We start from the raw sequence: 114177 nt of genomic DNA, 5'->3' as shown, positions 1-114177 counted from the left end.
TATTACCAATCACCCGTCGTAAGAAATATTATTATATTCAGGCGTATGAAGTTAATTTTTTTGATAATATAATATGGAAATTAATAGCGGGTTTAACATATTATTTACCGCTTAAAAAAATACTAAATAGTCCTAATTTGCTTCCTCATAAACATGATGATTTTATAGGAGTAGTTCCTGCAGGAGTAGATTTAAACGTTTTCTATCCGAAACCATCAAATAGGTTATTAAATGGTCACACATCAATAGGGATTATTGGTAGAAAAGAGAAGCACAAAGGAACTAGCGAAATTATTTCAGTATTGTGTTCACTGGAAAATAAAGTTGGAATTATAATTAATATTGCGATCTATCTTGAAGAAGTTGATAAGGAGCGTTTAATTGCTGCCGGGTTTCAGGTTAATTTTTTTCCGATTACTTCTGATTTAGAATTGGCATCTTTTTATCGAAGCAATGACATCATGATTGCAGCTGGGTTAATTGAAGATGGCGCTTTCCATTATCCTTGTGCTGAATCAATGGCTTGTGGTTGTCTTGTTATTTCAAATTATGCGCCACTTACTGAAACTAACAGTGTACTTAAATTAGTCAAGTTTGATGCTTGCAAACTTGGTAAAGCAATTAATCTTTGTCTCAATCTTGACCTAGAAGAAAAAAGCAAAGAAATCCAATCTAATATTTCTGTGTTGAATAAATATGACTGGAAAATTGTTGGTGAAACTTTCAATAGTTTATTGTTAGATGCAAATAAATAGTATACGTTGATGGGGAAAATATGAATATTGTTAAAACTGATATTCCAGATCTGATCGTTCTTGAACCAAAAGTGTTTAGTGATGAACGCGGCTTTTTTATGGAGAGTTATAATCAGATTGAATTTGAGAAGACAATAGGAAGGCACGTAAATTTTGTTCAGGATAATCATTCAAAATCTAGTAAAGGCGTACTACGTGGGTTACATTATCAATTAGCACCGTATGCACAGGCTAAATTAGTTCGATGTGTTGTAGGTCAGGTATTTGATGTTGCTGTTGATCTTAGAAAAAATTCACCAACGTTCAAAAAATGGTTTGGAATAACCCTTTCCGCAGAAAATAAACGACAATTATGGATACCTGAAGGATTTGCTCATGGTTTCTTGGTGACCAGTGATGAAGCTGAGTTCATTTATAAAACAACGAACTACTATGCTCCTGGTCATCAGCAAGCAATTATTTACAATGATCCTATTTTAAACATCGATTGGCCTTTCTGCAGTAGTGCTCTGTCATTATCGCAAAAAGATCAAGAAGCAAAATTATTTTCAGAATTATTGGACAGTGAACTGTTCTAATAAAGTGTGCCACCTTATCCGTCTGAAGGATAGGTGGTTGCTTATATTTTTTGAGTATGTTTGTATAATGACAGAAAATAGTCCGAAATATAAACACGATAAAAGCTTAATAAGTTTTATCTACTTATTTTTTATATTTACACTTATTGTAGGCTTCATTATCGCAAATACCCAGTTTTTGGGGCGAAGTAGAGACTATGATAATTATATACAGATCTTTTCTGGTGAAGAAGGGGAGGGGGTTCTTGAATTATTTTATCGCGGATTGATGTTAATAACGACCAGCTATGAAACTATCATTTTTATAATTTTAACATGTTCTTTTTTTATAAAGGCAAGGTTTCTTGCTAACTATTCGCGTAATTTTTCAGGCTTGACCTTATTCTTTGTTTATTATGCAAGCGTTGCACTTTGGGTTTTAGATTATACTCAATTCAGAAATGGTCTATGTATTTCCATTTTAATGTTTTCCGTATACTATTTATTTATAAATAAACCGACTTATTTTTATTTCTCGCTATTATGTGCAATTGCAACTCATTGGTCTGCTTTGCCTTTTTTGCTTTTATATCCTTTTGTCTATTCAAAAAAAATAAGACACCTTGGTTATTTTTGTTTCAGTATTCTTGTTTTGATTGCGATCTCAGGAGAAGGAAAAGAGATCATTTCTTTTATAAGAAATTTTGGAGTGGGACAAAAAATAGGAAACGAAGCTGGTGTAAATTTAATAAATTCATTATCCCTTACCGCTATTTTCTGGTTTGTTATTAGTTACATATCAAGCATTGGAAATGAAAGGAGAAATTTAAGACTTTTCTTTTGTTATGGTGTCATGCAATACGTGACTTTTAGCCTTTTCTCTCTACCTGTTATGGCTTTCCGTATTTTGGAAATGTATTTTTTCCTTATGTTAACCATTGGGGTGTTTATTAAGCAAAAAAAGAATTATTATTTTGTTTTTTGCAAAGTGTTAATTTTATTGTATCTAACATACTATTATCATATGGTTTTTGGAGTGATTAATGTGTAAGGCTAAGGTGTTGGCTATAATTGTTACTTACAACCCGGAAATTATTCGTTTGACGGAATGTATTAACTCTTTAGCCCCACAAGTTGAGAGAATAATTCTTGTAGATAATGGCTCAAATAATAGTCATTTGATAAAAAATATCATTATTAATAACCTTGAAATTATTTTGCTTTCGGAAAACAAAGGCATTGCATTTGCTCAGAACCATGGTGTTAAGAAGGGTCTGGAAGCAAAAGAGTTTGACTATTTATTTTTCTCAGATCAGGATACTTGCTTTCCTAGCGATGTTATTGAAAAACTTAAGAGTACATTTACGAAAAATAATAAAAAAGGTAAAAATGTTGCTTGTGCTTCTCCTTTTTTTAAAGACCATCGTTCAAATTATATGCATCCGTCAGTCAGCCTAAATATTTTTACGAGTACAAAAGTTATATGTAGTGAAGTAGACGATGATCTTTATCCCTCGCATGTTATTGCTTCTGGGATGTTAATGTCTCGCGAGGCATGGCGCGTCGTCGGACCATTTTGTGAAAAACTCTTTATAGACTGGGTTGATACAGAATGGTGTTGGCGTGCATTAGCTAATAGTATGATTATTGTTCAGACACCATCAGTCATCATTTCTCATGAACTTGGGTATGGGCAGAAAATTTTTGCTGGTCGATCTGTTACAATACATAATTCTTTCAGAAATTTTTATAAAATACGTAATGCAATATACTTAATGCTGCATTCAAATTATAGCTTCAAGTATCGTTATCATGCTTTTTTTCATGCGACAAAGAATATTGTATTTGAAATTTTATATTCGAAAGAAAAATTAAATTCACTGAAGGTTTGTTTTAAAGCTGTACGTGATGGTATGTTCAATAATTTTTAATACAAAAATAGTTAGGCTCAAGGTGTTTAAATGGAAGAAAATAATATGAAGACGGTCGCTGTAGTTGGCACAGTGGGTGTTCCTGCTTGTTATGGTGGGTTTGAATCACTTGTTCAGAATCTAATTGATTATCAATCTGATGGTATACAATATCAGATATTTTGCTCTTCAAAAAAATATAATAAAAAATTAAAAAATTATAAAAATGCAGAATTAATCTATTTGCCGATAAATGCCAATGGCGTCTCTAGCATAATTTATGACATTATGTGTTTAATTATTTGTTTATTCAAAAGGCCAGATGTTGTTTTAATATTGGGGGTATCTGGTTGTTTATTTCTACCAATTTATAAACTATTTTCAAAATCAAAGATCATTGTCAACATCGATGGGCTTGAATGGCGTAGAAATAAATGGGGAACGTTTGCTAAGAAATTTCTCAAAATATCTGAGGCGATATCTATTAGAATAGCTGATATTATCATTTCAGATAATCAAGCAATAGCTGATTATGTGGAAAATAAGTACAATAAAAAAAGTGTAGTTATAGCTTATGGGGGAGATCATGCTACTAATCTTAGTACACCGATAGACGATGATCAAAAAAAAGATGGTTATTATTTGGGGCTTTGTAGGATAGAGCCTGAGAATAATATAGAAATGATTTTGAATGCCTTCATTAATACAGATAAAAAAATTAAATTTATGGGTAATTGGGATAATAGCGAGTATGGGCGCCAGCTAAAAAAATATTATTCAAACTATCCAAATATCACACTACTAGAACCTAACTATAATATCGAAGAACTTTATAAACTAAGAAAAAATTGCCTTGCATACATTCATGGACACTCGGCTGGTGGAACAAACCCTTCTTTAGTTGAAGCGATGCATTTTAATATTCCTATTTTTGCTTTCGATTGTGACTTTAATCGTTACACAACTAATAATTTAGCTCATTACTTTAATGATTCTGAACAACTGACCTCATTAGCAGACAGTTTGTCTTTTGGAAATCTTAAATGTCAAGTATTAGATTTAAAAAAATATGCTGAAGATATGTATAACTGGAGGCATATAGCTGCTATGTATGAATCTATTTATTAAACGCATTAACAATAATATAATTGACCTTATATAGCTATCAGAGTAAAAATGTAACGCTGATTTTTTTGTTAAATGATGCGCATTATATATTTAATGATTAAAATACTCTTGATCAAATAAAACTATTTAATTAATAATGTAAAATTTCATTATGCTATTTAAGATGTGAAAAATAACTTAAATAAATGATGGGATATATTTATATTATCCCGGTTATAGACAAGCCCAGGGAAAGATCATCAGAAGTACACTTTTTGTACTAAATAATTCGCATTTTATGTTTAAAAATATGAGATATTCCTCATTACCTGAAGCTGTTTTTTATTGCTTATACATGATCAAATACTCCTTACATAATTAAGGAGAACAAAATGGAACTTAAAAAATTGATGGAACATATTTCTATTATCCCCGATTACAGACAAGCCTGGAAAGTGGAACATAAATTATCGGATATTCTACTGTTGACTATTTGTGCCGTCATTTCTGGTGCAGAAGGCTGGGAAGATATAGAGGATTTTGGAGAAACACATCTCGATTTTTTGAAGCAATATGGTGATTTTGAAAATGGTATTCCTGTTCACGATACCATTGCCAGAGTTGTATCCTGTATCAGTCCTGCAAAATTTCACGAGTGCTTTATTAACTGGATGCGAGATTGCCATACTTCAGATGATAAAGACGTCATCGCAATTGATGGAAAAACACTCCGGCATTCTTATGACAAGAGTCGCCGTAAGGGAGCGATTCATGTCATTAGTGCGTTCTCAACAATGCACAGTCTGGTCATCGGACAGATCAAGACGGATGAGAAATCCAATGAGATTACAGCCATCCCTGAACTTCTTAACATGTTGGATATTAAAGGGAAAATTATCACAACTGATGCGATGGGTTGCCAGAAAGATATTGCAGAGAAGATACAAAAACAGGGAGGTGATTATTTATTCGCTGTAAAAGGAAATCAGCGTCGGCTTAATAAAGCCTTTGAAGAAAAATTCCCACTGAAAGAATTAAATAATCCAGAGCATGACAGTTATGCAATTAGTGAAAAGAGTCACGGCAGAGAAGATATCCGTCTTCATATTGTTTGCGATGACCCTGATGAACTTATTGATTTCACGTTTGAATGGAAAGGACTGAAAAAATTATGCGTGGCAGTCTCCTTTCGCTCAATAATAGCAGAGCAAAAGAAAGAGCCCGAAATGATGGTCAGATATTATATCAGTTCTGCTGATTTAACCGCTGAGAAGTTTGCGACAGCGATTTGAAATCACTGGCACGTGGAGAATAAGCTGCACTGGCGTCTGGACGTGGTAATGAATGAAGACGATTGTAAAATAAGAAGAGGAAATGCAGCAGAATTATTTTCTGGGATACGGCACATTGCTATTAATATTTTGACGAATGATAAGGTATTCAAGACAGGATTAAGACGTAAGATGCGAAAAGCAGCCATGGACAGAAACTATCTCGCGTCAGTCCTTGCGGGGAGCGGGCTTTACTAGTCCTTCCTCGCTCAGTGACAGAATATTGAATGAATAGCATTAAAATTATTAAATAATATGGTTTAATTCGACATGAACTTTAAGAATATAATTAGAATAATACTACCTTTTTTTATTTTCTTGAGTATTTTACTTTACTCAGGAAGGGCGGATAGTGTTTTGTTATTTACTATCGAATACACACTTGCAAGTATGGCAATCTTTCTGATAAAAAGAAAGTTTATAAGCAATATCTTGTGGGGGATTTATCTCTCAATTTTAGGTGTACAGGCAGCATCGCTATTTAGTTCAGGACAATATTTGATGCCTCTTGCCTTGTCGAATGCTGCAGAAGTTGAATCGCTAGGCATTGGCGAGGTAATCAAGGTTTTTTCTATTTTTATTTTATTTGTTATAGTTTCATTCGTTACGATGCCTTCTGGTGCTCTAGTCGGCCGTATTAAATATTATAAATTTAATTTTTTCTGTATAGTATTATTGCTTGTGTGTTCTTTCATAAGCACGGGACCGGTATATGCTTTTTATGAAACAGCAAAATTGTACTATTTACAGCAAACCTTTAAGCCTAGTGAGAAGATCGGTGATGCCGGGAAATCTTTTTTAAAAACAAGTGTTTTTATTAACCCTCTACAGAATAACAACAACTTCAAAGGGCGTAATGTTATTGTAATCTTTGCTGAGGGATTTTCATCGGAGATTATTGGTAATTCAAAAATGGCGCATTTTCCAATTACGCCTAATTTAGATAAGTTATCTACTGAAGCACTAAGTTTTAAAAATTATTATAACCATACAGCAGTAACCTTTCGAGGTTTAAGAGGCCAGTTAACTTCTGGCTATCAATTTCGTGATGGGTTAACTGATGCTGGTACTGGTATTGCACAATTATCTAACGTAGAAATTAATAATATTTATCTTCATCGTCAAACATCTTTGCCGAATATATTGAAAGAGTATGGCTATAAAAGTTATTTTATAGCGTCTACAGAAAAAGTAGCCCACTCAACACTATGTTGAAAACGCTTAATTTTGATAAAGTTCTTGGTATGGGAGATTTTATTGGTTATCAACGCGACAGAATGACTGATAAGCAAACATTTAATGCACTGCAATATTTTTTACGTTCTCAAGAAAATAAAAACGAACGCTTTTTTATTGGTGTGTACCCATCTGGTACTCATCATGGTCAAGATAGTCCAAATGAAAAATATTTTGATGGTAGCAATCCTCTCTACAATAAATTTTATAACTATGATTTTCAGTTGGGGAAGTTTGTTGATTTTTTTCGGCGCAGTTCATTTTATGGCAATACGTTGTTGATAATTACATCGGATCATTCTACATTTCCTTCGACAGAATATAAGAAATCATTTAACAGCGATTCTCGTTATTTTGTGGACAAAATACCATTTCTGATCATTGGGAAAAATATTACGCCTGAAGTTTTAGATGCAGGAGGTGAAAATTCTTTAAGTTTCGCGCCAACAATATTGCACATGTTAGGGATTCAGTATTCAATGAATTATTTTTTGGGGTGTTCTCTTTTTGATAAGACGTGCACATCACCATTCTCACATCTTTCTGCTATTGGTAGTGATTATTTCAATACAGGCAAAGAAAATCATGTTGAACTAATTCAAAATAATAGTGGTAATGAATTAATAAAATTAGCCGAACGTTTTTATAACATTAGTGGCTAAATATAAAAATGTACAAGTTACAAGCAATTTCCTAATTAGGAAATATATGACTGTAAAAGAAGATATAAATTAAGCTATTCTTTATCTTCAATAAGCCGCAACCCCGCGGTGATCACCCCTGACAGGAGTAAACAATGTCAAAGCAACAGATTGGCGTAGTCGGTATGGCAGTGATGGGGCGCAACCTTGCGCTCAACATCGAAAGCCGTGGTTATACCGTCTCTATTTTCAACCGTTCCCGTGAGAAGACGGAAGAAGTGATTGCCGAAAATCCAGGCAAAAAACTGGTTCCTTACTATACGGTGAAAGAGTTTGTTGAATCTCTGGAAACGCCTCGTCGCATCCTGTTAATGGTGAAAGCAGGTGCAGGCACGGATGCTGCTATTGATTCCCTCAAGCCATACCTCGATAAAGGTGACATCATCATTGATGGTGGTAATACCTTCTTCCAGGACACCATTCGTCGTAACCGTGAGCTTTCTGCCGAAGGCTTTAACTTTATCGGTACCGGTGTCTCCGGTGGTGAAGAAGGTGCGCTGAAAGGTCCTTCCATTATGCCTGGTGGCCAGAAAGAAGCCTATGAACTGGTTGCACCGATCCTGACCAAAATCGCCGCCGTTGCTGAAGACGGCGAGCCATGCGTTACCTATATTGGTGCCGATGGTGCTGGCCACTATGTGAAGATGGTTCATAACGGTATTGAATACGGCGATATGCAGCTGATTGCTGAAGCCTATTCACTGCTTAAAGGTGGCCTGAGCCTCACCAACGAAGAACTGGCTCAGACCTTTACCGAGTGGAATAACGGTGAACTAAGCAGCTACCTGATCGACATCACCAAAGATATCTTCACCAAAAAAGATGAAGACGGTAACTACCTGGTTGATGTGATTTTGGATGAAGCAGCAAACAAAGGTACAGGCAAATGGACCAGCCAGAGTGCGCTAGATCTCGGCGAACCGCTGTCGCTGATTACCGAGTCTGTGTTTGCACGTTATATCTCTTCTCTGAAAGATCAGCGTGTTGCCGCATCTAAAGTTCTCTCTGGCCCGCAAGGACAGCCAGCAGGCGACAAGGCTGAGTTCATCGAAAAAGTTCGCCGTGCGCTGTATCTTGGCAAAATCGTTTCTTACGCTCAGGGCTTCTCTCAGCTGCGTGCTGCGTCTGAAGAGTACAACTGGGATCTGAACTACGGCGAAATCGCGAAGATTTTCCGTGCTGGCTGCATCATTCGTGCGCAGTTCCTGCAGAAAATCACCGATGCTTATGCCGAAAATCCGCAGATCGCTAACCTGTTGCTGGCTCCTTACTTCAAGCAAATTGCCGATGACTACCAGCAGGCGCTGCGTGATGTCGTTGCTTATGCAGTACAAAATGGTATCCCGGTTCCGACCTTCGCTGCTGCGGTTGCCTATTATGATAGCTACCGTGCCGCTGTTTTGCCTGCGAACCTGATCCAGGCACAGCGTGACTATTTCGGTGCGCATACTTATAAGCGCATTGATAAAGAAGGTGTGTTCCATACCGAATGGCTGGATTAATCTGATTTAACCAACAATAAATTGAAGCCCGGCGTGTATTGCGCCGGTTTTTTTTTGCCGATTATCTTATAGACTAAATTTCACTGCTTAATATTAACTTAATAAATATCAGCTATTCTTATAAAGAAAATCTGAATTGTTTTTTGTTGCGTTGACCATCTGACAACGTAGCGTTAAAACTTTTAGCTCTTATCAGGATGCTAAAAACATCATGATTCACAGTTAAGTTAATTCTGAGAGCATGAAATGAAAATCACCATTTCCGGTACCGGTTATGTAGGCTTGTCAAACGGGCTTCTAATCGCACAAAATCATGAGGTTGTGGCATTAGATATTTTACCGTCACGCGTTGCTATGCTGAATGATCGGATATCTCCTATTGTTGATAAGGAAATTAAGCAGTTTTTGCAATCAGATAACATACACTTTAATGCCACATTAGATAAAAATGAAGCCTACCGTGATGCTGATTATGTCATCATCGCCACTCCAACCGACTATGATCCTAAAACTAATTATTTCAATACATCCAGTGTAGAATCAGTAATTAAAGACGTAGTAGAGATAAATCCTTATGCGGTTATGGTCATCAAATCCACGGTTCCCGTTGGTTTTACCGCAGCGATGCATAAGAAATATTGTACTGAAAATATTATTTTCTCCCCCGAATTTCTCCGTGAAGGTAAAGCCCTTTACGATAATCTCCATCCTTCACGTATTGTCATTGGTGAGCGTTCAGAACGCGCAGAACGTTTTGCTGCGTTGTTACAGGAAGGCGCGATTAAGCAAAATATCCCAACCCTGTTTACCGACTCCACTGAAGCAGAAGCGATTAAACTTTTCGCTAATACCTATCTGGCGATGCGCGTAGCATACTTTAATGAACTGGATAGCTATGCAGAAAGTTTAGGTCTGAATACTCGCCAGATTATCGAAGGCGTTTGTCTCGATCCGCGTATTGGCAACCATTACAACAACCCGTCGTTTGGCTATGGTGGTTATTGTCTGCCGAAAGATACCAAGCAGTTACTGGCGAACTACCAGTCTGTGCCGAATAACCTGATTTCGGCAATTGTCGATGCAAACCGCACGCGTAAAGATTTTATTGCCGATGCCATTTTGTCACGCAAGCCGCAAGTGGTGGGTATTTATCGTCTGATTATGAAGAGCGGATCAGATAACTTCCGTGCGTCTTCTATTCAGGGGATTATGAAACGTATCAAGGCGAAAGGCGTTGAAGTGATCATCTACGAACCGGTGATGAAAGAAGATTCATTCTTCAACTCTCGGCTGGAACGTGATCTCGCCACTTTCAAACAACAAGCCGATGTCATTATTTCCAACCGTATGGCAGAAGAGCTTAAGGATGTGGCAGACAAAGTCTACACCCGCGATCTCTTTGGCAGTGACTAACATCCTGTTATCAGGGCGATTTTCGCCCTGATTCTCTTATGTTCCCTTTGTAATAATTCATTATTTTTATCATTTATCCTATAGCATTCATGACGATTATCGCTAAACTATGGCGACTTAAAATTATTTCGTCCGTTAGGGTAATGATGAGAGTAGAAAATAATAATGTTTCTGGGCAAAACCATGACCCGGAACAGATTGATTTGATTGATTTACTGGTGCAGTTGTGGCGCGGCAAGATGACTATCATCATTTCTGTCATTGTGGCTATTGCCCTGGCGATAGGGTATCTGGCCGTTGCCAAAGAAAAGTGGACTTCCACTGCTATCGTTACTCAACCTGATGTGGGGCAAATCGCTGGTTATACCAACGCGATGAATGTGATTTACGGTCCGGCTGTACCGAAAGTCTCCGACATTCAGGCTTCACTTATCGGACGTTACAGCACTGCATTCTCAGCATTAGCGGAAACGCTGGATAACCAGGAAGAAGCAGAAAAGCTGACCATTGAGCCTACCGTTAAAAATCAGTCATTACCTTTAGCGGTGTCTTATGTTGGTGAAACACCTGAAGGTGCTCAGAAGCAGCTGGCGAAGTATATCCAGCAAGTTGACGACCAGGTCAATGAAGAACTGGAACAAGACCTGAAAGACAATATCGCGCTGCGTATGAAAAACTTACAGGATTCTCTGAAGACACAGGAAGTGGTTGCGCAGGAACAGAAAGATCTGCGTGTCCGTCAGATTCAGGAAGCGTTGCAGTATGCGAATCAGGCGCAGGTGACAAAGCCACAGGTTCAGCAGACTGAAGATGTGACGCAAGATACGTTGTTCCTTTTGGGTAGCGAAGCGCTGGAGTCGATGATTAAGCACGAGGCGACCCGTCCGTTGGTGTTCTCACCAAACTACTATCAGACACGTCAAAACCTGCTGGATATCGAAAGCTTAAAAGTTGATGATCTTGATATTCATGCTTACCGTTATGTGATGAAACCGACGTTACCTATTCGTCGCGATAGCCCGAAAAAGGCAATTACCTTGATTCTGGCGGTGCTGCTGGGCGGCATGGTTGGCGCGGGGATTGTGCTGGGGCGTAACGCTTTACGTAATTACAACGCGAAGTAATCTTTTCGGTTTTAAAGAAAATGGGCAGGGTGGTGACACCTTGCCCGTTTTTTTTTGCTGGATGCGATGTATCCAGCTTACGTGTGCAGAGAGAATAGTAGATACTGTTATGGCCTGCAAGTTTTTTTCTACCCTGGTTTCCCAGATTGCAGGCATGCCAGACACAGCGCCGTCAGGCGCTGTTTTTTTCATCCCTTCCGCGATTTTTACGCAGCTACCGGATTATGCCGTGACGCATCGAACGGTACGCCTGACTTCAGCACTCCATACGCCACCTGTGCCAGCTTGCGCATCATCGCGCCGAGAATCACTTTTCCTTTCTTGCCATTAGCCGCCAGACGGTCGCGGAACGCCCGTCCCCACTCAGTCTTACTGGTGGCTACCATTGCAGGCATATACAACGCCCTGCGAAGCGACACATGTCCGGCTTTACTCAACCGGCTTGCCCCTCTCACACTACTGCCTGATTCATAACGCCGTGGTGTCAGACCCGCAAAAGCGGCGAACTGTCTGGCATGGGCGAAGCGGTCCTTCAGACCGATATAAGCCAGTAATACCGCAGATGTTTTCTCTCCGATACCCGGGATACTTTCCAGCAGTTTCCTGCGGTGTTTCATATCCGGATCATCGTCTGTCAGGTCTTTTATCTGCTTCTCAAGACGCTTCAGCTCTGCTTCAAGCCACAGAAGGTGAGCATCAATGCTCGGTCTCTGGACTTCCCGCGCCGTTTCAGTGCGGTTCAGTTCCTGCGTGTGCATATCTGTCAGCGCCTGGTGGCGTACTACCAGGGCACGCAACGCGCGTTCAAGCGGGTGAGGCGCTTCCCAGGCTGCAGGGCGCTTCTGACGACAGAACTCTGCCAGCATGCGCGCATCCACGGTATCAGTCTTGTTACGCAGTCCTTCACTCTGAGCGAAAGCTTTACCCAACGCAGGATTAATGACTGACACTATGTAGCCTGCATCGTAAAGGCACTCTGCGACAGGTTCCATATAGGTGCCGGTCGCTTCGATGCAGATATGCGCATGGTCAATCTTGTGACCCTTCAGCCAGCTCACCAGCTCATCGTGCCCTTTAGTGGTGTTAGCGAATTTTTTGGTGCGATGACGACCATCAGGACGCAACACATCGACATCCAGTTTCTCTTTAGCGGTGTCGATACCGATATAATGAAGTTCATGTTCCATCGTGAAACCAACCTTGCAAATACGGATTACCGGGAAAACCGGTCCATGATACTGTCCGGTTTATCACTTTGGGAGAAAGGCAGTCCGCTGCATAAATCTACGCAACAGGTTGAAAACCTAAGGCCCGATACGGCATGCGGACTGCAGGCAGAGAAAACTGGCCGATTTTCTCTGCACAGGAGGGATAATACAAGGCCCGATAAGCTTGCGCATCGGGCTATGGCTCCGGATGCGACAACAACATCGCATCCGCTAACCCCGCAACTCACTGATGCCGTTTACGCAGGTTCTCAATCACCGTCGTTAAATCCAAATCCTGATCCTGTAACAGCACCAGCAGGTGATACATCAAATCCGATGCCTCGTTGGTCAGCTCAAAGCGGTCATGTACCGTCGCGGCCAGTGCGGTTTCCACGCCTTCTTCGCCCACTTTCTGCGCAATACGTTTGGTGCCGCTGGCGTACAGTTTGGCGGTGTAGGAGGTTTCCGGATCGGCAGATTTGCGCTCGGCGAGCAGTTGTTCCAGTTGATACAGGAACAGCCACTGGTGAGCAGTGTCGCCGAAGCAGCTGCTGGTGCCTTTGTGGCAGGTCGGGCCGATGGGATTCGCCAGTACCAGTAACGTGTCGTTGTCGCAGTCCGGGGCAATACTCACTACGTTGAGGAAATTGCCGGACGTTTCACCTTTGGTCCACAGTCGCTGTTTAGTGCGCGAGAAGAAGGTGACTTTGCCGCTTTCGATGGTTTTGTCTAAGGCTTCCGGGTTCATATAGCCCAGCATTAACACTTCGCCGGATACCGCGTGTTGCACAATCACCGGCATCAGTCCGTCGGTTTTTTCCCAGTCCAGTTCGCGACATTGTTGTTCTGTTAACATATCCTGATCTCCACGCCCTGTGTTGCCAGGTACGCTTTTAATTCACCAATATTGATTATTTGTTTGTGGAATACAGAAGCTGCCAGCGCGCCGTCAACGTCGGCATCGCGGAAGGCTTCGAGGAAGTGTTCCATGGTGCCCGCGCCTCCGGAAGCAATCAGCGGGACGTGGCAAACTTCACGCACTTTTTTCAGTTGTTCCAGGTCGTAACCGTTACGCACGCCGTCCTGATTCATCATGTTGAGGACGATTTCTCCGGCACCGCGTTTTTGCACTTCCTGTACCCAGTCGAGTGTTTCCCACTGAGTAACGCGGGTGCGGCTTTCATCGCCGGTATATTGATTCACATGATATTTACCGGTTTCGGCGTCGTACCAGGTATCAATACCGACCACAATACACTGCACGCCAAAGCGATCCGCCAGGCGAGTAATTAACGTCGGGTCCGCCAGCGCAGGAGAGTTGATGGAGATTTTATCTGCACCAAAGGAAAGAATTTTCGCGGCGTCATCCAGCGACTTAATCCCACCCGCCACGCAGAACGGGATGTCGATCACTTCCGCCACGCGGGATACCCAGCTTTTATCTACCACGCGTCCATCACTGGAGGCTGTGATATCGTAGAACACCAGTTCGTCAGCGCCTTCTTCGGCGTAGCGTTTTGCCAGCGGCACGATATCGCCAATGATTTCATGGTTGCGAAACTGTACGCCTTTCACCACCTGACCATCACGAACGTCGAGACATGGAATTATGCGTTTTGCCAGCATGCGATGGCCTCCTTCACGGTGAATTTACCTTCCAGTAATGCCCGACCAACTATTACGCCGCGCACGCCAGTGCCACGCAGGGCAGCAACATCGTTAATGTCGCCAATGCCGCCGGAGGACTGAAATGCCACCTGCGGATATCTGGCGCACACTTCTTCATATAAAGAGACGTTAGAACCTGCCAGCGTGCCGTCGCGCGAGATATCGGTACACAGCACATGTTTCAGGCCGACGGGCAGATAGGTTTCCACCAGTTGTTCCAGCGAAACGCCCGAGTTCTCTTGCCAGCCGCTGAATGCCACCTGCTTGTTGCCTTGCTCGTCAATACGGACATCCAGCGCCAGCACCAAGGCATCGGCACCGAAGCGTTCAAACCAACCTTTCACCATTTCTGGTGATTTCACCGCGGTGGAGCCAACCACCACACGCGCAACGCCTGCTTCCAGTAACGCCGCCACGTCTTCTTCGCTACGCACGCCGCCGCCAACCTGCACTGGAACGTTAACACCCGCGACCAGGGTTTTAATCAGCGGGATTTGACGTTTAGCCGGATCTTTTGCCCCGGTCAGATCCACCAGGTGCAGTACTTCGGCACCCTGCGCGGCGTAATCCTGTAAGCGCGGCAGCGGGTCGTTACCGTAATCGCGCTGTTTGCCGTAATCGCCCTGATGGAGACGCACCACGGTGCCGTCGATTAAATCTAATGCCGGAATAATCATCACATCTCCAGGAAGTTTTTTAGCAACTTAGCGCCAGCGGCACCAGAACGCTCCGGGTGGAACTGCACGCCATAGAAGTTATCTTTTTGTACCGCCGCGGTGAACGGTTCGCCGTAGTTACACTGGGCGATGGTCCACGGATTGACCGGCATTGCGTAGCTGTGAACAAAGTAAAAGTACGCACCGTCTTCAATCCCCTGAAACAGGCGGTTGCCTGCCTGCGGGTAAACTCGATTCCAGCCCATATGCGGCAGCGGCAAACCAAAGTCGGTCATTTTCGGCACGTCTTCGTCGATGATGCCCAGCAAATCGACACCGTTGCTCTCTTCGCTGCGCCGCCCCAGCAGTTGCATCCCTAAGCAGATGCCCAGCACCGGTTGGGTACAGGCTTTGATGAGATCAAACAACTCGCGCTCACGCACCTGGTTCATCGCCGCTTGCGCGGTGCCAACGCCGGGTAAAAACAGTTTATCGGCCAGCAACACGACGTCCGGATCACGGCTAACTTTGGGTTCATAACCGTGACGCGCAATGGCAGACTTCACCGAGTTCAAATTGGCGCAGCCGGTATCAAGGATCACCACGTTCATTACAGCACTCCTTTCGACGAGGGTAGGGTGTCGCCTTCCACGCGGATAGCCTGGCGCAGGGTGCGACCAAAAGCTTTGAACAGACTCTCTACACGGTGGTGGTCGTTTTTACCTTTGGTTTTCAGGTGCAACGTCACGCCCATGGTGTAAGAGAGCGAACGGAAGAAGTGCTCGATCATTTCGGTGCTGAGATCGCCCACACGCTGGTAGGTAAACTCGGCTTTATATTCCAGGTGCGGGCGACCAGAGATATCCAGCGCGCAGCGGGCAAGGCATTCGTCCATCGGCAGTACAAAACCAAAGCGGCAAATACCGCGTTTGTCGCCAAGAGCTATTTTTAACGCTTCGCCCAGCGCCAGACCGGTATCTTCGACAGTGTGGTGATCGTCGATATAGAGGTCGCCTTTGACGTTGATTTCCATACGGAAACCGCCGTGGGTGGCGATCTGATCCAGCATGTGATCAAAGAAGCCAACGCCGGTGTTAATCTTGCTGCCACCTTCGCGATCCAGCCACACCTGGACGTCAATTTGCGTCTCTTTGGTGTTACGCACTACATGGGCGTAACGGTCTCGTTTAGTGAGTTGCTCGCCAATCATTGGCCAGTTCAGAGTTTTGCGGTCGTAGCGTAAACCATTAATGCCCATGTTTTCCGCCAGTTGAATATCGGTCGCGCGATCGCCAATCACATAACTGTTGGCGCGGTCCATCGCTTGCTCAGCCAGGTAACGCTCCACCAGTTTGACTTTCGGCTTACGGCAGTCGCACTCATCGGCGGGCAGGTGTGGGCAAATCAGCACTTCATCAAACTGCACGCCTTGCGAGGTGAAGATCTGCATCATCAGGTTGTGCGGGCCATCGAAATCCGCCTGCGGGAAACTTTGTGTTCCCAGACCATCCTGATTCGTGATCATCACCAGCTTGTAGCCCGCTTTTTGCAGCCTCAGCAGTTCCGGGATCACGCCCGGTTCAAAGGCGAGTTTGTCAAAACGGTCCACCTGAAAATCACTCGGCGGTTCGCTAATCAGGGTTCCATCGCGATCGATAAAAAGATACTTCTGACTCATCAAACTTGCTCCGCACGTAAGGCGTCAATGACGCGCTGGCTTTCTTCACGGGTTCCGACGGTAATTCGCAGGCAGCCGCTTAAAGAGGGTTGTTTATTCTGATCACGTAAGATAATGCCCTGATCCCACAAAGATTTAAACACTGCGCTGGAGGCTTTAAAGCGCGCCAGAATGTAGTTGGTTTCAGAGTCGAAAACCTGCTCCACGCAGGGGATCTCTTTCAGTGCGGCAATCAGGTATTCGCGTTCAGCAATAATTTGCGCCACTCGTTCGCGCATGGCGACGATTCCCTGCGGGCTTAACGCCTGGGCTGCAATATCGGCAACTGGCGTCGAGAGCGGGTAGGGGGCGATCACTTTCATCAGCAGGTTGATGACGTCTTCGTTTGCCAGCGTAAATCCGCAACGAAGCCCTGCCAGAGCAAAAGCTTTCGACAGTGTGCGCAAAATAGCCAGGTGCGGATATTCCGTCAGCCAGCCAGCCAGCGATGCCTGCGGGCAAAACTCTATATAGGCTTCATCGGCAACCACAATGGCTTTTCCGCGGGTTAGCTCCAGCAGAGTGCGAAAATCCTGCGGATTGATCAGTTGCCCGGTCGGGTTGTTGGGGCTGCAAACATAGACCACTTTTACGCCGTCCAGCTTGTCGGAAATGCCCTGCAAGTCCAGTTGCCAGTTGTCCAGCGTCGGCACTGTGCGGCACTCGACGCCAATGGTTTCAGCGCTGACGCTGTACATGCCGTACGTTGGCGGGCAGTAGAGGATGGCATCTTTACCTGGTTCGCAAAAAGCGCGGATCAGCAGTTCAATACCTTCGTCCGCGCCACGGCTGACCAGCACCTGTTCCGGTTTTACGCCTGAATATTGCGCGTAATTTTCAATCACCGCTTTCGGCTGGCATTCCGGGTAGCGGTTGAGCGTTTGCTGAGTGAGCTGAAACTCCACGGCTGTGGGATATTCGTTGGCGTTCAGCCAGACGTCGCCGTTACCGCCCAGACGACGCGCCGACTGATACGGCGTCAGGTTGCGGACGTTTTCACGCGCTAAATCGGTAATAGTCACGGTGCTCATGCTTGCTCCTTAAGGGCGTTAACACGCAAAGTAACGGCATTTTTGTGGGCAGTCAGGCGCTCGGCGGCGGCCAGTGTTTCAATGGTCGAAGCCAGCGTGGAAAAGCCTTCTTTCGACAGTTCCTGTACGGTCATGCGTTTCTGGAAATCTGCCAGCCCGAGGCTGGAACAGGTGGCGGTGTAACCGTAAGTCGGCAGCACGTGGTTGGTGCCGGAGGCGTAATCACCTGCCGATTCCGGTGACCAGTCACCGAGAAATACCGAACCGGCGCTGGTAATGCCATCGACCAGTTCGCGGGCGTTGCGGGTCTGAATGATCAGGTGCTCCGGGCCGTACTGGTTGGAGATCTCCACGCACTGCGCTAAATCGTTGGTTACGATCAGGCGGCTGGCGCTCAGTGCCTGACGGGCGGTTTCGGCTCGCGGCAGTTCTGCCAGCTGGCGTTCGACGGCTTCGGCAACGCGACGCGCCATATCAGCATCAGGAGTCAGTAAAATCACCTGTGAATCCGGGCCGTGTTCAGCCTGAGAGAGCAAATCAGAAGCCACGAAATCCGGCGTAGCGCCGTTGTCAGCAATCACCAGCACTTCCGACGGGCCTGCCGGCATATCGATCGCCGCACCGTCCAGACGCTGGCTCACCTGACGTTTTGCCTCGGTGACAAAGGCGTTGCCAGGCCCGAAGATTTTGTCCACTTTCGGCACGGATTCTGTACCAAACGCCAGTGCGGCAATGGCTTGTGCGCCACCGACGTTAAACACGTCCTGCACGCCGCACAGCTGCGCCGCGTAAAGAATTTCATCGGCAATCGGCGGCGGTGAGCACAACACTACTTTTTTACAGCCTGCTATACGCGCCGGAGTTGCCAGCATTAATACCGTTGAGAAGAGCGGTGCGGAGCCGCCAGGAATATACAAACCCACTGAAGCCACCGGGCGCGTGACTTGCTGGCAACGAACGCCAGGCTGAGTTTCAACATCTACCGGCGGCAGCTTTTGCGCAGTGTGGAAGGTTTCAATATTCTTTACTGCCACCGCCATCGCCTGTTTTAGCTCGTCGCTCAGGCGTTCGCTGGCAGCGGCGATCTCATCCGCAGATACCTTCAGCGCGGTAACCGTGGTTTTATCAAACTTCGCGCTGTATTCCCGCAAGGCCTCATCGCCACGCGTTTTCACGTTATCGAGAATATCGTTAACAGTGCGGGTAATGCTTACAGAGGCGGAGATCGCCGGGCGCATTAACAGCTGGCGTTGTTGCTCCGCAGTACAGCTATTCCAGTCAATGATTGTGTTAAAGCTCATGGCGATCACTCCATCATCTTCTCAATCGGCAGGACCAGGATTGAACTGGCACCCAGCGCTTTCAGTTTTTCCATCGTTTCCCAGAACAGGGTTTCGCTGCTGACCATGTGCATCGCTACGCGCTGTTGATCACCCGCCAGCGGTAGAATGGTTGGGCGTTCGGCACCTGGCAGCAGGGCGATGACTTCATCCAGTCGGTCGGTTGGTGCGTGCATCATGATGTATTTTGATTCGCGCGCCTGGATCACGCCCTGAATACGCGTCAGCAGTTTGTCGATCAGTTGCTGTTTGGATTCTTCCATTTCGCCATCGCGTTGGATCAGGCAGGCTTTCGAGCGGTAGATAACTTCGACTTCGCGCAGGCCGTTAGCTTCCAGCGTGGCACCGGTGGAAACCAGATCGCAAATCGCATCCGCCAGTCCGGCGCGCGGCGCAACTTCGACAGAACCGTTCAGTAAGCAGGATTTAAAAGAGATGCCTTTCTGATCGAGATAACGCTTGAGCAGGTGAGGATAAGAGGTGGCGATACGTTTACCGTTTAAGGAGAGCGGGCCGTCCCAGGCTTCATCAACCGGCGTTGCCAGCGAAAGGCGACAGCCGCCGAAATCCAGACGACGCAGAGTAAAGTAGCGAGGATCTTCACCCTGGGCGCGGCGGTTAAGCAGCTCTTCTTCCAGCACGTTTTCGCCGATAATCCCAAGGTCAACCACGCCGTCCATTACCAGACCGGGAATGTCGTCGTCACGTACGCGCAGAATATCAATCGGCATGTTTTCTGCCATCGCGATCAGGCGCTGGGTGTGAAGATTGATTTTAATGCCACAGCGCGCCAGCAATTCGCGTGAGTCATCACTTAAACGGCCGGATTTCTGCATAGCTATGCGTAAACGAGTGTTGTCTGTCATTTTCTTATTCCTCTTTAAACCTGTCTGAACCGTTATCAACCGCGCAATAAAAAAGCCCCCGGAAGGTGATCTTCCGGGGGCTTTCTCATGCGTTCATGCACCACTGGAAGATCTGAATGTCTTCCAGCACACATCGCCTGAAAGACTAGTCAGGATGATGGTGATGATGGTGGTGTTTAAATTGAACGCGTGTCATATAAGTCTCTGTGAATGTTTATTCAACTGATGTCTTTTAACCTAAACCACTTTCACGTTAGAAAGCAAGGGCTTTTTTATATATTTTATGGCGATGGATTTGTTTAATGAATGAGCGGGGAAAGGAGAGGGCCAGGAGTGGCTGCGTTAAAAAAGTAATCGTGAAAATATGTCTTTAAAACCCTCAAGAACATTGTGTTCTGTAACTAAAGTGGGCTTGGTTCCTGCCGGATGCGGCGTGAATGCCTTATCTGGTCTACAAATGTTGCCTAAATTCAATATATTGATGTTTTTGTAGGACTGATAAGCGGAGCGCATCAGGCAATTGTATATTTGCTAACAGTTTCGATTTCATTCATAGAATGAATTGTCAGTTTTGATACGCTAGCGTAGCCTTATAGATCTAAGGTGTATCAGGAGATAACGGATGAAAAAGGTCGCAATTGTCGGGTTAGGGTGGTTAGGCATGCCGCTGGCGATGTCACTTTCAGCGCGAGGCTGGCAAGTCACCGGGAGTAAAACCACACAAGATGGCGTCGAAGCGGCCCGAATGAGTGGCATTGATAGTTATCTGCTTCGCATGGAACCTGAGTTAGTTTGCGATTCTGACGATCTGGATGCCCTGATGGATGCTGATGCGCTGGTCATCACGCTTCCGGCACGTCGTAGCGGCCCCGGCGATGAGTTCTATTTACAAGCGGTACAAGAGTTAGTGGATAGTGCGCTGGCTCATCATATTCCCCGCATTATTTTTACCAGCTCAACGTCTGTCTATGGCGACGCACAAGGCACCGTTAAAGAAACCACCCCGCGTAATCCGGTGACCAACAGTGGACGAGTATTAAAAGAACTTGAAGACTGGCTGCACAATTTACCCGGTACTTCAGTCGATATTCTGCGTCTTGCGGGCCTGGTCGGGCCGGAACGTCATCCTGGTCGCTTTTTTGCCGGAAAAACCGCGCCTGATGGTGAACATGGTGTCAATTTAGTCCATTTAGAAGATGTTATTGGCGCTATCACCCTGTTGTTACAGGCACCTAAAGGCGGACACATCTATAATATATGTGCGCCAGCTCACCCTGCGCGTAATGTTTTCTATCCGCAGATGGCCCGTTTACTGGGACTGGAACCTCCGCAGTTCAGAAATAGTCTGGACAGCGGCAAAGGTAAGATTATTGATGGCAGTCGGATTTGTAATGAACTGGGATTTGAATACCAGTATCCCGATCCGCTGGTAATGCCGCTGGAGTAAACGATCACGCCAGCAGGACGCCGCATGCACTGCAAGGGGGCGTGTATGAAACCACTGCTGGATGTGTTGATGATCCTCGATGCCTTAGAAAAAGAAGGCAGTTTTGCGGCGGCGTCGGCCAAACTCTATAAGACGCCGTCCGCTCTGAGTTACAGCGTTCACAAGCTGGAAAGCGACCTTAACATTCAATTGCTTGATCGTAGCGGTCACCGCGCTAAATTCACCCGCACCGGAAAAATGTTATTAGAGAAGGGGCGGGAAGTTCTGCATACCGTGCGAGAACTGGAAAAGCAGGCGATAAAACTGCATGAAGGCTGGGAAAACGAGCTGGTGATTGGCGTGGACGACACCTTCCCTTTTTCTCTTCTCGCGCCACTCATTGAAGCTTTTTATCAACATCATAGCGTGACGCGCCTGAAGTTTATCAATGGCGTGCTCGGTGGTTCCTGGGATGCCCTGACTCAGGGACGAGCGGATATTATTGTTGGTGCGATGCATGAGCCACCATCTTCCAGTGAGTTTGGTTTTTCACGGTTGGGCGATCTTGAACAAGTCTTTGCGGTCGCGCCCCATCATCCGTTAGCCCAGGAAGAAGAACCGTTAAACCGTCGTATCATTAAGCGATATAGGGCGATTGTGGTAGGGGATACTGCGCAGGCAGGCGCTTCTACGGCCTCGCAACTTCTCGACGAACAAGAAGCCATTACCGTTTTCGATTTTAAAACCAAGCTGGAGCTGCAAATTAGCGGCCTCGGCTGCGGCTATTTACCCCGTTATCTGGCGCAACGTTTTCTCGATAGTGGCGCGTTAATCGAGAAGAAAGTGGTCGCCCAAACTCTCTTTGAACCTGTCTGGATTGGCTGGAGCGAACAGACCGCAGGACTTGCCAGCGCCTGGTGGCGAGACGAGATTTTAGCAAATAGTGCGATCGCCGGTGTTTATGCAAAATCTGATGACGGAAAATCAGCCATTTAAAGAAAAATTATTATGACAAGCCTCTCATTCTCTTGTCATTTCCCCCCCATTTAGGCACAATGCGCCGCTGTCAAAAAATGACTAAAAACCGACGTTTAATTAGCGTCGGTTATTTTTTGCTTCAAACCAATCATTCATACCAAGAGGCCGGGCTTCGTACCGGATAGATATTTACTAAAAATCGACAGTTGTTGTCGCTGAGGAATCCAAAAAAATGGGGCAATTTTTTGCTTACGCGACGGTTATTACCGTAAAGGAGAATGACCATGTCGCATAACGTTACTCCAAACACCTCTCGCGTGGAATTGCGTAAAACGCTTACGTTAGTTCCGGTTGTAATGATGGGTCTTGCCTATATGCAGCCGATGACGCTGTTTGATACATTTGGTATCGTTTCAGGCCTCACGGATGGTCATGTGCCGACAGCCTATGCGTTCGCATTGATTGCGATCCTGTTTACGGCTCTCAGCTACGGGAAGCTGGTTCGCCGCTATCCTTCTGCTGGCTCTGCATACACCTACGCCCAGAAATCCATTAGCCCGACCGTCGGCTTTATGGTGGGTTGGTCTTCTCTGCTCGACTATCTGTTCGCGCCGATGATCAACATTCTGCTGGCGAAAATCTATTTTGAAGCTCTGGTGCCTTCCATCCCATCGTGGATGTTTGTGGTGGCGCTGGTGGCCTTTATGACCGCCTTTAACCTGCGTAGTCTGAAATCCGTAGCGAACTTCAACACCGTCATCGTGGTGTTGCAGGTAGTGCTGATCGCGGTAATTCTGGGCATGGTAGTTTACGGCGTATTTGAAGGTGAAGGCGCTGGTACGCTGGCGAGCACTCGTCCGTTCTGGTCTGGCGATGCGCATGTTATCCCGATGATTACCGGGGCGACAATCCTGTGCTTCTCCTTTACCGGCTTTGACGGCATCAGCAACTTGTCGGAAGAAACCAAAGATGCAGAGCGCGTGATCCCGCGTGCAATTTTCCTGACCGCGCTGATCGGCGGCATGATCTTCATCTTTGCAACTTACTTCCTGCAACTGTACTTCCCGGATATCTCTCGCTTTAAAGATCCGGATGCGTCACAGCCAGAAATCATGCTGTATGTTGCGGGTAAAGCGTTCCAGGTCGGCGCGCTGATCTTCTCCACCATTACCGTACTGGCGTCCGGTATGGCGGCGCACGCAGGCGTAGCGCGTCTGATGTACGTAATGGGTCGTGACGGCGTGTTCCCGAAAAGCTTCTTCGGTTATGTACACCCGAAATGGCGTACTCCGGCGATGAATATCATCCTGGTTGGCGCGATTGCCCTGCTGGCAATCAACTTTGACCTGGTAATGGCAACGGCGCTGATTAACTTTGGTGCGCTGGTGGCGTTCACCTTCGTTAACCTGTCGGTTATCTCGCAGTTCTGGATCCGTGAGAAGCGTAACAAGACGCTGAAAGATCACTTCCAGTATCTGTTCCTACCGATGTGTGGTGCGCTGACTGTAGGTGCGCTGTGGGTTAACCTGGAAGAAAGCTCAATGGTTCTGGGTCTGATCTGGGCGGCAATCGGCCTGATTTACCTGGCTTGTGTCACCAAGAGCTTCCGTAACCCGGTTCCGCAGTACGAAGACGTTGCATAATCTTACAAGCCGGATGACATAATCATCCGGTAAATCTCAAAAAGCCGGAGTTTATCGCTCCGGTTTTTTTTGTTTCAGACGATCTCTTCCGCGTACTGCCAAAGCGCTTTTAACAGCGCCACTTTCTCTTTGTCATCGGCATATTGTTGTGCCAGCATCTGCAATTCATCAGCATAGCCCTGCAAAAACTCTGGCGTGAAAACCTGGCGGCGGTGCTCCAGCCAGCGTTGCTGCTCGGCATAATCCAGCGTCCCCGGGAAGTTGCGCGCCCGATAATTGAACAACAGCTTTTCAATCCGTTTATCAACAAAAGTGATATCCAGTGCCGGTAAATTACGCGGCTCGGTTTCCAGCACAATTTTCATTGCTGCACGATCGGCGTCACTGAAAAAGCCATTATAAAGCTGTGCATCCACGTTATCTGAAGGCGTAAACGGTTCGGCTTCGGCGAATATCGCCACCACTTTTTCACGCACTTGCGGATTTTCACGCAGAATTTTCAGGTTATCGAGGCAATGCTGACGATTAATTCCCAGTCGGTCGGCATCTTCCGGGCGTAGCGTATTCGCCTGGGCCAGCACCGGACATTTATTGATATGCACCAGTTTAACCGGAACGGCGGCGTTATCGCCAAGATCGGCTTTTGTGGTATATAGACGCTCGCGCAATGTGTCGCTATCCAGTTCCAGTAATGGCGAAATGTCTCCTGCCAAATCCACCATAATTACGGCATTGCGATTTTCAGGATGCCACGCCAGCGGTGCTACCCAGCTGGTATTGCCACGCCATGCCCCAAACATTCCGGAAACGTGAACCAGGGGTTTCATCTGCGGAACATCAATCAACGCCATCAGTTTGTGTTTATTGCGATGGGTAAAGAGATAATCAAACAGGCGTGGCTGACGCATTTTTACCAGCTTTGCCATCGCAATAGTGGCGTACACATCAGCCATCGCATCGTGGGCGTTGCTATGTTCAATACCATTCGCTTTGGTTAAATGCTCAAGGCGAAAGCTCGGTAGACCGTCATCATTTTCAGGCCAGTTTATTCCTTCCGGGCGCAGGGCATAACAGGCACGCATAACATCCAGTAAATCCCAGCGCGAGTTATCATGCTGCCAGCTCCAGGCGTAAGGATCGTAGAAATTACGATAAAAAACGTTGCGTGTGACTTCGTCGTCGAAACGCACATTGTTGTAGCCCAGAATACAGGTCTTCGGTACGGTAAAAAGCGAGTGAATACGGGCGGCAAACGCGGCTTCGTTTTCTCCTTTCGCCCGTGCTTCCTGCGGGGTAATACCGGTAATTAATACTGCTCCAGGCTGGGGTAAATAGTCATCCGCGGGCTTGCAGTAAAAGACTTCGGGTTCGCCGATGACATTGAATTCGTTATCAGTGCGAATGGCTGCGAACTGTGCAGGGCGATCTAACGCGGGGTGCGTTCCAAAGGTTTCGTAATCGTGAAACAAAAAGGTAGATTGTTGCTTACCGTCATTCATCATTAGGTTAAATCCGTTATTTCTGCTGTCTGCCAGAGTATCAAATATCACCGTGCTAATCAGCTTTAGCGCGACAATTTGGCAGCGAGTGGCAACAGATCATGTCAGATAAAAATGCGAGGGTAGTCACATTTTCTTGCACTTTATTCCAGCCAGTTCATAAGTATTTCCGTAAAAAGAACAGCTATTTGAAACTCCTGAGGGTTTGCTGTTGAAACGCCGTCTTATTATTGCTGCTTCTTTGTTCGTTTTTAACTTATCGTCTGGTTTTGCGGCGGAAAACATTCCTTTTTCACCTCAGCCTCCAGAGATTCATGCCGGGTCCTGGGTACTGATGGATTACACCACCGGACAGATCCTCACCGCGGGTAATGAGCATCAACAGCGCAATCCCGCCAGCCTGACAAAGCTGATGACGGGCTATGTCGTGGATCGCGCTATCGATAGTCATCGCATTACGCCAGACGATATTGTCACCGTGGGGCGTGATGCGTGGGCGAAAGATAATCCGGTGTTTGTCGGTTCTTCACTGATGTTTTTGAAAGAGGGCGATCGCGTATCGGTACGTGATTTAAGCCGTGGTTTAATTGTGGATTCCGGAAATGACGCTTGTGTTGCACTGGCTGACTATATTGCCGGTGGGCAACGGCAGTTTGTTGAAATGATGAACAACTATGCCGAGAAGCTGCATCTCAAGGATACGCATTTTGAAACAGTGCATGGTCTGGATGCACCAGGCCAGCATAGCTCGGCTTATGATTTAGCTGTGCTTTCTCGCGCTATCATCCACGGCGAGCCCGAGTTTTATCATATGTACAGTGAGAAAAGCCTCACCTGGAACGGTATTACCCAGCAAAACCGTAACGGGTTATTGTGGGATAAAACCATGAATGTTGACGGCCTGAAAACGGGTCATACTTCTGGTGCCGGGTTTAATCTCATTGCTTCGGCTGTAGACGGGCAGCGTCGCCTCATTGCAGTGGTAATGGGTGCTGACAGCGCAAAAGGTCGTGAGGACGAGGCAAGAAAATTACTGCGTTGGGGGCAACAAAACTTTACTACGGTGCAAATTTTGCACCGTGGGAAAAAGGTCGGTACGGAACGCATCTGGTATGGTGATAAAGAAAATATCGCCCTGGGAACGGAACAAGAGTTCTGGATGGTGCTACCGAAAGCCGAAATTCCACATATCAAAGCCAAATATACCCTTGATGGTAAAGAACTCACTGCGCCAATTAGCGCCCATCAGCGGGTAGGGGAAATTGAACTTTACGACCGTGATAAACAGGTGGCTGAACCGCCCCGGAAATCCTGGAGACTAAACTCCCTGAGAAAGAGGTAAACAGGATGACTAAAAATACTCGTTTTTCCCCCGAAGTCCGTCAGCGGGCGATTCGTATGGTTCTGGAAAGTCAGGATGAATATGACTCACAGTGGGCGGCAATTTGTTCCATTGCCCCAAAGATTGGCTGTACGCCGGAGACTCTGCGTGTCTGGGTTCGCCAGCATGAGCGGGATACCGGGGGCGGTGATGGTGGGCTCACCAGCGCTGAACGTCAGCGTCTGAAAGAGCTGGAACGTGAAAATCGTGAACTGCGCCGCAGTAACGATATCCTTCGCCAGGCTTCCGCTTATTTTGCGAAGGCGGAGTTCGACCGCCTCTGGAAAAAATGATGCCACTGCTGGATAAGCTGCGTGAGCAGTACGGGGTCGGACCGGTATGCAGCGAACTGCATATTGCCCCGTCAACGTATTACCATTGTCAGCAACAGCGACATCATCCGGATAAACGCAGTGCCCGTGCGCAGCACGATGACTGGCTGAAGAGAGAGATACAGCGCGTATACGATGAAAATCATCAGGTGTACGGTGTGCGTAAAGTCTGGCGTCAGTTGTTACGGGAAGGAATCAGGGTGGCCAGATGTACAGTGGCGCGCCTCATGGCGGTTATGGGACTTGCCGGTGTTCTCCGGGGTAAAAAGGTCCGCACTACCGTCAGCCGGAAAACCGTTGCCACAGGTGACCGCGTAAACCGTCAGTTCGTGGCAGAACGTCCTGACCAGCTGTGGGTGGCTGATTTTACTTACGTCAGCACATGGCAGGGCTTCGTCTATGTGGCGTTTATCATTGATGTGTTTGCCGGATACATCGTGGGGTGGCGGGTCTCATCGTCTATGGAAACGACATTCGTGCTGGATGCGCTGGAGCAGGCGTTGTGGGCCCGTCGTCCGTCTGGCACCATCCATCACAGCGATAAAGGCTCTCAGTATGTGTCACTGGCCTATACGGAGCGACTAAAAGAAGCCGGATTACTGGCATCAACAGGGAGTACAGGCGACTCGTATGACAACGCGATGGCTGAGAGCATCAATGGTCTTTACAAAGCGGAGGTAATACACCGTAAGAGCTGGAAAAACCGTGCAGAAGTGGAACTGGCCACACTAACGTGGGTGGACTGGTATAACAATCGACGATTGCTGGGAAGGCTGGGCCATACTCCTCCGGCAGAAGCAGAAAAAGCTTATTATGCTTCCATCGGAAACAATGATCTGGCAGCCTGAGTTCACAGATAAAACACTCTCCAGGAAACCCGGGGCGGTTCAGGCGCACTGGCCGCTGGTTACCCTGGAATCTGTCGGGGAAGGCAGCATGTTTTCCCGCCTGAGTGATTATTTCCACCATAAGGCCTGACCTTTCTTTTGCAGCAGACTGGCAGGAGTGCGAGTCTGCTCGCATAATCAACACTCATTCCTTGTGGTTTTAATATTGCAACTATACTGTATATAAAAACAGTATTAATGGAGGCGTCATGAACTACGAGATTAAGCAGGAAGATAAACGTACCGTTGCAGGTTTCCATCTCGTTGGCCCGTGGGAACAGACGGTAAAGAAAGGCTTTGAGCAGTTGATGATGTGGGTAGATAGCAAAAATATTGTGCCGAAGGAGTGGGTTGCTGTCTATTACGACAATCCAGATGAAACACCCGCCGAAAAATTACGCTGCGACACCGTCGTGACGGTGCCGAATAACTTTACGCTCCCTGAAAACAGTGAGGGCGTCATTCTGACAGAAATTTCAGGTGGTCAGTATGCGGTGGCGGTGGCGCGTGTAGTCGATGATGATTTTGCTAAACCCTGGTATCAATTCTTTAATAGCCTCTTGCAGGACAGTGCTTATGAAATGTTACCAAAGCCCTGCTTCGAGGTTTACTTGAACAATGGCGCGGAAGAGGGGTACTGGGATATCGAAATGTATGTTGCGGTGCAGCCAAAACATCACTAATTCATCTCAGGGCGGTGTGTTGACGCGAAGACCACTCTTTTTTTGAAAGCGAAAAGAGTAAGATGCGCCTTTCAAATTTTTCGCTCCTGCCGGGAAATTACACTGTTCCCGGTATGTCCGTCGGATAATTCAGGGGCGCGTCTTCTGGCCGACAGATGTGTTATGAGCGCTTTTAATCTTCATTAACGGAGTTTCTGCGTGCGTGCCGATAAGTCATTAAGCCCGTTTGAAATCCGGGTATACCGCCATTACCGCATTGTGCATGGTACTCGGGTCGCGCTGGCATTCCTGCTCACTTTTCTCATTATCCGCCTGTTTACTATCCCGGAAAGCACCTGGCCGCTGGTCACCATGGTGGTGATTATGGGGCCAATCTCGTTCTGGGGTAACGTTGTCCCTCGCGCATTCGAACGTATTGGCGGTACGGTGTTGGGGTCGATTTTAGGTCTTATCGCTCTGCAACTGGAGTTAATCTCGTTACCGCTGATGTTAGTCTGGTGCGCGGCGGCTATGTTTCTTTGTGGTTGGCTGGCGCTGGGCAAGAAACCGTATCAAGGTTTATTGATTGGGGTGACTCTGGCAATTGTTGTTGGTTCCCCGACAGGTGAAATTGATACGGCGTTATGGCGAAGCGGCGATGTGATCCTCGGCTCTTTACTGGCAATGTTGTTTACCGGCATCTGGCCACAACGGGCGTTCATCCACTGGCGCATTCAACTGGCAAAAAGTCTGACCGAGTATAATCGGGTCTTGTATTATCCCTCCTGTGCAGAGAAAATCGGCCAGTTTTCTCTGCCTGCAGTCCGCATGCCGTATCGGGCCTTAGGTTTTCAACCTGTTGCGTAGATTTATGCAGCGGACTGCCTTTCTCCCAAAGTGATAAACCGGACAGTATCATGGACCGGTTTTCCCGGTAATCCGTATTTGCAAGGTTGGTTTCACGATGGAACATGAACTTCATTATATCGGTATCGACACCGCTAAAGAGAAACTGGATGTCGATGTGTTGCGTCCTGATGGTCGTCATCGCACCAAAAAATTCGCTAACACCACTAAAGGGCACGATGAGCTGGTGAGCTGGCTGAAGGGTCACAAGATTGACCATGCGCATATCTGCATCGAAGCGACCGGCACCTATATGGAACCTGTCGCAGAGTGCCTTTACGATGCAGGCTACATAGTGTCAGTCATTAATCCTGCGTTGGGTAAAGCTTTCGCTCAGAGTGAAGGACTGCGTAACAAGACTGATACCGTGGATGCGCGCATGCTGGCAGAGTTCTGTCGTCAGAAGCGCCCTGCAGCCTGGGAAGCGCCTCACCCGCTTGAACGCGCGTTGCGTGCCCTGGTAGTACGCCACCAGGCGCTGACAGATATGCACACGCAGGAACTGAACCGCACTGAAACGGCGCGGGAAGTCCAGAGACCGAGCATTGATGCTCACCTTCTGTGGCTTGAAGCAGAGCTGAAGCGTCTTGAGAAGCAGATAAAAGACCTGACAGACGATGATCCGGATATGAAACACCGCAGGAAACTGCTGGAAAGTATCCCGGGTATCGGAGAGAAAACATCTGCGGTATTACTGGCTTATATCGGTCTGAAGGACCGCTTCGCCCATGCCAGACAGTTCGCCGCTTTTGCGGGTCTGACACCACGGCGTTATGAATCAGGCAGTAGTGTGAGAGGGGCAAGCCGGTTGAGTAAAGCCGGACATGTGTCGCTTCGCAGGGCGTTGTATATGCCTGCAATGGTAGCCACCAGTAAGACTGAGTGGGGACGGGCGTTCCGCGACCGTCTGGCGGCTAATGGCAAGAAAGGAAAAGTGATTCTCGGCGCGATGATGCGCAAGCTGGCACAGGTGGCGTATGGAGTGCTGAAGTCAGGCGTACCGTTCGATGCGTCACGGCATAATCCGGTAGCTGCGTAAAAATCGCGGAAGGGATGAAAAAAACAGCGCCTGACGGCGCTGTGTCTGGCATGCCTGCAATCTGGGAAACCAGGGTAGAAAAAAACTTGCAGGCCATAACAGTATCTATCAATCTGCATTCTCACCGAACTTACTCGAACGCCCGCGTCTGGAAAGCCATCTACAAAAACTCCTGACCGATGCCGTGAAAATGCGTGGGCTGATTGCGCCCGCCAGCAAAGAAACCCGTATTCCAAAATCGATATATGAAGGTATCCAGACCATTAATCGCAATCTGGTTTGTATGCTGGAGTTGCAAATCAATGCATACTGGGCCACGCGCCCCAGCCATTTCGTGTTATTGAACGCGCAAAAACTTCGTGATACCCAGCACATGATGCAGCAAATACTGCTGAGCCTTGTTCATGCGCTGTACGAAGGTAATCCGCAGCCGGTTTTTGCCAATACGGAAAAATTGAACGATGCTGTGGAAGAGCTGCGTCAGTTGCTTGACAACCACCATGACCTGAAGGTCGTGGAAACACCAATTTATGGCTATGTGTGGCTGAACATGGAAACGGCACATCAGCTTGAGTTGCTATCGAATCTGATTTGCCGGGCCTTGCGCAAATAATTCCTGAACTTCAGAATCATCTTGCTGCTGCTTCGATTCAGCAAGGATAAAGGGTATGATAGTGAAAAGGGATAAAAGCATTGTCATCTGCGGCAGCTATGAGTAATGTTGGCCCTAACGAATAGCGGTTGCTTAAACGAATCCGACTCTCACATTATCAGGGGTATAAAAATGGAAACTACCAAGCCTTCATTCCAGGATGTACTGGAATTTGTTCGTCTGTTCCGTCGTAAGAACAAACTGCAACGTGAAATTCAGGACGTTGAGAAAAAGATCCGTGACAACCAGAAGCGCGTCCTGCTGCTGGACAACCTGAGTGATTACATCAAGCCGGGGATGAGCGTTGAAGCAATCCAGGGCATCATCGCCAGCATGAAAGGTGACTATGAAGATCGCGTTGACGATTACATCATCAAAAATGCCGAGCTCTCCAAAGAACGCCGCGATATCTCCAAAAAGCTGAAAGCTATGGGCGAAATGAAAAACGGCGAAGCGAAGTAATTCCTGTTTTATTCAATGAGGGTTGCCCGGTAACCCTCATTGCTCATTGCTCATTGTTTCTTTTCTGTGTATCACCGTCATCATTCCCATCTGATAACCTATTGAAATTAGCGATAGCCTTCTTCTGTATGCAGCAAGGCAAAAAGTTCTGCAACTCCATTGTTATTAACCGCACTGGTTACTAACACATTGTGCGCTCCAGCTTCCCGTAACCAACTTTTCACCAAAGATATTTGTTCCATGCTGGCTAAATCTGCTTTGGTGACTACTCCAACTACAGGGCGATTCATTGACGAGGTAAAGCCTGGCGAAAAAGGGGACCACGGTGCGTCCGCATTAAGTACCAGCGCGATAATGTCTGCTTCGCAGGCACTGACCAACAATGCACTGTAAAGGCGGCGATTTTATTGGTGAGGACTGGCAGCAAGATTTCCAGCCTTTTGACGGTGGGCCTGTGCAATCGTTATCAGATTCGTATAGCGATTATTCAGTGCTGCTATTGATAGCAGCTGAAAGCGAGATATCCGTACCAGAATGGCTCCCTCATTCTGAGGGAACGACGGTAATTTTGATTGCAGAACACAATGCCCGTTTGCTGACTGGTCCGGTTGGTGGGGCTGTAGCATTGATCCATTATCTGAATGAAATCTGTCATTCCAGAGAAACCGCTGTCAATGACGCATTTTGTCGGACGTTAACACGAGGAAGTCTGGCTATTCCGCAATGCCATCTTCTTTCGTAATGGATTGAGAATGCTGGATTTTTAATTATATTACGCGCAGTATTAATCGCGTAAATGTTTTGCGGTCAGCAACGGTGGGGGATCCATTGTTCTGTTCAATGAATACCATCATACAATTGAATCAGGAGTCGGTAGGATGATTTTGGTGACGGGGGGCGCACGGAGCGGGAAGAGTCGCCACGCAGAGGCGCTTATTGGGGACTCTTCACAGGTTCTGTATATCGCCACCTCGCAAATCCTTGATGATGAGATGGCTGCACGGATAGAACATCATCGGCAAGGCCGCCCTGCTCACTGGCGCACAGTGGAGCGCTGGCAACATCTTGATGAATTAATTCATGCAGACATTAACCCGAATGAGGCTGTGTTGCTGGAATGCGTTACCACAATGGTGACTAATCTGTTGTTTGATTATGGCGGCGATAAAGACCCTGATGAATGGGATTATCAGGCGATGGAACAGGCGATTAATGCTGAGATTCAGTCGTTGATTGCTGCCTGCCAACGTTGCCCCGCAAAGGTTGTATTAGTGACTAACGAAGTGGGAATGGGGATTGTGCCGGAGAGTCGTCTGGCACGACATTTTCGTGATATTGCCGGGCGGGTAAATCAGCAGCTGGCCGCTGCGGCAAATGAAGTATGGCTGGTGGTTTCGGGTATTGGAGTAAAAATCAAATGAGTAAATTATTTTGGGCGATGCTCTCATTTATTACGCGTCTGCCTGTACCGCGTCGCTGGTCCCAGGGACTGGATTTCGAGCATTATTCTCGCGGTATTATTACTTTTCCTTTAATTGGATTATTGCTTGGCGCGATTAGCGGGCTGGTCTTCATGGTGCTGCAGGCATGGTGTGGCGTACCACTGGCGGCATTGTTTAGCGTACTTGTGCTGGCGCTGATGACCGGGGGATTCCACCTGGACGGCCTCGCTGATACCTGTGATGGCGTATTTTCTGCACGTAGCCGCGATCGCATGTTGGAAATCATGCGTGATAGCCGTTTAGGCACCCACGGCGGTCTGGCATTGATTTTTGTTGTACTGGCAAAGATTCTGGTGTTAAGCGAGCTGGCTTTGCGTGGCGAACCGATCCTTGCATCACTGGCGGCAGCATGTGCGGTCAGCCGTGGGACTGCCGCATTATTGATGTATCGTCATCGTTATGCCCGGGAAGAAGGGCTTGGCAATGTGTTCATTGGCAAAATTGATGGGCGACAAACCTGCGTCACACTCGGTTTAGCCGCTATTTTTGCTGCCGTATTATTGCCAGGTATGCATGGTGTGGCTGCTATGGTGGTGACGATGGTGGCGATTTTCATCCTCGGTCAGCTTCTCAAACGTACGCTGGGCGGGCAAACCGGCGATACGCTGGGGGCAGCCATAGAGCTTGGCGAACTGATCTTTCTGCTGGCGCTGCTATAAAGAGACGCGACATGCAAACACTTACCAATTTACTGAATACGATCCCTGCCATCGATCCTGCCGCTATGTCGCGTGCACAACGGCATATTGACGGGTTACTCAAACCTGTTGGTAGCCTGGGAAGGCTGGAGGCGCTTGGCGTACAACTGGCGGGAATGCCGGGGTTGAATGGCATACCGCATGTGGGCAAAAAAGCGGTACTGGTTATGTGTGCCGATCACGGCGTCTGGGAGGAAGGGGTCGCTATTTCCCCAAAAGAAGTGACAGCCATTCAGGCTGAAAATATGACCCGCGGAACAACCGGCGTGTGTGTGCTGGCAGCACAAGCGGGCGCTAACGTCCACGTAATTGATGTTGGTATTGATACTGCTGAGCCTATCCCCGGGCTTATCAACATGCGTGTCGCACGAGGTAGCGGCAACATTGCTTCAGGTCCGGCAATGAGTCGCCGTCAGGCTGAAGAGTTGCTTTTGGACGTCATATGTTATACGCGGGAGCTGGCAACAAACGGTGTCACGCTGTTTGGTGTAGGTGAACTGGGGATGGCAAACACGACACCGGCAGCGGCGATAGTGAGCACAATCACTGGCCGGGATCCTGAAGAAGTGGTTGGGATTGGCGCAAACCTGCCGACAGATAAACTGGCTAATAAAATTGATGTTGTGCGACGGGCGATTACGTTGAATCAACCAAATCCGCAGGATGGCGTTGATGTCCTGGCAAAAGTGGGTGGATTTGATTTGGTCGGAATGGCTGCCGTGATGTTAGGCGCTGCGTCCTGCGGTTTACCGGTGTTGCTGGATGGATTTCTTTCTTATGCTGCCGCGCTCGCAGCCTGCCAGATGTCTCCTGCAATCAAACCGTATCTCATTCCTTCTCACCTGTCGGCAGAAAAAGGGGCGCGTATAGCGTTGTCGCATTTGGGGCTGGAGCCTTATCTCAATATGGATATGCGTTTAGGTGAGGGAAGTGGCGCAGCTCTGGCGATGCCCATCATCGAAGCTGCCTGTGCGATATACAACAGCATGGGCGAACTTGCTGCCAGTAATATTGTTCTACCGGGGAATACGACTTCTGATTTGAACAGTTAAAAACGAAAAGTCTGATAAAAGCTATACTTATCGGATAGTATTCGCGACTTAGGAAAGGGACATGATGCGTCGTGTAAATATTTTTTGCTCATTTGCTCTACTTTTTGCCTGCCATAATAGCCTGGCGGTAACTTATCCATTACCTCCAGAGGGTAGCCGTTTAGTGGGACAGTCGCTTACTGTAACTGTTCCTGATCACAATACCCACCCGCTGGAGACTTTTGCCGCACAATACGGGCAAGGGTTAAGTAACATGCTGGAAGCGAATCCGGGCGCTGATGTTTTCTTGCCGAAGTCAGGCTCGCAACTCACCATTCCGCAGCAACTAATTTTGCCCGCCACTGTTCGTAAAGGGATTGTGATTAACGTCGCTGAGATGCGTCTTTATTACTACCCGCCAGACAGTAATACTGTGGAAGTCTTTCCTATTGGTATCGGCCAGGCTGGGCGAGAAACCCCGCGTAACTGGGTGACTACCGTTGAACGTAAACAAGAAGCACCAACCTGGACGCCAACGCCGAACACCCGGCGCGAATATGCGAAACGAGGGGAGAGTTTGCCCGCATTTGTTCCTGCGGGGCCTGATAATCCCATGGGGCTGTACGCGATTTATATTGGCAGGCTATATGCCATCCACGGTACCAATGCCAATTTTGGTATTGGGCTCCGGGTAAGTCAGGGCTGTATTCGTCTGCGCAATGACGATATCAAATATCTGTTTGATAATGTTCCTGTAGGTACTCGTGTACAAATTATTGATCAGCCAGTGAAATACACAACGGAACCGGATGGATCAAAGTGGCTGGAAGTTCATGAGCCGCTGTCGCGCAACCGTGCGGAATATGAGTCAGACCGAAAAGTGCCTTTGCCAGTAACGCCATCTTTGCGGGCGTTTATCAACGGGCAAGAAGTTGATGTGAATCGCGCAAATGCTGCATTGCAGCGCCGATCAGGAATGCCTGTGCAAATTAGTTCTGGTTCAAGACAGATGTTTTAAGAGCGTTGTTAATTAGAAAGCAAAAAGCCTGCTCGAAAGCAGGCTTTTTTGAATTTGGCTCCTCTGACTGGACTCGAACCAGTGACATACGGATTAACAGTCCGCCGTTCTACCGACTGAACTACAGAGGAATCGTGTGAACGGGGCGCATATTAATGGCAGTGCATGGTGATGTCAAAGGGTGAAATGCATTTTTTTGTTTGTTTGCTGTCAATTTCAACAAAGTGGTGAGCTTTCAATCTTATTGGGTAATGAACCATCGTGGTGCATACCCTCCTTTTATAGGGCAGGGGAACGCGACAGCTGATTAAAGGAGCCAATGACGAATCTATCATAATCTCTTATTTGACAGTTGCTTAGCTTGTACATCAACGCCAAAATAAAACTGGCAAGCATCTTGCACTCTGGTTGTAAGTAATGGCGGCACTTGGGCCGATTCTTAAACACCGGAGGCAACATGAACTTCAGACGCTTGAAATACTTCGTAAAAATTGTAGATATTGGTAGCCTGACCCAGGCTGCTGAAGTATTGCATATCGCACAACCAGCGCTCAGTCAGCAGGTTGCCACACTGGAAGGTGAGTTAAATCAACAACTTTTGATTCGCACAAAACGGGGCGTTACGCCAACTGACGCCGGAAAAATTCTCTATACCCATGCGCGGGCCATTTTACGTCAGTGTGAGCAGGCCCAACTGGCGGTGCATAACGTTGGTCAGGCATTATCGGGGCAAGTCTCGATTGGCTTTGCGCCAGGAACCGCTGCGTCATCCATCACCATGCCTTTATTGCAGGCGGTTCGCGCTGAATTCCCGGAAATTGTTATTTATCTCCATGAAAATAGCGGTGCTGTGCTCAACGAAAAACTGATGAGCCACCAACTCGATATGGCAGTGATTTATGAGCATTCTCCTGTGGCTGGTGTTTCCAGTCAGGCTTTGCTGAAAGAAGATCTTTTCCTGGTAGGAACGCAAGATTGTCCGGGGCAAAGCGTTGATGTTAATGCTATAGCACAAATGAACCTCTTTCTCCCCAGCGATTACAGTGCCGTTAGACTTCGTGTTGATGAGGCTTTTTCCCTACGGCGGCTTACAGCAAAAGTTATTGGGGAAATTGAGTCTATTGCCACGCTTACCGCAGCAATTGCCAGCGGCATGGGCGTTGCAGTCTTACCCGAATCGGCCGCGCGTTCGTTATGTGGCGCAGTAAACGGATGGATGTCACGCATTACCACACCTTCAATGAGTCTCTCTTTGTCATTAAATTTACCCGCCAGAGCGAACTTATCACCACAGGCGCAAGCAGTGAAAGAGTTGTTAATGTCAGTGATGAGTTCTCCAGTGATGGAAAAAAGGCAGTGGCAATTGGTGAGCTAAGCGTTATATCGGGATGGAATAAGATGCGGGTTTTTATTATTTGTTATGCCGGGCATTAAACTTTAACAATAACGTGATATCTGAACTGCCCGGAGTTTACCGTGAATTTCCAACAACTAAAGATAATCCGCGAGGCTGCACGTCAGGATTACAACCTGACAGAGGTTGCGAATATGCTTTTTACCTCACAGTCAGGCGTCAGCCGTCACATTCGGGAACTGGAGGATGAACTTGGCATCGAAATATTTGTTCGACGAGGTAAGCGACTGCTGGGCATGACTGAACCGGGCAAAGCATTACTGGTCATTGCAGAACGTATTCTGAATGAAGCCAGTAATGTTCGTCGGCTTGCAGACCTGTTTACCAACGATACGTCTGGCGTTCTCACTATTGCAACGACGCATACTCAGGCACGTTATAGCTTGCCTGAGGTCATTAAAGCTTTTCGCGAACTTTTCCCGGAGGTTCGGCTGGAGCTAATCCAGGGTACACCACAGGAAATTGCGACGTTGTTGCAAAATGGCGAAGCTGATATTGGTATCGCCAGCGAGCGTTTAAGTAATGACCCGCAGCTCGTCGCCTTCCCGTGGTTTCGTTGGCACCATAGTTTGCTTGTTCCACTCGATCATCCCTTGACGCAAATTATACCGTTGACGCTGGAATCAATAGCGAAGTGGCCGTTAATCACTTACCGACAGGGGATTACGGGGCGCTCACGTATTGATGACGCATTTGTCCGCAAAGGTTTGCTGGCAGATATTGTATTAAGTGCGCAGGATTCTGATGTCATTAAAACCTATGTTGCACTCGGGCTGGGGATTGGATTAGTTGCCGAACAATCCAGCGGTGAACAAGAGGAAAAGAATTTAATCCGTCTGGATACGCGGCATCTTTTCGATGCTAATACTGTCTGGTTGGGACTCAAGCGAGGACAACTTCAGCGTAACTATGTCTGGCGCTTTCTGGAACTTTGTAATGCAGGACTGTCAGTTGAGGATATCAAGCGCCAGGTGATGGAGAACAGTGAAGAGGAAATTGATTATCAGATATAGCAAAAAGCCCGCTATAAAAGCGGGCTTTTCAGAAATTTGGCTCCTCTGACTGGACTCGAACCAGTGACATACGGATTAACAGTCCGCCGTTCTACCGACTGAACTACAGAGGAATCGCTGTTGAGGCACATCTTAACGGCGAAAAATCTTTTGTCAAACCCGATTTTTAAATTTCCCAACTGTTTGCCGTTTCTATCAACAGTTTGTTGCATTTGCAGACAATTTGTTGGCGAAAATCTTTGCAGCTTTGCTGATTCTCCCTCATCATTTGAAATGTGGTTTCACTTTTTGCAATTAAGGTCGGCTTTGAATATCTCCTCTGCTTTACGCCAGGTTGTTCACGGCACTCGCTGGCACGCCAAACGCAAGAGCTACAAGGTGTTGTTCTGGCGCGAGATAACCCCGCTTGCTGTTCCTATCTTCATGGAGAATGCCTGTGTCCTGTTGATGGGTGTTTTGAGTACTTTTCTGGTCAGCTGGCTGGGAAAAGATGCGATGGCCGGCGTGGGATTGGCGGACAGCTTCAATATGGTCATTATGGCTTTTTTTGCAGCTATCGATCTTGGTACTACTGTCGTTGTGGCATTTAGTCTCGGTAAGCGGGATCGACGACGAGCGAGGGTGGCGACGCGGCAGTCATTGGTGATCATGACGTTGTTTGCCGTACTGTTGGCAACGCTTATTCATCATTTTGGCGAACAAATTATTGATTTCGTCGCAGGTGATGCCACGACAGAAGTTAAAGCACTGGCGTTGACTTATCTGGAGCTGACGGTACTCAGTTATCCAGCAGCTGCCATCACTTTGATTGGTAGCGGGGCACTTCGTGGTGCAGGGAATACGAAAATACCGCTACTGATTAACGGTAGCCTGAATATTCTTAATATTATTATTAGCGGCATATTGATTTACGGCCTTTTCTCCTGGCCGGGACTGGGATTTATCGGGGCTGGGTTGGGGTTAACCATTTCTCGTTATATTGGCGCAGTGGCAATTTTGTGGGTGCTGGCGATTGGTTTTAATCCTGCGCTAAGGATTTCGTTAAAGAGCTATTTTAAACCGCTGAATTTTAGCATTATCTGGGAAGTCATGGGGATTGGGATTCCAGCGAGTGTCGAATCAGTGTTATTTACCAGTGGTCGGTTATTAACCCAAATGTTCGTTGCCGGGATGGGGACCAGTGTTATTGCCGGGAATTTTATCGCGTTTTCAATTGCGGCTCTTATCAACTTACCCGGAAGTGCGCTCGGCTCTGCTTCTACAATCATTACAGGCCGAAGGTTGGGGGTAGGGCAGATAGCGCAAGCAGAGATTCAGTTGCGGCATGTGTTCTGGCTGTCCACTCTTGGATTAACGGCCATCGCCTGGCTAACGGCTCCCTTTGCTGGGGTTATGGCATCGTTTTACACCCAGGATCCACAGGTTAAACATGTCGTTGTGATTCTGATTTGGCTAAATGCTTTATTTATGCCTATTTGGTCTGCCTCATGGGTGCTACCCGCTGGATTTAAGGGGGCTCGCGATGCCCGTTACGCCATGTGGGTTTCTATGTTGAGCATGTGGGGTTGCCGGGTTGTAGTCGGTTATGTGCTGGGAATCATGCTTGGCTGGGGTGTGGTTGGTGTCTGGATGGGAATGTTTGCCGACTGGGCTGTGCGGGCCGTGCTGTTTTACTGGCGCATGGTTACTGGACGTTGGCTATGGAAATACCCTCGCCCCGAGCGACAAAAGTGTGAAAAAAAGCCAGTTATGTCGGAATAAACGACAAAATGCAGATTATTTCAGCAAACGATTTCAAATTTAAAAAACAGGCTTTGACATTAAGGATGGGCATCGCTAATATTCGCCTCGTTCTCACGATTCCTCTGTAGTTCAGTCGGTAGAACGGCGGACTGTTAATCCGTATGTCACTGGTTCGAGTCCAGTCAGAGGAGCCAAATTTTAGTTTTGAGACAACTTTATGAGTCTCAAGGCAGCTAAAAATAGAAATTATTTTTACCCGACCACCTAAAAAAAGGTGGCCGGGTTTTTTGATGCCTGTATCTCGTGCTCTTAACCGAGCCTGATGGTTCAATGAGCAAATTGCCCCCAGTGGACATCACGGTTAGTAAGGTCATACCAACGGCTTAAAAGTCTGTTCTATACAGCACCGAACAAAGGTAAAGAGAAAAATACTTTATGCGGGATGTCGCTGTCTTGCCCTTATCGGGAAACTATACGTAATTGCGGCTTTGTCTTCTGTAAGAAGGAAAAGACGACCTGGAATATCAATTAATGTTATTTCTCTGCGGGCGGGGATTTTTATAATCAATATAATAGGTTGACCATTATATTTTTCATGCGAATTATATGAGATTAAAGAAATCTGCCATAAAGACAGATTTCTTTAAAATATAATTAGAGATTTGCGACGTTATGATAAACTTTTTGAACATCGTCGTCATCTTCAAGGGCATCAACAAGCCCTTCAAAGATTTCTAAATCTTCTGGGGAAAGCTCAACTTCAGATTGAGCAATCATTTCTAATTCTGTTGTTGAGAACTCAGTGATTCCAGCTGCTTTTAGAGCCGCGATTCCTTTATGAAGGTCAGTTGGTTCAGTATAAATAACAATGTTACCTTCTTCTTCGGTCACATCACGAACATCAACTTCAGCTTTAAGTAAAATTTCAAAAATATGGTCAGGGTCTGTACCTTTAAATACAATCACACCCGTATTGTCAAACATATAGCTGACAGAACCTGCCGCTCCGATATTGCCGCCTTTTTTATTGAAAATTGTGCGAACGTTAGCAATCGTACGGTTAACATTTGAAGTCAAGGTTTCAGCGATAATCATTGAGCCATTAGGACCAAAGCCTTCATAACGGCCCTGCACGAACGTTTCATCTCCGCCGCCTTTGGCTTTATCAATTGCTTTATCAATAACATGCTTTGGAACTTGTGCCTGCTTTGCTCGTTCAATAACGAATTTTAAAGATGTGTTTAATTCTGGATCGGGTTCACCTTGTTTGGCAGCAGCATAGATTTCTACACCGAATTTTGCATAAATTTTAGACGTTGCACCGTCTTTAGCCGTTTTTTTAGCAACAATATTGGCCCATTTACGTCCCACTGGAATGATCTCCTCGAAAATTTATTTACATTACTGGTAAATCGTTAACATGCGTTAATTCAGCATATTATATCATAACAGGAAAAATCTCGTCTATTAGAAATAAAAATATTCTAAATCCATAATCTTATATTTAATCTCATAAAAACTAATGTTGTTGGCGGATTTTTTTATAATTGTGTTTTGAAAGCATACTTGCTTTTAATATATGGAAATCATTAAGGCTGTAATAAAACTCGTATCCGCCCCAGGAAGCAAACAGCCTGCTTTATTGCAGGCTATTTGCTGGATGACTTACTAAATCCTTCACATCTATTCCTGATAAAAAGGAACAGAACTTATTACCGGAACGGCGGTTCATTAAAGGTTCGTAATTTACGTGAATGCAGTCGGTCGCCTTCTGCGCGCAGCAAATCGATCGCCCGAATGCCAATTTGCAGGTGTTCGGAAATAGCGCCTTCATAAAAACGGTTAGCCTGACCGGGAAGTTTAATCTCACCATGCAAAGGTTTATCTGAAACACACAGTAGTGTCCCGTATGGCACGCGGAAACGATATCCTTGTGCGGCAATGGTTGCACTTTCCATATCAATTGCCACGGCACGGCTTAAGTTTAAACGAAGTGCAGAAGCTGAGTAACGTAATTCCCAGTTCCTGTCATCTGTGGTTACCACAGTGCCAGTACGTAGCCGCTGTTTAACTTCCTCTCCGGGCCTGCCGCTGACTAACTTGGTAGCGTCATAAAGCGCACGTTGCACTTCAGCAATGCTCGGAATAGGAATATCGGGCGGCAGTACCGCATCAAGAACGTGGTCATCGCGTAAATAAGCGTGTGCAAGTACATAATCTCCAATGGCCTGGCTTTCACGTAAGCCACCACAGTGACCAATCATCAACCAGACATCCGGGCGCAGCACCGCCAGATGATCGCAGATGGTTTTAGCATTTGACGGTCCCACGCCAATATTCACCAGAGTAATACCCTGACCATCGGTGGTAATTAAATGCCATGCTGGCATCTGGTGTTTTTTCCATGCAAGGTCGGAAATGGCTTCTTCTGGCGCTTCGGTTTCGGCGGTGATCCAGTTCCCGCCAGCACAAGAAAGGGCAATGTAGGGACTATCAGGGTCGAGGATCTGGCTGCATCCCCAACGAACGAATTCATCCACATAACGTGTGTAGTTGGTAAACAAGACGAACGGCTGAAAATGTTCAACTGGCGTACCGGTATAATGGCGCAACCGCGCGAGGGAGAAATCGACGCGGCGCGCATCAAAATGCGATAGCGGGGAGAATTCCGTTGGATGATAAATGCCGTCTGCAGTTTCATCGCCAATTTGTGCCAGTTCTGTTGTCGGGAAGTAGCGAGTTAACCCAGCGCTCATTGAGCGATCAAGTGTCAATTCAGAGCCATCGATGACATAAGGATAAGGGATTTCATGTTGCGAGGGTTGCACAGAAATATGCGCACCATAATCCTGATAAAGCAACGTTAGTTGCTCATTCAGGTACGAACGAAAGAGAGTAGGGCGAGTAATCGTGGTGGTGTAGCTGCCTGCGTGAGTAAAACGACCAAATGCGCGCGTTTTGGGGGGATTTGTTGTGCTACCGTCCCAGGTTACGGTCAGTGATGGATAGACAAAAAGACCTTCTTTACGGGCATTTTCATCAGGTAATTCGCCACTTTTAATATAGTTGCCAATGGCATTGCGTAAAGCGACTACAGATTGCTCATACAGCGCGTCGAGTTTTTCCAGTGCCTGAGCTGGGGTCAGACCGGAGCCCTTATTATTCATGTGTGTCTCCTGTTCCATACAATTACCGCACTTCCGATAGTATGTCACAGGAATGTGAAACAAAAGTGTAAGGCGAAGATCGGATGATCTTCGCCTGACTATCAAGCGTGTTGATTGTCTTTCATCAACAAAGCGGTTATTGCAGAAATGAGGCATCCAGCCAGCAAATAAATGGCGACGCTATGCCAGTTTCCAGCAAAATAAGTGATGAGTGCAGCAGCAATAAAAGGTGTAAATCCACCGCCGACCACACTGGCAACCTGATATCCGACTCCAGCTCCACTATAGCGATAACTGGCACCAAACATTTCGGTAAACATCGGTTGTTGCACGCACACCACCATGTCATGCGCAATGTTTGCCAGCATTATGGAGAAGAAAACTATCCAGAAAATAGATTGTGCTTCAAGCGCTATAAAGAAAGGAAATGCGCTCAACGTTCCGATTAACGCGCCTGTGATATACACCCTGCGGCGACCAAAACGATCGGCAAGCCAAGCAAAACAGGGAATTGTCAGACAGCTTAGTCCACCTACCAGCAAACCGATATTAAGGAAAAGTTCGCGCGGTAACCCCATATTTTGGGTTGAATAGTTAAGCGCAAAGGCGGTAACGATGTACATCGTCAGCAACTCGCACAGTCGTAGCGCAATAATCTTCAGAAAAGCACCGGGATGTCGTAACAGTGCTTCGATAACCGGGATGCGTTTTTGCGCTGCCGCTTGATTATGTTGCTGTTGTTCAAACTCCGCGGACTCCTCCATGCCATTACGCACCCACAATGCCCCCAGTACCAGTACGATGCTAAACAGGAAAGGAATGCGCCAGCCCCAGCTTAAAAACTGTTCGTCAGTCGTCATCATACTGATCAATGAAACCAGTCCGGTCGAAAGCAGTAAACCTACTCCGTAGCCAACTTGTACACCGCTACTGTAAAAGGCTTTTTTATTCTTAGGTGCACTTTCAACGGAAAGTAACGCCGCGCCTCCCCATTCGCCGCCGACGGCAAATCCCTGAATGGCACGCAGCGTCACCAGTAAAATGGGGGCCCACCACCCAATAGTCGAGAATGAAGGAAGAATACCAATCAAGGCTGTCGCGATACCCATCATCCAGACGGTCAGCATTAACATGCGCTTACGTCCCAGTCGGTCGCCAAAGTGACCGAAAATGACACCGCCGAGCGGACGGAACAGGAAGCCGACACCAAAGGTGGCAAAAGCGGCGAGCGTTCCCATTGCCGGGCTGACTTGCGGGAAAAACTCGCGATTAAACACCAGTGCGGCGGTAATGCCATAGAGTAAAAAGTCATACCAGTCGACGACAGCTCCGGCGAAACTGCCAAACGCAGCTCGTCGGGCGCGACTTAACGAAAGCGTCCCATCATCGGGACGAGTGGAGATGAGCGTGGTGTCCATAATGATCCTGTTTGTACTGTCTTTTTATAATTAGTATGGAAAAGGTAACTCACATTGCCGTCGATCTATAAACGAACCTTATGAGACTACCGCGCCAGAGCGCTTCTGCAAATGATTTTATGGCTGATTAACGGCAACATGAAAAATTCGATAGAAGATGAAATCGCAGGAGTTGCATAAGGATTGAGCAGAGCACCTACAGTTTTGAGATATGAAACATAAAAGTCCGCATATGCACAAAATTGCACCCTGATGATTCTGATAGACTGCATTGCATTTTAACCAGTAGGGAGGCGAGGTTAGGTATGTTTTTAGCATCATTGTTGAGACGTATTGCATTTAGTTACTACGATTATAAAGCTAATAATTTCAATGTTGGAAAAACAGACTTTGTTGTCATCCACATTCCCGATCAAATTGGCGATGCTATGGCTATCTTTCCAGTGATTCGGGCGCTTGAATTGCATAAAATCAAGCATCTTTTAATTGTTACTTCGACTATTAATTTAGAAGTCTTTAATGCGCTCAAACTTGAACAGACTAAATTAACATTAGTAACAATGACTATGCAGGATCACGCAACATTAAAAGAAATAAAAGATTTAGCGAAGAACATAACACAGCGATACGGTACGCCGGATCTTTGTATAGAGGCAATGCGTAAAAAGAACCTGAAAACGATGTTATTTATAAGTCAGTTGAAAGCAAAAACGAATTTTCAGGTTGTCGGTTTAACCATGAAGTGCTATTCCCCTTTGTGTAAGAACGCCTCCCGGATGGATCAACATCTCCGGGCTCCCGTACCCATGACATGGGCGTTTATGATGCGTGAAGCGGGTTATCCTGCAGTCAGGCCAATATATGAATTACCATTAAGCGAGCAGGTAATAAATGAAGTACGTGAGGAATTGTGCACTTTAGGATCTTACATTGCGCTTAATTTAGATGGCAGCGTGCAGGAACGCACATTTTCGTTATCAGTAGCTGAGAAACTCATCGCCAAAATTCAAAGTAATAATGATATGCCAATAGTCATTGTTCATGGACCAAAAGGGGAAGATAAAGCCCGGAAATTAGCGGGTTGTTATAATAATGTCTACCGGCTATCCTTATCACCCTCGATTAAACGTTCAGCAGCAATCATAAAAGATGCTTATATCGCAATAACCCCTGATACCTCAATATTACATATGGCAAGTGCCTATAATACCCCCGTCGTTGCAATTTATGCTGATTACAAAACGCGGTGGCCTGCGATGGCAGATATCTCGGAGTCAGTGGTCGTTGGGCAAAAAATTGATCATATAAGTTTGGATGAATTCGGAAAGGCGCTAAAAAGTGCTCTGGAGAGAGTATGTGTCAGTACTTACGTATAGAAGGTAATGCCGATCTATGCTGAACAGGGGACATTAATACCCTGAGGTTGGTCAATCACCACAAAAAAAGCCTTTGAATCAAAGCAATACTCACCGAATAATAAGGCAACCTGAACTTAAATCCCCGTTAACTGCCATACATTATTATGACTTGCACTGATGTAATTAGCTAAATATTATCGTGATTTGACTAAATAGCAAAAATGATAGCTATCAAAAATAGCTCATATACTTTGTTTCCCGCTGCCGTAGAATAGATGGTCCTTCCATGTTTCAAGCATTTATTCAAAAAAAAGGGGGCTCGACTGTCTTACGATAAACAGAGAGGGATTGTAAAGTCGAGTGCCCCTAATGGAGCACTCTATAAAAAATCAACAATCAAATGTTTTTATAACATGTCACATGAGAAAATCCAAGTTTTGCCATTACGCTTTGCTCACCTGTTGCCAGGGAAATTTCGTATTGTTCATTGGAGTTTGCGGGACTAGATGACCAATACATATCTGAATAAAAATCGGCTTCATTCATGTAATGCCCCATATCTCCCCATTCACTGTACAATGTCCCTATACCTCGGGAACGACCCTGACTTAAAAGGCTTGCACGGGGAAGCATGTAGCCATTGCTACTGCAAAAATTTTCAGCAAGGCTGTATATCATGAAAGAATCGCCGGAGTTTACCCACCAACTCTTCACCCGGATTTCGTATATATAGCCAGGGCCTCCTGATTTTGGCGTCGCTGTAATCGTTACCCAACTGCTTCCGACATTTTTAAATGTCACTTTACCGGTAGCGTCAACATCGACCCAGGAGGCAGAGCTTGAAAACTCATAATCAGCCGCCGTTTTGCCCGGGGAAAAGTTGTCATTATTCAACTGATAATACGCCCCGGTGAATCCCTGAGAAGGGAATGAGTCTGTCGGTAGGTCAACACCATTGACTGACACTGTACCGCTCATTTTTTTACTTTGTGCGCGAGTGAATTGTATTGTGGTACTCAGATCAGCTTGATGAACACCATTCAACACGGGGATCAGCTTTGCAATACCCTCTCCACCGCCTGTAACGGTGGCTTTGTACTCGCCGGAGAAATTATTACTGTAGTCAATTGCGCTAACTTGCACATAGGGCACGTTGGTATCTGACTGCACAAATTCCATCCCTTCAGAAACATTGATCGGATTGCCTGATATATCGTGCAGAACAAGTTGTAGTTCAGCACTATCGATAAAGTCACCTTTCAGTGATGGCCGATTGTTCATAAGGACGGACTGCGAGGTGTCTGCTGGGCCAGCCACCAACGTTATATTAGCTGTTTGCGTTGCACCTGTGCTCGTTCCTGCACTAACAGTTACGCTCCCAGTTCGCGCACTTTTCACGGTGGTTGTCGCAAATCCGTGTTGATCGGTCACCGCTGTTAATGACCCTAATGTGGCAGAGCCACTTTTTAATGCGAAGTTCACATTGACGCCTTCGACTTGGTTACCACTGCCGTCCTCAACAGTAGCCTTCAGCGTGCTGATATCGCTGTCGTTGGCAGTGATAGTTGACGGATCAGCGCTCAGGCTGACCACATGGGCTGTGCTTTGGTTGCCAGTAACTTTCACGATTGTCTGCGCCTGAATAATTACGCCACTAGTGATAGATGCTGTAACCGTATACGTACCGACTTTATTGCTGGTCAGAACGACTTGTGCCTCCCCGGAAGGATTGGTTTTCATTGTTCCGCTACTTAACGTTGCATCTTCTGGCGTTACGCTAAAGGTAACGAGTTCATTGTTCACTGGGGCCCCATTTGGATTGGTTAGCCTTACTGTCAGAGTTGAACCTAATGGGTCATTGATGCCGATAAGTGGACTTGATGCTGTGAGTGTCAGTTTTAAATCGATTACCACCAGGTCCTTCTCATAAGAGGAGCCATTCGCCAGGGATGCTTGCACAGTATACGAACCGTATCTATTGGGCGTCATGGTGACCTCGGCTATACCCTGTGTATTCGTAGAGACCGTATCCTGACTAATGACCATGTTAAAAAATGACGGCTCTGCACTGAATGTCACAAGCTGTTCAGAAACTGGATTGCCAAACTGGTCGTCGACGTGCGCTTTAACCGCCAGGGGGGTTGCGACCATAACCTGACCTTCAGGCATTTCCAGACTGGTGATCGTCGCAGAATCAGCATCTGCTTTGACAGTCAACGTTTGCATGATGGTGTCTGTAGGTGCATTTGCCAGATTAGCCACAACAATTTTCGTCCCTGCAATGGTGCTTGTTACAAGAATTTCTGCCTTACCCTGAGCATCTGTTTCAGCGGTGGTGTTACTCAGCGTGGCGGATAAGCCGCGGAAATTGACCTTGATGCCTTCTAATGGATTGTCATAAGCGTCAGTGACACTTGCCGTCAGGGTCGCCCCCTCGGTTGTGCTGGCGATTAATGAGCTTGATGATGCGGTAAAATCAGCCAGTTTAGCGGTACTCGCATCGGCAAGCAAAGTCACCGGCCTCGTATCACTGACACCATAACTGTCCACGCTGACCGTCACGGGATAGGTGCCGGATTTTGTACCGCTCAGTGTAACTTCCGCCTTGCCGTTGATGTCAGTAATGGCGGAACCGCCTTCTCCAAGAGTGAAGCTTGCACTCACATCTGCCGGTAGTGTGAATGTCACCGGCTCATTGGCTAACGGGTTGCCGTGTCCATCAGTCACCGTTGCCTGAAGTTGGGTCATCCCAACGTTATTGGCGATAAAGTTGTTCTCGGTAACGTTCAGATTAACCTGCGCTGTGAGCGTATCCGCAATAAAATTCACCACCAATTGCTCACTCTTACCGCCAGCCATCGCTGCTGTCACGGTATGTGCTCCTGCTTTTGTACCTTTCAGTGTGACTTTCGCTTTGCCTTCAGCATCAGTAACCGCTTTACCGCCATCGCTCAGCGTGAAGTTTGCCCTCACATCTTCCGGGAGAGTAAATGTTACTTCAGTGTTGGCTATCGCATTGCCCTCTGTATCTGCGACTGTTGCTGTTAATGTCGTGAGATCGTTATTGTCGGCAATCACCGGATCTTTTGAGGCTCCCAGCGTGATTTCAGCATTCGCCACGTTCGGCACATAGGTCACTGTTTGTTGCATCGAATCGCCATTGTCGAGCGTTGCCGTCACTTGATAAACCCCGGCTTTTGTAGCGGTAAAGCTTGCGTAAAAATGGCCGTAGGAGTTGGTAGTATATATAGCGTTATTACTGGGGGTCACACCTTCACTTGGCGAAACGCTGATGGCCACCTTATGTTGGGGTACACCGTTTCCGTAATTATCGTTTACCACAACATACAGATCGGTCGTGTTGCCTGCGGAGACTGTATCAGTAAGTGCTTGTAACAAGGTGATATGTGCCGTAGACGCATCAGCGTTGACATTAATTGATGTGCTAAGCGTGGAGCTACCATTTTCCAGACTGGCCTCAACGGTATCCGGCCTCCCTCCTGATTCTGTCGAGGAACGGGTATTGGTATAAGTGACGGTTGCCTTACCCTGTTCGTTCGTTACGGCTTGGCCGCCATTCGTCATTTCAGCAGAGTTTGTACTGCTGGTGAAACTCACAGTTACACCTTTCACCGGAAAGCTATTATTATCAACGACTGTCGCGGTGATGACGCTGCCGGTGCTATTCTGCGGGGTACCAGCGATTATGCTGTTTGGGACAGACGTCAACCCAATAATTTTTGCCGCAGCTGTGTCGCCAATAAAGTGCACAGTTTTGTGGTCGCTGGCACCATTATTAGCAAGTGATACAGTGACCGTCTGCTCACCAAAGGCAACGCCTACGAGAGTGGCCTGCGCGATGCCAGACTCATTGGTATTACTCTCCCCTGGGGTGAGGGTGAGGCCTGAAGAGGCTGAGCTGAATGTTACCGGAAGATTGTTCACCTCATTGTCGAACTGGTCTTTAACCGTTGCAGTTAACGTTGCACTATCGACGCCATTACCCGTGATCTCATCTTTTGACATCTGCAGGGCAACCTGAGCCGAGGTTTTGTCTGCCACAAATGTTACCGGCTGCGAATCACTGGCATTGTTATTAATCAGCGTCGCGGTAACTGTATGCGTGCCCGCTTTTTTACCTTTGAGGGTGACATGCGCTTCCCCATTGGCCTGGGTGACGGTAATACCGTTATTTTCAAGGGTAAAGTTTGCCGCGACGTCTTGTGGCATGGTGAAATTCACCGCTATACCCGCCACTGGATGATTCGACGGATCTTTCACTGTAGCTGTCAGCTGCACACTGTCGCTGTTATTCGTCACCACCTGGTGAGCAGGGATGTTCAGCGTGAGCCGTGCGTTGCTGGCATCGGGAGCAATATTAACTGTCTTCGAATCGCTATTGCCGTTAGGCAGTGTGGCTTCGGCTGTATGAACACCCAAAACCGTGCCCTTAAGGGTAACTTCAGCAACACCACTGTCGTTAGTGTTGCTCGTGCTCTGACTAAGTTGAGTATCAGCCGGATCGGTACTGAAGGTGACCGGTAGATCTTTTACTACGTTATCAAAAGGATCTTTTACTGTTGCTGTCAGCGTCGTCTCATCCACGCCATTCCCAATGATTTCCACTTTCGATGTTTGCAGAACGACAATTGCGCTGTCCTTATCCGCCACGAATGTGACTGGTTGCGCATCGCTGGCATTATTGTTACCCAGCGTTGCGGTAACCGTATGCGTGCCCGCTTTTTTGCCTTTGAGGGTGACATGCGCTTCGCCATTGGCCTGGGTAATGGCAATGCCGTTATTTTCAAGGGTAAAGTTTGCCGCGATGTTCTGAGGCATGGTGAAGTTCACCGTTATTCCCGCCACCGGATGATTCGACGGATCTTTCACCGTCGCCGTCAGCTGCACGCTGTCACTGTTATTCGTCACCACCTGTTGAGCAGGGATATTCAGCGTGACTAGCGCGTTGCTGGCATCGGGCGCAATATTGACTGTCTTCGTATCTCTGTTGCCGTTAAGCAGTATGGCTTCGGCTGTATGAATACCCAAAACCGTGCCCTTAAGGGTAACTTCAGCAATACCGTTCTCATTAGTATTACGCGCGTTCAGACTCAGTTGCGTGTCTGCGGGAGAGGTGCGGAAGACTACTGACAGATTTTTAACCACGTTATCAAAAGGATCTTTCACTGTTGCTGTCAGCGTCGTCTCATCCACGCCATTCCCAATGATTTCCGCTTTCGATGTTTGTAGAACGACAACCGCTCTGTCTTTATCCGCCACAAACGTCATTGGCTGTGCATCGCTGACATTGCTGTTAGCCACACGAGCCGTGATCATATGCGTGCCCGCTAACGTGCCGGTCAGGGAGGCGATTGCAACCCCGTTACTATCCGTCATGCCTTTTCCGCTGTTGCTAATCGAGAACCGACTTGCGACGTCGTTTGGCACAGTGAAGGTGATTTCTTTATCTTTTAGTGGGTTGCCATTTTTATCCTGCAAGGTTGCAGTCATATGTTGCGGTGCTGTGTTGGTGACGGTGATATCACCTGAAGGCACACTGAGGGTCAGGGCAGCAGTACTTTGATCACCGATAAAATTCACCTGTTGACTAGCCTGGGAACCAGAGCTGACAGAGGCCGTAACCGTATAATCACCATTTTTCAAACTGGTCAGCGTGGCTGTGGCGATCCCGTCGTGGCTATTCACTTCGGTTTGGCTCAGTTTCGCCTCTGCTGAATTAACATTGAAGGTGACCTTGACGTCATTGAGCAGGTTGCCTTTTGCATCCCGGACTGTAGCGGTCATTGTGGCGCTGTCATTGCCGTCAGCGACCACTTCATTTTTCGACTTCTGTAGAACAACCTGCGCGGTACTCGAGTCACCGATAAAACTGACGATTAACGTTTGTTTCACGCCATTTTCAAGGGTGACTTCAACCGTGTTGTCTTCCTGCTTACTACTTTTCAGATCAAAAGTCGCCAGACCATTAACATCCGTTTTTGCGGTGTTTTGATTGTTGAAGGAAGTTGCCGATCCGTTTAATACCGCAAACGTGACGGTATGATCATTGATTGGGTTGCTTCCTTCATCAGCGACATTGACCGAGACGGTATTTGCTGCATTCTCATTGGCGAGCACACCATTATTGCTGGCAGATAATGTCGCAATTTTCGCTGACTGCGGGTTGGCGTCGATGATAAATCCAGCGGTATGCAAATCTTCATTCCAGTTTTGCATTAACAGCTTCGCAGTAAGTCCACTGCCTTTGGTATAGGCGGTATAGGTTGCCTTATAGACGCCATCTGCAGTTTCTTTCCAGTCTGTAGTGACTCCTGGTTTCACGTTGTCGATGCTGACTGCAGTATTCAGTTGCTGTTTTTGCTCCTTAACAGGTTTGTCATTTTCATCTCTCAGTTCTACCGTCACCTCGATAGGATTGCCGGAGAGATAACGGTCCTTATCAATCTTAATTGACGAGTGAGTTCGGGATGACGAAACAGAAATGATATTCACCACGGCGGGGGCTTTAGCCGCATCCACACCGTTCAGCTGTGGCATCAGCGTTAGCGTGCCAGACATCGCTCCTGTGGTCAGGACTTGGGTATAGCTTCCGTCACCATTATCTTTCCAGTCAGAAAGGGTAATGTCCTGAACACCTTCATGACGCGTCGAGAGCACCAGCCCGATAACAGGATTACCAGCTGCATCATGAGCAATAAAAGTCAGTGTGGCGGTTGAATGGGAATCCGCACTCAATGTTTGGGTACTTAACGATACCGAGGAATCTTTCTGGCTTAGCGCAGGTGCCTGAACGACCACCATGCTTTGTTCACGATTCGACAAATTGCCTTTGACGTCTTCAGCGGTAACTTCAATCGGCCAGGTGTTATCGGTTTCTGGCGTACTGGTGAACCGGTAACCAGGCAGGGTAACCAGAATATCTTTACCCGTTGTGACCACTTTACCACCGGCAGCTTCCAGAGCGGTGGCTTCGACGTTATAGCCTTTCAGGGCATATTTAGTTTGTAGCGACGAAACCAGTGATTTCACTTCTCCTGACTTCCCTGTCACGGGGTCTGTCAGGGTCAGGCGAACCAGTTCTTTTTTGCGATATTCCAGAACGATGTTGTTGTTGCGATCCACCAGATCATAACGGCTGCCTGCAAGGCTACGCCGTGCAGCGACTTCGTTCGGGTCAAGCTGTTTCTGCATTGCGCTGCCAGGTTGCCAGGTAAAATCGACGGCAAAACGGGTGTCATTTTCGCCCTGTTTACCCTGGCGTTGCTCCGCGCTGAAGGTCATCAGCGGGAAGGGGGTATAGTTAAGTCCAGCGGTTATGGCATGAGGATTACTTTGCCGATCGTCTTTATCGAACAGGGCTACTTCATCGCCATAATACTGTTCATAGACCAGTTTACCGCCAAGGTGCGGCCAGGCGGGTAACCAGCCTTCTGCGCGTACATCCCAGCCATTGGCCGGGCGTGCTTCATAATCGTTGTCCAGTTCAGGTGCGCTGCGCCAGTTGGTCAGTCGCAAATAGCCGTTACTGCTTAATTTAAGATAGTCGCGCCAGTACTCCGCGCCAATGCCGGCGCGGGAGTGGTAACGGCTAAGATCGTGGTCGAAAAAGAAGTTGATGCCCGACATCCATGTGGGAGTGAAATGACGCCAACCCAAGCCGTTGTTAATCTGCGTACGCTCGTCAGTACGGTGGAGAGTATGCTGGCTGAAAAAGAGATTATCAGGCGTTTCATACCATGGATGGAGAAAATCGAACTGGGAATTCTTCAGGCTAAAATCTTCATCCACGCCCAGCGTGATTCTTGCGGTGCCGAAGCGGCTTAATCAGTCTGTCATTGCGCCAGATGCCTGAGAAGAGGCCCATCCACGCGCCATATTGGCCGCTTGCTCGCTGTTCATATCTTCGGCGAGCAGAGACCCGATTTGCTGTGAAGTACTGGCTATCTGTTGCTCAAGGTTGTCACTGCTATTACGCGGCGACGGGGTTAAATTTTTTTCACTAACTTGTGCCGGGACATCCAGTTCATCACCCTGGCGGACATTATCAAAACCTCGAGCAAACGTACGAAACTGGTTGAGTTTGCGTAACTCAGCCAACGAAATACCGAAACGTTCGGCAACGCTTTGGGCCGATTCGAGCGCTCCAAGGGTGTAGGGCACCGTATTGGTATTTGCAATGGCGATTTGTGCAGGAACTGGTTGTTGGGTTGCGGCGTTTACCACACCTTGTGCTGCCGCAGTCATAGGGAACACAAGTTGAGTTACCAGGCAGATACCCGCAGTTAAGCGGCGTAGTTTAATACCCATCCCGCATAAGATTTGTCGGTCATTTATTTCTTCTCCACTTCTCTTCTTCGTAGCCATGCTTACCTTCCCTGAACGAGCTAACATAAATGCGCCCTTTCTAGCACAGCGAAAAAATATAAATCCTGATAGCAATATGATTGAAAATTAATAACTTTTCGTTAAGCAGTTTTGGGTGTGAGTTGCAAGAGGGGAGACTACTGAATAACTCAGTTTAATAATTGAGGGAGCAATGGTGACGAATATAGGGACGGAGTAGAGAAGATAGTGCTGAACTCTTTGCCAGCAGAAGGTTATGTGGCACAAAAATAACCGTAACTTCTCACTCTCGACAGGAAAGCTGTAGACGGCGTCCATAACAAAACGCCCCCAACCATAAGGTCGAGGGCGCTTAAGATGACAAACCCGCTCTTCGTTAAAGAATCAATGCTTAATGTAGATGAGTTGCATTGCACGATAAAAGCGAATTTTTAGAATTTGGCTCCTCTGACTGGGATCGCCGTAGCCATTAACAGGCTGATTGGTAAAGCTAAAAAAATTTGAGTTTGTCAAGACCACCAGAATGACCACCATTTTAAAGTAACATTTGAAGTTTACTCAGTAGCACCTTTAGCTTCACTTACAATCAATTAACCTGTGAAGATAGCTGTACCTACAATCGCAATAACTTATTACAGATCCGACGACAAACATCACCTGTTATCCACTCTGGCACTACCGTGCATGATAATCAATAAGTCGGGTGCTGGCTTGCAAGGCAATTGCGTTGTAATGTACCAAATCCCAGTTCGCCTTCACTCTAAAATGCCCCGACGTTTCGAACGCGTTTACGGTAAATAATGCGTGACAATCTGCAGGAACTCATCCCGCATCTGGTTGTCGATTTTCGGATTCCATGCCACACCAATGTTCCATATGATCTGCTTTCCCCACAGAGTAATCAGCTTGACTCCTACAGGTAAAAAATTCTCGACGCTGGCGGGTAGCAGCGCGAGACCATTCCCTCCGGCTATCAATGCTAGCAGGGAATGAATATCATTCGTCGCAGAGATTGGCTCAATGATGAGTTCATTATCCCGCAGGAACGCAGTCGTTTGCTCCGCCAGACAAGGGCTGACCGCTGGATCCATGCATAAAATCGGATAGATTGCCAGCGTACGCTGGAGATCGGTGGGATCAATATCGACGGCTACCGGGACAGCCAACACCAGATTTTCTTTATTTATTAAGCGAGAGGCCAATAATTCTGTTACCGGCATACGAACAAAACCAGCATGCAGTTCACCTTCCATCAACATCCTAGCTTGTACGCTGGAGGCAATTTGGCTGATAACAACGTCGCAGTCGGGAAATTTCTGGCGAAAAGTGTTAATCCAAACTGGTGTGCTTTTAAACGAAGATATACCAAATCCGAGCACCAGTTTACCCGTACTCCCCTTTTGGATTTCTCTGGCGTAGGTTAAAAAATCGTGGTGGGATTTCAGCAACTCATAAGCTTTAGCAAACAACTGCCTGCCAACCATCGTCAACACTGCCCCGTGGCGACCACGCAGGAAAAGCTGCCCTCCGGTCTTCTGTTCGAGCATCTTGATCTGCTTTGAAAGCGCAGGTTGTGTCAGAAATAAAGCTTCTGCAGCTTTATTGTAGTTTCCCTTTTCCGCCAGTGTCACAAATGCACGCAGCAGCCTTATATCTATTCCTGACATTTATTGAATCCTGAAAAATTGGAATTATACAAATACTCGCAACAGATGACATGATGCGTAAAATGATTTACGCCGAGATCCCCTTGGTTTGTCAAACTCAGAAACGCCATACCTGCTGCTCTTGGTTCTATTTAACACTCACTAATGCGCAGGTTATTTATAAAAATTGACCTCATAAATCATTCAAAAACATTAATTATATAAATACAATAAGGATTAAATATTTATGCCAAATATTGCCGTTCTCACTAATGACCTGCAGTATGAGTTTACCTACAAAATAACACGCTCTCCAGAAATTCTGGCGCAAAAACTCGTCCAGTTTAATCAGTTTCTCGATGGCATTCGCGCTCTGGATCAATCCATTATCCACCTGCAACTTATCAACGATCCTAATGACCCGGCGGTACAAAAGCGCTATCGCAACCGCGAAGCGGGCATTCCTGCACTAGCTGGTCGCCCGGAAAACCAGATTATCGATAAAGTATACCGCCCCACAGATCTGGTTGTAGTCAAGGGCAGAGACAGCGGTTTTTTTAATAACGATCTCGACGAAATCCTCCAGCAACTCGGGGTAAAAACCGTAATCGTTACCGGGTTGCAAACTCATGTTTGCGTGCAGACCACTGCAGCGGATGCCTTCTTTCGCGGCTATAACGTCTGGGTACCGGGCGACTGCGTGTTCGCTCCTTCGTCCGAAGATACAGAGCGTGCACTCGAGTGGCTTGCCAGCTATTGCGCAACTGTAGCACCTTCTGCGGAAATTTTATCAATATTGCAAAAACAGAACGATCTGCCTGAGCGCGGCGAAAGGGAAGCATCATGAGCTTAACCCAGACGCTAAATCATGAAGAGGTCGTTGTACTGGATCATGGCACCGGGGCGAAATTAAGCCGCGAGTTGGTTGAAAAAATTGCTAGCATTCTCGGTGACACCTATCTGGGCGTGATGGAAGATAGCGCGGTGCTGGGGTTATCCACCAGGCGAATTGCCTTCACCACCGACTCCTTTGTTGCCACGCCGCTGATTTTCGGCAACGGTGATATTGGCAAAATCGCCGTCTGCGGCACCGTTAACGATCTCGCTGTCAGTGGGGCTCGTCCCCTTTACATCACACTCAGTCTTATTATTGAGGAAGGTATGCCGATGGCTGATCTGGTCAGAATCATCGAGTCCGTACGTGAAACGGCTCGTGAGGCAGAGGTCAAGATTGTCGCTGGTGATACCAAGGTCGTAGGCAAAGGTGAAGCAGATCGGCTGTTTATCAATACTGCTGGCATCGGCGTGTTTGAACATCCGCCAGTCTCAGTTAAGAACGTGCGTCCGGGGCAGAAAATAATTCTGAGCGGATATATCGGCAATCACTCGATTCACCTGCTGTCGATGCGGGAAGGACTGGGGTTCGAGCGAAATATTCTTAGTGATTGCGCACCGCTGAACCACATTATTGACAAACTCATCAGCAACATCCCTGAAGGCAAAATAGCGTCAATGCGAGACGTTACGCGCGGTGGGCTGTCCGCTGTTTTACACGAACATGCGCGCGCAACAAATTATCAGATTCATTTCGACCAGCCATCTTTGCCCATACAGCCGGAAACCGCCATGGCAGCTAATATGCTGGGTGTTGACGTCATTAATCTCGCTAATGAAGGTTGTTTGTGCCTGTTTGTTGAACCTGAGTATGCTCAGAAGGTACTACATTTGCTGCAGGAGCATCCTGTCGGCAAGCACGCGACAATTATCGGCGAGATCACCGCTGTCTCGGGTACTGAAGTCTATATGATTGAAGCTGATGGAACACACACAGAAGTCGAGGAATTATATGGCGCAGAATTACCCAGACTCTGTTGAGCTTCACGAGACGCCGGAAACCCGGCGTTACCGCATCTGTGGGGTCGTTCAGGGCGTTGGATTTCGTCCCTTTGTTCACCGACTGGCCCGCACCTATGGTGCCACCGGCTGGGTGTTAAACGATTCAGAAGGCGTGTTGCTTGAGCTGCAGGCATCCGGCACGGTTATTGCCAGAATCATGGACAAACTGGTGACCGAGGCACCACCACTGGCAAAAATCATCAGTACGCAGGAAGTTAGCCCAACGGATACCAGAGCGCACTATGAAACGTTCAGCATCCGTAAAAGCCGCGATCATACCAGCATGGACACGATTATCCCGCCAGATACCAACGTCTGCAGCGATTGCCTGCGCGAGATAAGCGATCCTGATAATCATCGTTATCGTTACGCTTTCACCAATTGCACCAATTGTGGGCCGCGCTATTCCATTATTCTTGGTATGCCTTACGATCGTGCCCAGAGCACTATGCGTAAATTCCCTTTATGTCCAACCTGTGTGAACCGCCCCGGGTTTCCTGGAGAGTGTTTTATCTGTGAACTCAGGCTGCCAGATCATTGTTTCCGATGGAAGCATAATAAGCTTTTTCTGCTTCTGCCGGAGGAGTATGGCCCAGCCTTCCCAGCAATCGTCGATTGTTATACCAGTCCACCCACGTTAGTGTGGCCAGTTCCACTTCTGCACGGTTTTTCCAGCTCTTACGGTGTATTACCTCCGCTTTGTAAAGACCATTGATGCTCTCAGCCATCGCGTTGTCATACGAGTCGCCTGTACTCCCTGTTGATGCCAGTAATCCGGCTTCTTTTAGTCGCTCCGTATAGGCCAGTGACACATACTGAGAGCCTTTATCGCTGTGATGGATGGTGCCAGACGGACGACGGGCCCACAACGCCTGCTCCAGCGCATCCAGCACGAATGTCGTTTCCATAGACGATGAGACCCGCCACCCCACGATGTATCCGGCAAACACATCAATGATAAACGCCACATAGACGAAGCCCTGCCATGTGCTGACGTAAGTAAAATCAGCCACCCACAGCTGGTCAGGACGTTCTGCCACGAACTGACGGTTTACGCGGTCACCTGTGGCAACGGTTTTCCGGCTGACGGTAGTGCGGACCTTTTTACCCCGGAGAACACCGGCAAGTCCCATAACCGCCATGAGGCGCGCCACTGTACATCTGGCCACCCTGATTCCTTCCCGTAACAACTGACGCCAGACTTTACGCACACCGTACACCTGATGATTTTCATCGTATACGCGCTGTATCTCTCTCTTCAGCCAGTCATCGTGCTGCGCACGGGCACTGCGTTTATCCGGATGATGTCGCTGTTGCTGACAATGGTAATACGTTGACGGGGCAATATGCAGTTCGCTGCATACCGGTCCGACCCCGTACTGCTCACGCAGCTTATCCAGCAGTGGCATCATTTTTTCCAGAGGCGGTCGAACTCCGCCTTCGCAAAATAAGCGGAAGCCTGGCGAAGGATATCGTTACTGCGGCGCAGTTCACGATTTTCACGTTCCAGCTCTTTCAGACGCTGACGTTCAGCGCTGGTGAGCCCACCATCACCGCCCCCGGTATCCCGCTCATGCTGGCGAACCCAGACACGCAGAGTCTCCGGCGTACAGCCAATCTTTGGGGCAATGGAACAAATTGCCGCCCACTGTGAGTCATATTCATCCTGACTTTCCAGAACCATACGAATCGCCCGCTGACGGACTTCGGGGGAAAAACGAGTATTTTTAGTCATCCTGTTTACCTCTTTCTCAGGGAGTTTAGTCTCCAGGATTTCCGGGGCGGTTCATATCACACAGAAGGGACGCTGGGCTGTCACTATGCTATTTTTTATCAATGGCTTCGTCACCGGAGGTTGGGCTGTGCAAATTGCACAGCTTGTACCACGCTTTGGCGTGACCGACAAAGTGATCGGCCATTTAATTCTGATCTTCGGATTCGGTGCACTAACCATGATGCCCATATCAGGCATTCTGATGGAAAAGATGGGGACACAAATCGTAACGCGTATTTTTGCCCTTGCAGCCTCCCTGGCATTAATTCCGGTTGGTTTAGCCACCACCCCATTAGTGTTGATGCCAGCGTTATTTGTTCTTGGTGCGATGATTGGTGCCATGAATGTAGCGATGAACTCGAATGCCGTGGCGGTGGAGAGATCACTCTCACAAGCGATTTTATCCTCCTGCCATTGCTTCTGGAGTATCGGCCTATTTGCGGCGGGCTCGATAGGCGGCCATCTTGTTGAACAATTTGGCTTTTTGACGCATATCTTTTTGATTAGTGCCGTGGCCTTAATACTGACGCTGATTATCGCTCCGGCCATTTTTAAAGACATACAGACGGTTAAATCCACCAGCAGACAGACCACCCGGTTGCCTCGTTCTCCGGCGATTTATCTGATTGGATTGATGGCTTTTCTGGCCATGATCCCTGAATGCGCTGTTGTTGACTGGTCGTCACGCTATTTGATTAAAAATCTCAATGCAAAAACAGAAATCGCCAGCCTTGCCTTCGCCTGCTTTGCTGTAGCAATGGCCTTGTTTCGCTTTATGGGTGACGTGATCCGCAACCGCTTCGGCGCAATATTAATTATACGAATCTCCAGCTTACTGGCAGGCGCTAGCCTATTGTTGAGCGCACTGGCACACAATCCCTGGCAGGCGATCTGCGCATTTACCTTAGCGGGAATCGGCATCGCCAACCTTGTGCCCATTGTCTTTTCCGCAGCGGGAAATCAGCCCAATATTTCCACCAACACAGGAATGAGCATTGCCACAACCATTGGGTATTTAGGCACGCTAATGGCCCCTGCGCCTATTGGCTATATTGCGGAAATAACCGGTTTTCCAGTGGTTTATTGCGGACTAGCTTTCATGTCGGGAATTATCTTTTTGCTGGCACCACTGGTTCGGGGGGCAGAAATCTCTGTACAGCGGCAGCGAGCCTCAAACAAACACCAGAATACCGGAGCGTTGTAATTTCTGCCTGGCAAATACTGTGAAACGCTGACGCAAATTTTACTTTCCTGCGTATTGTCATCACAGGCCGTACAGACAGTGCGCGGTCTGTTGGCGGATCTGCCTGGTATTTTGCCGATGAACTGAGGGCGTCCTGCGGGATACGTATCGCCAGGGGCGTGAAACTAATTGATGAGGTGGCGGCATGATGCCGGCGGACTAGCATATCTGCCTTTCGCCGCCTGACATGTCCTTTGGGGCCGCTGTCAGTTCAGAGTAAAGGAGAAAAAGATCGATACCGAGGGGGGGCACGACGCCCCGGAGACACCCCTGTTTCGTCAGACAGTCTGTACCGCGTACAGCCTGAAACTCCCTAAACCTCAACAAACTGCCACTTCGACGTGAAGGTATCGTTCTGGCGCAGCCAAAAAGCACATGCCGGAGACTGTTTTTTTGGTTGTAGAGGGTAGTCATGAGCAAATTAAGTAGTGAAATGAAGGCCCTGACGAAGAAAGCAGGCGGCAGCTTCAAAACGGTATGAACCGCCCCGGAAATCCTGGAGACTAAACTCCCTGAGAAAGAGGTAAACAGGATGACTAAAAATACTCGTTTTTCCCCCGAAGTCCGTCAGCGGGCGATTCGTATGGTTCTGGAAAGTCAGGATGAATATGACTCACAGTGGGCGGCAATTTGTTCCATTGCCCCAAAGATTGGCTGTACGCCGGAGACTCTGCGTGTCTGGGTTCGCCAGCATGAGCGGGATACCGGGGGCGGTGATGGTGGGCTCACCAGCGCTGAACGTCAGCGTCTGAAAGAGCTGGAACGTGAAAATCGTGAACTGCGCCGCAGTAACGATATCCTTCGCCAGGCTTCCGCTTATTTTGCGAAGGCGGAGTTCGACCGCCTCTGGAAAAAATGATGCCACTGCTGGATAAGCTGCGTGAGCAGTACGGGGTCGGACCGGTATGCAGCGAACTGCATATTGCCCCGTCAACGTATTACCATTGTCAGCAACAGCGACATCATCCGGATAAACGCAGTGCCCGTGCGCAGCACGATGACTGGCTGAAGAGAGAGATACAGCGCGTATACGATGAAAATCATCAGGTGTACGGTGTGCGTAAAGTCTGGCGTCAGTTGTTACGGGAAGGAATCAGGGTGGCCAGATGTACAGTGGCGCGCCTCATGGCGGTTATGGGACTTGCCGGTGTTCTCCGGGGTAAAAAGGTCCGCACTACCGTCAGCCGGAAAACCGTTGCCACAGGTGACCGCGTAAACCGTCAGTTCGTGGCAGAACGTCCTGACCAGCTGTGGGTGGCTGATTTTACTTACGTCAGCACATGGCAGGGCTTCGTCTATGTGGCGTTTATCATTGATGTGTTTGCCGGATACATCGTGGGGTGGCGGGTCTCATCGTCTATGGAAACGACATTCGTGCTGGATGCGCTGGAGCAGGCGTTGTGGGCCCGTCGTCCGTCTGGCACCATCCATCACAGCGATAAAGGCTCTCAGTATGTGTCACTGGCCTATACGGAGCGACTAAAAGAAGCCGGATTACTGGCATCAACAGGGAGTACAGGCGACTCGTATGACAACGCGATGGCTGAGAGCATCAATGGTCTTTACAAAGCGGAGGTAATACACCGTAAGAGCTGGAAAAACCGTGCAGAAGTGGAACTGGCCACACTAACGTGGGTGGACTGGTATAACAATCGACGATTGCTGGGAAGGCTGGGCCATACTCCTCCGGCAGAAGCAGAAAAAGCTTATTATGCTTCCATCGGAAACAATGATCTGGCAGCCTGAGTTCACAGATAAAACACTCTCCAGGAAACCCGGGGCGGTTCAGTAAATGACCGTATCCATATTACAAAACGGTTCAGTGAGCATTTACGCGAACTGAACATCCAGATCCGGCGGGTATGCGCCAAGACTGACTCTGGATTCTTTTCCGTTGAAACGATATTTGAGATACCAGATGCGTGAACCGCCCGGATTGACGAGCAGATACAGACCGTGAGAGTCGGAGAGTTTTACCGGACGGGAAGAGGTTTTTAACTTGCGGATTTTAGAATCGTTTAAAGACATTTGGGGGTCACTCCAGAATCGAACCAAACTGACCCCAGATCTGACCACCAAATTATCCCGATGCGGAGAGAAAACCAGATACGCACCGGGGAGGATTTTCACGCTAACTTACTGAACCGTAAACAAATAGAGATGTACAGATAAGCATGAAAACTTGAATTTGGCTCCTCTGACTGGACTCGAACCAGTGACATACGGATTAACAGTCCGCCGTTCTACCGACTGAACTACAGAGGAATCGTGTGAACAGGGCGCATGTTACTTAGCGGTACCTTGTCTGTCAACACTAAATTTCATAAGTCATTTCAATTGGTTAATTAATCTGCAAAGTTGTTAATTAATGAACATTCGTCGCCGAAAACGAGTCTGTATCATTAGCGTGATGCAGTCTCTGCAAAGGATCTTGTTGATAAAATTGGCAGAAACGTTGCCACAATGAAGGGAAACGAGGAGCAAAAAGTTCTGGGGCGCTAAAGAAATATTCAGAAAGTACAGCAAAACACTCAGCAGGATCACTGGCAGCATAAGCATCAATGCTCGCCGCATTCTCGCCAACCAATTCGATTTCTTCCTGAATATTGTTCATTGCAGCATGAAGATCGTGTTCCCAGCCGGCAACCTCACGCAACGGAATAAAGGGAACTCCGCTGGCGCGATCGCCGTTACGGGTGTCCAGCTTATGAGCGACTTCATGAATAATCAGGTTAAAACCAGAAGCATCAAAAGAATCTTGTATATCCAACCAGTTCAAAACGATAGGCCCTTGCTGCCAGCTCTGACCTGACTGAACAATACGTTGGTTATGCACCAGACCGATATCGTCTTCCCATTCGTCATCGACCACAAATGGCGCAGGATAAATTAAGACTTCATGAAAACCATCCAGCCATTCCAGTCCTAACTCCAGAACGGGCAGGCAAAATAGAAGTGCTATCCGGCAGCTTCTTAATGAATCCAGCTCAAAGCCCTGTAAGGGAACAAGCCGTTTTTGCTGTAAAAAACGTTCAGCAAGAGTGACTAGTTTGCTTTGTTCCTGTTCTGTCAGGCACGTTAAAAGGGGAATCGATAGTGCTTCCTGCCAGGGAAGGGCAGTTTGATGTGCTGATTCTTGTACTTTCCAGGGCCACTTAATCATCGTTTTGCTCGCAAACTCGTCACTTGAACAAAATTGCACGGACAGGGACTGTTAAAATGCCAAATTTCCTGGCATCATGGCAACCATCTGAACGGAGAGATGCCGGAGCGGCTGAACGGACCGGTCTCGAAAACCGGAGTGGGGGCAACTCCACCGGGGGTTCAAATCCCCCTCTCTCCGCCAAAATTCAATCACTTACACATCATTAAGTCAGTGACAAAAATCACACTTGGAATTACTTGGAATATTTTCTTGGAATATTTTCAGGTAACGGGACATCAAGTGTTGGTGAAACTTTAACCTTCCTGTCATAGATTAGCACTTGCCCTTCGGTTTTGTGACCGGAGAAAAGTTGCTTATCCCGGCTGCTTCCTTCATAGTCTGAAATTCCTTTCGCCTTCAGATCATGAAAGGTGAAGTCGGTTAAAATACCTGAAATTTTGCCTGCGCGATTTCTTGCTTCTACCCACATTTCGTTAAAGCCTTTGTACATATATCGGTTGCCATATTGATTGCTTGAACCGCCCCGGAAATCCTGGAGACTAAACTCCCTGAGAAAGAGGTAAACAGGATGACTAAAAATACTCGTTTTTCCCCCGAAGTCCGTCAGCGGGCGATTCGTATGGTTCTGGAAAGTCAGGATGAATATGACTCACAGTGGGCGGCAATTTGTTCCATTGCCCCAAAGATTGGCTGTACGCCGGAGACTCTGCGTGTCTGGGTTCGCCAGCATGAGCGGGATACCGGGGGCGGTGATGGTGGGCTCACCAGCGCTGAACGTCAGCGTCTGAAAGAGCTGGAACGTGAAAATCGTGAACTGCGCCGCAGTAACGATATCCTTCGCCAGGCTTCCGCTTATTTTGCGAAGGCGGAGTTCGACCGCCTCTGGAAAAAATGATGCCACTGCTGGATAAGCTGCGTGAGCAGTACGGGGTCGGACCGGTATGCAGCGAACTGCATATTGCCCCGTCAACGTATTACCATTGTCAGCAACAGCGACATCATCCGGATAAACGCAGTGCCCGTGCGCAGCACGATGACTGGCTGAAGAGAGAGATACAGCGCGTATACGATGAAAATCATCAGGTGTACGGTGTGCGTAAAGTCTGGCGTCAGTTGTTACGGGAAGGAATCAGGGTGGCCAGATGTACAGTGGCGCGCCTCATGGCGGTTATGGGACTTGCCGGTGTTCTCCGGGGTAAAAAGGTCCGCACTACCGTCAGCCGGAAAACCGTTGCCACAGGTGACCGCGTAAACCGTCAGTTCGTGGCAGAACGTCCTGACCAGCTGTGGGTGGCTGATTTTACTTACGTCAGCACATGGCAGGGCTTCGTCTATGTGGCGTTTATCATTGATGTGTTTGCCGGATACATCGTGGGGTGGCGGGTCTCATCGTCTATGGAAACGACATTCGTGCTGGATGCGCTGGAGCAGGCGTTGTGGGCCCGTCGTCCGTCTGGCACCATCCATCACAGCGATAAAGGCTCTCAGTATGTGTCACTGGCCTATACGGAGCGACTAAAAGAAGCCGGATTACTGGCATCAACAGGGAGTACAGGCGACTCGTATGACAACGCGATGGCTGAGAGCATCAATGGTCTTTACAAAGCGGAGGTAATACACCGTAAGAGCTGGAAAAACCGTGCAGAAGTGGAACTGGCCACACTAACGTGGGTGGACTGGTATAACAATCGACGATTGCTGGGAAGGCTGGGCCATACTCCTCCGGCAGAAGCAGAAAAAGCTTATTATGCTTCCATCGGAAACAATGATCTGGCAGCCTGAGTTCACAGATAAAACACTCTCCAGGAAACCCGGGGCGGTTCAGCTGATTACATAGACGGATGCTGGTAACTGTTTTGCTTTTTCGATCGTCGCCTGTAATCGTGGACTCCATGCTTTTATCTGTTTTTTCCCTGTTTTCCCTTGCTGGATAAAGATCCCGTCGTTTCCAATCTGCTCCCATTTCAGCGATAACACATCGGAAACCCTCGCTGCACACAGATAGGCAATTTCCATTGCGATAAAAACAGGAAGAGGTGCAACGCTTAATACTGCCTGGTATTCTTTGTCGGTTACATATCGTTCGCGGTTTTTGGCCTTGAATTTACTTACACCTGCACATGGGTTAGCCTTCACGTATCCTCGCTCATACCCCCAACTGTAAACGCGGGACATACTGCTTTTTTCATGGTTGGCTTGCGTTTTACTCTGCTCCCCTCTTTTGTCCATGTATCGACGGATGTGTTCTGGTTTTATGGAATCCGCTGGTACCTTACCGAATACGGCAAGCAACTTTTTTTGATGTTGCAGATAATCTTTTTGTGTTCTTGGACTAAGGTCACTGTAATAGGCGCTGGCGAGGAATTTTTCCCACAAGCGACCGAATGTCATTGCACGATCGTGATTATTTACAGTTTCCTCATACTTTTTCCATAAAGCAGCTAAACCATCCTTGATGGCGGTTAGTGTGACAGATTCTCTGGATGTTGGTTTCCATACATAACTATATTTATTTGGGTATACATTTGGAGGTAATTTTTCGTGTTCAGGATTTTTCCTTCGTCTTCCCATCAGATTGCACCAAAATTCGGCTCTACCTCGCGTGGTGGTAAAGTTTTATTGCAGGTAAATAGATCCCGGCTGACAATCGGTTTGCCACTACGATTGGTATAGAACGGAAGCCCGTTTTCCATTAACCATTTTCGCTGGTGGCTTGCATATTTGCAGCCTGTTAATATTAGCAATTCATCTTCGGTTAAAAATAAGCTGCTCATAACCATATCTCATAACCGCCGCTAACTATATACGGTTAGCGGCAATTAGGGTTGAACATTAAAAATCAGCCTGACTCGGGATCAGTTTTTGCCAGATAGCTGAAACGTATTTTGCCTGGTAACGAGCGTCATCAAGTGCATTATGGTGCTCACCTTCGAATGGGATAGCAGTTCTGGCATCGAAGTCTATGGCTTTCCCCAGCTCAACGATTGTGCGTACATCGCGATCGTTGTAGTAACGCCACGGGCAGGGGATCCCCTGCCGTTCGTATGAACGGCGCAAAATCGTGTTGTCGAAGTTGGCTCCATTTCCCCAAACCTGAACAAAAAATTCACCGGAGTTTTCGTCGATAAATTCCCGCAATTGTAACAGTGCATCATCTAACGGGATTTCATCGGTCATAATGGCAGATTGCGCTTCGCGTGATTGCTTAAGCCACCATTTAATGGTGTCCCGATCAATGACTCCGCCAGCAGTTTCCAGATCGATAGTCTTACTAAATTCCGGTCCCATATCTCCGGTTTGCGGATCGAAAAATATTGCACCTATTGAGATGATCGGGGCATCAGGATTTTTTCCCATGGTTTCAAGGTCGATCATTAGATGGTCACACGTCCTGCTGGTGGATGTGATTTTGTGATGACCGTTCACCTTAATTAAGTGATCTGCCGTCTCGCCAGTTTCATTATCGCTATTGTGATGCTGATTGCCGCCAGTGTTCTCCTTGTGTGGATGTTCAGCGCCTTCCATTTCCTCCGGATCATCTTCCTGAACTTCAACCTGATACTCTTCATCGAATGTTTCCTGGTATGTTGCGTCGCCCATCACCGCGCCACAATCAGGGCAGTTGCCGCCGCCGATCTGACCGCAGGCGGTGCAGACTTTTTCCACTTCCTGTTGCGCCACTGGTTCAGGCTGTTTCGTTTCTGGCTCGTTTTGTAACGCATTTGGGCTGTTTTGTTCCGCTTTTTGGTTGTTCCGTTCCGATTCATGCTGGTTCTGGTTCACAGAATCGCGGGTCTGGATCCCCTTAACCCATTTCGGATCATTCGGGTCACTAATCCCTTCAACAAATTCACCACGTGATGCAGCAAGCAACTTATCGGCGTCAGGCTGGCTGATATTGGCTGCCTGCATAATTTTGTTTACTTCGTCAGCGGTAACTTTTATCGGCTCTGGTTGTTCTGAATCTTCAGCGGTATCTACATTTTGCGGTAAGCCCGTGTATGTGCCATTTTTTCGGGCAAAATATTCTTCTTTTGTGATTTCAGTGGCGCCAGCAGCCAGTGCCTTATCCAGACCAGAAAGTTTGTTTGCGCGACCGTATTTTTCTCCGTCCTTATCTGCGAAGAGGAAATAGAACGGCCCCTCACGCTCTACAGATGGTTCAGCTTCCGGCGCGGTTTCATTTTTTGGGATATCAGATACCTCGGTTTCCACTGCATCAGTTTGTGTTTCTGATGACTGGAGAACATCAACAGTGCCCGGGTCTGTTTCTTCATTCTCAAACACGCCCTTTGTCGTCAGGTATTCGCAGATATATTTGTTCAGTGCTACGGGATCTTTGTGAATGTCGATCGGACGCTCACGGACAAGGCCAAAAATAGTTTGGCGGTCGTAGCGAAGGGCATCAGGCTGTTTGCGCATTGATGCCGAGATACGCTTCCAGTCTTCGCGGTCGTTGTCGATAACTTCTTTTTTTGCCCAGCGATGGATGCTGCCGTCAATGTTTCCGGCATCCACATCACCAGGCCAGAGAGCGTAGGCCAGTTCGTCATCCAGTGTTTTCCATGTCTGCTTGTATTCGCGATGAATGGCAGCAATGACCGGGCTGATTTTTCCTGTTGAATTTTCAGTGTACTGTTGATTGGCTTTGGCGCGGGCGAGATCAACAACAGACGTGTATTTTCCGGTTTCCTTGCGTTCACCTTCGCGACGTTTTTTCCAGATGCGCATCTCTGCCTGAATTTCGGGCCATTTAGCACCAGGAATACATTTATGCTTAACCCACCCAATGGCGTGCAACTTAAGCTCCGGATACATGGCGTTAACTTCTGGCATTTTCATCAACGCTTCAACGATATGTCCGTCGAATGTTGCCATGTCTTCCTGCAACAATTCCTGTGCGCTAATAACCATATCAACGGTGATGTTTTCACATGTGTCGAACTTAACCATGACAGCGTTCTGTACTTCAGGGGCCAGCTTGTCAAAAGTGACGTTCATCGGATCGGATTCAGTCTCAACCGGGACAAAAGAAGCAGACTCCTCATCCCAGCGGTTTTCCTGCATATATTCAGCATCCCATGAATCGAGGGCAGGGCGGGGTATGCCAGGTTTATCCTCGCAGACAATAAATTTATAAGCGCAGTCCTGAGCAGCCGGATAATGTTCCAGGAATTGCCAGTGAAATTTTGCTCGAGCACGGCGTTCGTCGCCAGCTTCAATGGCTGTGGCTACAGCCACAGCGCCTTCTTCCCTTGTTGCCAGTTCGTCAGGAATAGCGGCGCAAATAAAGACTTTACTCATTTTGTTTTACCTCATTACAGATTTAAGGGTGAACAAGTCCCTGCCATTGCTGGCATATAAAAATGAAACCGGATATTAATTACGGTGCTGTTTTAAGTCCTGCCGGGATTTCGTTATTGTCCATGTGAATAACTTTATCGACCGGATAACAGTTACCGGGAATTTTCTGTTCCGCTGCGGCAGCCATGCATTCTTTCATTGAGTCGTATATGCCAGTAACCATGTCAACCGGTTCACCGGAAACAAGAAAAACCGTCAGAACAAGTGCAAATGTGGTATTCATTGCCAGCATCCTTTTTGCATCAGACGTAAACGGGCCAGCATTGAAACAATGCATATTTGATTTAATAGCTCCCGTTCGTGTTTTCTCTTATTAATGGCATCTTCAGTAAATACAGGGTTACTGATTTTGACACCAATTTCAAAACAACCTTCAGATGTATTGACGTTTGGTAATAACGTTTCCATTATCGCGCCCTCAACAATGAATTTTGTGATGCGGTGCCTGGTGCCTCCAGGTGACGTTAACCAGTTAACAATTAACGCCGGATACAGAGAACCCACCCATAAGAACCAATACGGAAGTCAACTGGCCTTTTTAACTGTTCCGCGTGCGCTGAGCCGCATTCACCGCATCACAAAATTCACTTTAAAAAGGGCGGACATCAGCCAGCAATGAAACTGATGCCGCCAAAAGGTAATCAACATGGGTTGTTGCAGCGGGGTTGTCACTCAGGCGTATGGTCAACCTGACAACCCGGTGTTATCTCGAGGAAAGGATAGCCTCGCCATACTTACCGCCGCGCCATTTCGCGGAGTGCCACAACCGGAAGCGCACGGTCGAATTAAATTTAACGACACCGTACAGTGAGACGAACTTCGCCGTGCGCTTCCGTGTTATGCCCTGACTTTTCAGGGATATATCCTTTCAGTAAACTGTCAGTGCCGGATTCTTATCCGTGTCCGGCGCACGACTACACGTGGCAGCGTGTTGGTCTCCACTTTTAACCCAGAACCTAAATGGAGGATAAAATGCCAAACAGACCAATACATCCGCTTATTGAAAAACAGATTGAATGTCTGGTTAATCAACTCAGGCAATCAGGATTATTAAAAACTCATTCAGAGCTAGGGCTCACAGAATCGGCACTCGACGATAAATTAAACAATGCGCTTTATAATGGCATCATTGATTACAATCGTGGTGCTGGTCGCCGTGGCCCTGCTGGCACCGCTTTGTAATTACCAGTTAATCCATAGCGGATAGTGTTCAGCATAAATATAGTTATACACATCCAGGTTGTATTTGCGGTCTGCCCTTAGCAGGTCGCAAATACACGCCGCAGCTTCCAGGGCAGCAGCTTTGTTGCTGAATAACCATGTGGCAACATTCCGCTCCAACGCTCCAGCAGGACCAGATACCACGAAGGAGCCGTTGGTGTTGCCATCAAATACATCCATTTCCAGATTTTTACGCAATGCCTGGTGAATTCTTGCCAGGTATTCAGTCGGAATTTCGCCACGAATTCGGATAAGGTTGTCATAAACAAACATGTTCCCCGCATATGGCGATTTTTCTTTCTTGTTTTTTAAACCTGCATCATGAGCAAACTGATCAATTTCTTCTTCCGTTGGTTTCGTATTGATGTTTTGCACTGTCGTTTCTGCAATTTTCTTAGCCGCACTCTCTGAGTCGTATTTATTTACAGACGCACAGAAATACAATCCGGTAAACGCATCGCGCACATTACGAGCCATATTATCAATGTCTTTCTTCGTTGCAGATTCTAATTCAACTTCATTCAGACGTTGGTGAAGTGCATGTGCTGCAATTTCCTGGATTTCTTTTGGTAAATCTTTAAATTCCATCTTTAACCCCGTTAGCCGTTAGATTTTGCCGAACTGGAAAGCGCCTGTTTAAACTCACTGAAGCTGAGAGCTTCTTCGCCTTCGGCAAGACCTTCGAAGTATTCTTCGTAAGCCTTTTCCATGATTGTGTCGAAATCCATATCACTCACCTGAGTTTCTTTCCAGCCAGCGACGGGCACCATTTTCGGTTTTAAACGTTTTGCTTTTGGTATACGTCATCGCGGTGAACGTACCGTCCTGGTTGGGGAACACGCCACATACCAGAGATTCGCTGTTGCCAAGATCGATAGTATCCATGCTGACCTCATTTCCCCTTAACGCCGGGGTAGCGGAACTGTTTGCTGAGAACACCGTGCGGTGTCTTGATGAGTAGAATTTAGAATAACCTAAGAATGCTGGTCAAGCTTTTTATGTAGAAAAACCTAAGTTTCTTGATGTGAAAAACACAAGTATTTGAAAGTTTGTGCTTTTTATTACAGAGAGTGGCGAAAAAAGGGGGGGTTATTTATTTGCGCTTCTTTTGCGAGCTTTGAGTAGTTCTTCAAAAAGTTTGTTGAAATTCTCAACTCGAGCACGCATCTCTGACAACAGAGCCTTTTGCTCTGACTCAGGCAGTGCGTCGAACAGTTGAAGCAACTCTTTTTGATCTTCTGTCAGATTGACTGGCTGATTATCTGGGATCGGTTCGCCTGGTTGCTTATCTTCATCTCCAAAAAGAAGCCAAGTCGGCGAGCACTGAAGCGCCTGGCTCAGTGCGAATAATCTCTTCCCCGCTGGCTGTGTTTCATCTCTTTCCCATTGAGAGATTGTTACGTGAGCCACTTTGACCAGCTTACCTAATGCGGCCTGAGACAGTTTTAATTTTTTACGCCTATATAAGAGGCGAGCACCGAAGGTTTCGTTTTTCATATTAGGTAATTCTAATTTTTCTTGACTTAGGTTTCTCTACGATCTAGTTTCCTTAGGAAAATCTAAGGAGTTCGATATGTTGAAAATTGATGCTATAGCGTTTTTTGGCAGCAAAACAAAGCTTGCCAATGCCGCAGGAGTTAGGCTGGCAAGCGTTGCTGCATGGGGGAAACTGGTTCCTGAAGGTCGCGCGATGCGTCTACAGGAGGCATCTGGCGGTGAGCTTCAGTATGATCCCAAAGTTTATGACGAATATCGTAAGACGAAGCGGGCAGGGCGGTTGAACAATGAAAATCACTCCTGAACAGGCTCGTGAGGCTCTGGATGCCTGGATATGTCGACCAGGTATGACACAGGAGCGGGCGACGATATTAATCACTGAAGCATTCTGGGCTATGAAAGAACGCCCGAACATCGATGTTCAGCGTGTCACATCTGAAGGTGGCGCGGTTGATCAGCGAGCGCTTGGCGTTAATCGAGTGAAGATATTCGAACGCTGGAAGGCTATCGACACTAGGGATAAGCGTGAAAAGTTCACAGCGCTAGTGCCTGCAATTATGGAGGCTATCCGGATTAGTGATTTCAGGTTGTATCGTGAGATCAGTGATGGAAAAAGTATTACGTATATGATCGCCGGGTTAAACAAAGAATATGGCGATGTGGTGGAGTCCGGGCTGCTTTTTGCGGATCCAGCTGTTGTGGAACGTGAGACTGACGAGCTTATAGAAAAAGCTATTGCTTTCAAGCACGCGTATCGTCAGCAATACCAATATTACTTTGCAGATAAACAAATGTCTGCCAGGAGTTCGTATGAGTATCGATGCACTACGATGGGCTAAAAAGGTGAAAACCGGCAGTTCATCCAGTAAGTCAGTATTGACCTGGCTTGCTGATATGTGCGGTGCCGATTTGTGTGCATACCCGTCTGTATCTGCACTGGCAGAAGTAACGGAACTGAACAAAAAGACTGTGCAGGACAGCTTACGACACCTGATGGAGATTGGGTTAATTGTTGATACCGGTGAGAGAAAAGGCCGAACAAAGCAAATTGTGGTGTACCGACTTATCGGTGTTGAAGAAAGTGTTGCCGAGCCTGAATACCCCCAAAAACGGGGGGCTTTAAAGGTGGGTAAAATTGGTACTGTTAATAAGAACAGTACTGAAAATGGTTATGTTTCAGCACAAAACAGACCCAAAAACGGAACTCTTAGATGCATGGAAAATAACCAAAGACACCCAAATTTTCCATCAAAGACACCCAAAAACGGATCACGGAACCCAAAGGAACCCAAAGATCTAAACCCCACACATAACTCACGCGAGAGTGCTCCGACCTGTGAGCAGGAAGTTTTGTCGTTACAGGCTGCACCCCCTGTATTCCTGGATGGCCTGAGCGAACCCATCGGAAAATTTCCGATGACCGATAGCTGGTATCCGTCACGGGATTTTCGACGACGGGCTGCGTTGTGGGGGATAGCTTTGCCGGAGACAGAATTTACACCTGCTGAACTTGCCGCCTTCCGGGACTACTGGGCAGCGGAGGGGAAAGTGTTTACGCAGATTCAGTGGGAGCAGAAATTCGCCCGTCACGTAAATCACGTCAGGGCGCAGGTTAAACCAGTCAGCAAGGGGGTAAACCATGCAGCAGCACCAGGTGGCACCGCATCACGGGCAGTTCAGGAAATTCGGGCAGCACGTGAGCAGTGGGAACGTGAAAACGGATTTATCAGCGACGGAAACGGCCTGGAAGCTGTGGGAACTCATGGGGGAGGTTTATTCGAACCGCTGGACCCAGAAGAACGGGGCCGCACCTTCGAAGCTCTGGATTGCACAGATTGGCGCGATGACTGAGCAGCAAATCCGACAGGTCTGCCGCCAGTGCATGGACCGCTGCCGGGCGGGTGAAACATGGCCTCCGGACCTGGCTGAGTTTGTGGCGCTGATTTCGGAAAGCGGAGCCAATCCATTCGGTCTGACGGTGGATGCTGTGATGGAGGAGTACCGCCGCTGGCGCAATGAGTCCTGGCGATACGACGGAAGTGATAAGTACCCGTGGTCTCAGCCTGTGCTGTATCACATTTGCCTCGAGATGCGTTCAAAGGGAATTGAGCGCCAGATGACCGAAGGGGAATTAAAACGGCTTGCAGAACGGCAGCTGACGAAATGGGCAAAGCATGTTAGTAACGGCCTGAGCGTTCCGCCAGTCCGGCGACAACTGGCGGCACCCAAACGCCCGTCGGGGCCAACGCCAATTGAGTTGCTGAAACAGGAATATGAACGCCGGAAAGCGGCTGGGTTTGTTTGAGTTGAGAAGTAATTTTTATCGGGAGGGAATTTATGGAGACTGTTTTTGACGCACTGAAAGCGATGGGAAAAGCCACGTCGGTAGAGCTGGCTGCGCGACTTGATGTCAGTCGTGAAGAAGTGCTGAACGAGCTGTGGGAACTCAAAAGAAATGGCGTCGTTGATAAAACTGGTCACACCTGGTTTCTGGCTGGCGAAGGTGAATCCTGGGTAACCGAAGAGCGGCCAGTAAAATCTGAAGCACAGGATATGCTGACCGGGGAGGTCGAACAAAAAGTTACCGCAGACATGATGATTGAGTTTATCGGTCAGGAGGGGGCTAAAACGTGTGAGGAGCTGGCGAGTAAGTTCGGTGTCAGTACTCGCAAGGTTGCTTCCACGCTGGCGGTGGTAACCGCAACGGGGCGGCTGGCACGCGTTAATCAGAACGGTAAATTTCGTTACTGCATGCCGGGCGATAAGTTACCAGCAGAGCCGAAATCCGTGCCGGTAACGGAAAATGATGGTAAAGCCTTTCCTCAGCCAGCAGGTGTTGCGTTACCAGTACAGGAGGCTGCAACACAGGAAGATATTAAAACAGAAACTGTGGCTGATATGGTGCAATCGTTGCCATCGTTTACTGAAACGCGAGCGGATGACCTGGTTTTACCATCGCTGCATATGGCAAACCGCGAATTGCGTCGGGCGAAAAGTCATGTCCAGAAGTGGGAGCGAGTCTGCGCCGCGCTGCGGGAGCTGAACAAGCACCGGGATATGGTTGCCGGGATTTGTCGGAAGTCCGGGCAATGAGCGGATGGTGCAGGCCTGAAATTATGATACTAACAATGAAGGTAAAATGCATCGGCAGTCTGATTGGTCGTAGTGAGGCGGCGGTCAGGATGAAAGCCCGGGTTAAGGGAATAAGCCTGATTCTGCGGGGTGATTTTCACCAGTCAACAAAATATCCGTAGCGCGATAACGGTCAAAAATCATGGCGCTGACACTTTTGTGCCACTGGAGATGACTGTACCTAAGTTCAGGGGATAAGAACACGTCCGGTGGGATGGTCGGGCCAGATTTAAAGGGCAGGTCATGGCTCCAGCCTGTACGCTGGCAATGGAGGCTGCCTGGCGGGAAATTGATATGGGAACCACGCCACTCAGGGATTTACTGCCGGCCCAGAGAATAAATTCCTGTTACGGTTACACCACTGTGATCTTGCAAGTGCAGGAAAGTAGGTCTACACGGTAACGCGAGTGCGTGTAACTTTTGATGTCATTTCCGTAGAAACACCGGACAAATTTTCGCTGACAGGTCATGCTGAAGGTATAAATCTGCAGATTATGGACAATTACGGATATCCGGCAAGAGCCGGAAAAAGCATGCCGTCTCTAATTCTCAGTGGAAGATGGACTTGATTATACTCATTGCATTGTCAGAAATAGTTATCCATTAAAGGCTGGCTATTCCAAACAGGATGTTGATTACAAAAATGTAATCAACATGTAAGGTTTATATTCTTCAATATGTGTATAATTTTCCTTATTTTGTTAACTTTAAATAACAAGCTATGCACGAGGTAAAGTCGGGTAAGTTTATCTGGATGTAATATATATTATTTATAGTGTTTATAACTTTATTTCATGATAACCAATAAAAGGAGCTTTTTATGAGGAACATAATGGCTGGTTTTTTAATATTCCTGTCTTCAGCTGCTTATGCTGATATCAATCTGTATGGTCCTGGTGGCCCGCATACAGCCTTGCTTGATGCAGCCAAACTTTATGCCGAAAAAACAGGTATTATAGTGAACGTTCATTACGGCCCACAGAACAAATGGAATGAAGATGCCAAAAAAAATGCAGATATCTTGTTTGGCGCATCAGAACAATCTGCTCTGGCTATCATTCGGGACCATAAAGACAGCTTCAGTGAAAAAGATATTCAGCCTCTTTATCTGCGAAAAAGTATTTTACTGGTAAAGAAAGGTAATCCTAAAAATATCCGGAGTATTGACGACCTGACCAGACCCGGGATTGGCGTAATTGTTAATGATGGTGGTGGTACCAGTAATACATCAGGCACTGGAGTCTGGGAAGATATTGCCGGACGTAAAGGGAATATAGAAACTGTCGCCGCAATCCGAAAAAATATTATTTTATATGCACCCAATAGCGGAACTGCACGTAAGGCTCTTGAGAATCAGCCTGGAGCAGATGTCTGGATAACCTGGGCTGACTGGGCAGCCAGTAATCCAGAAATTGGTGATGTCGTGGAAATAGCGCCAGACTACGTGATATGGCGTGATATGAACATTACAGTACGTCAGGATGCAAATGATGAAACCCGTCGATTTGCAGAATGGCTACAAACCGATGAAGCGGCGCCTGCATTCAAAAAATATGGCTGGACCAGGAAAGGCACTTGACATCCTCCACGTCCATCAGGACGTGGATTCTTTTTCCGGATGCCGCGCCAGCGGCATGTAGGGGCAGCTCACAAAACGGAAAAAATTGTACGCTAAGCATCGCCTATGGGAATTCCCATATCGGGCGAAAACGGTTTGCTGTAACGGCAGAGTTAAGTAGAATTGCTGCGGGTGCTTGAGGCTATCTGCCTCGGGCATGAACACCAACGGCAGATAGAGAAAAGCCCCAGTTAACATTACGCGTCCTGCAAGACGCTTAACATTAATCTGAGGCCATATCTATGCGACACATAGAGATTAGCCTCTTACGGACCGAAAGGTCAAGGAGAAGCAGGCTATGAAGCAGCAAAAGGCGATGCTAATCGCCCTGATCGTCATCTGTTTAACCGTCTTAGTGACGGCACTGGTAACGAGGAAAGACCTCTGCGAGGTACGAATCCGAACCGGCCAGACGGAGGTCGCTGTCTTCACAGCTTACGAACCTGAGGAGTAAGAGACCTGGCGGGGGAGAAATCCTTCGCCACCTCTGATGAGTCAGGCATCCTCAATGCACCCACACTTAACCCGCTTCGGCGGGTTTTTGTTTTTATTTTCAACGTGTTTGAAGTTCTGGACGGTGCCGGAATAGAATCAAAAATACTTAAGTAGCGCGCAGGGAGAAGAGGGATGGACCCCGAACAGGGGAGTGCTATTTATCTGGAAGGATTCTGTTGATGAAAATCGAAGAATTACGTGAAATTTTTAGTGAAGATGGCCTCTATACTGTGCGCGTTGAGAATGGCGCAATTGTCAGCCACTGCCGTATTAAATGTTTACAGTCTCAACAAAGGAAGAGTGGAGCTGCGTTAATTCATTTGGTGGATGGGCTTGTGACGGATGGTTTTATTTTGCGTGCAAATGAATTTGTCACATCGTTGCCGTCTCTGAAAGAAGCTGGGATTAAGGCTGGTTTTTCTGCTTTTGAAGATGAGTGAATTCATCTACAATTCAGCGCAGGGCTGAACCCCTGTTGAGTAACACTGTGCCACCGGAGAAAGCCGATGGCGCACGATACCAAATCACACAATTCTGATGATTCTGCCGTCTTTGCCAGCAGGCACGGGCGGCGTTCTCGCACTTTCAAATCTGACTGGTTCCAGCATGACCCATGCACTGAAGAACAGGCCGAGTGGCTAATTCAGTGCTACCGCAGACACGGATACGAGATTAAGAAAGCCCTCAGCCTCGATTATCGTCACAGGATAATCTCCGTCAGGCTTCCTTACTCTGAACGCCCACCGCGTCCGTCCCGCACATTCCAGCAACGCATCTGGAGGTAACGTGCGGGTATTACTTCGACCTGTTCTGGTACCGGAACTCGGGCTGGTGGTCCTTAAGCCAGGTCGTGAATCCATGCCGGTATTCCACAATACCCGGGTATTGGTGGAGCCGGAACCGAAAAGCATGCGTAATCTGCCGTCCGGGGTCGTTCCTGCCGTTCGCCAGCCGCTGGTGGAAGACAAAACATTGCTGCCGTTTTTCAGTAACGCACGGGTGATTCGTGCTGCTGGTGGTGCTGGTGCATTGTCTGACTGGCTGTTGCGCCATATTAAATCCTGCCAGTGGCCACACGGCGATTATCACCACAGTGAAACCGTCATTCACCGTTATGGCGCTGGCGCGATGGTGTTGTGCTGGCACTGCGACAACCAGTTGCGTGACCAGACATCCGAATCACTCGAGCAACTTGCTCATCAAAACCTGTCAGCATGGATGATTGACGCCATCGGTCACGCAATAAGCGGTACGCAGGAGCGTGAATTATCTTTGGCTGAATTATCCTGGTGGGCGGTCCGCAATCAGGTGGCGGACGCGCTACCGGAAGCGGTATTACGTCGTTCGCTGGGGTTGCGTGCGGAAAAAATCCGCTCAATGTACCGTGAAAGCGACATCGTACCGGGAGAGCAGACCGCCACCAGCATACTGAAGCAGCGCACAAAAAATCTTGCGCCGCTGCCTCACGCCCACCAGCAAAACCCGCCACAGGAAAAGACGGTGGTCAGCATTGCTGTTGATCCGGAGTCACCGGCTCAGTATCTCCAGCGCCAGAAACCACAACGGGAAGAGATGCCTGTATACACACGCTGGGTAAAAACGCAGAAATGCATGACGTGCGGTAATCAGGCAGATGATCCGCATCACATCATTGGTCATGGACTGGGAGGGATGGGAACAAAGGCTGATGATTTGTTTGTTATTCCGCTGTGCCGTAAATGTCATCACGAACTGCACGCCGGGGTAAAAGATTTTGAAGAAAAACACGGCAGCCAGCTGTTGTTGCTGATTCGTTTTTTAATGCACGCGAGAAATTCGGGTGTCCTGAAGTGGAAAGCATGAATGACTGAACGCATAGAATTTGTTTTGCCTTACCCGCCGACGGTGAATACCTACTGGCGACGTCATGGCAATACGTATTTCATCTCGGAAGCCGGAAAGCGTTATCGCCGTGATGTGGCGCTAATTGTTCGCCAGCAGCGGCTGAAATTAAACCTGTCCGGAAGGCTGGCGATAAAGATTATTGCAGAGCCACCGGATAAGCGCCGTCGTGACCTGGACAACATTCTGAAAGCACCGCTGGATGCGCTGACGCATGCGGGGCTTCTCATTGACGACGAGCAGTTTGATGAAATTAATATTGTGCGCGGACTGCCTGTTCCTGGTGGGCGGTTGGGCGTGAAGATTTACGAAATTACAGGTGATAACGATGGTGCGTGATATTCAGCAGGTTATGGAGCGGTGGGGAGCATGGGCTGCGAACAATCACGAAGATGTGTCATGGGCGTCAATCGCTGCTGGTTTTAAAGGATTAATCCCGCCGAAAGTGAAATCACGCCCTCAGTGTTCTGATGATGATGCAATGATAATTTGTGGCTGTATGGCCCGGTTGAACAAGAAAAATCAGGATTTGCACGATTTGTTGGTGGATTATTACGTAGGTGGAATGACTTTTATGGGGTTGGCACGAAAGCATGGGTGTTCGGATACCTGTATTGGCAAGCGCCTGCAGAAAGCGGAAGGGGTTATTGATGGCATGTTGATGATGCTTGATATCCGACTGGAGATGGACAGATACGTAGAACGAATCATGTAGGAGCTTGACCAGACACATTGTCCGGGGCTATATTCCTCACGCGCCAGCAAAATCTGGCGTCGGGATTGGCGTCCCGGATGAAAAAGGCGACAACAGACGCGCCAGCGTCTTTTTTATTGTCGTTTGCACTGTCACATCTCAATGGTGGGCTGTGTGGGGGCGGAGCGATCCGCGCCGGTTCCTTTTTCCCGGTTACGCCAACCCTGCACAGTTCACCACCATACTGATTGGCGTCAGCAGTGGTGATGATTCACATAGAAAAAGGATCATCCTATGGCTATTCAAATCTCAGTTGAAACTCTTTCCCCGATCACCCATAACCAAATCCCTGTCATTACTACCGAGCTTTTGGCACAACTTTATGGCACCGAAACTAATAACATCAAAGTGAACTATACACGCAATGCCGAGCGTTTTGTTTGTGGGAAACACTACTTCAAATTGGAAGGGGCTGAGTTGCGGGAATTTAAGAACAAGGTTACTCAAAGTAACTTAGTTGCACCGCGTACAAAGCACCTCATCCTCTGGACAGAACGCGGAGCAGCCCGTCACGCCAAAATGCTGGAAACCGATCAGGCGTGGGAAGTGTTCGAAAAACTGGAAGACTGTTATTTCAGCCAAAAACAACCACCAGCAGCACAAAACACCCCAACCCAAAATGATGGATGCGCATTACTGATCCACTTCGATAAACACGGTCAGGTCGACTTCACGGAAAAACTACCCGCCGATGCGATGGTATGCACTCTGGAACGGTTTTAAAAATTTTCCCCGAACGCTTTACGATCGTAAAAAGTTGAATATCCTGTTAAGAGTGGTTACTACGCCAAACAGCTTAAACCCGCCACTGAGCGGGTTTTTTATGCCTGAAAAACGGTACAGGACGTTAAACGCGCTGGTGGTTGCGAATACTGGTCTTTCGGCTTGTATTTTTGTAAATCGATATATACTTATCTTGTGACCAGTAATGTCAGGGCAATTGATATGAATGAAGCTTGTTCTGTTGTTTTTGTTCATTCCCCGTTTGTTGTGCTCTTTGAAGGAAAAGAGCTCTCTCTGGAAAGTGGTAGTGCACTTCTTGTCAGGGGGGGAGCTGGATCGTTATTGCCCTTTTCGGAATGTTTTCGGCGAATAAGTCTCAGTGAATCGACAATTATCCGTTACCTGTTGTGTGGAGACGAAAAACAGGATGTAGTTTTAGTCCGGCAAATACCACGATATCTTTGCGTGAGTTTTCCCAAGGCAGAATTGATGGGCATCCTGATTGATTATCTTTGTGAGGAAAAGATTCATACGGACAATTTAGCGGAAATGCTTTCCTTTTCGTGTCTGGCGTTTTTCTCATCAGAGAAAATGTTTTCGTCATTTCTGACCGCGTGTATTGGCAATATTAGTGACAGGCTTAGTGCATTGTTTCGTACGGACATTGCAGCAAACTGGACTCTGAGAGATGTGTCTTCGCGGTTATGTATCAGTGAAAGTTTGTTAAAAAAAAGACTGAAAGAAGAAGGCACCTGTTTCAGTGAGTTGTTGCTTACAGAGAGAATGAGAATGGCAGCAATGCTGTTGAATCAATCTCGTTGCGCCATCAACAGAATCGCTGCTCAGTGTGGCTATAATTTTACATCTTATTTTATCAGCGTATTCAGGAGTTATTTTGGTGTTACACCGGCAGGTTACAGGATGGCTGCATTCAATGAGATGAGTTTAAGTGTTACTCAAGAATAATTGAATTTTGCACTCATTGAAAACAGGCTCGCTGCGGCGGGCCTTTTTTATATCCGCGCCACGTCCGGCGCACATCACATCAGATAACACCACACAAAAGGCATCTGCGGGTGCCTTTGACGGGGTGTTTTTTACGGGCCGCTGGTGGCCTTTTTTTATTTACAGGAGAAAAACGTATGTCTGAACCCTTATCCGGTTCCGGCACGGCTGCGGCGCTCGGCGGGGCGACGGTGTACGGGCTGTTTACCGGAACGGATTTCGGGATTGTGTTTGGTGCGTTCGCCGGGGCGTTGTTTGTGGCAACGATGCCGCAGGCGCTTTCAGTCTGGCGCGTGGTGGCGCATTTTCTGGTGTCGTTTATCGTCGGCGTGCTGGGGGCGCGCGTGCTGTCAGCCTGGATTGCATCAAAAACAGGGTATGACGGTACATCGGCAGATGCGCTGTGTGCGGTGCTGGTATCGGTGGTGTCGGTGAAGATTCTGTCGTTCATCCACCAGCAGGATATTGCATCACTGGTGTCCAGTGTGTTCTCCCGCCTGCGGGGTGGAGGAGGCGGCAATGTTAAGTAACCTTCCCGGATTGCTGAATGTAGCATTATGCACGGTTATCGTGCTGACGCTCTTTTTTTATCGTCGCCGTGATTCCAGACATAAACCGCTGATGTCATGGCTGGCCTGGCTACTGATGCTGCTTTATGCCTTTGCACCACTCAGCTATCTGTGCGGTCGCCCGTTAGCGGCGAACTGGCTGGCGGTGGGGCTTAATCTGCTGTTCTGTGTGCTGGTGATACGTGCACGCGGGAACGTTTCAAAAATCCTTTCATTCCGGAGGTGAGCATGTCGGGTAAATTCAGATTCAGTCGTCGCAGTGAAAAAAATCTGGAGGGCGTCAAACCACAGCTGGTTGCTGTTGTTCGCCGTGCGCTGGAGCTGACGGAGGTTGATTTCGGTATTACGGAAGGTCTGCGCAGTAAGTATCGCCAGAAACAGCTGGTTGCAGAAGGTAAGAGCCAGACCATGAACAGCCGCCACCTGACCGGTGATGCTGTGGATGTTGTGGCTTATGTTGGCAGCCAGGTGTCATGGGACTGGCCTCTGTACGAGAAAATCGCACAGGCATTTAAGCAGGCTGGCGAAGAACTGGGAACCGCCATCGAATGGGGCGGGGACTGGAAAACACTGAAAGACGGACCTCACTTTCAGTTGAAACGCTGATAACCAGGTGTGTTATGAGCAGAAAACACTGGACACACAGAATGCCGCGAACGGCGGCGAAATGGGCACTGGTAGCGATACTGGTGCCTTTTTTTCTGGTGGGATGCGTCAGTCTGGATAAGGCGCGCCAGCTTTTCGATACAGCCTCTCAGGTCTGTGAAATTGTCGACGCTGTTAGATGCTGCGTTAAAATAAATGATCATTATCAATGAGTTAGATTGTGCCCGGTGATAATTTCTCCATGCGTACGCAACAATTGGAGAAATACGTATGAAGTACTATGTTCACACTCTTGAAGATGCTCAGAACGATCACGAAGTTCATACAGAAACTTGTTTTCGACTTCCTGACGCAAACAATCGTAAGGAGTTGGGTGAGTTTAACTCATGCGAGCCAGCTGTGAGGGCTGCAAAAAATCTGGGCTACACAAGAGCAAATGGATGTTACTGGTGCTGTAGAGATTGCCATACATCCTGACAGAAGATGTGAACTTAATGGTAAAGGTCGCTTCGGCGGCCTTTTTTATTGCTCAAAAAACGAAAGAACGGAGGTACGTATGTACGCACTGAAAAAAATTACGGTAACTGAAGATGGTCGCCAGGTTGAGGAAGTGCATGTCCTTGGGGATATGTATCGCCTGGAGTTCTATCCGCGTGACACTCACCTTGCTGCAAAAATTGAGTATTGCCGGGACGGGAATACTCCATGTATTCCGGTAGAAAAAGAGGATGAGGTTTACATTACCACACTGACCGGAGACACGGTGCGTTGTATCTGTCGCGGTGACAGTAAAGCCCGGGATGAAATAGCCAGATGTCGCACTCATACCAGTAAATAAAAAGTAAAGTCCCGGCTGCGCCAATTATTTAATGCAGCTCCTCAGGTCTGTCTGCTGATTGATGGCATCCGGCAGTGTCTGCAGAACTGATCGCCTGTAAGAGTAGAATATTTTGCTGAAAAATGCAGGATGCGCCAGCGTCCGGAAAGCATGAAATTCTGTGTTTGTGGCTACTCAATAAAATAAATTCTTTCTGTCGCCGCGAATACTCAAATGTTGAACAGTGCCCGGTGCGGCGACGGGCTTCAATATCAGGAGACGATGATGGAAAAAACAGAAAACAAACCGATTGTAATTGGTGCTGATGCTGCTCCGTTTAAGTTTGAGTTGTCTCAACTGGTGGAGATGCGCATCAGTGATGAATGGGGTGAGGTTAAAGCCCGCGCGCAGTATGCGGATGGCGAAAACCAGTACTTGATCCACTACAAAGCAGCTGATGGTCGCGCCACGACGGAGTGGTTTGGTGAGTCAATGCTGGAAGCAACGGAAGATGATCGCCATCCTGGCTGTCCGGTATTTGCTGGTATGAAATTGCCGGAAGGAGCGGTTGTTACTGAGTAACGGGCATTACAGCAGCCCTTCTGTGTGAGGGGCTGCGATAATGCCTGTTTTAAGGGGATTGCAACGTAATTACTGATTCCATACTAACTATTAAAATTGAGTGTCAATAGAGGTATTATTATGTCTCGTTTATGTTTTTCTGAGAGAATCAGTATTATGATTACATACGATGATATCAAGGCCAAACGAGATACTTTAAAAAAAACACAAAGAGAATATGTTCAAACAATCAGGCAGGCAGCGAAGCAGTTAATAGATAATTATAAAGCCTCACTGGATGTTTCTGGTAAGTTTTGGATAAATATTCTTGGTGAACAACAGGAATATGTGTATATAACACAAGGTGGAAATTATTGTGAGCCAGAAGATCTGATAGTAGAGCTTCATGGAGGGGGTCGTTTTTCCTTAGTGACAGTAATTGACGATGATCCAAGAGCATTTGTTTCAGTAAATAGCGATATTTCAATATATATCGAAAAAGAACATTTGACAGTATTTGTAGATGGATATGGAAGAAAAACATTCGATTATGTAGATTCTGAAAAGAAATTTAATGAAATAAGTGATTTCATCAAAGACAGTGTTCTCTTGTCTTTAGATAGATTAGATTTTATCAGTACTACTGAGTAATATGTTTATTTCATGTAAAACCCCGCTTTGCGGGGTTTTTATTGTTATCCCTAAACCACCTCCCTAGGAGGTGGTGATTGATTATCCGCAAAAAAATTTGTGGGAACTAAAGGTGGCAGGTTAATCACCGCACTGATTGACTGCAAGCCACAATACTCACGCATTAAAATTAGCGATCAGCATGTTCGCCTGATTCGTGAGAAACAGGCATTACAGCGATCCTTCAGTGAGGGGCTGCGATAATGCAACACAGGAATAAAAATCGGCAGGGAAATCCGTTAAAGATATGCCGGTGGCGAAAGGATGCCAATGGCTCTTTGAACCGCCCCGGAAATCCTGGAGACTAAACTCCCTGAGAAAGAGGTAAACAGGATGACTAAAAATACTCGTTTTTCCCCCGAAGTCCGTCAGCGGGCGATTCGTATGGTTCTGGAAAGTCAGGATGAATATGACTCACAGTGGGCGGCAATTTGTTCCATTGCCCCAAAGATTGGCTGTACGCCGGAGACTCTGCGTGTCTGGGTTCGCCAGCATGAGCGGGATACCGGGGGCGGTGATGGTGGGCTCACCAGCGCTGAACGTCAGCGTCTGAAAGAGCTGGAACGTGAAAATCGTGAACTGCGCCGCAGTAACGATATCCTTCGCCAGGCTTCCGCTTATTTTGCGAAGGCGGAGTTCGACCGCCTCTGGAAAAAATGATGCCACTGCTGGATAAGCTGCGTGAGCAGTACGGGGTCGGACCGGTATGCAGCGAACTGCATATTGCCCCGTCAACGTATTACCATTGTCAGCAACAGCGACATCATCCGGATAAACGCAGTGCCCGTGCGCAGCACGATGACTGGCTGAAGAGAGAGATACAGCGCGTATACGATGAAAATCATCAGGTGTACGGTGTGCGTAAAGTCTGGCGTCAGTTGTTACGGGAAGGAATCAGGGTGGCCAGATGTACAGTGGCGCGCCTCATGGCGGTTATGGGACTTGCCGGTGTTCTCCGGGGTAAAAAGGTCCGCACTACCGTCAGCCGGAAAACCGTTGCCACAGGTGACCGCGTAAACCGTCAGTTCGTGGCAGAACGTCCTGACCAGCTGTGGGTGGCTGATTTTACTTACGTCAGCACATGGCAGGGCTTCGTCTATGTGGCGTTTATCATTGATGTGTTTGCCGGATACATCGTGGGGTGGCGGGTCTCATCGTCTATGGAAACGACATTCGTGCTGGATGCGCTGGAGCAGGCGTTGTGGGCCCGTCGTCCGTCTGGCACCATCCATCACAGCGATAAAGGCTCTCAGTATGTGTCACTGGCCTATACGGAGCGACTAAAAGAAGCCGGATTACTGGCATCAACAGGGAGTACAGGCGACTCGTATGACAACGCGATGGCTGAGAGCATCAATGGTCTTTACAAAGCGGAGGTAATACACCGTAAGAGCTGGAAAAACCGTGCAGAAGTGGAACTGGCCACACTAACGTGGGTGGACTGGTATAACAATCGACGATTGCTGGGAAGGCTGGGCCATACTCCTCCGGCAGAAGCAGAAAAAGCTTATTATGCTTCCATCGGAAACAATGATCTGGCAGCCTGAGTTCACAGATAAAACACTCTCCAGGAAACCCGGGGCGGTTCACTTAACCTAACTCGATGTTTCGTTGAAAGCAATAAATCATGTTGCTGGAATGTGAATGAATGTTGTTTCCATGATGCGTGTCATGTTATGCGCATCCGATATGCGAACCATTCCCATTTTCACGGGTCCTTTCCAGAACCTGAAATACCGGGGGACGGCAGACGCGCAAAAACGCGCTATTTATGAAAATTTTCAGGGAAAAAGCAGATCCGTTCTTCTTCTGGATAACCTGTTGTTTAATAGGACTTTCTTTAAAAAAAGAAAGGATCTGGCAGCGGTGATTTTTCGCTGAAAAAAGCGTTTTGAGATCCTTTCTTCTTTTTGTGAGGAATATGTGCCGTGAAGGTTAACAAAAAGAAACTGGCAGAGATTTTTGAGTGCGATGTCAGAACAATCACTGGCTGGCAAAGTCAGGGGCTGAGAGTTTTGTCGGGGGGAGGCAAAGGTATCGAGGCCATGTTCAATACTGCAGAAGCCATTGAGTGGTATGCGCAGCGGGAAAAAGATATCGAAAACGAAAAGCTCCGCAAAGAACTGGAAGATTTGCGTGCGGCTGCAGAATCAGATTTACAACCCGGCACCATTGACTATGAACGCTACCGGCTCACCAAAGCACAGGCTGACGCACAGGAGCTGAAAAATGCCCGTGAAGAAGGGCTGGTGCTGGAAACGGAATTGTTTACCTTCATTCTGCAACGTGTGGCACAGGAGATTTCGGGGATACTTGTACGTGTGCCGCTGACATTACAGCGTAAATATCCGGATATTTCACCGTCACACCTTGATGTGGTGAAAACTGAAATCGCGAAAGCCTCCAATGTTGCAGCTAAAGCCGGTGAAAACGTGGGCAGGTGGATTGATGATTTCAGACGCACAGAAGGCAGCTAATGCAGCCGGTGCGATAGCTACAGGGCTTTTATCTCTCAATATTCCGGTTCCACTGACGACGGTTCAGTGGGCTGATCAACATTATTATCTGCCGAAAGAATCTTCATACACTCCCGGACAATGGGAAACCCTGCCGTTTCAGGTTGCCATTATGAACAGCATGGGAAATGACCGGATCCGCACCGTTAATCTGATTAAATCGGCGCGCGTTGGTTACACCAAAATGCTGTTGGGGGTGGAGGCTTATTTTATTGAGCATAAATCCCGTAACAGTCTGCTTTTTCAGCCAACAGATTCTGCGGCAGAAGATTTCATGAAATCTCATGTTGAGCCAACGATCAGGGATGTCCCTGCATTGCTGGAGCTGGCTCCATGGTTCGGAAGAAAACATCGTGACAACACGCTCACTCTGAAGCGTTTTTCCTCCGGAGTGGGGTTCTGGTGCCTGGGCGGTGCCGCTGCTAAAAACTACCGTGAAAAATCTGTGGATGTGGTCTGCTATGACGAACTCTCCTCGTTTGAACCGGATGTGGAAAAAGAAGGTTCACCAACACTGCTTGGCGATAAACGTATCGAAGGTTCGGTATGGCCTAAATCCATACGCGGCTCAACGCCAAAAATTAAAGGCTCCTGTCAGATTGAAAAAGCAGCGAATGAATCTGCGCATTTCATGCGGTTTTATGTCCCTTGCCCTCATTGCGGGGAGGTCCAGTATCTGAAGTTTGGCGATGATGCGACGCCGTCTGGCCTGAAATGGGAGAAGGGTAAACCGGAAACGGTGTATTACCTGTGTGAACGTAATGGCTGTGTGATCCGCCAGTCGGAACTTGACCAGACAGACGGGCGCTGGATTTGTGACAACACCGGGATGTGGACGCAAGACGGCCTGGCATTTTACAGCGCCGGTGATGAGGAGATGCCGCCACCGCGCTCCGTCACTTTCCATATATGGACGGCGTACAGTCCGTTCACCACCTGGGTACAGATTGTTTATGACTGGCTGGATGCACTGAAGGATCCGAACGGCGTCAAGACGTTTATTAACACCACGCTCGGGGAGCCCTATGAAGAGGCCGTGGCAGAAAAACTGAGCTTTGAGTTGTTGCTGGAAAAAGTCTGCCACTATGGCGCGCAGGTTCCCCTGAGGGTGGTTTACCTGACCGCCGGGATCGACTCCCAGAAAGATCGCTATGAAATTTATGTCTGGGGCTGGGCTCCCGGCGAAGAAGCCTTTCTGATTGATAAGCAAATTATCATGGGGCGACCGGAAGACGAGGACACCCTTAAACGTGTTGATGCGGTGATCCGGAAAAAATACCGCCATGCTGACGGTACTGAAATTTCCATTTCCCGTGTCTGCTGGGATACCGGTGGTATCGACCAGGACATTGTGTATCAGCGTTCCAGGAAACACGGCACTTTTTTTGTGCTTCCCATAAAAGGGGCATCGGTGTACGGCAAGCCGGTGATCACCATGCCCAAAAAGCGCAACCAGCGTGGTGTGTTTTTGTGTGAGGTGGGCTCCGATACCGTCAAGGAAATGCTGTACGCCCGTTTTGCCCTGCCGGTGGTATCTGCCAGTGAAGCCGCCCCGTATACCTTCCGTTTTCCGGATAACCCCGACATTTTTTCGGAAGAAGAGGCGCGTCAGATCGTGGCGGAAGAGCTGGTGGAGAAGGTGGTTAATGGCAGGGTGAAACTGCTGTGGGATAAAAAAGGGCGACGCAACGAAGCCCTCGACTGCCTGGTATATGCCTATGCTGCCCTGCGCGTTTCGGTACAGCGGTGGCAACTGGACCTTGAAGCGCTGGCGAGAGCACGAAGAGATGAACAGGATGAGGATGATATGAGCATGGAAGAGATCGCGGCTGCACTGAGTGGAGGATAAGTGATGATTTATACGCATGAGATGCTTTGTGATGCCCGCCGGGCATTACATGAACTGATGATCGGACGTGCTGTGGTTTCTGTCGGCAGGAACGGACGGCAGGTTCAGTATTCGCGGGCGACGATTGGTGAACTGCGGCAATACATTGAAGAGCTGGAGAGTGCGCTGGGTGTGTCCGGACGGCGTCGCGGTCCGGTGGGAGTGAGGCTGTGAATGTGGAGTTGATAGATGTTCACGGACAGCCCCTGCGACAGAGTATGGGATATTCCGGTGGCGGCTCCGGATTTGGTGGGCAACTTGCGGAATGGTTACCTGCGCCGGAAAGTGCCGATGTGGCGCTGTTGCCTTCCATTCAGCTGGGTAATGCCCGTGCGGATGATCTGGTCCGTAATAATGGCATTGCCGCGAATGCTGTGGAAATCCATAAAGACCATATCGTCGGACATATGTTTCGCCTGAGCTACCGACCCAACTGGCGCTGGCTGGGGATGTCAGAAGCTGATTCGCATGCCTTTATTGAAGATGTGGAGGCGGCGTGGATGGAATACTGCGATCCGGTGTTTGGCTCGATGGATGTGGAAGGACGTCGCTCGTTTACCGAATTTATTCGTGAAGGGGTGGGGGTCCATACTTTTAACGGTGAAATTTTTGTCCAGCCTGTATGGGATGCGGAATCCACGTCATTATTCAGAACAAAATTCAAGACCATCAGTCCGAAGCGCGTCAGTACGCCCGGTTATGGCATCGGCGATCGTTTTATGCGTGCCGGAGTGGAAATCAGCCGGCACGGAAAGGCGATAGCCTACCATGTTCAGGATGATGACTGGCCGGGTTACAGTGTCAGTAACTGGACACGGATTACGGCGACTCTGCCCTCCGGAAGACCGGGCATGATCCATGTGTTTCAGCCGCAGGAGGACGGGCAGACGCGCGGGGCAAACCAGTTTTACTCTGTCATGGAGCGCCTCAAGATGCTCGACACACTGCAGGCCACGCAACTGCAGTCGGCGATGGTGCGGGCGATGTATGCCGCGACGATTGAATCCACACTGGATTCGGAAAAAGCATTTGAATATATCGCCGGGGTGGGGGATGACAGTAAAAACCCGCTGAAAGCCATCATGAAAGGCTATGCGCACTATTACGCCATCAATGGGGTAAAGATGGGAGGGGTTCGTATTCCGCATCTTTATCCGGGGGATTCACTGAATCTGCAGACGGCACAGAATGCGGATAATGGGTTCTCTGAACTGGAAAAGGCGCTGTTACGCTACATCGCAGCCGGACTGGGCGTGTCCTATGAACAGCTTTCCCGTGATTATTCACAGGTCAGTTATTCCAGTGCCAGGGCATCCGCCAATGAGTCGTGGCGGTATTTTATGGGGAAACGAAAATTTGTGGCCAGCCGTCTGGCGTCACAGATGTTTGCCTGCTGGCTGGAAGAAGCCCTTATTCGTGGTGTGATCCGCCCACCGAAATCCCGTTTCTCATTCTGGGAGGCCCGTTCCGGGTGGTGCCGTGCCGAGTGGATTGGTGCCGGTCGCATGGCGATTGATGGCCTTAAGGAAGTGCAGGAAGCGGTGATGCGTATTGAAGGTGGTTTAAGCACGTACGAGAAAGAACTGGCCCTGATGGGCGATGACTATCAGGAGATTTTCCGCCAGCAACTGCGTGAAAGCCAGGAGCGACAGGCGGCTGGTCTTCCCCGCCCCATCTGGATAAAGGACACGTTTCAGCAGCAGATCCGACAGACAACGGGAGAGAAAGGCGATGCGTCGTAATTTATCGCATATTGCCGCCATGGCATTTAATGAGCCGCTTTTACTGGAACCCGCCTATGCGCGGGTTTTCTTTTGCGCGCTGGGTAAAGAGATGGGGGCCGGCAGCCTTGCAGTTCCTCAGCAGGCTGTTCAGCTTGATGCTGATGGTATGCAACTGGCTGTGACTGACTATATGGCGGGCGGTCAGCGTCCGGCAAAGAGTTACCAGGTGAAGAATGGCATCGCCATTCTGCCGGTGAGCGGCACGCTGGTGCATAAACTGGGTACCCTGCGGCCTTACTCTGGCATGACAGGCTATGACGGTCTGACTGCTCGTCTTCAGATGGCGGTGAATGATCCGGATGTGCGCGGCATTTTGCTGGATATCGACAGCCCGGGCGGTCAGGCAGCCGGGGCGTTTGACTGTGCTGACATGATTTACCGCCTGCGGGAACAGAAGCCCGTGTGGGCGCTGTGTAATGACATGGCCTGTTCAGCCGCCATGTTGCTGGCGGCAGCCTGTACGCGTCGGCTGGTCACGCAGACGGCAAAAATTGGTTCGATTGGCGTGATGATGGCGCACACCAGTTACGAGAAACAACTGGCACAGGAAGGGGTGGACATCACGCTGATTTACTCCGGGCAGCACAAGGTTGACGGCAACAGTATTCAGGCATTGCCGGCAGGTGTGCGTGCAGATTTTCAGCGCCGTATTGATGAGGCCCGCCGGATGTTTGTCGACAAGGTGTCGCTTTATACGGGGCTGAGTTCAGAGGCGGTGATGAATACCGAGGCTGCCGTTTATGACGGTCAGGCAGGGATTGATGCAGGCCTGGCTGATCAACTGATTAATGCTGCAGATGCCGTTGAAGTGATGGTTTCTGCAATAAATAAAGAAATTAATAGAGAGGTAAATATGTCGCAAACGAATGTTTCGATCATTGAGGCTGTGGCCCAGGAAAATCAGCGCGTGATGGAGATCCTGAATTGTCAGGAGGCGAAAGGGCGCGAGCAACTTGCGCAAATGCTGGCAGGTCAGCCTGGAATGACGGTAGAGCAGGCGAAAGCGTTCCTGGCTGCTGTGCCTGCTGCCAGTGTGGCAAATACAGGTGATCAGATTATGGGGCTGCCGGAAGCAAAGGGGCGTGAGCAACTGGCACAGATGCTGGCAGGTCAACCGGGGATGACGGTGGAGCAGGCGAAAGCGTTTCTGGCGGCAGCCCCTGCTGCCGGCACAGGCGATCAGATTATGGCGTTACCAGAAGCAAAAGGGCGTGAACAACTCGCGCAGACGCTGGCTGAACAGCCGGGAATGACCGTTGACCAGGCCAAAACGTTACTGGCGGCGGCACCGGTTGCTGGTTCTGCAAGTGTCGGCGATCAGATTATGGCGCTGCCGGAGGCGAAAGGGCGCGAGCAACTTGCACAGGCACTGACAGAACAACCTGGAATGACGGTGGCGCAGGCGAAAACGCTGCTGGCAGCCGCGCCGGTGGCATCGCAACCGTCACAGGAAACACTTTTTGATCGCTTTATGGCACAGCATGCTGCCAGTGCGGTTTCCGGTGGCGGAACTGCCGGGCGCGGGGAGGAAGACCTGCTGATGAGTATGCCGTAAGCGATATCCGGAATTCAGATAAATCAGGAGACTGAAAAATGATTAAAACCACCACGGAAAAGCGCGCGGATGTGAACATTTTTGCCGGAAGCGATCCGGCGCATACCGCAAAAGCCACCAGTGGTATCAGTGCCGCCACGCCTGCACTGACGCCACTGATGCTGGATGACGCCACCGGTAAACTGGTGGCATGGGATGGTCAGAAAGCCGGAACGGCCGTGGGGGTGCTGACTCTGGCGCTTGCCGGAACAGAACCCACGCTGACGTACTACAAAAGCGGTACGTTTGCCAGTGAGTCGCTGGTCTGGCCTGACTCTGTGGATGCGGTGAAAAAAGCCAACGCGTTTGTGGGAAGTGCCATCAGCCACGCCTGATGGTGAAGTGATTAACTGAAAAACGGGTCGCGATGCGGCCCGTTTGTGTTTCTGAAGGAAAATAAATTATGGGGTTATTTACCACGCGTCAGTTACTCGGGTACACCGAGCAGAAAGTGAAATTTCGTGCGCTGTTTCTGGAGCTGTTCTTTCGTCGCACGATCACTTTCCATACTCAGGAAGTCATGCTGGATAAAATTACCGGCAAAACACCGGTTGCGGCGTATGTGTCTCCGGTGGTGTCAGGCAAAGTGCTGCGCAGCCGTGGTGGTGAAACCCGTGTGTTACGTCCTGGTTATGTAAAACCAAAACACCGCTTTGATTATCAGCAGGCAGTGGAACGTCTTCCGGGAGAAGATCCGGCCCGCCTTAATGACCCGGCTTACCGCCGTTTGCGTATTCTGACGGACAACCTGAAACAGGAAGAGCAGGCGATTGTGCAGGTGGAAGAAATGCAGGCGGTCAGTGCCGTTCTGCAGGGTAAATACACCATGAGTGGCGAGCAGTTTGAAACGGTGGAAGTGGATTTTGGGCGTTCTGCCGCCAATAACATTACGCAGGCTGGCGGACGCGAATGGTCACAGCAGAATGCTGACACCTTCGATCCGACGCATGATCTGGATGCGTACTGCGATTTCGCTTCCGGCACCATCAATATCGCGATTATGGACGGCACGGTCTGGCGTATGCTGAACGGTTTTAAACTGTTCCGTGAGAAACTGGATACCAGCCGCGGCTCCAAATCTGAGCTGGAAACCGCACTGAAAGACCTGGGCTCCGTGGTTTCCTTTAAAGGTCATTACGGCGATCTGGCCATTGTGGTGGCGAAGACAACGTATGTTGACGAAAACGGGGATGAACAGCGTTATCTGCCGGAAGGTACACTGATTCTGGGGAACACTCAGGCGGAGGGCGTCCGTTGCTATGGCGCAATCCAGGATAATCAGGCGCTGAGTGAAGGGATCACCTCTGCAACGCGTTATCCGAAACACTGGGAGGTTATTGGCGATCCAAGTTGTGAATATACCATGACGCAGTCTGCGCCGTTGATGGTGTTGCCGGATCCGGATGCGTTTGTGGTGGTTCAGGTGAAATAAGACGGGGCGGGATATTCCCGCCTTTTTCTTTAGCGCACGGGAGAGATGTGATGACAAAAGAGCAGATGACTGAACGTTTGCAGGAACTGGCAGTGATTCTGGGGCGTGAAGCAGATATTTCAGGTTCAAAAGCCGATCTTGAGCAGCGCCTGGCGGAATGGGAAGAGGAGGCCGCCGGATTCGATGGGGAGGAAACAGGGAAGGAAGAGGTGGGCAACGATGCATCCGGCGACGGAATGCATTCTGAGCGGGGACTCGCCCGGGTGCGTATGCTGAAAACGGCGCATATGCCAGCCTGTGATGCTGTGACGGGAAAAATGTTGATGTTTGCCCGGGCCTCGAGTGTTGTGCTGGTTAATGAAGCCGCAGTTCCTGCGTTGCTGGCGGACGGTCTGGCAGAAAAAATCCGGGAGTGATGATGTTCGATAATCTGTTCGATCAGGCCATGAGTGATGCGGATGACATCATCCTGGATACGATGGGGACGGAAATCAGCATATATCCGGGCGGCACGGAAAGAAGAATCCGTGCCGTTTTTGATGCCCCGGCAGATAACACCGGGATGAACACTGGCAGCGGCGAAATTCGTGATACTGCGCCCGTGTTATTTACCCGGAGCGCATGGGCCGCCGGTCTGAAAAAATATGACAGGGTCATGATCCACGGCGAACCCTATCAGGTAGTCGATCCCGGCTGGGATGAGTCAGGCACTGCGGGTCAGGGGGTGATTACCATCACCCTTGCGCGTGGAGAGCCGGGGAGAAATACACCTGCTGCACCGGAACGACCGAGTAAACGTTATGGCAGTCAGAGAGCATGAACGAAGCAGTGCCCGGCAGCGACGGCTGGCACGAAACCTCGTCGTCGATATTGATGAAGATGAGGTGCTGAAAATTATCGCTAAACTGGGTGGGTCAAAAAGTCAGATCCGTAAAGCCTGGGGCGTGGCGCTGAAAAGAGCCGCGTCTGCACTGCGGATGAAGGCCATGGCAGAGTTTAAAAAACAGGTTGCCCCACGCAGTCAGAAAATGATCGGAAGGCGTGTGCTGCGTGATTTGGTCATTCGTAGAAACGGCGATGAGTTTGACGAGGCAAAGGTATGGTTCGGCCTGAACGCCATCAAAGTACGCGATCTGCGGGGACGCATCAATGGTGGACGACGCGGCGAACGCCATCAGTTGCGTGATGAGCGGGGACGTTTTGCTCCAGCTTCACGCAGCAGGAAGGCGAGGGAGATCCGTTTTAAACCTGCCGGTGAGGCAATACCGGTCACCACCTGGTCAGGTGATGAGGCCTTCATTAATGAATTTGAGTCTGAAAACCGACGCGGACGCATTTCACGGCGTAAGACTGTCCTGGTCCGGCAGGTATCAGGACGACGAAGGGTACGTGAAGCGGAAATTGATATTTACGAAGCCATGCTGAACCGTATAGAGGATTTTGTTTTTCCGGATGCGGAAGCACTGATCCTGAAAAATTTTGAGCATGAACTGAAATTCCGGGTATTTAAGGGGCTGGAGTGATGGAGCCATTAATGATGGGAGCCTGGCATCAGGCGGTGATTGACAGTCTGAAACAAATTCCCTGGGTGGAAGATGCCGATGAGTACCCGGAAAAAGTCACTCAACTGGTGACGCCTGCCGTGTTTGTTGATGTGCCCGGCTGGGACAAGGCCCGGTTTGCCGACGGGCAGACACGGGTCACGCTGAAATGCGATCTGTTTGTGGTGACAGACCGGGCCGGGAAGACGGAGAACGTGCCAAAACCGCAGATTTTTGCCCGTTGTCTGGCGATGGATTTGTCTGACTGGATTGAGGGAGCTACGTTCGGGCTGGATAACGTTGATCCGGCTGTTTTTATTGATGCTGAGGTGGATACCTTCGACCGGCTTCTGGATGACTACATCGTTTTCCGTGTTTCTTTTGAACAGGATATCCCTGTCGGGGAAGATCCGTTTGCGGTTCCGGCAGGTGCGCCGTTACAGGAAGTCTGGCTGGGGAAAGTACCGGAAACCGGCAAAAAACATGTGCAGGATTATCGTCTTATCTGGAAAGCGGAGGGCACCGGCGATGAGTCTGGCGGATGAAGTGGCAGAGTTACGCCGCAGGGTGGCGAATATAGTCCTGCGCGGCGTGGTGGAGGAGGTGATCCCGGGGAGTCCGGTGATGGTCCGGGTGGATATCGGGGATGTGCTTTCGCCGCCGTTGCCCTGGATTCAGGTGCAGTCCGGGCGTTACATGCAGGTCAGTAATTACCCGGCTCCCGGAGATGCGGTCACGGTGATATCGGAAGCGGGCGATCTGCGTAACGGTCGTGTGTATCCGGGGGCGAATATTGACGCCATTCCTGTACCGGCGGGCAGCGAATATGAGCATGTTATTTTGTTTGATACCGGCACGGAGATCCGTTACGACCGTCAGGCTAATGCCCTGTCCATCACGCTGGCTGAAGGTGGCAGCTATAAAATTACCGGCAGGGGAACGCTGGACGGTCCGGTGAAAATCACGGACACCCTGACCGTACAGGGTAAAGCAACCATGAATGCTGAGGCGGTGGTTAAGGCGGATCTGATGGTCGGCGGTGAGGTTTCTGATCATTACGGAACGATGAGTCAAATCCGGCTTGTCTATAACGGTCACAATCACCGGGGCGACAGTGGTGGCAGCACCGGACAGCCTGGCCAGCTAATGTAATTTCCTTTCAGTTTTTTCCGGAATAAACAACATGATTGGTATTGATTCAGCCACCGGCAGATATCTGCACGGTAATGAACATCTGCGCCAGTCCGTTACCGATATTCTGTCAACGCCGGTCGGCAGCCGGGTACTTCTCAGGGAATACGGCAGCAGGCTGTTCAGTCTGCTTGATAACCCGCAGGATGATTTCACGCGGGTGAGGATTGTTCGTGAAACGGCAACCGCCCTTGAACGCTGGGAACCCCGCCTGACTCTCCGGCGGGTGGAAGTGACGTGGACAGGAGAAGGAAGCGCCTGGCTGACGCTTGTCGGGGTGAATAACGAAACACAGGAAACGATTCGACTTGAGGAGATAAAAATTGGCAACGTCTCAGGCAATCATTGATCTGTCCGCGATACCGGTACCGGATGCGGTGGAGGTACCGGACACCGCTGTGCTGGTCACTCAGATAGTGGCGAAGTATCAGGAGCTGGACACGTTATTTTCGGCCCTGGTGGAATCCGATCCGGCGTATAAATGGGCGGAGGCGCTGGCTTTTCGGGTGGCGCTGATGCGCCAGCAGGTCAATGATGCCGTCCGGGCCGTACTGCTTGCCAGTGCCCGTGGGAACGATCTGGATCAGGTTGGGGCGAATTTTCAGGTACAGCGTCTGGTGATTACCCCGGCAGATGACAGCACCATCCCGCCCACGCCGGCGGTGTATGAAGATGATGACGCTTTTCGCGAACGCATCCAGTTGTCATGGGCACGACTCAGCACTGCAGGCGCGAAAAACGCATACCACTATTTTGCCCGGAGTGCCGATCCTGATGTGCTGGATGTGAAAGCCTACGGGCCGGAAACACATTCACAGGAAGGGCGTGTATTTCTTTATGTGTTATCACGAACCGGAAACGGTACGGCATCACAACCCCTGCTGGATAAGGTGGCAGCGTCAGTTAATGATGATGAAACCCGTCCCCTGACGGATTTTGTCAGTGTCCGTGCGGCAGAAATTATTCCCTACGATGTGGTGGCGGATATTCATATTCCCTACGGACTGGATGGTGAACTGGTAATGGCAAATGCCCGCAAGGCGCTGCAGTCATACACTGACAGCGTCCACCGGATTGGCTCGGTTGCATCCCGTTCTGGCATGGATGGTGCCCTTCACCAGACCGGGGTGATTACGGTGAATCTGACCTCTCCGGGCAGTGATATCGTTCCTGCGATGGGGCAGGCACCGTGGTGCCGTAAGGTGACGCTGAACAAGGTGGAGACAACCGATGAATGACGATATCAGGAGCATACTGCCGGTCAGTGCCAGCCGGGCAGAGCGGGTGGTGGACTGTGTCGCCGGAGATATGCTGTCAGACATAGCGGTCTGCCTGATCCGCTATGTTAAAAATCCCGATTTATGTCCTGCTGAATTGCTGCCATGGCTGGCCTGGGAAATGGCGGTGGACACCTGGAATGAACACTGGACGGAGGCGGAAAAACGGTCTGCGATAAAACGTGCTGCTTACATCCACCGCCACAGAGGGACTAAAGCGGCGCTGATAGCATCGCTGGCTGACAGTCCCTTCCGGTCGAAGATTGTTGAGTGGTATGAGCAGACCCCACCCGGGGAGCCGTATACCTTTCGTCTGAACGTGGAGCAGAAGGATTTACCGGTGCTGATGAATGATCATCAGGATCTGAAGCATGCGGTACTCCGTGCCAAAAATCTGCGCAGCTGGTTCAGTATTCACGTTTACGGGAACAGCACAGGGCGGGTATTTGGTTACGGCTATGTGATGGCGACAGAAAAAATCAGAAGTACTGGTGTGATAACAAAGACAGTGCCCACTGGCGGGCAGAGTGAGGCAGGAGTATGAATGGACTGATTCTGACAACGTCCGGCGCTGCAGAAATTGAAGCAGCATATCAGAACGGGCAAACCGTGACCGTCCGGCATGTTCTGCTTGGTGACGGGGGCGGGCGGGCATTGCCTTCCACGCCGGATGAAATGGCAGCAATGACATCGTTGTACGGCGAATTCGGGCAGGAACCCTTTTCCGACGGTGCGGTGGAGGAGGGCTTCATCAGCGGGGATATTGTGATTGACTGTAAATCATACCCCGGTAAAACCCTTCGTGAACTGGGGATGATCAGCGACAGAGGTACGCTTATCGCGTACGGACGTTATCCCGACACCTTTTTACCAGACCAGACGGACTCCGTTATCAAGGAAGTTATTCTGACGCTGGTTCTTGGGCTGACGCACGCACAAAACGTGGTGCTGGAAGTTGATCCGGACAGGGCAATTATTACTCAGGAAATCGGAGACAGACGCTATCTGCAACGAAAAAAGAATCTTTCGGATGTGGAAGACAGTGATGAGGCTGTTGAAAACCTCGGATTAAAACCCACGGTGGACAAGGCAAAAAATGCCGTTCAGCGTGATGGCGACACCATGAGCGGGGAACTGAAAATCCGTGGTGTTAATGCGCTGAGGATTTTCAACGAAGCATTTGGTCTGATTTTTCGTCGTTCGGAAGAGTTCCTGCACCTTATTCCTACCAGTGAAGGTCAGGGCGAGAATGGCGATATTGGCCCACTGCGACCGTTCAGCATTAACCTGCGGACGGGTGAAATATCCATGTCGCATAAAGTGTCTGTTGGCGGCGGTTCTCAGGTCAATGGTGCGCTGGGTATCGGCGTTCAGAACGCACTGGGCGGAAACTCAATTGCTTTCGGGGATAACGATACCGGCCTGAAACAGAATGGTGACGGCCTGCTGGATGTTTATGCCAATGGTCAGCACGTATTCCGTTTTCAGAATGGCGCGTTACAAAGTAACCAGGCAGTGAATGTTTCAGGGCGGGTAACACCGTCAGACTACGGAAACTTCGATGCACGTTACGCAAAAACAGGGGCCAGTATCACTTCTGTAAGGCTGGGGTCAAGACAAAGCTACTCCCCCGCAGGTAACTGGTATACCTGGACGCAGGACCTTGGTAGCGGAAACGTCATGACCGGGATAATCGTTCAGGATACTGGCGACAATTCTGCAGATAACATTGGTGGTATTTATTACCGGACCATTCAGTATTGTGTGAATGGTACCTGGATGAATGTATCGTCGATATGAATTCGCGTAAAAGAACGGTAAACACCATGATAAACATTAAAAACTTCAGAGAATACACACCGGAAAATCCACCAGTAGCGTGGGCGTTATATCTCATCAGTGAGGATGGTCAGGACTGGTACGAATGCCAGAAACAGTTTGCGACGAATACATACAAAATCATGTATGACAGTAATAACATTGTCCGCAGCATTACAACCGATGTTTCTGCGCTCTGTCCACTTAATGCAAGTGTTACCGAACTGGATGTACTTCCTGATGGTGTGAATATTGATGGTGGATGGTATTACCAGGACGGCGAAGTGCTGCCTGTGCCAGTGGATTATGTGGCCAAAGCAGAGGCAGAACGTCAGCGTCTGCTGATGACGGCACAGGATATCACATCCGGTTGGGCTACCGACCTGGCGCTGGGCATTCTCAGTGATGAAGAAAAAGAAAAACTGAAAGTCTGGCGCATTTACGCGAAATCGTTGCAGGCGTTGGATTTCAGCGCAATTGCAGACAAGACTGCTTACGACAATATTGGCTGGCCGGAGCAGCCACAAAATACCTGAAAAAGAAATGAATCATCAGACCGCCTGAGGGCGGTTTTTTTATGGGAGAAATGTATGTCCGGACTACATGGTGTTGAAACCATTGAACTGACAACAGGCACGGTTGCCGTGCAGACCATCTCCACGGCAGTGATTGGCCTGGTGGGGACCGCACCGGACGCCTCTGGTGGCCTGTGCGCTTCCGGCACTGCCGGATCGTGGCTGCTGGGAACGGCGCTGGATTTCACGGCGAAACAGGAAGGCAGGGCCGGCAATAAGATTTCGGTGGTTGCCGTCGCTGCCACAGAACAAAGTGCGCAGACTACGGCCGCGCTGGAAGGTATAACCCTGACGATAACGCTGGGGACGGACGAACACAGCCAGGTTAACGCCACGGTGAACAGTGTGACTGAAGCGGTGAATGCGCTGGGGGATTCGCCTGTGACGGCGGCTGTCAGCTCCCTGAATGCAGGAGGCGCTGAAAATAATGTGGTGTCGCCGTTCAGCCTGACGTTATCCGGCGGGGAAGATGAGGCGTTCCCGGTCAATACACCGGTGGTGGTGGCAGGGGCCATTACTCAGGCAGGGAAACTGGGCACAGCCGGAACATTATACCCGGCCCTGCGTGATATTTTTGACCAGACTGGTGCGCTGGTGATTGTTGTGCGCGCAGAAAGTAAAACAAAGGCGAAAGAGGGCGAACAGCGTGCGGCGGTGATTCAGGCCATGGAGGCGCTGACAGAAAGTAAGGGCGTGACAGGCTATCAACCGCGCATCCTCATTGCCACGGGGTACAGTGAGGATGATGGCGTGGCAAAGGCGCTGGAAACGTATGCCGCGAAGCTGCGGGCTGTGGCCTATATTGACTCGCCCTCAATGGCAACGCCGCAGGATGTGGTTCAGCGGCGCGCGTCATTTGGCGGGCGTGTGGAGCTGCTGCGTCCGCGCGTGTCAGTGACGGATGACAGCGGGCAAACGATATTTCGTCCATATTCGGCTCGTGCTGCCGGGCTGCGTGCCCGTATTGATTACGAAAAAGGGTGGTGGTGGTCCAAATCAAACCAGGACGTGATGAATATCACCGGTATGGAGCAGGTGGACACATTTATTCTCGGGGAGCAGAACTGCACGGCAAACCTGCTGAACATGGAAAATATCTCCACCATTATTCGCCATGACGGTTTTAAACACTGGGGGAACCGTCTGTGCACATCCCACAGTCAGTGGCGTTTTGAGCCGGTACGCCGCACTGCAGATGTGATTGAGGACAGCATCCAGGAGGCCATGCTGCCTTATGTCGATCGCCCGCTTGATCGGGATGTGGCAGACGACATTCTTGGCAGCATTAATGCCTATATGCGTCAGCTTAAAAATCTGGGCGCGATCCACGGTGGCAGTGCATGGCTGAACGATGAACTGAACACAGCAGAAACCCTGGCGGCAGGGCAGTTGTATATCGATTATGACTTTGGGCCGAAGTCACCACTGGAGCGCCTGACACTGCGGGCAATGATTAACAATAAACTGGCGCTGGAGGAACTGACGGTATGATGACGGGTGAAAAAAAACTGTTGCGCGCATGGGCGTTATTTCTTCCTGGCGGGATCCGCCTTCAGGGGGCGCATGAATACACGCCGCCTGCGATTAATATCACGACAGTGGATATCAAAACCGGCGCAATGGATGCACCGGTGGCAGTGGATGACGGCATGGAAGCGCTGACCTGTTCGTTTAAGATTTATGGTTATGATGTTGCCATGCTTACGCTGCTGGGATTACAGGCCGGGCTTTATTCGCCGGAGATCGTTGTCCGCCAGGGTTACCAGGTGGGGAATGCGACCAGCGGACAGGTGGAAACCCTGCAGGGAATGATCACCAGTATCACGCCGGATGCACGTCCGGCAACGTCACAGGCAGAGGCTTCGGTGACGGTGGAAATGTCGCTGAGTTATTACCGTCAGACTGTCGACGGTGTGGAAACCATCTGCATTATTCCGGAGGAATTTGTGCGTCGTATTAACGGCGTTAATGTTCTGTCAGATCTGAAAAAAATCATTCGGGTTTAATCCGGTGATCCTGCCATTCAGGCGGCTCAGGCCGCCTTTTCTTTTTTAAAGGAGATGCTTATGTCGGAAAAAAACAGTGTTCCTGCCAGCAGCGTGGAAATTGTGTTATCCGTGCCGTATGTCACCGCATCAGGACAGACGATCACACACATCACCATGCGTGCGCCTACCGTTCGCGATCGTCTGTTGCATCGCCGGAGCACTAAGCCGGAAGCAGAGGCCGATCTGGATATGATTGCCGGTCTGTGTGGGATGGACGCGGCAGACATGATGAATATGGAAGCGTGCGATTACCTGGCTCTGGAGCGGCAGTTTAATGTTTTTTTGCTGCCGCCGGTCCGGCGGAAGAAGAAAACATCCTGATGGCGATACGGCGCGCCGGTGCCTGGTTAGGGTGGTCTCCCGTGGATGTGATGGCGCTGCCGTATGAGGATTTTGTGACAATGATGCTGGCAGAGTCGGAGGAGAGGAAGCAACGTTATGGCAACGGTTGGCGATAACCTTAAAGCGAATATCCGGATCGGCGGCACGATAGATCCGTCGTGGAAAAATTCTGTTAATGGACTGAAAAAGGGCCTTTCCGGAGCCACGCGTGAAGTGGCTCGTCTGACACGCCAGCAGGACGTACTGAAACGAAAAATCCAGGCTGGCGTACTGGCTGGACAGGATATTACTGAACTGCGAAAGCAGTATGAAAAGCTGGGTAAAAAAATCCATAATGCCACCGCTGAGCAGGACAGATTTAACCGCGAACTGGCGCGTGCGGAACGTCTGGCTCGCTGGAAAGGGCGTGGAACGACAGCCCTGAAAGTGGGGGGCGGGCTTTCAGTCGGGGCAGGACTGACACTGGCAGGCGCTGCAGGTGCAGCACTTAGCCGGAACAGTGAAACGGCAGAGCGGGCAGGGATAGCCCGCAGTTATGGGGTGGATTATGAAACCTATGCGTCATGGGATTCTCTGGCCCGACTGATGGGGCTGAACGGTGAAAACATCGGTGATCTGTTTGAGGAGTACCGGAACAAGGTTTTTGACGATGATAATGGTGCCACGGATAAAGGGGCCATTCAGGAGGTCTTTGGAAAACTGGGACTGAAAGCCGGGGTGATGGCAGGGAAAAGTAACCAGGAGCAGGTCGAATTTTTATTTGATCGCTTACTGCAGGTAGAGAATGAACAGGTGGCAGCCGGGATGGCAGATGCGTTGTTCGGTGGTGAGGCCAATAAAATTCTGACCTGGATGCGTCTGTCAGGGAAAACTTACCGGGAGCTTATCAGTGAGCAGAAACGCTATAACCTGGTGACAAAGGCCGGGGCTGATGGTGCAGTTCAGGGACATGTGGCACTGTCAAATCTCCGTAATGTTCTGAGTTCTTCCATTGATGAAATCAGCGGACAGCTGGGTAATGAACTTGCCCCACGTATCCAACAGGTGACGGATGATCTTGCGGCCTGGTTTAAGGAGGGGGGCCTTGAGAAGATTCAGGCATTTATCCTTGATGATGCCCTGCCGGCGTTGATCGACTTGTCCGAGTGGATGTGGAAATTCGGAAAAGTTCTTGCAGGAATAACGCAGAAAGCCATTGAGTGGGGGCTGGCGGATGATTCGCGAGAGGACCGGCGAGAGGTGCTGGAATATCTGGCAAAAATGGGGTCGCCTGAGCTGGCGAGAGCGGTGGCGCAGAAAAACGGTCAGGGTGAATGGTTTGATGAACTGCTCAGGCAAAATCCGGACCTGACGAAACAGGTTGTACAGGCTTATAAAGACACTCGCGGTTATCTCCCCTGGAACCATGACGATAAAAAGTTTGATGCATTTCTCGATCCTTTGCTGGGACCGAAGGAAGAACCTGATTTTAAGGCGATAAAAGAGAAATCCCGCACCTACATTGACGGACTTCCTGCGGCTGGTCAGGGACAGGAAAATCCTGATCGCCTTTCAGCTCTCCAGTATACACCCGGCAGTATCAGCCAGGTGGAAGTAAAACCCACGTATCAGATACGGGCGGAATTCAACATTACCCAGAAACCTGGCGAGGATGCCGGACAACTTGCAGACAGGGTGATGAAAAATCTGGGGGATATTAATTTTGGCCAGCGTTCCCGTATGACTGATGGTTATGAATCCTGGGGGTGAAGATGGTGGATTTACTGGGCTGGGGCGTAAACCGGCTTGAGCGCGAAGCATGGGACGCAGTGGGCTCATTAACGGAGGTGGCTTCCCGCGTCATGCTGTCGTTTGGTGAGTTTGAATTCAGTATCGATACGGCAGCGTATAACGCCATGAAGCGCACGATGGAATGGCGATGGGATGAACAACAGCTTATCGGAAAAAACGACCTGCTGCAGTATACCGGCAAGGGGGCCAGAACGATAACCCTTGAAGGTATGGTGCATGCGGGATTTCGTGACGGTGTGGGAATGGATGCCCTTGATACACTGGTTCAGATGGTGGATGACAATCCGGCCCCGCATCTTCTGGTCTCGTGCACAGGTGATGTGATGGGGTATTTCGTGGCAACCGCCTATTCAGATAACACCACCTCCTTTCTTCCCGGCGGTGCGCCAAAGAATAAAACGTTCACTCTGGAGCTGAAATACTATGGCGAAAAACTGGCGGACCACTGACGGCGATATGCTGGATGACATCTGTCAGAGGCACTATGGCAGTGCCGGGCTTAACCAGTCACTGGCGGCGGTACTGGAGGCTAATCTGGGGCTGGCTGACCTTGGTCCGGTCTATCCGGCGGGAGTGGAAATCGTGTTGCCGGACTGGGTATATGAACCGGAAGTGAAGGAGACGTTTCAGTTATGGGAGTGAATGAGTATCAGCCGGATTTCAGTCTGACAGCGGAAGGTCAGGATATCACGAAGGAAATAAAACGAGGTCTGGCTGAGCTGCGATATACCGATAATGGTGCTGGCACAAAGCGGTCCGATGAACTGATGATAACGCTGTTCAGTGAGACGCTGGCGTTGCCCCCGAAAGGCGCGGTGCTAACGCTGGGACTGGGGTTCAACGGAAATCTGGTAAATAAAGGCAGCTTTACCGTCTGTCAGGTGGCAAGTGGTGGCCCTCCCCGCCGGATCACTATTTATGCCACCGCAGCCCCCATGAATGCGTCAAAACATGGCGCGGACGTGACCGCACTGAAAACCCGCGCTTTCAGTGATATCTCGCTGGGAGACCTGGTAAAAACCATCGCCACTGAAAATAATCTGGTGGCGCAGGTATCACCGGCGCTGGCTGGTATTCATATCCCGTGGGTGATGCAGTCATCAGAATCTGATGCAGCCCTCCTGTCCCGCATTGCAGGTATGTACGGTGCCACCAGTAAACCGACCAGTGGCTACTGGTTGTTTCTGGAATACGGGGCATCACAGAGTGCAGGGGGCAGAAATGCCCCTGAGATAACCATTACGCCGGGTATGGTATCAGACTGGGATTATCGTGAAGGTGAGCGACAGGGCGCTGCGGGTGGCGGGAAAGATGGGAAAGTGGGTGTCCGGTATTTTGATGCCCGTGACGGACGCACACGTGAAGTTAAAGTTGACGTGGAGTCAACAGATAAGCGGCATCCCTTTACCCAGCCTGACCAGGGCACCGCAAAACACTGTGCAGAGTCGAAGGTTAAACGTGTGCAGAAAGCCGGACGCCAGATGACGATAACGTTGCCCTGCAGACCGGAACTGCTGAAAGCGGGGGCGGAGGTGCGTTTTATCACGCAGGGATTTGGTGTGCGTGAGGACCATTACTGGCAGGCTGAATCGGTGGAGTTTTCACTGGCACCGGGGCAGGGATTTTCGCTGAATCTGTCGCTGACCACGGATATTTCCGCGAAAGGACAGGCATCAGGGAAGAAGAACGCGGATAAAAAAGGTGTCAATTATTTTGGTTAATTTTTTTAAATCAGGAAATTAAAAATGTCTGTATTAATTTCGGGTGTGCTGACGGATGGTGCGGGGCTCCCCTTGTCCGGATACCATATTATTCTGAAAGCCTGGCAAAATACATCCGCAGTGGTCATGAGAACGGTGGCAACAGTGGTGACAGGGCCGGCAGGAGAATATGCATTTGAAGCCCAGACCGGAAGATATGATGTTTATCTTCGTTCGTGTATTGAAAGAGAATATTGCGTCGGTGATATTTCGGTTTACGACGACTCAAAGCCCGGCACACTGAACGACTTTCTGACCGCCCTCGATGAAGGCGATTTAAAACCGGATGTAGTGAAACGCTTTGAGGAAATGGTGGCGCAGGCGCAGCAGAGCGCGGAAGCAGCAGCGGAAAGCGAGCGACAGGCCGGGCAACATGTCGCTGATGCGCAGAAGATAAAGGAAGACTGCGAGACGCTGGCGGATAACGTACAGCAGAATGCAGAAGCCGTTGCCGAAGACAAAAATCAGGTGGCGCTGCTGGCATCATCTGCCACACAGGATGCGGCCCGCGCAGAGCAGGCTGTCAAGGATGCCGACACGATAGTCCGGAAAGCGGTCGATAAACTTGCTGATGCTGCAACGCTGACCGGCGAGGCAAAAGCCAGTGCCGAAGCTGCCGCACAAAGCGAACAGAATGCGGAAAATCACGCTGATAATGCAGCACAAAGCGCACAGCAGACCGCGCAGGATGTGGAGGCAACGGTCACCGCCCGTGATGATGCGGAACGTTTTGCGGGTGAGGCAGAAAACAGCGCACAGTCATCAGGCACATCGCGGGATGAATCAGTCGATGCCGCCGAACGTGCCCGCCTTTATCATAATGCCGCATCATCAGCTGCAACCAGCGCGGAAAATGCAGCAAATGCTGCACTCGGGCATGAAAATAACGCTGCCGAATACGCCCGACAGGCTAAAGACAGCCAGGATGCAGGTGCAGACAATGCGCAGGAAGCGAAACAGTACAGGGATGAGGCGCAGCAGATAGTTGATGACCTGAATGCAACAAATGCCAGCACGACAGAAAAAGGTCTGGTGCAACTGTGTAGTGATACGGACAACGACAGCGATGAACTGGCTGCCACGCCAAAGGCTGTCAAAGCCGTCATGGACGAAACGAAAACAAAAGCGCCACTGGACAGCCCGGCCTTCACCGGCACCCCAACCACCCCAACCCCACCGGATGATGCCGCCGGTCTGGAAGCAGCGAACGCAGCGTTTGTGCGCAAACTGCTTGCTGCGCTGGTTGGCTCATCGCCGGAAGTTCTGGACACCCTGAACGAGCTGGCAGCGGCGCTGGGCAATGACCCGAACTTTGCGACGACAATCACAAACGCGCTGGCAGGCAAACAACCGCTTAATGACGTCTTAACGGCAATCAGCGCACTGACGCAACGGGCAGATAATCTTCTGTACTTCAATACAGACGGGAATGCCTCACTGTCTCTGCTGTCAGAGAAGGGCCGCGCATTGCTGGCGCATGACACGGCTGAAGCCATGCGCACGGAGCTTGAGCTGAGCGCGGCTGCGACGATGGAACCCCAGAGTGATATCCGTGACCGCACACCGGGCAGGCTGGCCCTGTCCGGGATGTATGGGTTTGGACAGGCATTCACCAGCGCCGAAGCTCTGTCATTTAACGGACAGGCTGATTTCGTTATATGGCTGCAGACAGTCACCCCGGGGCGTTATGCGGTCAGTATTGCGGACTCCTCCACGCTGCTGGTGGGCACCACGAAATTTAACGGTATCATTGATGTGATGTGGTCACCCTCTGATAACGATGGTTCAGACTCAGCGCGTAAATTCAAAATGCTGCTGTACTACAACCAGTATTACGAGGATGAGCACAGCATACATTGTATGCGTTATCGCTACAGTGGTAACAGCTGGAATGCAACATCAAGCCTTATTGTGTATGACGGCAACTCCCTGGCATATCTGATGTCCTCAACCGCCGGTAATGGTCCGTTCTCATATTACCAATACCCGGCCGTCGGTGTGCCGATTATGGCGGTATATCAGGGAGAAAGTTTTGGTGAAAATGCTTCTCTGGGACTCGGTGATACTGTGCCGGGTTCCCGTCTTGGTCCTCTGGCCATGAGTGCACAGGTTAGTGATACAGGGACATACGCATCCTCACCGCAGGTTGTGATTGGCGGTGCCGGTGAATACAACTTCCCCGGTCGTTACACGGCGCTTTCGGGCCTGGGTAACAATTATGGTACTCAGCGTGGCTTTATCGGTCTTTTTGTACGCATTGAGTAATGAGGAAATCAGGCATGAAAATCAGAGCGGTGAAAGGCATCAGAAACGCACATTATCTTGAAAATGGTGCGGTTGACTGCGAGGTGTTATTTGAAGGTGAAACGGAGTTCGCCCTGTATACTGCCATACAGGATGATATGGCCCCGACAGGCCAGCATGTCTGGCAGGAGCTGCAAAGCGGGAAATGGGGCGAAATCGCCCCGTTCACTGTCACGCCGGAACTTATTGCAGCGGCAAAGGATGCCAAAAGGCGGGAAATTGAGGCATGGCGCGACAGTCAGGAAAACATTGAGTTTATTTTCACGTTTGATGGCCGTCGTTTTGATGGCGGAAAAACCTCGCAGTCACGCCTTGCCCCCGTGGTTGCAGCAGCACAGGCCGGACTGCTTCCGGATGGTTTTTTCTGGACTGATGCGGATAATAACAACGTCGTACTGACCAGGGAGAAACTTATTGCGCTGAACGATGCCATGATGGTGGCCATGGTGACGGAGGGTTTTAAAATCCACGAACGTCAGCGGGAGATGAAAGAGGAACTGAATAATCTTGATGATTTACGCTCAATCCGAGCGTTTGACGTTACGCAATAAAAAACACTGATATGCCAGCCCCTTGTAAAAATATTGAACAGGGACGCTTTGAGTTGAATTGGATTTACATGGGGCACCTTGGGGCATATATGGGACATAAAAAGGCCTAAGACAAACAGCAAAATCGAGTTCAGGAGTTTTTGGAAAAAATACAACTATCTGAAAAAACTTAGAAAACGCCTAAAAATCCACAGGATGGTAAAAAATATCTATGAATTAAAATAAAAGCCCGCTTAAAATATCGCGGGCTTCGAAATATAAATGTATTTTCAGAGGCTAGAGCTTAGGATATCTCAGCGCCAGTGACAGGATTGATGTCTTCATGGGATTTCAACCTTGTTGCCATAGCTTTTATCATAGCTTCTTGCTTGGCCGAAAGATTTATCGAGGCCTTCCCATCCCCACCGTCAACCGCTGGAACTGGATCGGAAACATAGTCAAAGTTTTCATCACTGTTCCAACTACCTCTGACGTCTTCACCTTCTGACATGTTGTAATATACGTTTTTGTATTTCTCAAGTGGTGGTAATTTTCCTGGTGGAAAGGTGTTACGAATTGAATGTAATGCTTTTTCAAATGAAAGCATGTGTGCTGCTTCCCTGGTCATTAAAAATGCCAGAGTGTCTTTTACTCCAGGATCATCAGTAACATTAATGAGACGTTCGTAAATGATCTTTGCCCGAGCTTCAGCTGCAATATTTGAACGAAGATCGGCCGTGACTTCGCCAATAGTATCAACATAAGCTGCAGTCCAGGGTACTCCAGCTGAATTAGTTAATGCTGGGCCTCCTCCGTAGAGGAGAGAAGTTATATGGCTATCATTGCCATTTTGAGTTAAGGAACGGTAAAGCTCAGCTTCATTCTCAGTTCCTTCAGCAAGTGCTCCTTTTGCACCTTTGTTGAGCATACCAACAAGAGAACCAATAATTTCGAGATGACTTAGTTCTTCTGTTGCTATGTCCATCAGCATATCCCTTCGGCCTGCATCTTCATCACTTAAGCCTTGAGTGAAGTATCGGCATGCTGCTGCAAGCTCACCCTGTGGCCCACCGAATTGTTCTAAGAGTAGATTAGCCAAGCCTGGGTTTGGCTCACTCACACGTACTGTATATTGAAGTTTTTTCACGTGTCTAAACATAATGCCTCCTCAAAAGAATTATTTTTTGGCTTCAACTCCATCAATTTCAGATCTGACCATGAATTGCTCAGTGGTGTCAGGAATATGGTTAAGAAGCCATTCAGCCATTTGTTTTTCTTCATTAAGAATTGCTTCAATAATGGGTACTGAAGCTGTATCACCCGCATTTTTGGCTGCTGCGAGAAGAGAGGTGTAACACGCAATTTCAAATTGTTCGAACACATAGCCACTGATCGAACCTTTGACAATTTCATCAGATGGAAAAATTCCACCAATGGATTGTCCAAACGCGGCCATTTTACTCATAGAGTCTTTAATGACAGAGCGCGAAATATTATTACGATCAAGTATGCTTTCAAGCTGTGAAAGCTGGTTCTTTGTTTCGCTAATGTGCTGCTCAATTCTGGAACGTAACTCAGGATAGTTTTCTATCCGGCTGGCCATAGACTCAAGCATTTTTTCAGCTTGTTTCTCCATCGCATGTGCATCACGAAGCCAGTCATGGTAATGTTCAATTCTATTCATAATCTGTTTATCCTAAAAGAAATTGAAGTCTATAGTTCAGGAGTTATCCTGAGCTTTTTTATTAACGTTATTAAATGCCAGGTCTGTTAATTTGACATCAGTAGCTTTTTCCTCTTCCAGTGTTTCTTTCAGGAGTTTAGCCGCTTTTTTATATCCTAATTGCTCAGCAAGTGTTACCAAAGTGCCATAACTGGCAATTTCATAGTGCTCTACTTTTTGTGCTGCAGCAATCAATGCAGCATCACGTACTTCATTTTTATCAGTGCTTTCAATTACCTCATTCGCCTCTTCGATAAGTCCTTCCATTGCGGCACACTTAATTCTTTTCAATTTAAGACCATCTTCAGAATCAACAACCTGATCGATGCGTTCAATTTGACCATGTGTCTCATCAAGATGTGACTGAAAAGCAGCGGTTAATTTATCACTATATGCAGAGCGACTAAGTTTAGACAGTGCCTTTGTTAGTTGTTTCTCAGCGCTGTATGTATCCGATAATAAGTGGATGAAGATATCTTCAACAGATTTAATTTGCATAATCACTCCAGAGTTTTCACTGCGAGCCCGTAGGCTCGCAGTTAGCTTCAGTTATTCACGAATGTAGGGGGTGATAAATTAAGAGTCAGATTTACGGCCGCCACCATGGCTATTCTGACCACCTTTTTTCCCTGCTTCTGATGCTCTTTGTGGATCGTTTTTAAAATTACCGCCACTATGTTGGCCGCCTTTACGACCAGCGTCAGAAGCTTTTTGTCGATCTTCAGCGAAATTACCTGCACCGCCTCGATGTTCGGTCATATCATTTCTCCTCTGATTTTCAAATTGTAAATAACATGTGCCTTGTCAGCACCCAATTAACTCTAGTAACAAATAAGAAAGTGTCAAATAAGAGATTGGTATGCGCATTTTGATGTGACAAATAACAATTGTAAAAAATGTGTGCTCAGTGAGTATAATTTATTGATATCTGAGTGTTTAACGGAAAGTTTAGGTTGCAACTCAAAAGATTAATATACCCAAATTTACATTTCTATATTATTTGATGTGCCTGGTGTTGTTTTTCTCAATAAGAATACTCTGTAAAATTATTCAATCGTAAGATGGTGGTTATTCATATTTTTGAGATACTTCCTAATAGAGTCAATCCCTTGAATAAATAATTGATTTAAAATTTCGTTTAAAGGACTAATTACAAAAAATTTATATAGTCCAAAGAATCATGATTGTACTTAACCATAAGATTTGAGCGTAAAAATTAATGCGCAGCACGTCGTGTGCAAGGACGTGCTGCGGTTGGCTGGTAAACTTTCGATAGTGCGAGTATTGAATGATTTCCAGCCGTTACAGATTTTATATAACTGCAGTGGAATTATTCAACACACAGGCAAAACGGAATAAGCTGAGAAAAAAGCGTGCTTTCCCAATCTGGGGCAAATCACGTCTGAACGACACCTGAAAACAGGTGGTGGACTCAAGAAGGCTTGGAATATTCTTCTTTAATGTTATGTAATTCATTGATTTTTCGTGTACGATTTTAAGACATTTATTCCAAGAAAAATTTTTAACTCTTTGATTTTTCGACTCTGTATCATCGGTCTCGAAAACCGGAGTAGGGGCAACTCTACCGGGGGTTCAAATCCCCCTCTCTCCGCCACTTTATCAATGACTTATCTCCTAACTTCCCGCCTTGCTTTTTCTTAACAGAACAATCGTAGAATATTCTTGAAGGTTTAGATCGTCACTGTTTTCTGTTCGATACTGTGACATTCAGCACTTGATTAGCTATTGATCTGACATGAGGGTTTCGAGCGTAAATCTGCAGTTATTCAGTCGTTTTCTTATCGGTCACCATTATTCTTTTAGACATTGATCCTACGAAGCTGCAGCAAAGTTGGTGGTGGGAACTGAAGTTGCGTAGAGAAGGGGGCAATAATTGAGCCAAAAAAGGAACGCGGCCGTCAGATTAAAGCCGCGGGACAAAGTCCATAATTTCCAAGAGTTGTTGAATTTCCCAGCTTTTTTGAAAGCCTTTGTATCATACTAACAAGTAAAAAAGGTTTAAATACCAAAATTAACCTATATTTCTGGTTAGCTTTACCATGACAGATGACTTGCTCCTGAAGACATTGGCGCTGCCAGTCTGTATTGGTGAGTTGTGTATTTATTGTTCGCCGTTTTCTCAGTTTTTTTCTACAGACATAATAAAAAAGACACGTCTCAAGCATGAGCGTGTCTGAGTTTGTCTTATTTATTTGTCTTGGTAAATTATTGTCGTTACTACCAGGCACTGTTCTGTTAAATAACTGAAGTCAGCGCAAAAAATCAATGAGACATCATCTCCTCGACCACTTCTTCGCTACTCAACTGATAGGGATAATACGTTGGCCAGTTTTCCATTTCATTCAATAAAGATTGCTGTGAATCATTACCCATAAAAATGTGAAAATGAGATGATTTTCGTGGTGCAATTATATGATCGCTAAATTGTATATATTTAGGGGCTTTGCTTTCAGGATCTTTACATTCGAATAAGTAACGAACGCCTTTCTTGCCTGATTTATAGGTGAGTATTTTGTAGCCATCGTAATCATATTTACAGGATGTAGTTTCGTTATTTCTATGGAATTCAATAATGCCGTCCTCAATACCAATCATTTCGATATCTGTCGCGTAGCCTTTCTGATAATAATCTTTAACTTCTGCGAATGTTTTGGTTTTATCTGCATTCG

Annotated in this window: 113 protein-coding genes, 5 tRNA genes, 15 pseudogenes and 6 other annotated features (2 of these 139 running past the window's edge); of the genes and pseudogenes, 94 read left to right on the top strand and 39 right to left on the bottom strand. The window is 48.5% G+C overall.

What is annotated here, in order from left to right:
* From QUF14_RS12795 to wzzB, 11 genes and pseudogenes are all read left to right on the top strand, one after another.
* On the top strand, window positions 1–755 hold the 3' portion of the coding sequence (locus QUF14_RS12795) for a glycosyltransferase family 4 protein (protein ID WP_000691393.1). It extends 295 nt beyond the left edge of the window; the window shows 755 of its 1050 coding nt (coding positions 296–1050); its start codon lies off the left edge, out of view; it ends in the stop codon at window positions 753–755.
* Window positions 756–775: 20 nt separating this feature from the next.
* The gene (gene rfbC / locus QUF14_RS12790; protein ID WP_001028394.1) at window positions 776–1333 is read left to right on the top strand and encodes a dTDP-4-dehydrorhamnose 3,5-epimerase; all 558 of its coding nucleotides are present in this window, start codon (window positions 776–778) and stop codon (window positions 1331–1333) included.
* Between the two features lie 67 nt (window positions 1334–1400).
* A complete protein-coding gene (gene wzy, locus QUF14_RS12785) occupies window positions 1401–2363 on the top strand; it encodes an O2/O50 family O-antigen polymerase (protein WP_001360772.1) in 963 nt (320 codons plus the stop codon).
* Window positions 2356–3243 carry a glycosyltransferase family 2 protein gene (locus tag QUF14_RS12780; RefSeq protein WP_000335048.1) on the top strand — a complete coding sequence of 296 codons (888 nt, stop codon included), beginning with the start codon at window positions 2356–2358 and terminating at the stop codon, window positions 3241–3243. The genes wzy and QUF14_RS12780 overlap by 8 nt, the downstream gene beginning before the upstream one ends.
* Window positions 3244–3273: 30 nt before the next feature.
* A complete protein-coding gene (locus tag QUF14_RS12775; RefSeq protein WP_000392208.1) occupies window positions 3274–4350 on the top strand; it encodes a DUF1972 domain-containing protein in 1077 nt (358 codons plus the stop codon).
* Window positions 4351–4721: 371 nt separating this feature from the next.
* Window positions 4722–5858: pseudogene (locus tag QUF14_RS12770) on the top strand (ISAs1 family transposase).
* A gap of 120 nt (window positions 5859–5978) precedes the next feature.
* Window positions 5979–6875, top strand: coding sequence for a sulfatase-like hydrolase/transferase (locus QUF14_RS12765; RefSeq protein WP_286333523.1), 897 nt, complete (start codon window positions 5979–5981; stop codon window positions 6873–6875).
* Window positions 6869–7558, top strand: a complete 690-nt coding sequence (locus QUF14_RS12760) for a sulfatase-like hydrolase/transferase (RefSeq protein WP_001354752.1) — start codon at window positions 6869–6871, stop codon at window positions 7556–7558. The genes QUF14_RS12765 and QUF14_RS12760 overlap by 7 nt, the downstream gene beginning before the upstream one ends.
* A gap of 134 nt (window positions 7559–7692) precedes the next feature.
* Window positions 7693–9099, top strand: coding sequence for an NADP-dependent phosphogluconate dehydrogenase (gene gnd, locus QUF14_RS12755; protein WP_000043497.1), 1407 nt, complete (start codon window positions 7693–7695; stop codon window positions 9097–9099).
* 246 nt (window positions 9100–9345) lie between these two features.
* A complete protein-coding gene (gene ugd, locus QUF14_RS12750; RefSeq protein ID WP_000704844.1) occupies window positions 9346–10512 on the top strand; it encodes a UDP-glucose 6-dehydrogenase in 1167 nt (388 codons plus the stop codon).
* Window positions 10513–10658: 146 nt separating this feature from the next.
* Window positions 10659–11636 carry an LPS O-antigen chain length determinant protein WzzB gene (gene wzzB / locus QUF14_RS12745; RefSeq protein ID WP_024212027.1) on the top strand — a complete coding sequence of 326 codons (978 nt, stop codon included), beginning with the start codon at window positions 10659–10661 and terminating at the stop codon, window positions 11634–11636.
* A gap of 206 nt (window positions 11637–11842) precedes the next feature.
* On the opposite strand, the gene QUF14_RS12740 is transcribed toward wzzB, so the two are convergent.
* The 10 genes from QUF14_RS12740 to hisL all read right to left on the bottom strand — a co-directional run bounded on the left by QUF14_RS12740 (window position 11843) and on the right by hisL (window position 20318).
* Window positions 11843–12823 (bottom strand): IS110-like element IS621 family transposase, encoded by a 981-nt coding sequence (locus tag QUF14_RS12740; protein ID WP_000399629.1) that lies wholly within the window; start codon window positions 12821–12823, stop codon window positions 11843–11845.
* Window positions 12824–13088: 265 nt separating this feature from the next.
* Window positions 13089–13700, bottom strand: a complete 612-nt coding sequence (gene hisIE / locus QUF14_RS12735; RefSeq protein ID WP_000954828.1) for a bifunctional phosphoribosyl-AMP cyclohydrolase/phosphoribosyl-ATP diphosphatase HisIE — start codon at window positions 13698–13700, stop codon at window positions 13089–13091.
* Window positions 13694–14470 (bottom strand): imidazole glycerol phosphate synthase subunit HisF, encoded by a 777-nt coding sequence (gene hisF, locus QUF14_RS12730; protein WP_000880156.1) that lies wholly within the window; start codon window positions 14468–14470, stop codon window positions 13694–13696. Before hisF ends, hisIE begins: the two co-directional genes overlap by 7 nt.
* The gene (gene hisA, locus QUF14_RS12725; RefSeq protein ID WP_100734038.1) at window positions 14452–15189 is read right to left on the bottom strand and encodes a 1-(5-phosphoribosyl)-5-[(5-phosphoribosylamino)methylideneamino]imidazole-4-carboxamide isomerase; all 738 of its coding nucleotides are present in this window, start codon (window positions 15187–15189) and stop codon (window positions 14452–14454) included. The genes hisF and hisA overlap by 19 nt, the downstream gene beginning before the upstream one ends.
* On the bottom strand, window positions 15189–15779 hold the full coding sequence (gene hisH, locus QUF14_RS12720; protein ID WP_100734037.1) for an imidazole glycerol phosphate synthase subunit HisH: 591 nt from the start codon (window positions 15777–15779) through the stop codon (window positions 15189–15191). The genes hisA and hisH overlap by 1 nt, the downstream gene beginning before the upstream one ends.
* The gene (gene hisB, locus QUF14_RS12715; RefSeq protein ID WP_100734036.1) at window positions 15779–16846 is read right to left on the bottom strand and encodes a bifunctional histidinol-phosphatase/imidazoleglycerol-phosphate dehydratase HisB; all 1068 of its coding nucleotides are present in this window, start codon (window positions 16844–16846) and stop codon (window positions 15779–15781) included. Before hisB ends, hisH begins: the two co-directional genes overlap by 1 nt.
* Window positions 16846–17916: a histidinol-phosphate transaminase gene (hisC, locus tag QUF14_RS12710; protein WP_000108983.1), complete on the bottom strand. Its 1071-nt coding sequence runs from the start codon at window positions 17914–17916 to the stop codon at window positions 16846–16848. The genes hisB and hisC overlap by 1 nt, the downstream gene beginning before the upstream one ends.
* A complete protein-coding gene (gene hisD / locus QUF14_RS12705; protein ID WP_024212123.1) occupies window positions 17913–19217 on the bottom strand; it encodes a histidinol dehydrogenase in 1305 nt (434 codons plus the stop codon). Before hisD ends, hisC begins: the two co-directional genes overlap by 4 nt.
* Window positions 19218–19222: 5 nt before the next feature.
* Window positions 19223–20122: an ATP phosphoribosyltransferase gene (gene hisG / locus QUF14_RS12700; protein WP_000131779.1), complete on the bottom strand. Its 900-nt coding sequence runs from the start codon at window positions 20120–20122 to the stop codon at window positions 19223–19225.
* Between the two features lie 46 nt (window positions 20123–20168).
* Window positions 20169–20292 (bottom strand) — a sequence feature (His leader region).
* Window positions 20268–20318, bottom strand: a complete 51-nt coding sequence (hisL, locus tag QUF14_RS12695; RefSeq protein ID WP_001364200.1) for a his operon leader peptide — start codon at window positions 20316–20318, stop codon at window positions 20268–20270. Its footprint overlaps the feature before it by 25 nt.
* A gap of 426 nt (window positions 20319–20744) precedes the next feature.
* On the opposite strand from hisL, the gene QUF14_RS12690 reads away from it, so the two are divergent.
* The 4 genes from QUF14_RS12690 (at window position 20745) to plaP (ending at window position 24169) form a co-directional block, all read left to right on the top strand.
* Window positions 20745–21569 carry an SDR family oxidoreductase gene (locus tag QUF14_RS12690; RefSeq protein ID WP_000754726.1) on the top strand — a complete coding sequence of 275 codons (825 nt, stop codon included), beginning with the start codon at window positions 20745–20747 and terminating at the stop codon, window positions 21567–21569.
* 45 nt (window positions 21570–21614) lie between these two features.
* Window positions 21615–22544, top strand: a complete 930-nt coding sequence (locus QUF14_RS12685; protein ID WP_100734035.1) for a LysR substrate-binding domain-containing protein — start codon at window positions 21615–21617, stop codon at window positions 22542–22544.
* Window positions 22545–22758: 214 nt separating this feature from the next.
* On the top strand, window positions 22759–22821 hold the full coding sequence (yoeI, locus tag QUF14_RS12680) for a membrane protein YoeI (RefSeq protein WP_010723108.1): 63 nt from the start codon (window positions 22759–22761) through the stop codon (window positions 22819–22821).
* Window positions 22811–24169, top strand: a complete 1359-nt coding sequence (gene plaP, locus QUF14_RS12675; RefSeq protein ID WP_000019197.1) for a putrescine/proton symporter PlaP — start codon at window positions 22811–22813, stop codon at window positions 24167–24169. Before yoeI ends, plaP begins: the two co-directional genes overlap by 11 nt.
* Window positions 24170–24243: 74 nt before the next feature.
* Here plaP and sbcB read toward each other — a convergent pair whose 3' ends face one another.
* On the bottom strand, window positions 24244–25671 hold the full coding sequence (gene sbcB / locus QUF14_RS12670; RefSeq protein ID WP_100734034.1) for an exodeoxyribonuclease I: 1428 nt from the start codon (window positions 25669–25671) through the stop codon (window positions 24244–24246).
* 208 nt (window positions 25672–25879) lie between these two features.
* Here sbcB and dacD point away from each other — a divergent pair.
* From dacD to QUF14_RS12635, 8 genes and pseudogenes are all read left to right on the top strand, one after another.
* A pseudogene (gene dacD / locus QUF14_RS12665) lies at window positions 25880–26971 on the top strand (serine-type D-Ala-D-Ala carboxypeptidase DacD); the annotation flags it as partial.
* Window positions 26972–27015: 44 nt separating this feature from the next.
* A protein-coding gene (locus QUF14_RS12660; protein WP_371829233.1) for an IS3 family transposase occupies window positions 27016–28229 on the top strand; the annotation gives its coding sequence in 2 pieces (ribosomal slippage) (window positions 27016–27304 and window positions 27304–28229; 1215 coding nt in all).
* Window positions 27297–27413, top strand: a sequence feature (AL1L pseudoknot). (Overlaps the previous gene by 117 nt.)
* Window positions 28230–28272: 43 nt before the next feature.
* Window positions 28273–28359: pseudogene (locus QUF14_RS29040) on the top strand (hypothetical protein); the annotation flags it as partial.
* Between the two features lie 118 nt (window positions 28360–28477).
* Window positions 28478–28951 (top strand): DNA gyrase inhibitor SbmC, encoded by a 474-nt coding sequence (gene sbmC, locus QUF14_RS12655; RefSeq protein WP_001105391.1) that lies wholly within the window; start codon window positions 28478–28480, stop codon window positions 28949–28951.
* Window positions 28952–29149: 198 nt separating this feature from the next.
* A pseudogene (locus QUF14_RS12650) lies at window positions 29150–29701 on the top strand (FUSC family protein); the annotation flags it as partial.
* Window positions 29702–29894: 193 nt separating this feature from the next.
* A complete protein-coding gene (locus QUF14_RS12645) occupies window positions 29895–30875 on the top strand; it encodes an IS110-like element IS621 family transposase (protein WP_000399629.1) in 981 nt (326 codons plus the stop codon).
* A gap of 97 nt (window positions 30876–30972) precedes the next feature.
* Window positions 30973–31488 (top strand): annotated as a pseudogene (locus QUF14_RS12640) (FUSC family protein); the annotation flags it as partial.
* Between the two features lie 171 nt (window positions 31489–31659).
* A complete protein-coding gene (locus QUF14_RS12635; RefSeq protein WP_000450409.1) occupies window positions 31660–31989 on the top strand; it encodes a DUF496 family protein in 330 nt (109 codons plus the stop codon).
* A gap of 107 nt (window positions 31990–32096) precedes the next feature.
* Here the strand turns inward: QUF14_RS12635 and QUF14_RS12630 are convergent.
* A pseudogene (locus QUF14_RS12630) lies at window positions 32097–32393 on the bottom strand (EutP/PduV family microcompartment system protein); the annotation flags it as partial.
* Between QUF14_RS12630 and QUF14_RS12625 the strand changes: the two are divergent.
* From QUF14_RS12625 to ldtA, 5 genes are all read left to right on the top strand, one after another.
* A complete protein-coding gene (locus QUF14_RS12625) occupies window positions 32372–32731 on the top strand; it encodes a hypothetical protein (RefSeq protein WP_000543511.1) in 360 nt (119 codons plus the stop codon). The pseudogene QUF14_RS12630 and the gene QUF14_RS12625 sit on opposite strands and share 22 nt — an antisense overlap.
* 136 nt (window positions 32732–32867) lie before the next feature.
* The gene (gene cobU, locus QUF14_RS12620) at window positions 32868–33410 is read left to right on the top strand and encodes a bifunctional adenosylcobinamide kinase/adenosylcobinamide-phosphate guanylyltransferase (protein ID WP_000604785.1); all 543 of its coding nucleotides are present in this window, start codon (window positions 32868–32870) and stop codon (window positions 33408–33410) included.
* Window positions 33407–34150 (top strand): adenosylcobinamide-GDP ribazoletransferase, encoded by a 744-nt coding sequence (gene cobS / locus QUF14_RS12615; protein WP_024212257.1) that lies wholly within the window; start codon window positions 33407–33409, stop codon window positions 34148–34150. Before cobU ends, cobS begins: the two co-directional genes overlap by 4 nt.
* 11 nt (window positions 34151–34161) lie before the next feature.
* Window positions 34162–35241, top strand: coding sequence for a nicotinate-nucleotide--dimethylbenzimidazole phosphoribosyltransferase (cobT, locus tag QUF14_RS12610; protein WP_001194230.1), 1080 nt, complete (start codon window positions 34162–34164; stop codon window positions 35239–35241).
* A gap of 61 nt (window positions 35242–35302) precedes the next feature.
* The gene (gene ldtA, locus QUF14_RS12605; RefSeq protein ID WP_138983887.1) at window positions 35303–36238 is read left to right on the top strand and encodes a L,D-transpeptidase; all 936 of its coding nucleotides are present in this window, start codon (window positions 35303–35305) and stop codon (window positions 36236–36238) included.
* A gap of 55 nt (window positions 36239–36293) precedes the next feature.
* Here ldtA and QUF14_RS12600 read toward each other — a convergent pair.
* Window positions 36294–36369 (bottom strand) — tRNA-Asn (locus QUF14_RS12600).
* Window positions 36370–36695: 326 nt separating this feature from the next.
* Between QUF14_RS12600 and nac the strand changes: the two genes are divergently transcribed.
* Entirely contained in the window at window positions 36696–37613 is a 918-nt protein-coding gene (gene nac, locus QUF14_RS12595; protein WP_001011468.1) for a nitrogen assimilation transcriptional regulator NAC, read from the top strand.
* A gap of 101 nt (window positions 37614–37714) precedes the next feature.
* Window positions 37715–38665, top strand: a complete 951-nt coding sequence (gene cbl / locus QUF14_RS12590) for an HTH-type transcriptional regulator Cbl (RefSeq protein ID WP_001011014.1) — start codon at window positions 37715–37717, stop codon at window positions 38663–38665.
* 37 nt (window positions 38666–38702) lie between these two features.
* Here the strand turns inward: cbl and QUF14_RS12585 are convergent.
* Window positions 38703–38778, bottom strand: a tRNA-Asn gene (locus tag QUF14_RS12585).
* Window positions 38779–38938: 160 nt separating this feature from the next.
* Between QUF14_RS12585 and yeeO the strand changes: the two genes are divergently transcribed.
* Together yeeO and QUF14_RS12575 are read left to right on the top strand one after the other, a co-directional pair.
* Window positions 38939–40426, top strand: coding sequence for a toxic metabolite efflux MATE transporter YeeO (gene yeeO / locus QUF14_RS12580; RefSeq protein ID WP_077630159.1), 1488 nt, complete (start codon window positions 38939–38941; stop codon window positions 40424–40426).
* A gap of 100 nt (window positions 40427–40526) precedes the next feature.
* Window positions 40527–40602: transfer RNA gene (locus QUF14_RS12575), tRNA-Asn, on the top strand.
* Window positions 40603–41062: 460 nt separating this feature from the next.
* On the opposite strand, the gene QUF14_RS12570 is transcribed toward QUF14_RS12575, so the two are convergent.
* The 3 genes from QUF14_RS12570 to shiA all read right to left on the bottom strand — a co-directional run bounded on the left by QUF14_RS12570 (window position 41063) and on the right by shiA (window position 44993).
* Window positions 41063–41779 carry a YebC/PmpR family DNA-binding transcriptional regulator gene (locus QUF14_RS12570; protein WP_100733583.1) on the bottom strand — a complete coding sequence of 239 codons (717 nt, stop codon included), beginning with the start codon at window positions 41777–41779 and terminating at the stop codon, window positions 41063–41065.
* Between the two features lie 341 nt (window positions 41780–42120).
* Complete coding sequence (gene amn, locus QUF14_RS12565; protein WP_100733582.1) at window positions 42121–43575, bottom strand: AMP nucleosidase; 1455 nt, start codon at window positions 43573–43575, stop codon at window positions 42121–42123.
* Window positions 43576–43676: 101 nt separating this feature from the next.
* Window positions 43677–44993 (bottom strand): shikimate transporter, encoded by a 1317-nt coding sequence (gene shiA, locus QUF14_RS12560; protein ID WP_000381745.1) that lies wholly within the window; start codon window positions 44991–44993, stop codon window positions 43677–43679.
* Window positions 44994–45298: 305 nt separating this feature from the next.
* Between shiA and QUF14_RS12555 the strand changes: the two genes are divergently transcribed.
* Window positions 45299–46369: a glycosyltransferase family 9 protein gene (locus QUF14_RS12555; RefSeq protein ID WP_000477871.1), complete on the top strand. Its 1071-nt coding sequence runs from the start codon at window positions 45299–45301 to the stop codon at window positions 46367–46369.
* 378 nt (window positions 46370–46747) lie between these two features.
* Here QUF14_RS12555 and QUF14_RS12550 read toward each other — a convergent pair.
* Window positions 46748–54736, bottom strand: a pseudogene (locus QUF14_RS12550) (Ig-like domain-containing protein).
* 767 nt (window positions 54737–55503) lie between these two features.
* Window positions 55504–56382 (bottom strand): LysR family transcriptional regulator, encoded by an 879-nt coding sequence (locus QUF14_RS12545; protein ID WP_000014150.1) that lies wholly within the window; start codon window positions 56380–56382, stop codon window positions 55504–55506.
* A 226-nt stretch (window positions 56383–56608) separates the two neighbouring features.
* On the opposite strand from QUF14_RS12545, the gene QUF14_RS12540 reads away from it, so the two are divergent.
* The 3 genes and pseudogenes from QUF14_RS12540 to QUF14_RS12530 form a co-directional block, all read left to right on the top strand.
* The gene (locus QUF14_RS12540) at window positions 56609–57208 is read left to right on the top strand and encodes a cysteine hydrolase family protein (protein WP_001132834.1); all 600 of its coding nucleotides are present in this window, start codon (window positions 56609–56611) and stop codon (window positions 57206–57208) included.
* Window positions 57205–58236: a hydrogenase expression/formation protein HypE gene (gene hypE, locus QUF14_RS12535; RefSeq protein WP_000060073.1), complete on the top strand. Its 1032-nt coding sequence runs from the start codon at window positions 57205–57207 to the stop codon at window positions 58234–58236. Before QUF14_RS12540 ends, hypE begins: the two co-directional genes overlap by 4 nt.
* Window positions 58178–58624, top strand: a pseudogene (locus QUF14_RS12530) (acylphosphatase); the annotation flags it as partial. The gene hypE and the pseudogene QUF14_RS12530, both read left to right, overlap by 59 nt.
* A gap of 154 nt (window positions 58625–58778) precedes the next feature.
* On the opposite strand, the gene QUF14_RS12525 reads toward QUF14_RS12530, so the two are convergent.
* A protein-coding gene (locus QUF14_RS12525; RefSeq protein ID WP_371829233.1) for an IS3 family transposase occupies window positions 58779–59992 on the bottom strand; the annotation gives its coding sequence in 2 pieces (ribosomal slippage) (window positions 58779–59704 and window positions 59704–59992; 1215 coding nt in all).
* Window positions 59595–59711: a sequence feature (AL1L pseudoknot), on the bottom strand. Its footprint overlaps the gene before it by 117 nt.
* A gap of 85 nt (window positions 59993–60077) precedes the next feature.
* Between QUF14_RS12525 and QUF14_RS12520 the strand changes: the two genes are divergently transcribed.
* The 4 genes and pseudogenes from QUF14_RS12520 to QUF14_RS29035 form a co-directional block, all read left to right on the top strand.
* On the top strand, window positions 60078–61235 hold the full coding sequence (locus QUF14_RS12520; protein WP_100733676.1) for an MFS transporter: 1158 nt from the start codon (window positions 60078–60080) through the stop codon (window positions 61233–61235).
* Window positions 61236–61686: 451 nt separating this feature from the next.
* On the top strand, window positions 61687–61755 hold the full coding sequence (locus tag QUF14_RS12515) for a phage integrase N-terminal domain-containing protein (protein WP_283936783.1): 69 nt from the start codon (window positions 61687–61689) through the stop codon (window positions 61753–61755).
* Between the two features lie 51 nt (window positions 61756–61806).
* Window positions 61807–63020, top strand: a protein-coding gene (locus tag QUF14_RS12510; protein WP_371829233.1) for an IS3 family transposase whose coding sequence is annotated in 2 segments (ribosomal slippage) — window positions 61807–62095 and window positions 62095–63020 — 1215 coding nt in all. Because the reading frame shifts where the segments join, the coding sequence is not laid out codon by codon here.
* Window positions 62088–62204, top strand: a sequence feature (AL1L pseudoknot). Its footprint overlaps the gene before it by 117 nt.
* Window positions 63017–63137 (top strand): annotated as a pseudogene (locus QUF14_RS29035) (phage integrase N-terminal domain-containing protein); the annotation flags it as partial. The gene QUF14_RS12510 and the pseudogene QUF14_RS29035, both read left to right, overlap by 4 nt.
* Here the strand turns inward: QUF14_RS29035 and QUF14_RS12505 are convergent.
* The 3 genes and pseudogenes from QUF14_RS12505 to mtfA form a co-directional block, all read right to left on the bottom strand.
* Window positions 63132–63302 (bottom strand): annotated as a pseudogene (locus tag QUF14_RS12505) (Arm DNA-binding domain-containing protein); the annotation flags it as partial. The pseudogenes QUF14_RS29035 and QUF14_RS12505 overlap by 6 nt on opposite strands.
* A gap of 161 nt (window positions 63303–63463) precedes the next feature.
* Window positions 63464–63539, bottom strand: a tRNA-Asn gene (locus tag QUF14_RS12500).
* Window positions 63540–63639: 100 nt separating this feature from the next.
* The gene (gene mtfA, locus QUF14_RS12495) at window positions 63640–64437 is read right to left on the bottom strand and encodes a DgsA anti-repressor MtfA (RefSeq protein ID WP_001302302.1); all 798 of its coding nucleotides are present in this window, start codon (window positions 64435–64437) and stop codon (window positions 63640–63642) included.
* Window positions 64438–64530: 93 nt separating this feature from the next.
* On the opposite strand from mtfA, the gene QUF14_RS12490 reads away from it, so the two are divergent.
* Window positions 64531–64620 (top strand) — tRNA-Ser (locus QUF14_RS12490).
* Between the two features lie 27 nt (window positions 64621–64647).
* Here the strand turns inward: QUF14_RS12490 and QUF14_RS12485 are convergent.
* Window positions 64648–64954, bottom strand: a pseudogene (locus QUF14_RS12485) (site-specific integrase); the annotation flags it as partial.
* A gap of 54 nt (window positions 64955–65008) precedes the next feature.
* Between QUF14_RS12485 and QUF14_RS12480 the strand changes: the two are divergent.
* Window positions 65009–66222 (top strand): IS3 family transposase gene (locus tag QUF14_RS12480; protein ID WP_371829233.1). Its coding sequence is split into 2 segments (ribosomal slippage): window positions 65009–65297 and window positions 65297–66222, totalling 1215 coding nucleotides; the frame shifts between segments, so codons are not numbered across the junction.
* Window positions 65290–65406: a sequence feature (AL1L pseudoknot), on the top strand. (Overlaps the previous gene by 117 nt.)
* Window positions 66223–66264: 42 nt before the next feature.
* Here QUF14_RS12480 and QUF14_RS12475 read toward each other — a convergent pair.
* From QUF14_RS12475 to dicB, 5 genes and pseudogenes are all read right to left on the bottom strand, one after another.
* Window positions 66265–67011, bottom strand: a pseudogene (locus QUF14_RS12475) (tyrosine-type recombinase/integrase); the annotation flags it as partial.
* Window positions 67011–67214 (bottom strand): DUF4224 domain-containing protein, encoded by a 204-nt coding sequence (locus QUF14_RS12470; protein WP_000096344.1) that lies wholly within the window; start codon window positions 67212–67214, stop codon window positions 67011–67013. The gene QUF14_RS12470 and the pseudogene QUF14_RS12475, both read right to left, overlap by 1 nt.
* A gap of 58 nt (window positions 67215–67272) precedes the next feature.
* The gene (locus QUF14_RS12465; protein ID WP_100733678.1) at window positions 67273–69744 is read right to left on the bottom strand and encodes a 3'-5' exonuclease; all 2472 of its coding nucleotides are present in this window, start codon (window positions 69742–69744) and stop codon (window positions 67273–67275) included.
* 79 nt (window positions 69745–69823) lie between these two features.
* Window positions 69824–70027 carry a DUF1482 family protein gene (locus tag QUF14_RS12460; protein WP_197358863.1) on the bottom strand — a complete coding sequence of 68 codons (204 nt, stop codon included), beginning with the start codon at window positions 70025–70027 and terminating at the stop codon, window positions 69824–69826.
* On the bottom strand, window positions 70024–70212 hold the full coding sequence (dicB, locus tag QUF14_RS12455; protein ID WP_000449178.1) for a cell division inhibition protein DicB: 189 nt from the start codon (window positions 70210–70212) through the stop codon (window positions 70024–70026). Before dicB ends, QUF14_RS12460 begins: the two co-directional genes overlap by 4 nt.
* A 564-nt stretch (window positions 70213–70776) precedes the next feature.
* Here dicB and QUF14_RS12450 point away from each other — a divergent pair.
* Window positions 70777–70986, top strand: a complete 210-nt coding sequence (locus tag QUF14_RS12450; protein ID WP_197358862.1) for a hypothetical protein — start codon at window positions 70777–70779, stop codon at window positions 70984–70986.
* On the opposite strand, the gene QUF14_RS12445 is transcribed toward QUF14_RS12450, so the two are convergent.
* From QUF14_RS12445 to QUF14_RS12430, 4 genes are all read right to left on the bottom strand, one after another.
* Window positions 70987–71613, bottom strand: coding sequence for a hypothetical protein (locus tag QUF14_RS12445; protein ID WP_197358861.1), 627 nt, complete (start codon window positions 71611–71613; stop codon window positions 70987–70989). It abuts the gene before it with no gap.
* A gap of 11 nt (window positions 71614–71624) precedes the next feature.
* On the bottom strand, window positions 71625–71753 hold the full coding sequence (ydfB, locus tag QUF14_RS12440; RefSeq protein ID WP_000344964.1) for a protein YdfB: 129 nt from the start codon (window positions 71751–71753) through the stop codon (window positions 71625–71627).
* A 1-nt stretch (window position 71754) separates the two neighbouring features.
* On the bottom strand, window positions 71755–71910 hold the full coding sequence (locus tag QUF14_RS12435; protein ID WP_000379589.1) for a DUF1391 family protein: 156 nt from the start codon (window positions 71908–71910) through the stop codon (window positions 71755–71757).
* A 204-nt stretch (window positions 71911–72114) separates the two neighbouring features.
* On the bottom strand, window positions 72115–72522 hold the full coding sequence (locus QUF14_RS12430) for a helix-turn-helix domain-containing protein (RefSeq protein ID WP_000787428.1): 408 nt from the start codon (window positions 72520–72522) through the stop codon (window positions 72115–72117).
* A 76-nt stretch (window positions 72523–72598) separates the two neighbouring features.
* Here QUF14_RS12430 and QUF14_RS12425 point away from each other — a divergent pair, with 76 nt between their 5' ends.
* The 51 genes and pseudogenes from QUF14_RS12425 to QUF14_RS12175 all read left to right on the top strand — a co-directional run bounded on the left by QUF14_RS12425 (window position 72599) and on the right by QUF14_RS12175 (window position 109785).
* Complete coding sequence (locus QUF14_RS12425; protein WP_040090504.1) at window positions 72599–72826, top strand: dicB transcriptional regulator DicC; 228 nt, start codon at window positions 72599–72601, stop codon at window positions 72824–72826.
* Entirely contained in the window at window positions 72810–73361 is a 552-nt protein-coding gene (locus tag QUF14_RS12420) for a toxin YdaT family protein (protein WP_040090503.1), read from the top strand. The genes QUF14_RS12425 and QUF14_RS12420 overlap by 17 nt, the downstream gene beginning before the upstream one ends.
* Window positions 73333–74373: a DnaT-like ssDNA-binding domain-containing protein gene (locus tag QUF14_RS12415; protein WP_040090501.1), complete on the top strand. Its 1041-nt coding sequence runs from the start codon at window positions 73333–73335 to the stop codon at window positions 74371–74373. Before QUF14_RS12420 ends, QUF14_RS12415 begins: the two co-directional genes overlap by 29 nt.
* Window positions 74366–74827 (top strand): replication protein P, encoded by a 462-nt coding sequence (locus QUF14_RS12410; RefSeq protein WP_021502050.1) that lies wholly within the window; start codon window positions 74366–74368, stop codon window positions 74825–74827. Before QUF14_RS12415 ends, QUF14_RS12410 begins: the two co-directional genes overlap by 8 nt.
* A 32-nt stretch (window positions 74828–74859) precedes the next feature.
* On the top strand, window positions 74860–75615 hold the full coding sequence (locus QUF14_RS12405) for a DUF1627 domain-containing protein (RefSeq protein ID WP_040090499.1): 756 nt from the start codon (window positions 74860–74862) through the stop codon (window positions 75613–75615).
* Window positions 75612–75776 (top strand): hypothetical protein, encoded by a 165-nt coding sequence (locus QUF14_RS12400; protein WP_122368318.1) that lies wholly within the window; start codon window positions 75612–75614, stop codon window positions 75774–75776. The genes QUF14_RS12405 and QUF14_RS12400 overlap by 4 nt, the downstream gene beginning before the upstream one ends.
* Window positions 75769–76314: pseudogene (locus QUF14_RS12395) on the top strand (fimbrial protein). The gene QUF14_RS12400 and the pseudogene QUF14_RS12395 overlap by 8 nt, the downstream one beginning before the upstream one ends.
* A 160-nt stretch (window positions 76315–76474) precedes the next feature.
* Window positions 76475–77233, top strand: a complete 759-nt coding sequence (gene paa, locus QUF14_RS12390) for an AcfC family adhesin Paa (RefSeq protein ID WP_001449026.1) — start codon at window positions 76475–76477, stop codon at window positions 77231–77233.
* A 337-nt stretch (window positions 77234–77570) separates the two neighbouring features.
* Complete coding sequence (gene hokD / locus QUF14_RS12385) at window positions 77571–77726, top strand: type I toxin-antitoxin system toxin HokD (RefSeq protein ID WP_040090495.1); 156 nt, start codon at window positions 77571–77573, stop codon at window positions 77724–77726.
* A gap of 220 nt (window positions 77727–77946) precedes the next feature.
* Entirely contained in the window at window positions 77947–78207 is a 261-nt protein-coding gene (locus QUF14_RS12380) for a hypothetical protein (protein ID WP_000687436.1), read from the top strand.
* Window positions 78208–78273: 66 nt separating this feature from the next.
* A complete protein-coding gene (locus QUF14_RS12375) occupies window positions 78274–78552 on the top strand; it encodes a hypothetical protein (RefSeq protein WP_077784652.1) in 279 nt (92 codons plus the stop codon).
* A 1-nt stretch (window position 78553) separates the two neighbouring features.
* Entirely contained in the window at window positions 78554–79609 is a 1056-nt protein-coding gene (locus tag QUF14_RS12370) for a DUF968 domain-containing protein (RefSeq protein ID WP_040090493.1), read from the top strand.
* Window positions 79610–79987, top strand: coding sequence for a RusA family crossover junction endodeoxyribonuclease (locus tag QUF14_RS12365; protein ID WP_089566637.1), 378 nt, complete (start codon window positions 79610–79612; stop codon window positions 79985–79987).
* A complete protein-coding gene (locus QUF14_RS12360; protein WP_001345623.1) occupies window positions 79980–80363 on the top strand; it encodes an antiterminator Q family protein in 384 nt (127 codons plus the stop codon). The genes QUF14_RS12365 and QUF14_RS12360 overlap by 8 nt, the downstream gene beginning before the upstream one ends.
* Window positions 80364–80636: 273 nt before the next feature.
* Window positions 80637–81122 (top strand): annotated as a pseudogene (locus QUF14_RS12355) (ORF6N domain-containing protein); the annotation flags it as partial.
* A gap of 198 nt (window positions 81123–81320) precedes the next feature.
* Window positions 81321–82091: a helix-turn-helix domain-containing protein gene (locus tag QUF14_RS12350; protein WP_286333522.1), complete on the top strand. Its 771-nt coding sequence runs from the start codon at window positions 81321–81323 to the stop codon at window positions 82089–82091.
* Between the two features lie 176 nt (window positions 82092–82267).
* Window positions 82268–82660 carry a putative holin gene (locus QUF14_RS12345; RefSeq protein WP_100733941.1) on the top strand — a complete coding sequence of 131 codons (393 nt, stop codon included), beginning with the start codon at window positions 82268–82270 and terminating at the stop codon, window positions 82658–82660.
* Complete coding sequence (locus tag QUF14_RS12340) at window positions 82650–82925, top strand: phage holin family protein (RefSeq protein WP_000950567.1); 276 nt, start codon at window positions 82650–82652, stop codon at window positions 82923–82925. The genes QUF14_RS12345 and QUF14_RS12340 overlap by 11 nt, the downstream gene beginning before the upstream one ends.
* Window positions 82926–82927: 2 nt before the next feature.
* Window positions 82928–83305 carry a M15 family metallopeptidase gene (locus QUF14_RS12335; protein ID WP_100733940.1) on the top strand — a complete coding sequence of 126 codons (378 nt, stop codon included), beginning with the start codon at window positions 82928–82930 and terminating at the stop codon, window positions 83303–83305.
* Between the two features lie 556 nt (window positions 83306–83861).
* Window positions 83862–84143 carry a hypothetical protein gene (locus tag QUF14_RS12330; protein WP_001541671.1) on the top strand — a complete coding sequence of 94 codons (282 nt, stop codon included), beginning with the start codon at window positions 83862–83864 and terminating at the stop codon, window positions 84141–84143.
* Window positions 84144–84407: 264 nt separating this feature from the next.
* Window positions 84408–84704 carry a hypothetical protein gene (locus tag QUF14_RS12325; RefSeq protein ID WP_001585563.1) on the top strand — a complete coding sequence of 99 codons (297 nt, stop codon included), beginning with the start codon at window positions 84408–84410 and terminating at the stop codon, window positions 84702–84704.
* 120 nt (window positions 84705–84824) lie between these two features.
* A complete protein-coding gene (locus QUF14_RS12320) occupies window positions 84825–85334 on the top strand; it encodes a hypothetical protein (protein ID WP_137486527.1) in 510 nt (169 codons plus the stop codon).
* 372 nt (window positions 85335–85706) lie between these two features.
* Window positions 85707–86920, top strand: a protein-coding gene (locus QUF14_RS12315) for an IS3 family transposase (protein WP_371829233.1) whose coding sequence is annotated in 2 segments (ribosomal slippage) — window positions 85707–85995 and window positions 85995–86920 — 1215 coding nt in all. Because the reading frame shifts where the segments join, the coding sequence is not laid out codon by codon here.
* Window positions 85988–86104 (top strand) — a sequence feature (AL1L pseudoknot). Its footprint overlaps the gene before it by 117 nt.
* 97 nt (window positions 86921–87017) lie before the next feature.
* A complete protein-coding gene (locus QUF14_RS12310; protein WP_064756635.1) occupies window positions 87018–87254 on the top strand; it encodes a hypothetical protein in 237 nt (78 codons plus the stop codon).
* Between the two features lie 47 nt (window positions 87255–87301).
* On the top strand, window positions 87302–87850 hold the full coding sequence (locus tag QUF14_RS12305) for a terminase small subunit (RefSeq protein ID WP_032083611.1): 549 nt from the start codon (window positions 87302–87304) through the stop codon (window positions 87848–87850).
* Window positions 87822–89738 carry a phage terminase large subunit family protein gene (locus QUF14_RS12300; protein ID WP_286333521.1) on the top strand — a complete coding sequence of 639 codons (1917 nt, stop codon included), beginning with the start codon at window positions 87822–87824 and terminating at the stop codon, window positions 89736–89738. Before QUF14_RS12305 ends, QUF14_RS12300 begins: the two co-directional genes overlap by 29 nt.
* 3 nt (window positions 89739–89741) lie before the next feature.
* A complete protein-coding gene (locus QUF14_RS12295) occupies window positions 89742–89951 on the top strand; it encodes a phage head-tail joining protein (protein WP_040091466.1) in 210 nt (69 codons plus the stop codon).
* Between the two features lie 44 nt (window positions 89952–89995).
* Complete coding sequence (locus tag QUF14_RS12290) at window positions 89996–91519, top strand: phage portal protein (RefSeq protein ID WP_052319583.1); 1524 nt, start codon at window positions 89996–89998, stop codon at window positions 91517–91519.
* Window positions 91509–93116, top strand: coding sequence for a S49 family peptidase (locus tag QUF14_RS12285; RefSeq protein ID WP_040091464.1), 1608 nt, complete (start codon window positions 91509–91511; stop codon window positions 93114–93116). The genes QUF14_RS12290 and QUF14_RS12285 overlap by 11 nt, the downstream gene beginning before the upstream one ends.
* Before the next feature lie 38 nt (window positions 93117–93154).
* Window positions 93155–93490 carry a head decoration protein gene (locus QUF14_RS12280; protein WP_040091463.1) on the top strand — a complete coding sequence of 112 codons (336 nt, stop codon included), beginning with the start codon at window positions 93155–93157 and terminating at the stop codon, window positions 93488–93490.
* Window positions 93491–93558: 68 nt separating this feature from the next.
* A complete protein-coding gene (locus QUF14_RS12275; RefSeq protein ID WP_042966185.1) occupies window positions 93559–94587 on the top strand; it encodes a major capsid protein in 1029 nt (342 codons plus the stop codon).
* Window positions 94588–94637: 50 nt separating this feature from the next.
* Window positions 94638–95003 (top strand): DNA-packaging protein FI, encoded by a 366-nt coding sequence (gene gpFI / locus QUF14_RS12270; protein WP_000159745.1) that lies wholly within the window; start codon window positions 94638–94640, stop codon window positions 95001–95003.
* Complete coding sequence (locus QUF14_RS12265; RefSeq protein ID WP_236927362.1) at window positions 95003–95407, top strand: head-tail joining protein; 405 nt, start codon at window positions 95003–95005, stop codon at window positions 95405–95407. The genes gpFI and QUF14_RS12265 overlap by 1 nt, the downstream gene beginning before the upstream one ends.
* The gene (locus tag QUF14_RS12260; RefSeq protein ID WP_040091458.1) at window positions 95388–96110 is read left to right on the top strand and encodes a hypothetical protein; all 723 of its coding nucleotides are present in this window, start codon (window positions 95388–95390) and stop codon (window positions 96108–96110) included. Before QUF14_RS12265 ends, QUF14_RS12260 begins: the two co-directional genes overlap by 20 nt.
* Before the next feature lie 11 nt (window positions 96111–96121).
* Entirely contained in the window at window positions 96122–96673 is a 552-nt protein-coding gene (locus QUF14_RS12255; RefSeq protein WP_042970786.1) for a hypothetical protein, read from the top strand.
* A complete protein-coding gene (locus QUF14_RS12250) occupies window positions 96657–97280 on the top strand; it encodes a phage baseplate assembly protein V (protein ID WP_042970780.1) in 624 nt (207 codons plus the stop codon). The genes QUF14_RS12255 and QUF14_RS12250 overlap by 17 nt, the downstream gene beginning before the upstream one ends.
* 31 nt (window positions 97281–97311) lie before the next feature.
* Window positions 97312–97668 (top strand): GPW/gp25 family protein, encoded by a 357-nt coding sequence (locus QUF14_RS12245; RefSeq protein ID WP_021562190.1) that lies wholly within the window; start codon window positions 97312–97314, stop codon window positions 97666–97668.
* Window positions 97643–98557 carry a baseplate assembly protein gene (locus QUF14_RS12240; protein WP_042970779.1) on the top strand — a complete coding sequence of 305 codons (915 nt, stop codon included), beginning with the start codon at window positions 97643–97645 and terminating at the stop codon, window positions 98555–98557. The genes QUF14_RS12245 and QUF14_RS12240 overlap by 26 nt, the downstream gene beginning before the upstream one ends.
* A complete protein-coding gene (locus QUF14_RS12235; protein WP_042970777.1) occupies window positions 98550–99140 on the top strand; it encodes a phage tail protein I in 591 nt (196 codons plus the stop codon). The genes QUF14_RS12240 and QUF14_RS12235 overlap by 8 nt, the downstream gene beginning before the upstream one ends.
* Window positions 99137–100396 carry a phage tail-collar fiber domain-containing protein gene (locus QUF14_RS12230; RefSeq protein WP_065225034.1) on the top strand — a complete coding sequence of 420 codons (1260 nt, stop codon included), beginning with the start codon at window positions 99137–99139 and terminating at the stop codon, window positions 100394–100396. Before QUF14_RS12235 ends, QUF14_RS12230 begins: the two co-directional genes overlap by 4 nt.
* 26 nt (window positions 100397–100422) lie before the next feature.
* A complete protein-coding gene (locus tag QUF14_RS12225) occupies window positions 100423–100950 on the top strand; it encodes a tail fiber assembly protein (protein WP_047662540.1) in 528 nt (175 codons plus the stop codon).
* Between the two features lie 54 nt (window positions 100951–101004).
* Window positions 101005–102480, top strand: a complete 1476-nt coding sequence (locus QUF14_RS12220) for a phage tail sheath C-terminal domain-containing protein (protein WP_047662537.1) — start codon at window positions 101005–101007, stop codon at window positions 102478–102480.
* Window positions 102477–102995, top strand: a complete 519-nt coding sequence (locus QUF14_RS12215; RefSeq protein ID WP_065225033.1) for a phage major tail tube protein — start codon at window positions 102477–102479, stop codon at window positions 102993–102995. The genes QUF14_RS12220 and QUF14_RS12215 overlap by 4 nt, the downstream gene beginning before the upstream one ends.
* 60 nt (window positions 102996–103055) lie before the next feature.
* Entirely contained in the window at window positions 103056–103358 is a 303-nt protein-coding gene (locus QUF14_RS12210; RefSeq protein ID WP_065225032.1) for a phage tail assembly protein, read from the top strand.
* Window positions 103358–103495 (top strand): hypothetical protein, encoded by a 138-nt coding sequence (locus tag QUF14_RS12205; RefSeq protein WP_186269268.1) that lies wholly within the window; start codon window positions 103358–103360, stop codon window positions 103493–103495. Before QUF14_RS12210 ends, QUF14_RS12205 begins: the two co-directional genes overlap by 1 nt.
* Window positions 103476–105128: a hypothetical protein gene (locus tag QUF14_RS12200; RefSeq protein ID WP_065225031.1), complete on the top strand. Its 1653-nt coding sequence runs from the start codon at window positions 103476–103478 to the stop codon at window positions 105126–105128. Before QUF14_RS12205 ends, QUF14_RS12200 begins: the two co-directional genes overlap by 20 nt.
* Before the next feature lie 2 nt (window positions 105129–105130).
* Window positions 105131–105619, top strand: coding sequence for a phage tail protein (locus QUF14_RS12195; protein WP_065225030.1), 489 nt, complete (start codon window positions 105131–105133; stop codon window positions 105617–105619).
* Window positions 105594–105812 (top strand): tail protein X, encoded by a 219-nt coding sequence (locus QUF14_RS12190; RefSeq protein WP_100733528.1) that lies wholly within the window; start codon window positions 105594–105596, stop codon window positions 105810–105812. Before QUF14_RS12195 ends, QUF14_RS12190 begins: the two co-directional genes overlap by 26 nt.
* On the top strand, window positions 105803–106891 hold the full coding sequence (locus QUF14_RS12185; RefSeq protein ID WP_286333520.1) for a late control protein: 1089 nt from the start codon (window positions 105803–105805) through the stop codon (window positions 106889–106891). Before QUF14_RS12190 ends, QUF14_RS12185 begins: the two co-directional genes overlap by 10 nt.
* A gap of 24 nt (window positions 106892–106915) precedes the next feature.
* On the top strand, window positions 106916–109195 hold the full coding sequence (locus tag QUF14_RS12180) for a prophage tail fiber N-terminal domain-containing protein (protein WP_286333519.1): 2280 nt from the start codon (window positions 106916–106918) through the stop codon (window positions 109193–109195).
* A gap of 14 nt (window positions 109196–109209) precedes the next feature.
* Complete coding sequence (locus tag QUF14_RS12175; protein WP_065225027.1) at window positions 109210–109785, top strand: DUF4376 domain-containing protein; 576 nt, start codon at window positions 109210–109212, stop codon at window positions 109783–109785.
* Between the two features lie 69 nt (window positions 109786–109854).
* Here the strand turns inward: QUF14_RS12175 and QUF14_RS12170 are convergent.
* The 6 genes and pseudogenes from QUF14_RS12170 to zinT form a co-directional block, all read right to left on the bottom strand.
* Window positions 109855–109944 (bottom strand): annotated as a pseudogene (locus QUF14_RS12170) (DinI-like family protein); the annotation flags it as partial.
* 124 nt (window positions 109945–110068) lie between these two features.
* Window positions 110069–110923 carry a manganese catalase family protein gene (locus QUF14_RS12165; protein ID WP_065225026.1) on the bottom strand — a complete coding sequence of 285 codons (855 nt, stop codon included), beginning with the start codon at window positions 110921–110923 and terminating at the stop codon, window positions 110069–110071.
* Between the two features lie 18 nt (window positions 110924–110941).
* Window positions 110942–111448: a ferritin-like domain-containing protein gene (locus tag QUF14_RS12160; protein ID WP_001079482.1), complete on the bottom strand. Its 507-nt coding sequence runs from the start codon at window positions 111446–111448 to the stop codon at window positions 110942–110944.
* 36 nt (window positions 111449–111484) lie between these two features.
* The gene (locus QUF14_RS12155; RefSeq protein WP_001166090.1) at window positions 111485–111985 is read right to left on the bottom strand and encodes a YciE/YciF ferroxidase family protein; all 501 of its coding nucleotides are present in this window, start codon (window positions 111983–111985) and stop codon (window positions 111485–111487) included.
* A gap of 78 nt (window positions 111986–112063) precedes the next feature.
* Window positions 112064–112246, bottom strand: a complete 183-nt coding sequence (locus QUF14_RS12150; RefSeq protein WP_000134810.1) for a con-10 family general stress protein — start codon at window positions 112244–112246, stop codon at window positions 112064–112066.
* A 1524-nt stretch (window positions 112247–113770) separates the two neighbouring features.
* On the bottom strand, window positions 113771–114177 hold the 3' portion of the coding sequence (zinT, locus tag QUF14_RS12145; protein ID WP_001007795.1) for a metal-binding protein ZinT. Its footprint extends 244 nt past the window's final position; 407 of the gene's 651 nt are visible here — the last part of the coding sequence; its start codon lies beyond the right edge, outside the window; the stop codon is at window positions 113771–113773.

Origin of the sequence: Escherichia sp. HH091_1A (assembly GCF_030295175.1) — a bacterium.
Taxonomy (GTDB): domain Bacteria; phylum Pseudomonadota; class Gammaproteobacteria; order Enterobacterales; family Enterobacteriaceae; genus Escherichia; species Escherichia coli_F.
The sequence above is the reverse complement of the archived record's forward strand: the minus strand, read 5'-3'. Positions and strand labels throughout refer to the sequence as shown.

What these genes read in the sequence shown, in the direction of transcription:
- rfbC (WP_001028394.1), top strand. Translation starts at nt 776, where the DNA reads ATGAATATTGTTAAAACTGATATTCCAGATCTGATCGTTCTTGAACCA.
- wzy (WP_001360772.1), top strand. Translation starts at nt 1,401, where the DNA reads ATGACAGAAAATAGTCCGAAATATAAACACGATAAAAGCTTAATAAGT.
- QUF14_RS12780 (WP_000335048.1), top strand. Translation starts at nt 2,356, where the DNA reads ATGTGTAAGGCTAAGGTGTTGGCTATAATTGTTACTTACAACCCGGAA.
- QUF14_RS12775 (WP_000392208.1), top strand. Translation starts at nt 3,274, where the DNA reads ATGGAAGAAAATAATATGAAGACGGTCGCTGTAGTTGGCACAGTGGGT.
- QUF14_RS12760 (WP_001354752.1), top strand. Translation starts at nt 6,869, where the DNA reads ATGTTGAAAACGCTTAATTTTGATAAAGTTCTTGGTATGGGAGATTTT.
- gnd (WP_000043497.1), top strand. Translation starts at nt 7,693, where the DNA reads ATGTCAAAGCAACAGATTGGCGTAGTCGGTATGGCAGTGATGGGGCGC.
- ugd (WP_000704844.1), top strand. Translation starts at nt 9,346, where the DNA reads ATGAAAATCACCATTTCCGGTACCGGTTATGTAGGCTTGTCAAACGGG.
- wzzB (WP_024212027.1), top strand. Translation starts at nt 10,659, where the DNA reads ATGAGAGTAGAAAATAATAATGTTTCTGGGCAAAACCATGACCCGGAA.
- QUF14_RS12740 (WP_000399629.1), bottom strand. Translation starts at nt 12,823, where the DNA reads ATGGAACATGAACTTCATTATATCGGTATCGACACCGCTAAAGAGAAA.
- hisIE (WP_000954828.1), bottom strand. Translation starts at nt 13,700, where the DNA reads ATGTTAACAGAACAACAATGTCGCGAACTGGACTGGGAAAAAACCGAC.
- hisF (WP_000880156.1), bottom strand. Translation starts at nt 14,470, where the DNA reads ATGCTGGCAAAACGCATAATTCCATGTCTCGACGTTCGTGATGGTCAG.
- hisA (WP_100734038.1), bottom strand. Translation starts at nt 15,189, where the DNA reads ATGATTATTCCGGCATTAGATTTAATCGACGGCACCGTGGTGCGTCTC.
- hisH (WP_100734037.1), bottom strand. Translation starts at nt 15,779, where the DNA reads ATGAACGTGGTGATCCTTGATACCGGCTGCGCCAATTTGAACTCGGTG.
- hisB (WP_100734036.1), bottom strand. Translation starts at nt 16,846, where the DNA reads ATGAGTCAGAAGTATCTTTTTATCGATCGCGATGGAACCCTGATTAGC.
- hisC (WP_000108983.1), bottom strand. Translation starts at nt 17,916, where the DNA reads ATGAGCACCGTGACTATTACCGATTTAGCGCGTGAAAACGTCCGCAAC.
- hisD (WP_024212123.1), bottom strand. Translation starts at nt 19,217, where the DNA reads ATGAGCTTTAACACAATCATTGACTGGAATAGCTGTACTGCGGAGCAA.
- hisG (WP_000131779.1), bottom strand. Translation starts at nt 20,122, where the DNA reads ATGACAGACAACACTCGTTTACGCATAGCTATGCAGAAATCCGGCCGT.
- QUF14_RS12690 (WP_000754726.1), top strand. Translation starts at nt 20,745, where the DNA reads ATGAAAAAGGTCGCAATTGTCGGGTTAGGGTGGTTAGGCATGCCGCTG.
- QUF14_RS12685 (WP_100734035.1), top strand. Translation starts at nt 21,615, where the DNA reads ATGAAACCACTGCTGGATGTGTTGATGATCCTCGATGCCTTAGAAAAA.
- plaP (WP_000019197.1), top strand. Translation starts at nt 22,811, where the DNA reads ATGTCGCATAACGTTACTCCAAACACCTCTCGCGTGGAATTGCGTAAA.
- sbcB (WP_100734034.1), bottom strand. Translation starts at nt 25,671, where the DNA reads ATGATGAATGACGGTAAGCAACAATCTACCTTTTTGTTTCACGATTAC.
- sbmC (WP_001105391.1), top strand. Translation starts at nt 28,478, where the DNA reads ATGAACTACGAGATTAAGCAGGAAGATAAACGTACCGTTGCAGGTTTC.
- QUF14_RS12645 (WP_000399629.1), top strand. Translation starts at nt 29,895, where the DNA reads ATGGAACATGAACTTCATTATATCGGTATCGACACCGCTAAAGAGAAA.
- QUF14_RS12635 (WP_000450409.1), top strand. Translation starts at nt 31,660, where the DNA reads ATGGAAACTACCAAGCCTTCATTCCAGGATGTACTGGAATTTGTTCGT.
- QUF14_RS12625 (WP_000543511.1), top strand. Translation starts at nt 32,372, where the DNA reads ATGCACTGTAAAGGCGGCGATTTTATTGGTGAGGACTGGCAGCAAGAT.
- cobU (WP_000604785.1), top strand. Translation starts at nt 32,868, where the DNA reads ATGATTTTGGTGACGGGGGGCGCACGGAGCGGGAAGAGTCGCCACGCA.
- cobS (WP_024212257.1), top strand. Translation starts at nt 33,407, where the DNA reads ATGAGTAAATTATTTTGGGCGATGCTCTCATTTATTACGCGTCTGCCT.
- cobT (WP_001194230.1), top strand. Translation starts at nt 34,162, where the DNA reads ATGCAAACACTTACCAATTTACTGAATACGATCCCTGCCATCGATCCT.
- ldtA (WP_138983887.1), top strand. Translation starts at nt 35,303, where the DNA reads ATGATGCGTCGTGTAAATATTTTTTGCTCATTTGCTCTACTTTTTGCC.
- nac (WP_001011468.1), top strand. Translation starts at nt 36,696, where the DNA reads ATGAACTTCAGACGCTTGAAATACTTCGTAAAAATTGTAGATATTGGT.
- yeeO (WP_077630159.1), top strand. Translation starts at nt 38,939, where the DNA reads ATGTGGTTTCACTTTTTGCAATTAAGGTCGGCTTTGAATATCTCCTCT.
- amn (WP_100733582.1), bottom strand. Translation starts at nt 43,575, where the DNA reads ATGAATAATAAGGGCTCCGGTCTGACCCCAGCTCAGGCACTGGAAAAA.
- shiA (WP_000381745.1), bottom strand. Translation starts at nt 44,993, where the DNA reads ATGGACACCACGCTCATCTCCACTCGTCCCGATGATGGGACGCTTTCG.
- QUF14_RS12555 (WP_000477871.1), top strand. Translation starts at nt 45,299, where the DNA reads ATGTTTTTAGCATCATTGTTGAGACGTATTGCATTTAGTTACTACGAT.
- QUF14_RS12545 (WP_000014150.1), bottom strand. Translation starts at nt 56,382, where the DNA reads ATGTCAGGAATAGATATAAGGCTGCTGCGTGCATTTGTGACACTGGCG.
- QUF14_RS12540 (WP_001132834.1), top strand. Translation starts at nt 56,609, where the DNA reads ATGCCAAATATTGCCGTTCTCACTAATGACCTGCAGTATGAGTTTACC.
- hypE (WP_000060073.1), top strand. Translation starts at nt 57,205, where the DNA reads ATGAGCTTAACCCAGACGCTAAATCATGAAGAGGTCGTTGTACTGGAT.
- QUF14_RS12520 (WP_100733676.1), top strand. Translation starts at nt 60,078, where the DNA reads ATGCTATTTTTTATCAATGGCTTCGTCACCGGAGGTTGGGCTGTGCAA.
- mtfA (WP_001302302.1), bottom strand. Translation starts at nt 64,437, where the DNA reads ATGATTAAGTGGCCCTGGAAAGTACAAGAATCAGCACATCAAACTGCC.
- QUF14_RS12470 (WP_000096344.1), bottom strand. Translation starts at nt 67,214, where the DNA reads ATGAGCAGCTTATTTTTAACCGAAGATGAATTGCTAATATTAACAGGC.
- QUF14_RS12465 (WP_100733678.1), bottom strand. Translation starts at nt 69,744, where the DNA reads ATGAGTAAAGTCTTTATTTGCGCCGCTATTCCTGACGAACTGGCAACA.
- QUF14_RS12460 (WP_197358863.1), bottom strand. Translation starts at nt 70,027, where the DNA reads ATGAATACCACATTTGCACTTGTTCTGACGGTTTTTCTTGTTTCCGGT.
- dicB (WP_000449178.1), bottom strand. Translation starts at nt 70,212, where the DNA reads ATGGAAACGTTATTACCAAACGTCAATACATCTGAAGGTTGTTTTGAA.
- QUF14_RS12450 (WP_197358862.1), top strand. Translation starts at nt 70,777, where the DNA reads ATGCCAAACAGACCAATACATCCGCTTATTGAAAAACAGATTGAATGT.
- QUF14_RS12445 (WP_197358861.1), bottom strand. Translation starts at nt 71,613, where the DNA reads ATGGAATTTAAAGATTTACCAAAAGAAATCCAGGAAATTGCAGCACAT.
- ydfB (WP_000344964.1), bottom strand. Translation starts at nt 71,753, where the DNA reads ATGGATTTCGACACAATCATGGAAAAGGCTTACGAAGAATACTTCGAA.
- QUF14_RS12435 (WP_000379589.1), bottom strand. Translation starts at nt 71,910, where the DNA reads ATGGATACTATCGATCTTGGCAACAGCGAATCTCTGGTATGTGGCGTG.
- QUF14_RS12430 (WP_000787428.1), bottom strand. Translation starts at nt 72,522, where the DNA reads ATGAAAAACGAAACCTTCGGTGCTCGCCTCTTATATAGGCGTAAAAAA.
- QUF14_RS12425 (WP_040090504.1), top strand. Translation starts at nt 72,599, where the DNA reads ATGTTGAAAATTGATGCTATAGCGTTTTTTGGCAGCAAAACAAAGCTT.
- QUF14_RS12420 (WP_040090503.1), top strand. Translation starts at nt 72,810, where the DNA reads ATGAAAATCACTCCTGAACAGGCTCGTGAGGCTCTGGATGCCTGGATA.
- QUF14_RS12415 (WP_040090501.1), top strand. Translation starts at nt 73,333, where the DNA reads ATGAGTATCGATGCACTACGATGGGCTAAAAAGGTGAAAACCGGCAGT.
- QUF14_RS12410 (WP_021502050.1), top strand. Translation starts at nt 74,366, where the DNA reads ATGACTGAGCAGCAAATCCGACAGGTCTGCCGCCAGTGCATGGACCGC.
- QUF14_RS12405 (WP_040090499.1), top strand. Translation starts at nt 74,860, where the DNA reads ATGGAGACTGTTTTTGACGCACTGAAAGCGATGGGAAAAGCCACGTCG.
- QUF14_RS12400 (WP_122368318.1), top strand. Translation starts at nt 75,612, where the DNA reads ATGAGCGGATGGTGCAGGCCTGAAATTATGATACTAACAATGAAGGTA.
- paa (WP_001449026.1), top strand. Translation starts at nt 76,475, where the DNA reads ATGAGGAACATAATGGCTGGTTTTTTAATATTCCTGTCTTCAGCTGCT.
- hokD (WP_040090495.1), top strand. Translation starts at nt 77,571, where the DNA reads ATGAAGCAGCAAAAGGCGATGCTAATCGCCCTGATCGTCATCTGTTTA.
- QUF14_RS12380 (WP_000687436.1), top strand. Translation starts at nt 77,947, where the DNA reads ATGAAAATCGAAGAATTACGTGAAATTTTTAGTGAAGATGGCCTCTAT.
- QUF14_RS12375 (WP_077784652.1), top strand. Translation starts at nt 78,274, where the DNA reads ATGGCGCACGATACCAAATCACACAATTCTGATGATTCTGCCGTCTTT.
- QUF14_RS12365 (WP_089566637.1), top strand. Translation starts at nt 79,610, where the DNA reads ATGACTGAACGCATAGAATTTGTTTTGCCTTACCCGCCGACGGTGAAT.
- QUF14_RS12345 (WP_100733941.1), top strand. Translation starts at nt 82,268, where the DNA reads ATGTCTGAACCCTTATCCGGTTCCGGCACGGCTGCGGCGCTCGGCGGG.
- QUF14_RS12340 (WP_000950567.1), top strand. Translation starts at nt 82,650, where the DNA reads ATGTTAAGTAACCTTCCCGGATTGCTGAATGTAGCATTATGCACGGTT.
- QUF14_RS12335 (WP_100733940.1), top strand. Translation starts at nt 82,928, where the DNA reads ATGTCGGGTAAATTCAGATTCAGTCGTCGCAGTGAAAAAAATCTGGAG.
- QUF14_RS12330 (WP_001541671.1), top strand. Translation starts at nt 83,862, where the DNA reads ATGTACGCACTGAAAAAAATTACGGTAACTGAAGATGGTCGCCAGGTT.
- QUF14_RS12325 (WP_001585563.1), top strand. Translation starts at nt 84,408, where the DNA reads ATGGAAAAAACAGAAAACAAACCGATTGTAATTGGTGCTGATGCTGCT.
- QUF14_RS12320 (WP_137486527.1), top strand. Translation starts at nt 84,825, where the DNA reads ATGTCTCGTTTATGTTTTTCTGAGAGAATCAGTATTATGATTACATAC.
- QUF14_RS12310 (WP_064756635.1), top strand. Translation starts at nt 87,018, where the DNA reads ATGAATGTTGTTTCCATGATGCGTGTCATGTTATGCGCATCCGATATG.
- QUF14_RS12300 (WP_286333521.1), top strand. Translation starts at nt 87,822, where the DNA reads ATGATTTCAGACGCACAGAAGGCAGCTAATGCAGCCGGTGCGATAGCT.
- QUF14_RS12295 (WP_040091466.1), top strand. Translation starts at nt 89,742, where the DNA reads ATGATTTATACGCATGAGATGCTTTGTGATGCCCGCCGGGCATTACAT.
- QUF14_RS12290 (WP_052319583.1), top strand. Translation starts at nt 89,996, where the DNA reads ATGGGATATTCCGGTGGCGGCTCCGGATTTGGTGGGCAACTTGCGGAA.
- QUF14_RS12285 (WP_040091464.1), top strand. Translation starts at nt 91,509, where the DNA reads ATGCGTCGTAATTTATCGCATATTGCCGCCATGGCATTTAATGAGCCG.
- QUF14_RS12280 (WP_040091463.1), top strand. Translation starts at nt 93,155, where the DNA reads ATGATTAAAACCACCACGGAAAAGCGCGCGGATGTGAACATTTTTGCC.
- QUF14_RS12275 (WP_042966185.1), top strand. Translation starts at nt 93,559, where the DNA reads ATGGGGTTATTTACCACGCGTCAGTTACTCGGGTACACCGAGCAGAAA.
- gpFI (WP_000159745.1), top strand. Translation starts at nt 94,638, where the DNA reads ATGACAAAAGAGCAGATGACTGAACGTTTGCAGGAACTGGCAGTGATT.
- QUF14_RS12265 (WP_236927362.1), top strand. Translation starts at nt 95,003, where the DNA reads ATGATGTTCGATAATCTGTTCGATCAGGCCATGAGTGATGCGGATGAC.
- QUF14_RS12260 (WP_040091458.1), top strand. Translation starts at nt 95,388, where the DNA reads ATGGCAGTCAGAGAGCATGAACGAAGCAGTGCCCGGCAGCGACGGCTG.
- QUF14_RS12255 (WP_042970786.1), top strand. Translation starts at nt 96,122, where the DNA reads ATGATGGGAGCCTGGCATCAGGCGGTGATTGACAGTCTGAAACAAATT.
- QUF14_RS12250 (WP_042970780.1), top strand. Translation starts at nt 96,657, where the DNA reads ATGAGTCTGGCGGATGAAGTGGCAGAGTTACGCCGCAGGGTGGCGAAT.
- QUF14_RS12245 (WP_021562190.1), top strand. Translation starts at nt 97,312, where the DNA reads ATGATTGGTATTGATTCAGCCACCGGCAGATATCTGCACGGTAATGAA.
- QUF14_RS12235 (WP_042970777.1), top strand. Translation starts at nt 98,550, where the DNA reads ATGAATGACGATATCAGGAGCATACTGCCGGTCAGTGCCAGCCGGGCA.
- QUF14_RS12230 (WP_065225034.1), top strand. Translation starts at nt 99,137, where the DNA reads ATGAATGGACTGATTCTGACAACGTCCGGCGCTGCAGAAATTGAAGCA.
- QUF14_RS12225 (WP_047662540.1), top strand. Translation starts at nt 100,423, where the DNA reads ATGATAAACATTAAAAACTTCAGAGAATACACACCGGAAAATCCACCA.
- QUF14_RS12220 (WP_047662537.1), top strand. Translation starts at nt 101,005, where the DNA reads ATGTCCGGACTACATGGTGTTGAAACCATTGAACTGACAACAGGCACG.
- QUF14_RS12215 (WP_065225033.1), top strand. Translation starts at nt 102,477, where the DNA reads ATGATGACGGGTGAAAAAAAACTGTTGCGCGCATGGGCGTTATTTCTT.
- QUF14_RS12210 (WP_065225032.1), top strand. Translation starts at nt 103,056, where the DNA reads ATGTCGGAAAAAAACAGTGTTCCTGCCAGCAGCGTGGAAATTGTGTTA.
- QUF14_RS12205 (WP_186269268.1), top strand. Translation starts at nt 103,358, where the DNA reads ATGGCGATACGGCGCGCCGGTGCCTGGTTAGGGTGGTCTCCCGTGGAT.
- QUF14_RS12200 (WP_065225031.1), top strand. Translation starts at nt 103,476, where the DNA reads ATGGCAACGGTTGGCGATAACCTTAAAGCGAATATCCGGATCGGCGGC.
- QUF14_RS12195 (WP_065225030.1), top strand. Translation starts at nt 105,131, where the DNA reads ATGGTGGATTTACTGGGCTGGGGCGTAAACCGGCTTGAGCGCGAAGCA.
- QUF14_RS12190 (WP_100733528.1), top strand. Translation starts at nt 105,594, where the DNA reads ATGGCGAAAAACTGGCGGACCACTGACGGCGATATGCTGGATGACATC.
- QUF14_RS12185 (WP_286333520.1), top strand. Translation starts at nt 105,803, where the DNA reads ATGGGAGTGAATGAGTATCAGCCGGATTTCAGTCTGACAGCGGAAGGT.
- QUF14_RS12180 (WP_286333519.1), top strand. Translation starts at nt 106,916, where the DNA reads ATGTCTGTATTAATTTCGGGTGTGCTGACGGATGGTGCGGGGCTCCCC.
- QUF14_RS12175 (WP_065225027.1), top strand. Translation starts at nt 109,210, where the DNA reads ATGAAAATCAGAGCGGTGAAAGGCATCAGAAACGCACATTATCTTGAA.
- QUF14_RS12165 (WP_065225026.1), bottom strand. Translation starts at nt 110,923, where the DNA reads ATGTTTAGACACGTGAAAAAACTTCAATATACAGTACGTGTGAGTGAG.
- QUF14_RS12160 (WP_001079482.1), bottom strand. Translation starts at nt 111,448, where the DNA reads ATGAATAGAATTGAACATTACCATGACTGGCTTCGTGATGCACATGCG.
- QUF14_RS12155 (WP_001166090.1), bottom strand. Translation starts at nt 111,985, where the DNA reads ATGCAAATTAAATCTGTTGAAGATATCTTCATCCACTTATTATCGGAT.
- QUF14_RS12150 (WP_000134810.1), bottom strand. Translation starts at nt 112,246, where the DNA reads ATGACCGAACATCGAGGCGGTGCAGGTAATTTCGCTGAAGATCGACAA.